The organism is Rhizobium sp. USDA 4016, assembly GCF_056279705.1.
Window position 1 is genome coordinate 115,344 of the sequence record NZ_JBWCCY010000003.1, and the last position, 113,280, is coordinate 228,623.

At 57.3% G+C, this 113,280-nt stretch carries 108 protein-coding genes and 11 pseudogenes (2 of these 119 running past the window's edge); 44 read left to right on the top strand and 75 right to left on the bottom strand.

All coding sequences use genetic code 11. The features are described from left to right. The 24 genes and pseudogenes from ACZ9DP_RS13575 to ACZ9DP_RS13690 form a co-directional block, all read right to left on the bottom strand. On the bottom strand, positions 1-922 hold the 5' end (the start) of the coding sequence (locus tag ACZ9DP_RS13575; RefSeq protein ID WP_476202396.1) for a glycosyl hydrolase 2 galactose-binding domain-containing protein. 1,547 nt of this gene lie to the left of the window's left edge; only the first 922 of its 2,469 coding nucleotides appear in the window; it begins with the start codon at positions 920-922; its stop codon lies off the left edge, out of view. A gap of 75 nt (positions 923-997) precedes the next feature. After that, complete coding sequence (locus ACZ9DP_RS13580; protein WP_476202398.1) at positions 998-1,948, bottom strand: DUF1839 family protein; 951 nt, start codon at positions 1,946-1,948, stop codon at positions 998-1,000. Positions 1,949-1,950: 2 nt separating this feature from the next. Continuing rightward, on the bottom strand, positions 1,951-2,859 hold the full coding sequence (locus ACZ9DP_RS13585) for an amino acid--[acyl-carrier-protein] ligase (RefSeq protein WP_476202399.1): 909 nt from the start codon (positions 2,857-2,859) through the stop codon (positions 1,951-1,953). A gap of 5 nt (positions 2,860-2,864) precedes the next feature. After that, positions 2,865-4,058, bottom strand: coding sequence for an acyl-CoA dehydrogenase family protein (locus ACZ9DP_RS13590; RefSeq protein ID WP_476202400.1), 1,194 nt, complete (start codon positions 4,056-4,058; stop codon positions 2,865-2,867). After that, the gene (locus ACZ9DP_RS13595; protein ID WP_476202401.1) at positions 4,058-4,309 is read right to left on the bottom strand and encodes an acyl carrier protein; all 252 of its coding nucleotides are present in this window, start codon (positions 4,307-4,309) and stop codon (positions 4,058-4,060) included. Before ACZ9DP_RS13595 ends, ACZ9DP_RS13590 begins: the two co-directional genes overlap by 1 nt. Positions 4,310-4,446: 137 nt before the next feature. Then, complete coding sequence (locus ACZ9DP_RS13600; protein ID WP_476202762.1) at positions 4,447-4,674, bottom strand: exopolysaccharide production repressor protein; 228 nt, start codon at positions 4,672-4,674, stop codon at positions 4,447-4,449. A 66-nt stretch (positions 4,675-4,740) separates the two neighbouring features. Beyond that, a complete protein-coding gene (gene fdxB, locus ACZ9DP_RS13605) occupies positions 4,741-5,058 on the bottom strand; it encodes a ferredoxin III, nif-specific (protein ID WP_476202402.1) in 318 nt (105 codons plus the stop codon). Then, on the bottom strand, positions 5,055-5,258 hold the full coding sequence (locus ACZ9DP_RS13610) for a CCE_0567 family metalloprotein (RefSeq protein ID WP_476202403.1): 204 nt from the start codon (positions 5,256-5,258) through the stop codon (positions 5,055-5,057). Before ACZ9DP_RS13610 ends, fdxB begins: the two co-directional genes overlap by 4 nt. 27 nt (positions 5,259-5,285) lie before the next feature. Next, on the bottom strand, positions 5,286-5,771 hold the full coding sequence (locus ACZ9DP_RS13615) for a NifX-associated nitrogen fixation protein (RefSeq protein ID WP_476202404.1): 486 nt from the start codon (positions 5,769-5,771) through the stop codon (positions 5,286-5,288). A 3-nt stretch (positions 5,772-5,774) separates the two neighbouring features. Then, positions 5,775-6,266 carry a nitrogen fixation protein NifX gene (nifX, locus tag ACZ9DP_RS13620; protein ID WP_476202406.1) on the bottom strand — a complete coding sequence of 164 codons (492 nt, stop codon included), beginning with the start codon at positions 6,264-6,266 and terminating at the stop codon, positions 5,775-5,777. After that, positions 6,263-7,618, bottom strand: a complete 1,356-nt coding sequence (nifN, locus tag ACZ9DP_RS13625; RefSeq protein ID WP_476202407.1) for a nitrogenase iron-molybdenum cofactor biosynthesis protein NifN — start codon at positions 7,616-7,618, stop codon at positions 6,263-6,265. Before nifN ends, nifX begins: the two co-directional genes overlap by 4 nt. A 9-nt stretch (positions 7,619-7,627) precedes the next feature. After that, a complete protein-coding gene (gene nifE, locus ACZ9DP_RS13630) occupies positions 7,628-9,118 on the bottom strand; it encodes a nitrogenase iron-molybdenum cofactor biosynthesis protein NifE (protein WP_476202408.1) in 1,491 nt (496 codons plus the stop codon). A gap of 59 nt (positions 9,119-9,177) precedes the next feature. Beyond that, positions 9,178-10,719, bottom strand: a complete 1,542-nt coding sequence (gene nifK / locus ACZ9DP_RS13635; protein WP_476202763.1) for a nitrogenase molybdenum-iron protein subunit beta — start codon at positions 10,717-10,719, stop codon at positions 9,178-9,180. A gap of 122 nt (positions 10,720-10,841) precedes the next feature. Next, entirely contained in the window at positions 10,842-12,344 is a 1,503-nt protein-coding gene (gene nifD / locus ACZ9DP_RS13640) for a nitrogenase molybdenum-iron protein alpha chain (protein WP_476202409.1), read from the bottom strand. A 108-nt stretch (positions 12,345-12,452) separates the two neighbouring features. After that, positions 12,453-13,346 carry a nitrogenase iron protein gene (gene nifH, locus ACZ9DP_RS13645; protein ID WP_476202410.1) on the bottom strand — a complete coding sequence of 298 codons (894 nt, stop codon included), beginning with the start codon at positions 13,344-13,346 and terminating at the stop codon, positions 12,453-12,455. Between the two features lie 801 nt (positions 13,347-14,147). Then, complete coding sequence (locus tag ACZ9DP_RS13650; RefSeq protein ID WP_476202411.1) at positions 14,148-14,420, bottom strand: hypothetical protein; 273 nt, start codon at positions 14,418-14,420, stop codon at positions 14,148-14,150. Positions 14,421-14,428: 8 nt separating this feature from the next. Next, positions 14,429-14,566 (bottom strand): hypothetical protein, encoded by a 138-nt coding sequence (locus ACZ9DP_RS13655; RefSeq protein ID WP_476202413.1) that lies wholly within the window; start codon positions 14,564-14,566, stop codon positions 14,429-14,431. 877 nt (positions 14,567-15,443) lie between these two features. Beyond that, positions 15,444-16,532 carry an LLM class flavin-dependent oxidoreductase gene (locus ACZ9DP_RS13660; protein WP_476202414.1) on the bottom strand — a complete coding sequence of 363 codons (1,089 nt, stop codon included), beginning with the start codon at positions 16,530-16,532 and terminating at the stop codon, positions 15,444-15,446. Positions 16,533-16,562: 30 nt separating this feature from the next. Further along, entirely contained in the window at positions 16,563-16,793 is a 231-nt protein-coding gene (locus ACZ9DP_RS13665; protein ID WP_476202416.1) for a hypothetical protein, read from the bottom strand. Between the two features lie 137 nt (positions 16,794-16,930). Continuing rightward, positions 16,931-17,122 (bottom strand): annotated as a pseudogene (locus tag ACZ9DP_RS13670) (SDR family oxidoreductase); the annotation flags it as partial. Between the two features lie 122 nt (positions 17,123-17,244). Then, the gene (locus ACZ9DP_RS13675; protein ID WP_476202418.1) at positions 17,245-17,796 is read right to left on the bottom strand and encodes a nuclear transport factor 2 family protein; all 552 of its coding nucleotides are present in this window, start codon (positions 17,794-17,796) and stop codon (positions 17,245-17,247) included. Between the two features lie 145 nt (positions 17,797-17,941). Next, the gene (locus tag ACZ9DP_RS13680; RefSeq protein ID WP_476202419.1) at positions 17,942-18,184 is read right to left on the bottom strand and encodes a ferredoxin; all 243 of its coding nucleotides are present in this window, start codon (positions 18,182-18,184) and stop codon (positions 17,942-17,944) included. Positions 18,185-18,218: 34 nt separating this feature from the next. Continuing rightward, a complete protein-coding gene (locus ACZ9DP_RS13685) occupies positions 18,219-19,397 on the bottom strand; it encodes a cytochrome P450 (RefSeq protein WP_476202764.1) in 1,179 nt (392 codons plus the stop codon). A 743-nt stretch (positions 19,398-20,140) separates the two neighbouring features. Continuing rightward, positions 20,141-20,905 carry a GntR family transcriptional regulator gene (locus ACZ9DP_RS13690; RefSeq protein WP_476202421.1) on the bottom strand — a complete coding sequence of 255 codons (765 nt, stop codon included), beginning with the start codon at positions 20,903-20,905 and terminating at the stop codon, positions 20,141-20,143. Between the two features lie 345 nt (positions 20,906-21,250). Between ACZ9DP_RS13690 and aepX the strand changes: the two genes are divergently transcribed. Genes aepX through ACZ9DP_RS13710 form a run of 4 tightly spaced genes read left to right on the top strand, consistent with a single transcriptional unit; the run spans position 21,251 to position 23,934 of the window. Continuing rightward, positions 21,251-22,168 (top strand): phosphoenolpyruvate mutase, encoded by a 918-nt coding sequence (gene aepX, locus ACZ9DP_RS13695; RefSeq protein ID WP_476202423.1) that lies wholly within the window; start codon positions 21,251-21,253, stop codon positions 22,166-22,168. Positions 22,169-22,228: 60 nt separating this feature from the next. Beyond that, the gene (locus ACZ9DP_RS13700) at positions 22,229-22,909 is read left to right on the top strand and encodes an aminotransferase class I/II-fold pyridoxal phosphate-dependent enzyme (protein ID WP_476202424.1); all 681 of its coding nucleotides are present in this window, start codon (positions 22,229-22,231) and stop codon (positions 22,907-22,909) included. A gap of 42 nt (positions 22,910-22,951) precedes the next feature. Then, the gene (locus ACZ9DP_RS13705) at positions 22,952-23,728 is read left to right on the top strand and encodes a phosphocholine cytidylyltransferase family protein (RefSeq protein ID WP_476202425.1); all 777 of its coding nucleotides are present in this window, start codon (positions 22,952-22,954) and stop codon (positions 23,726-23,728) included. A 23-nt stretch (positions 23,729-23,751) separates the two neighbouring features. Continuing rightward, a complete protein-coding gene (locus ACZ9DP_RS13710; RefSeq protein WP_476202427.1) occupies positions 23,752-23,934 on the top strand; it encodes a hypothetical protein in 183 nt (60 codons plus the stop codon). A gap of 422 nt (positions 23,935-24,356) precedes the next feature. Here ACZ9DP_RS13710 and ACZ9DP_RS13715 read toward each other — a convergent pair whose 3' ends face one another. Continuing rightward, complete coding sequence (locus tag ACZ9DP_RS13715) at positions 24,357-25,484, bottom strand: M20/M25/M40 family metallo-hydrolase (protein WP_476202429.1); 1,128 nt, start codon at positions 25,482-25,484, stop codon at positions 24,357-24,359. Positions 25,485-26,138: 654 nt separating this feature from the next. On the opposite strand from ACZ9DP_RS13715, the gene ACZ9DP_RS13720 reads away from it, so the two are divergent. Next, on the top strand, positions 26,139-26,744 hold the full coding sequence (locus tag ACZ9DP_RS13720) for a GNAT family N-acetyltransferase (RefSeq protein ID WP_476202430.1): 606 nt from the start codon (positions 26,139-26,141) through the stop codon (positions 26,742-26,744). 350 nt (positions 26,745-27,094) lie between these two features. On the opposite strand, the gene ACZ9DP_RS13725 is transcribed toward ACZ9DP_RS13720, so the two are convergent. The 10 genes from ACZ9DP_RS13725 to ACZ9DP_RS13770 all read right to left on the bottom strand — a co-directional run bounded on the left by ACZ9DP_RS13725 (position 27,095) and on the right by ACZ9DP_RS13770 (position 38,691). After that, positions 27,095-28,765 (bottom strand): asparagine synthetase B family protein, encoded by a 1,671-nt coding sequence (locus ACZ9DP_RS13725; protein ID WP_476202431.1) that lies wholly within the window; start codon positions 28,763-28,765, stop codon positions 27,095-27,097. 18 nt (positions 28,766-28,783) lie between these two features. Continuing rightward, positions 28,784-29,227 carry a CDP-alcohol phosphatidyltransferase class-I family protein gene (locus ACZ9DP_RS13730; RefSeq protein ID WP_476202765.1) on the bottom strand — a complete coding sequence of 148 codons (444 nt, stop codon included), beginning with the start codon at positions 29,225-29,227 and terminating at the stop codon, positions 28,784-28,786. Positions 29,228-29,934: 707 nt separating this feature from the next. After that, the gene (locus tag ACZ9DP_RS13735) at positions 29,935-30,276 is read right to left on the bottom strand and encodes a hypothetical protein (protein ID WP_476202433.1); all 342 of its coding nucleotides are present in this window, start codon (positions 30,274-30,276) and stop codon (positions 29,935-29,937) included. Between the two features lie 1,068 nt (positions 30,277-31,344). Next, positions 31,345-32,589: a M24 family metallopeptidase gene (locus ACZ9DP_RS13740; RefSeq protein WP_476202434.1), complete on the bottom strand. Its 1,245-nt coding sequence runs from the start codon at positions 32,587-32,589 to the stop codon at positions 31,345-31,347. 51 nt (positions 32,590-32,640) lie between these two features. Beyond that, entirely contained in the window at positions 32,641-33,291 is a 651-nt protein-coding gene (locus ACZ9DP_RS13745; RefSeq protein WP_476202767.1) for an FAD-dependent oxidoreductase, read from the bottom strand. Then, positions 33,254-34,123 carry an ABC transporter permease gene (locus ACZ9DP_RS13750; RefSeq protein ID WP_476202435.1) on the bottom strand — a complete coding sequence of 290 codons (870 nt, stop codon included), beginning with the start codon at positions 34,121-34,123 and terminating at the stop codon, positions 33,254-33,256. The genes ACZ9DP_RS13745 and ACZ9DP_RS13750 overlap by 38 nt, the downstream gene beginning before the upstream one ends. A gap of 3 nt (positions 34,124-34,126) precedes the next feature. Beyond that, positions 34,127-35,062 (bottom strand): ABC transporter permease, encoded by a 936-nt coding sequence (locus ACZ9DP_RS13755; RefSeq protein WP_476202436.1) that lies wholly within the window; start codon positions 35,060-35,062, stop codon positions 34,127-34,129. Beyond that, a complete protein-coding gene (locus tag ACZ9DP_RS13760) occupies positions 35,062-36,054 on the bottom strand; it encodes an ABC transporter ATP-binding protein (RefSeq protein WP_476202438.1) in 993 nt (330 codons plus the stop codon). Before ACZ9DP_RS13760 ends, ACZ9DP_RS13755 begins: the two co-directional genes overlap by 1 nt. Further along, complete coding sequence (locus tag ACZ9DP_RS13765) at positions 36,051-37,097, bottom strand: ABC transporter ATP-binding protein (RefSeq protein ID WP_476202440.1); 1,047 nt, start codon at positions 37,095-37,097, stop codon at positions 36,051-36,053. The genes ACZ9DP_RS13760 and ACZ9DP_RS13765 overlap by 4 nt, the downstream gene beginning before the upstream one ends. Before the next feature lie 34 nt (positions 37,098-37,131). Then, positions 37,132-38,691, bottom strand: coding sequence for an ABC transporter substrate-binding protein (locus ACZ9DP_RS13770; protein ID WP_476202442.1), 1,560 nt, complete (start codon positions 38,689-38,691; stop codon positions 37,132-37,134). A 466-nt stretch (positions 38,692-39,157) separates the two neighbouring features. Here ACZ9DP_RS13770 and ACZ9DP_RS13775 point away from each other — a divergent pair, with 466 nt between their 5' ends. From ACZ9DP_RS13775 to ACZ9DP_RS13810, 8 genes and pseudogenes are all read left to right on the top strand, one after another. Next, positions 39,158-40,069 (top strand): LysR family transcriptional regulator, encoded by a 912-nt coding sequence (locus ACZ9DP_RS13775; RefSeq protein WP_476202444.1) that lies wholly within the window; start codon positions 39,158-39,160, stop codon positions 40,067-40,069. 123 nt (positions 40,070-40,192) lie between these two features. Next, the gene (locus ACZ9DP_RS13780; RefSeq protein WP_476202446.1) at positions 40,193-41,431 is read left to right on the top strand and encodes a pyridoxal phosphate-dependent aminotransferase; all 1,239 of its coding nucleotides are present in this window, start codon (positions 40,193-40,195) and stop codon (positions 41,429-41,431) included. Then, a complete protein-coding gene (locus tag ACZ9DP_RS13785; RefSeq protein WP_476202447.1) occupies positions 41,406-42,278 on the top strand; it encodes an isocitrate lyase/phosphoenolpyruvate mutase family protein in 873 nt (290 codons plus the stop codon). The genes ACZ9DP_RS13780 and ACZ9DP_RS13785 overlap by 26 nt, the downstream gene beginning before the upstream one ends. Positions 42,279-42,287: 9 nt before the next feature. After that, entirely contained in the window at positions 42,288-42,437 is a 150-nt protein-coding gene (locus ACZ9DP_RS13790; protein ID WP_476202449.1) for a hypothetical protein, read from the top strand. Between the two features lie 67 nt (positions 42,438-42,504). Beyond that, entirely contained in the window at positions 42,505-43,815 is a 1,311-nt protein-coding gene (locus tag ACZ9DP_RS13795) for an alkaline phosphatase family protein (protein ID WP_476202450.1), read from the top strand. Between the two features lie 144 nt (positions 43,816-43,959). Then, positions 43,960-44,658: pseudogene (locus tag ACZ9DP_RS13800) on the top strand (threonine ammonia-lyase); the annotation flags it as partial. After that, positions 44,648-44,971, top strand: coding sequence for a pyridoxal-phosphate dependent enzyme (locus tag ACZ9DP_RS13805; protein ID WP_476202452.1), 324 nt, complete (start codon positions 44,648-44,650; stop codon positions 44,969-44,971). The pseudogene ACZ9DP_RS13800 and the gene ACZ9DP_RS13805, both read left to right, overlap by 11 nt. A 606-nt stretch (positions 44,972-45,577) precedes the next feature. Further along, entirely contained in the window at positions 45,578-45,802 is a 225-nt protein-coding gene (locus ACZ9DP_RS13810) for a hypothetical protein (RefSeq protein ID WP_476202453.1), read from the top strand. A gap of 23 nt (positions 45,803-45,825) precedes the next feature. Here the strand turns inward: ACZ9DP_RS13810 and ACZ9DP_RS13815 are convergent, their stop codons facing one another. The 3 genes from ACZ9DP_RS13815 to ACZ9DP_RS13825 all read right to left on the bottom strand — a co-directional run bounded on the left by ACZ9DP_RS13815 (position 45,826) and on the right by ACZ9DP_RS13825 (position 47,553). Next, a complete protein-coding gene (locus ACZ9DP_RS13815) occupies positions 45,826-46,146 on the bottom strand; it encodes an LLM class flavin-dependent oxidoreductase (RefSeq protein WP_476202455.1) in 321 nt (106 codons plus the stop codon). Positions 46,147-46,303: 157 nt separating this feature from the next. Beyond that, positions 46,304-46,708, bottom strand: coding sequence for a hypothetical protein (locus tag ACZ9DP_RS13820; protein WP_476202456.1), 405 nt, complete (start codon positions 46,706-46,708; stop codon positions 46,304-46,306). 395 nt (positions 46,709-47,103) lie between these two features. Beyond that, positions 47,104-47,553 carry a hypothetical protein gene (locus tag ACZ9DP_RS13825; RefSeq protein WP_476202457.1) on the bottom strand — a complete coding sequence of 150 codons (450 nt, stop codon included), beginning with the start codon at positions 47,551-47,553 and terminating at the stop codon, positions 47,104-47,106. A gap of 297 nt (positions 47,554-47,850) precedes the next feature. Here ACZ9DP_RS13825 and ACZ9DP_RS13830 point away from each other — a divergent pair, with 297 nt between their 5' ends. Beyond that, a complete protein-coding gene (locus ACZ9DP_RS13830; RefSeq protein WP_476202459.1) occupies positions 47,851-48,390 on the top strand; it encodes a redoxin family protein in 540 nt (179 codons plus the stop codon). A gap of 74 nt (positions 48,391-48,464) precedes the next feature. Next, entirely contained in the window at positions 48,465-49,907 is a 1,443-nt protein-coding gene (rpoN, locus tag ACZ9DP_RS13835) for an RNA polymerase factor sigma-54 (RefSeq protein ID WP_476202460.1), read from the top strand. Between the two features lie 47 nt (positions 49,908-49,954). Here the strand turns inward: rpoN and ACZ9DP_RS13840 are convergent, their stop codons facing one another. Further along, positions 49,955-50,650, bottom strand: coding sequence for a nitrogen fixation protein NifQ (locus ACZ9DP_RS13840; RefSeq protein ID WP_476202462.1), 696 nt, complete (start codon positions 50,648-50,650; stop codon positions 49,955-49,957). A 477-nt stretch (positions 50,651-51,127) separates the two neighbouring features. On the opposite strand from ACZ9DP_RS13840, the gene ACZ9DP_RS13845 reads away from it, so the two are divergent. From ACZ9DP_RS13845 to ACZ9DP_RS13920, 16 genes and pseudogenes are all read left to right on the top strand, one after another. After that, positions 51,128-51,448 carry an iron-sulfur cluster assembly accessory protein gene (locus ACZ9DP_RS13845; RefSeq protein WP_476202463.1) on the top strand — a complete coding sequence of 107 codons (321 nt, stop codon included), beginning with the start codon at positions 51,128-51,130 and terminating at the stop codon, positions 51,446-51,448. Between the two features lie 23 nt (positions 51,449-51,471). Next, positions 51,472-52,200: an iron-sulfur cluster assembly scaffold protein gene (locus ACZ9DP_RS13850; RefSeq protein WP_476202464.1), complete on the top strand. Its 729-nt coding sequence runs from the start codon at positions 51,472-51,474 to the stop codon at positions 52,198-52,200. 232 nt (positions 52,201-52,432) lie between these two features. Then, positions 52,433-53,599, top strand: a complete 1,167-nt coding sequence (nifS, locus tag ACZ9DP_RS13855; protein ID WP_476202465.1) for a cysteine desulfurase NifS — start codon at positions 52,433-52,435, stop codon at positions 53,597-53,599. 394 nt (positions 53,600-53,993) lie between these two features. Beyond that, positions 53,994-54,374, top strand: a complete 381-nt coding sequence (nifW, locus tag ACZ9DP_RS13860; protein ID WP_476202466.1) for a nitrogenase stabilizing/protective protein NifW — start codon at positions 53,994-53,996, stop codon at positions 54,372-54,374. Positions 54,375-54,562: 188 nt separating this feature from the next. Continuing rightward, complete coding sequence (locus tag ACZ9DP_RS13865; protein ID WP_476202468.1) at positions 54,563-55,414, top strand: electron transfer flavoprotein subunit beta/FixA family protein; 852 nt, start codon at positions 54,563-54,565, stop codon at positions 55,412-55,414. Positions 55,415-55,429: 15 nt separating this feature from the next. Beyond that, on the top strand, positions 55,430-56,539 hold the full coding sequence (locus ACZ9DP_RS13870; protein WP_476202768.1) for an electron transfer flavoprotein subunit alpha/FixB family protein: 1,110 nt from the start codon (positions 55,430-55,432) through the stop codon (positions 56,537-56,539). A 13-nt stretch (positions 56,540-56,552) separates the two neighbouring features. Further along, positions 56,553-57,860 (top strand): FAD-dependent oxidoreductase, encoded by a 1,308-nt coding sequence (locus ACZ9DP_RS13875; RefSeq protein ID WP_476202469.1) that lies wholly within the window; start codon positions 56,553-56,555, stop codon positions 57,858-57,860. Positions 57,861-57,872: 12 nt separating this feature from the next. Next, positions 57,873-58,172, top strand: a complete 300-nt coding sequence (locus ACZ9DP_RS13880) for a ferredoxin family protein (protein WP_476202470.1) — start codon at positions 57,873-57,875, stop codon at positions 58,170-58,172. Positions 58,173-58,404: 232 nt separating this feature from the next. Beyond that, the gene (nifA, locus tag ACZ9DP_RS13885; protein WP_476202472.1) at positions 58,405-60,099 is read left to right on the top strand and encodes a nif-specific transcriptional activator NifA; all 1,695 of its coding nucleotides are present in this window, start codon (positions 58,405-58,407) and stop codon (positions 60,097-60,099) included. 220 nt (positions 60,100-60,319) lie between these two features. Next, a complete protein-coding gene (gene nifB, locus ACZ9DP_RS13890) occupies positions 60,320-61,798 on the top strand; it encodes a nitrogenase cofactor biosynthesis protein NifB (RefSeq protein ID WP_476202473.1) in 1,479 nt (492 codons plus the stop codon). Positions 61,799-61,831: 33 nt separating this feature from the next. Next, entirely contained in the window at positions 61,832-62,038 is a 207-nt protein-coding gene (locus ACZ9DP_RS13895) for a 4Fe-4S dicluster domain-containing protein (protein WP_476202474.1), read from the top strand. Positions 62,039-62,117: 79 nt separating this feature from the next. Beyond that, a complete protein-coding gene (locus ACZ9DP_RS13900; RefSeq protein ID WP_476202476.1) occupies positions 62,118-62,444 on the top strand; it encodes a nitrogen fixation protein NifZ in 327 nt (108 codons plus the stop codon). Continuing rightward, the gene (gene nifT / locus ACZ9DP_RS13905; RefSeq protein ID WP_476202477.1) at positions 62,441-62,653 is read left to right on the top strand and encodes a putative nitrogen fixation protein NifT; all 213 of its coding nucleotides are present in this window, start codon (positions 62,441-62,443) and stop codon (positions 62,651-62,653) included. The genes ACZ9DP_RS13900 and nifT overlap by 4 nt, the downstream gene beginning before the upstream one ends. Positions 62,654-62,681: 28 nt before the next feature. Further along, positions 62,682-63,614, top strand: coding sequence for an SIR2 family NAD-dependent protein deacylase (locus ACZ9DP_RS13910; RefSeq protein ID WP_476202479.1), 933 nt, complete (start codon positions 62,682-62,684; stop codon positions 63,612-63,614). Positions 63,615-63,684: 70 nt separating this feature from the next. After that, positions 63,685-64,627, top strand: a protein-coding gene (locus ACZ9DP_RS13915; RefSeq protein WP_476202480.1) for an IS630 family transposase whose coding sequence is annotated in 2 segments (ribosomal slippage) — positions 63,685-64,022 and positions 64,021-64,627 — 945 coding nt in all. Because the reading frame shifts where the segments join, the coding sequence is not laid out codon by codon here. A 104-nt stretch (positions 64,628-64,731) separates the two neighbouring features. After that, positions 64,732-65,321, top strand: a pseudogene (locus tag ACZ9DP_RS13920) (IS5 family transposase); the annotation flags it as partial. A gap of 5 nt (positions 65,322-65,326) precedes the next feature. Here ACZ9DP_RS13920 and ACZ9DP_RS13925 read toward each other — a convergent pair. The 14 genes and pseudogenes from ACZ9DP_RS13925 to ACZ9DP_RS13990 form a co-directional block, all read right to left on the bottom strand. Further along, positions 65,327-65,761 (bottom strand): PIN domain-containing protein, encoded by a 435-nt coding sequence (locus ACZ9DP_RS13925; protein ID WP_476202481.1) that lies wholly within the window; start codon positions 65,759-65,761, stop codon positions 65,327-65,329. Further along, on the bottom strand, positions 65,758-66,354 hold the full coding sequence (locus tag ACZ9DP_RS13930) for a DUF433 domain-containing protein (RefSeq protein ID WP_476202482.1): 597 nt from the start codon (positions 66,352-66,354) through the stop codon (positions 65,758-65,760). Before ACZ9DP_RS13930 ends, ACZ9DP_RS13925 begins: the two co-directional genes overlap by 4 nt. A gap of 724 nt (positions 66,355-67,078) precedes the next feature. Next, positions 67,079-67,360, bottom strand: coding sequence for a hypothetical protein (locus tag ACZ9DP_RS13935; protein ID WP_476202486.1), 282 nt, complete (start codon positions 67,358-67,360; stop codon positions 67,079-67,081). Between the two features lie 357 nt (positions 67,361-67,717). Beyond that, the gene (locus tag ACZ9DP_RS13940; protein ID WP_476202488.1) at positions 67,718-68,746 is read right to left on the bottom strand and encodes an LLM class flavin-dependent oxidoreductase; all 1,029 of its coding nucleotides are present in this window, start codon (positions 68,744-68,746) and stop codon (positions 67,718-67,720) included. Between the two features lie 208 nt (positions 68,747-68,954). Continuing rightward, positions 68,955-70,073 carry a pyridoxal phosphate-dependent aminotransferase gene (locus tag ACZ9DP_RS13945; protein ID WP_476202490.1) on the bottom strand — a complete coding sequence of 373 codons (1,119 nt, stop codon included), beginning with the start codon at positions 70,071-70,073 and terminating at the stop codon, positions 68,955-68,957. A 185-nt stretch (positions 70,074-70,258) separates the two neighbouring features. Continuing rightward, a complete protein-coding gene (gene nodQ / locus ACZ9DP_RS13950) occupies positions 70,259-72,151 on the bottom strand; it encodes a bifunctional sulfate adenylyltransferase/adenylyl-sulfate kinase NodQ (RefSeq protein ID WP_476202492.1) in 1,893 nt (630 codons plus the stop codon). Next, entirely contained in the window at positions 72,151-73,050 is a 900-nt protein-coding gene (cysD, locus tag ACZ9DP_RS13955) for a sulfate adenylyltransferase subunit CysD (RefSeq protein ID WP_476202493.1), read from the bottom strand. Before cysD ends, nodQ begins: the two co-directional genes overlap by 1 nt. 77 nt (positions 73,051-73,127) lie before the next feature. Beyond that, a pseudogene (locus ACZ9DP_RS13960) lies at positions 73,128-73,322 on the bottom strand (ATP-binding cassette domain-containing protein); the annotation flags it as partial. A 4-nt stretch (positions 73,323-73,326) separates the two neighbouring features. Then, on the bottom strand, positions 73,327-75,036 hold the full coding sequence (nodU, locus tag ACZ9DP_RS13965) for a nodulation protein NodU (protein ID WP_476202494.1): 1,710 nt from the start codon (positions 75,034-75,036) through the stop codon (positions 73,327-73,329). A gap of 33 nt (positions 75,037-75,069) precedes the next feature. Next, positions 75,070-75,787: pseudogene (gene nodS / locus ACZ9DP_RS13970) on the bottom strand (nodulation methyltransferase NodS). Next, positions 75,741-77,063: a chitooligosaccharide synthase NodC gene (gene nodC / locus ACZ9DP_RS13975; RefSeq protein WP_476202496.1), complete on the bottom strand. Its 1,323-nt coding sequence runs from the start codon at positions 77,061-77,063 to the stop codon at positions 75,741-75,743. Before nodC ends, nodS begins: the two are co-directional and overlap by 47 nt. 12 nt (positions 77,064-77,075) lie before the next feature. Then, positions 77,076-77,735: a chitooligosaccharide deacetylase NodB gene (nodB, locus tag ACZ9DP_RS13980; RefSeq protein WP_476202498.1), complete on the bottom strand. Its 660-nt coding sequence runs from the start codon at positions 77,733-77,735 to the stop codon at positions 77,076-77,078. Next, positions 77,732-78,320: pseudogene (locus ACZ9DP_RS13985) on the bottom strand (NodA family N-acyltransferase). Before ACZ9DP_RS13985 ends, nodB begins: the two are co-directional and overlap by 4 nt. 595 nt (positions 78,321-78,915) lie before the next feature. Next, positions 78,916-79,569, bottom strand: a complete 654-nt coding sequence (locus ACZ9DP_RS13990; protein ID WP_476202499.1) for a helix-turn-helix domain-containing protein — start codon at positions 79,567-79,569, stop codon at positions 78,916-78,918. 777 nt (positions 79,570-80,346) lie between these two features. Between ACZ9DP_RS13990 and ACZ9DP_RS13995 the strand changes: the two genes are divergently transcribed. Both ACZ9DP_RS13995 and repC read left to right on the top strand, forming a co-directional pair. Further along, positions 80,347-80,802 (top strand): protein psiB, encoded by a 456-nt coding sequence (locus tag ACZ9DP_RS13995; RefSeq protein ID WP_476202500.1) that lies wholly within the window; start codon positions 80,347-80,349, stop codon positions 80,800-80,802. 982 nt (positions 80,803-81,784) lie between these two features. Next, a complete protein-coding gene (gene repC / locus ACZ9DP_RS14000; RefSeq protein WP_476202501.1) occupies positions 81,785-83,077 on the top strand; it encodes a plasmid replication protein RepC in 1,293 nt (430 codons plus the stop codon). A 266-nt stretch (positions 83,078-83,343) separates the two neighbouring features. Here repC and ACZ9DP_RS14005 read toward each other — a convergent pair whose 3' ends face one another. Then, entirely contained in the window at positions 83,344-83,847 is a 504-nt protein-coding gene (locus ACZ9DP_RS14005; protein ID WP_476202770.1) for a helix-turn-helix transcriptional regulator, read from the bottom strand. Positions 83,848-84,903: 1,056 nt separating this feature from the next. Here ACZ9DP_RS14005 and ACZ9DP_RS14010 point away from each other — a divergent pair. Continuing rightward, positions 84,904-85,257 carry a hypothetical protein gene (locus tag ACZ9DP_RS14010; protein WP_476202502.1) on the top strand — a complete coding sequence of 118 codons (354 nt, stop codon included), beginning with the start codon at positions 84,904-84,906 and terminating at the stop codon, positions 85,255-85,257. Positions 85,258-85,456: 199 nt separating this feature from the next. After that, positions 85,457-85,674 (top strand): annotated as a pseudogene (locus tag ACZ9DP_RS14015) (hypothetical protein); the annotation flags it as partial. A gap of 272 nt (positions 85,675-85,946) precedes the next feature. Here ACZ9DP_RS14015 and ACZ9DP_RS14020 read toward each other — a convergent pair. From ACZ9DP_RS14020 to fixL, 3 genes and pseudogenes are all read right to left on the bottom strand, one after another. Continuing rightward, positions 85,947-86,603 (bottom strand): helix-turn-helix domain-containing protein, encoded by a 657-nt coding sequence (locus tag ACZ9DP_RS14020; RefSeq protein ID WP_476202503.1) that lies wholly within the window; start codon positions 86,601-86,603, stop codon positions 85,947-85,949. A gap of 514 nt (positions 86,604-87,117) precedes the next feature. Beyond that, positions 87,118-87,732, bottom strand: a complete 615-nt coding sequence (gene fixJ, locus ACZ9DP_RS14025) for a response regulator FixJ (RefSeq protein WP_476202771.1) — start codon at positions 87,730-87,732, stop codon at positions 87,118-87,120. Then, positions 87,725-89,244 (bottom strand): annotated as a pseudogene (gene fixL / locus ACZ9DP_RS14030) (oxygen sensor histidine kinase FixL). The gene fixJ and the pseudogene fixL overlap by 8 nt, the downstream one beginning before the upstream one ends. A 258-nt stretch (positions 89,245-89,502) precedes the next feature. Here fixL and hemN point away from each other — a divergent pair. Further along, on the top strand, positions 89,503-90,855 hold the full coding sequence (gene hemN / locus ACZ9DP_RS14035; protein ID WP_476202504.1) for an oxygen-independent coproporphyrinogen III oxidase: 1,353 nt from the start codon (positions 89,503-89,505) through the stop codon (positions 90,853-90,855). 312 nt (positions 90,856-91,167) lie between these two features. On the opposite strand, the gene ACZ9DP_RS14040 is transcribed toward hemN, so the two are convergent. The 9 genes from ACZ9DP_RS14040 to ccoN all read right to left on the bottom strand — a co-directional run bounded on the left by ACZ9DP_RS14040 (position 91,168) and on the right by ccoN (position 100,545). Continuing rightward, entirely contained in the window at positions 91,168-91,851 is a 684-nt protein-coding gene (locus ACZ9DP_RS14040; protein ID WP_476202506.1) for an OmpW/AlkL family protein, read from the bottom strand. Between the two features lie 438 nt (positions 91,852-92,289). Further along, positions 92,290-92,439: a cbb3-type cytochrome oxidase assembly protein CcoS gene (ccoS, locus tag ACZ9DP_RS14045; RefSeq protein WP_476202507.1), complete on the bottom strand. Its 150-nt coding sequence runs from the start codon at positions 92,437-92,439 to the stop codon at positions 92,290-92,292. Between the two features lie 47 nt (positions 92,440-92,486). Further along, a complete protein-coding gene (locus tag ACZ9DP_RS14050; protein WP_476202508.1) occupies positions 92,487-94,730 on the bottom strand; it encodes a heavy metal translocating P-type ATPase in 2,244 nt (747 codons plus the stop codon). After that, positions 94,727-95,221 (bottom strand): FixH family protein, encoded by a 495-nt coding sequence (locus ACZ9DP_RS14055; RefSeq protein WP_476202509.1) that lies wholly within the window; start codon positions 95,219-95,221, stop codon positions 94,727-94,729. Before ACZ9DP_RS14055 ends, ACZ9DP_RS14050 begins: the two co-directional genes overlap by 4 nt. Next, positions 95,218-96,792 (bottom strand): cytochrome c oxidase accessory protein CcoG, encoded by a 1,575-nt coding sequence (gene ccoG / locus ACZ9DP_RS14060; RefSeq protein WP_476202510.1) that lies wholly within the window; start codon positions 96,790-96,792, stop codon positions 95,218-95,220. The genes ACZ9DP_RS14055 and ccoG overlap by 4 nt, the downstream gene beginning before the upstream one ends. Before the next feature lie 367 nt (positions 96,793-97,159). After that, positions 97,160-98,023 (bottom strand): cytochrome-c oxidase, cbb3-type subunit III, encoded by an 864-nt coding sequence (gene ccoP, locus ACZ9DP_RS14065; protein ID WP_476202511.1) that lies wholly within the window; start codon positions 98,021-98,023, stop codon positions 97,160-97,162. Between the two features lies 1 nt (position 98,024). Continuing rightward, entirely contained in the window at positions 98,025-98,177 is a 153-nt protein-coding gene (locus ACZ9DP_RS14070) for a cbb3-type cytochrome c oxidase subunit 3 (protein ID WP_476202512.1), read from the bottom strand. 8 nt (positions 98,178-98,185) lie between these two features. Beyond that, positions 98,186-98,917: a cytochrome-c oxidase, cbb3-type subunit II gene (ccoO, locus tag ACZ9DP_RS14075; RefSeq protein WP_476202513.1), complete on the bottom strand. Its 732-nt coding sequence runs from the start codon at positions 98,915-98,917 to the stop codon at positions 98,186-98,188. An 11-nt stretch (positions 98,918-98,928) separates the two neighbouring features. Next, on the bottom strand, positions 98,929-100,545 hold the full coding sequence (gene ccoN, locus ACZ9DP_RS14080; protein ID WP_476202515.1) for a cytochrome-c oxidase, cbb3-type subunit I: 1,617 nt from the start codon (positions 100,543-100,545) through the stop codon (positions 98,929-98,931). On the opposite strand from ccoN, the gene ACZ9DP_RS14085 reads away from it, so the two are divergent. After that, positions 100,450-100,956: a hypothetical protein gene (locus tag ACZ9DP_RS14085; RefSeq protein ID WP_476202788.1), complete on the top strand. Its 507-nt coding sequence runs from the start codon at positions 100,450-100,452 to the stop codon at positions 100,954-100,956. The genes ccoN and ACZ9DP_RS14085 overlap by 96 nt on opposite strands. 45 nt (positions 100,957-101,001) lie before the next feature. Continuing rightward, on the top strand, positions 101,002-101,463 hold the full coding sequence (locus ACZ9DP_RS14090) for a pseudoazurin (RefSeq protein WP_476202516.1): 462 nt from the start codon (positions 101,002-101,004) through the stop codon (positions 101,461-101,463). Positions 101,464-102,524: 1,061 nt separating this feature from the next. Here ACZ9DP_RS14090 and ACZ9DP_RS14095 read toward each other — a convergent pair. Then, positions 102,525-103,277, bottom strand: coding sequence for a carbonic anhydrase (locus ACZ9DP_RS14095; RefSeq protein WP_476202517.1), 753 nt, complete (start codon positions 103,275-103,277; stop codon positions 102,525-102,527). A 441-nt stretch (positions 103,278-103,718) separates the two neighbouring features. Between ACZ9DP_RS14095 and ACZ9DP_RS14100 the strand changes: the two genes are divergently transcribed. The 4 genes from ACZ9DP_RS14100 (at position 103,719) to ACZ9DP_RS14115 (ending at position 106,598) form a co-directional block, all read left to right on the top strand. Then, positions 103,719-103,922, top strand: coding sequence for a cold-shock protein (locus ACZ9DP_RS14100; RefSeq protein WP_476202518.1), 204 nt, complete (start codon positions 103,719-103,721; stop codon positions 103,920-103,922). A 542-nt stretch (positions 103,923-104,464) separates the two neighbouring features. Next, complete coding sequence (locus tag ACZ9DP_RS14105; RefSeq protein ID WP_476202519.1) at positions 104,465-104,926, top strand: PLP-dependent transferase; 462 nt, start codon at positions 104,465-104,467, stop codon at positions 104,924-104,926. After that, positions 104,926-105,705 carry a gamma-glutamyl-gamma-aminobutyrate hydrolase family protein gene (locus ACZ9DP_RS14110; protein ID WP_476202520.1) on the top strand — a complete coding sequence of 260 codons (780 nt, stop codon included), beginning with the start codon at positions 104,926-104,928 and terminating at the stop codon, positions 105,703-105,705. The genes ACZ9DP_RS14105 and ACZ9DP_RS14110 overlap by 1 nt, the downstream gene beginning before the upstream one ends. Continuing rightward, positions 105,702-106,598 (top strand): DMT family transporter, encoded by an 897-nt coding sequence (locus tag ACZ9DP_RS14115; protein ID WP_476202521.1) that lies wholly within the window; start codon positions 105,702-105,704, stop codon positions 106,596-106,598. Before ACZ9DP_RS14110 ends, ACZ9DP_RS14115 begins: the two co-directional genes overlap by 4 nt. 56 nt (positions 106,599-106,654) lie before the next feature. On the opposite strand, the gene ACZ9DP_RS14120 is transcribed toward ACZ9DP_RS14115, so the two are convergent. The 4 genes from ACZ9DP_RS14120 to ACZ9DP_RS14135 all read right to left on the bottom strand — a co-directional run bounded on the left by ACZ9DP_RS14120 (position 106,655) and on the right by ACZ9DP_RS14135 (position 108,665). Beyond that, positions 106,655-107,525, bottom strand: a protein-coding gene (locus tag ACZ9DP_RS14120; protein ID WP_476202523.1) for an IS630 family transposase whose coding sequence is annotated in 2 segments (ribosomal slippage) — positions 106,655-107,218 and positions 107,220-107,525 — 870 coding nt in all. Because the reading frame shifts where the segments join, the coding sequence is not laid out codon by codon here. Positions 107,526-108,222: 697 nt separating this feature from the next. After that, complete coding sequence (locus tag ACZ9DP_RS14125) at positions 108,223-108,363, bottom strand: DNA mobilization endonuclease VirD1/MobC family subunit (RefSeq protein WP_476202525.1); 141 nt, start codon at positions 108,361-108,363, stop codon at positions 108,223-108,225. After that, complete coding sequence (locus ACZ9DP_RS14130; RefSeq protein ID WP_476202527.1) at positions 108,338-108,562, bottom strand: DNA mobilization endonuclease VirD1/MobC family subunit; 225 nt, start codon at positions 108,560-108,562, stop codon at positions 108,338-108,340. Before ACZ9DP_RS14130 ends, ACZ9DP_RS14125 begins: the two co-directional genes overlap by 26 nt. Beyond that, on the bottom strand, positions 108,471-108,665 hold the full coding sequence (locus tag ACZ9DP_RS14135) for a DNA mobilization endonuclease VirD1/MobC family subunit (protein ID WP_476202528.1): 195 nt from the start codon (positions 108,663-108,665) through the stop codon (positions 108,471-108,473). The genes ACZ9DP_RS14130 and ACZ9DP_RS14135 overlap by 92 nt, the downstream gene beginning before the upstream one ends. A 245-nt stretch (positions 108,666-108,910) precedes the next feature. Between ACZ9DP_RS14135 and ACZ9DP_RS14140 the strand changes: the two genes are divergently transcribed. Both ACZ9DP_RS14140 and ACZ9DP_RS14145 read left to right on the top strand, forming a co-directional pair. Further along, the gene (locus tag ACZ9DP_RS14140; protein WP_476202530.1) at positions 108,911-109,606 is read left to right on the top strand and encodes a conjugal transfer ATPase VirC1; all 696 of its coding nucleotides are present in this window, start codon (positions 108,911-108,913) and stop codon (positions 109,604-109,606) included. A 2-nt stretch (positions 109,607-109,608) separates the two neighbouring features. Beyond that, positions 109,609-109,791 (top strand): annotated as a pseudogene (locus tag ACZ9DP_RS14145) (VirC2 family conjugal transfer protein); the annotation flags it as partial. Between the two features lie 54 nt (positions 109,792-109,845). Here ACZ9DP_RS14145 and ACZ9DP_RS14150 read toward each other — a convergent pair. The 4 genes and pseudogenes from ACZ9DP_RS14150 to ACZ9DP_RS14165 form a co-directional block, all read right to left on the bottom strand. Next, positions 109,846-110,939 (bottom strand): annotated as a pseudogene (locus ACZ9DP_RS14150) (ISNCY family transposase); the annotation flags it as partial. Positions 110,940-111,119: 180 nt separating this feature from the next. Further along, the gene (gene virG, locus ACZ9DP_RS14155) at positions 111,120-111,848 is read right to left on the bottom strand and encodes a two-component system response regulator VirG (RefSeq protein WP_476202532.1); all 729 of its coding nucleotides are present in this window, start codon (positions 111,846-111,848) and stop codon (positions 111,120-111,122) included. A gap of 221 nt (positions 111,849-112,069) precedes the next feature. After that, positions 112,070-112,737, bottom strand: a pseudogene (locus ACZ9DP_RS14160) (P-loop NTPase family protein); the annotation flags it as partial. A 338-nt stretch (positions 112,738-113,075) separates the two neighbouring features. Next, positions 113,076-113,280 carry the 3' portion of a two-component system VirA-like sensor kinase gene (locus ACZ9DP_RS14165; RefSeq protein WP_476202534.1) on the bottom strand. The gene runs 2,285 nt beyond the window's last position, so the window shows 205 of its 2,490 coding nt (coding positions 2,286-2,490); its start codon lies beyond the right edge, outside the window — the gene reads right to left on this strand; the stop codon is at positions 113,076-113,078.

Genomic DNA, 113,280 nt, shown 5'->3' on the forward strand with positions numbered 1-113,280 from the left:
AGATGCGTTCGCCGTTGACCATCAGGCCGAAATCCCGGCCATCGGCGCCGCGATCGATCGCCAGCCGGCGAAAGCCGGTGCGTCCGAGCGGATGCTCGACGTCATCGATGATCAGCGTGACCTCATGGAGGTGTGGTATTCCATGCGTGCGCGGCCACCATGGCGTCACGCCAGGGATCTTCAGGATCGCAGCGCAGCGGCCGTGGCTGTCCCGCTCGAAGGCCTGTTCGATTTCGCCGCAGCGAAGGGTAACCTCGCTGACACACCCTTCGATCGAAAGCGAGGCATAAAGCCGTCCCTCGCCATCCTCCAGCAGATCAGGCCGCAACGAAAGGTCGCGAACGATGGGCTCATGCGGATGCAGCAGCGACACCGGCCGCCAGGGCCCGACGGCCTGTATTTCCGGGCACCAGCCAGGCATATGGCCGAGCAGCGTTGTGCGCACCAGCCGCAGTCCCTGCGGCGTAATCATCTGCGGGCGCCAGCGGGCCCGAGGGCCAGGTTCGCCAAGGCGCGCCTGCAGCGCCCGGAAGCACAACGCCAGTTCGTCGCCGCCATGCAGGTGAACGGCAAGATCATGCGTTTCGAACATGCTCTCGGATTTGAGAATTTTCCGGCCGTTCAGGAAGACTTCGCAGAGCGTTGCCAGACCTTCCAGCCGCAAGACGGCATTGCCGGCATTGGCATCGACCAACCGGCAGAGATACCAGGCATCGCGGTCGTTCAACGGATGCGGATGTTCCCGGTCGAAGAGCCCGGCCTTTTCCAGCGCTTCCGCCACAGTGCCCGGCACCGGCGCCGGGATGACGGCCGAAAGCGACAGGTCCGAAGGCGAGGCGCAGGCGCCTGCATCCGTCAGAACCAGATTCCACCCTTCGACCTGCAGCGTGTTGCCGCTGATATCAGCCAAACGCCCTTGCATTGGATCCCCAGTTCAAAACATGATCCCAAAAGTGCAAAGCGACTTTTTGGACGAGATCATTTTCAACTAAAGCGATTATTCAAGCAGCGCCATCATGGCATCCCATGCATCCGCGGCCGGCTCAAGCGCCGTCTGCAACGGCTCGAATCTCTTGCGCGTCACGGCTCGGGCAAGCTGAAACTGCACCGATTTTGCCACTTCCGAAATTCGTCGTGCCTCAAAAGCCGCCTCGGCGAAATCCGCCGACAGCCAATCGAGATGACTGCCCGCCAGCTCGAAATTGGCCCCGAGCTGGCGCAGCGTGTTGAAGGCATACTTATGAAAGAAGCCGAACGACCGCTCGGCCATCACTTCAACCTGCGCCGGAAAAACCGCCGCGAAGGCGCGGATGGGATTGGCGACCGGACGGCGGCGAAAATGGAAGGCCAGAAGCTGACGGGATGTCTGCCGGATGGCAGCCTCACCTGGTGCGCTGTCCGGAAACTTCGCGAACTCGGTATAAGGCAGGAAGGGCAGATCCTCGTCCGTAAGGTGCAGGTGGAACAGTCCGTTGAAGTCATCGCCTGAGAGCCGGAAAAAGCCACCATTGTGGAAGTAGTCGAGTTCGCGGCCCGCCATATCGAGCCGGTTGATGGCAACGGTCGTCTTGCCGTGCTCCCGGCGATAGCCGACGCCCTGCGTGTCCGGCATGTAGAAGGAATCCATTTCGACCAGGCAGAGCCGGCCTCGGCCGATCTGCTCGAGGACATGGCGCTCGACCTTGTCGTAGATCGCCAGTTCCGTGCAGCGAATGCCATAGAGCGCTTCGAGATCATCGAGCGGCACCTTGAAGAAGGTAAACTGATCGCCTTCGAAATCCTGCGTCAGCGTAAAGGCGAGCATTGCTTCAACCGGCAGCCTGAGCGTGTTCAGCACTTCGATCCAGAGGTCGATATAGCAGTTGGTTTCCGGCCACATGCGCTCGCTGGCGTGCAGCGCGTGTGGCTTATGGGTGGCGGGATCGAGGTCCCTGAAAACGGAAGCCATGATCAGCCCCACAGCGCCTTGCGCACGCTCTCGGGCCATTCCGCGGTATCGAGCCCATGATGATGAAACAGCGCCAGCGCGATCCGCTCCAGACCGAAGGCGACGCAGGCCGTATGCGCGACACTGCCGTCAGCGAAATTCAGGCCCCATTTCGCGCCGAACGCATCCTGATGATAGTTGAAGCTCATACAGGCGGTCGGATTGGCGGATGAGGTGATCGGGATCAGCAGCTCGAATTTCAGGTTCTGGTCGCGCTGGTTACTGGCGAGCATCTTGCCGGCGCGGCCAAAGAACGGATCGTTGGCGACATCGATGACGACGTCGAGGCCGACAGCCTTCATCATCTCGAGGCCGCGGTCCATCCATATCTGGCGGAAATCCGTGACGTGGCTTTCGGTGCCCATGCAGACATATTCGCGCATGCGGAACAGCTGCTGGCGGGCCGGGTCCTTGGAAGGCTCATGGCGGAAGCAATAGGATTGCAGGTCGAACAGCGCGCCGCTCTCCGGCAGGGGACCGCGTTTCGCGACGGTCGGGTAGAGCGGATAGCAGGCCGCCGGCGTCAGCACGATATCGGTCGCCTCCTGGTCTTTCGTCCAGTCTTCGCCGACTTCTATGCATTTCAGCAGGCTCGTGTGGTCGAACTCGCTGCCGCAGAAGCTGTGCACGGTGCCGGCGAGCTGCGGAAAGCTCTTCATGTAGCCGCTCGCCTCAAAAAAGGCGCGATTCATGCCTGGCGGGAAGTGCATGGCTTCTGCGCCATCCGCACCGCCGAATTTGTCGATCAGGCGCTCAAAGGCAGAGATCACATCTTCGAACTGACCGCTGCGGCCATAGAGGCCATCAACGCCGGTGTCGATCAGAAGACCGGATTTGAAAAGGCGGTCGAGAAACGATGTTTGTATATCCATAACGATTACCCCAACAGGCTGGTGCCTTGCTTATGGACGAGCAGCATGGTCGACGTATTGCCGAGAATGCGGTCGTTCGAGATCATCAATTGAGCGGAATGCGCGTCGCGCAGATGGCGGCCGAGGCTATAGGGTGTGCCGTTCTTGTAGCCCATGATGCCGCAGATCAACATGGCGTGGTTGATGATCGGCAGGATCATCTCCGACGATGCGATCTTGACGTTGTTCATGGCGACGGCAAAGGCCATCGAGGACAGCCGGTCGGCATCGGCCTTCGCCTCTTCATAGATTTTCACCCCGGCGAGGACATTGGATTTCACCATCTGCAGCAGGCTGGAAACCTCCGCCAGACGCAGCGCGCCGGGCGGCGGCGTGCCGGGCGATTTGCGGGCGGCAGCACGCACGAAAGCCTGAGCACGGGCGGCGGCATCGGCGGCAATGCCGTACCAGACAGCGCTCCAGAGAAGATGCGAGCTTGCCAGCATCGACTCCGCGGCGATCTCGGCGAATGGCTTCGGCAGGATCTGTGCTGCCGGCGCCTCGCCCTTGAAGAGGAAGCCGTCGGAGCAGGTGCCGCGCATGCCGAGCGTGTTCCACTCGAGCGTGCGCTCAAGCCGGTATTGGCCCTTGAGGAAAACCGTCAGCACCTGGTCGGACGAGGCCGCCTCGGCATGGCTGCGCGAGGTGATCAGAATCGCATCGGCATGGGCGCCATAGGAGATGACGGTCGCATCCTTCTCCAGAATGCAGGTGCCGTCCTCGACCTTTATGGCGCAGATGCTGTTTCGCAGATTGCCGCCGATCCCACCTTCCGTCGTCGCCGAGGCCAGCAGAAGCTGTTCTTTAGCGATACGGCGCATGAAATCGCGGTGCCAGTCACTGCCGGCGCCGTGTTCGACCAGACTCGACAGCTTGATCTGGTGCATGGCGAAAACCATCGCGCTGCTCGCGCAGGCCTTACCGAGGATCGAGCAAAGCTCGGCGATCTCGGTGATCGACGCACCCTCCCCGCCAAGATCGGCGGGGACCTGGATCGAAAGCAGCCTTTCGGCGCACATCGCATCCACAGCCTCGCGCGGGAAACGGCCTTCGGCATCGACTGCATCAGCATATTTGCCGGCGATCGCCGCGACGCGTGCGGCGCGCACCGCCGCCGTGTCTCCGGCCCTGGCTTCAATCGAAGCGCCCGCGATGTTCATCACACGACCTTTCGGCTATCCAGGATCATGCCAACCGTCTTTTCGATGGCGACGATGCTGGCAAAGGATTTGCGGTTCAGCAGATTGTCGGGAAACTCGATATCGAAAGCCTCTTCGATGCCGAGCATGAGTTGCACCGTCGCAAAGGAAGACAGCCCCGCCGCATAAAGATCGGCGTCGTCGGCAATCTGACCCACCGTGACGGGGAGCGCACCACACTTGGCCAGCAAATCGCGAATAGTCTCATTCATCCTGTCATCCTTCTAGGTAATCGCAAATACGGTAACAGTAACGCCGTCTTATCGTGAGCCGAGGAGTAATAGAGAAAGCCACCTAGGGGAGCGCCGATACGCGGAGCGTTTGACCCAGTTGGAGCGCGTCTGAGCATTCATTTGTCGTCCTCGTGATAGGCTTGCGTTTGATAGCGACCTTCCTGGCAATCATCGAATCGCTTAGCCCTTTGGCGATCGCTTTGAGCGCGGCTAGACCGCCAGATCAGAAAGAGCACGCTTGCGAAATACGCCACTTGAAGAAGGAGCCAAGTACCCATCGTTGTGACGATTACATTGCGGATGGAATGGGAGACGAAGTAGCTCGTTAGAGCGCTGGCGCTCACGACGAGCAGCAGGAGGTGGCAAAAGATTCTCAAGGGCAACGCCGTTCTCCTGATTTGTTGGCAAGATCACGCAGCAACCTTGTCTGCCGCAACATGGGTCTGGCAGTTCTTCGGGCAGACGCGGGCGCAGGCTCCGCAGCCGATGCAGCGGCCGGCATGGTCGATGACCATGATCATACGATTGAGCTCACCATCGAAATCGTCGTCCTCGCCGTCGCAGATGCCAAGGATTTCACCCACGTCATTGATGCCGTAAAGGTGCATGACCTCGCGCGAGCAGACTTTGAAGCAGCGGCCACAACCGATGCAGGTTGTGCCATCGATGGCGGTCAGATACTCCGGCACCCAGCTGGAGCCATCGCGCGTGACGAAACGGCCGGTCATCGTGAATTCTCCAACGTGGAAAGCTCTTCCTTCGCCCTTTCCAACTCGGCAAAGGCGTCGAACGTTTTCCGTGCGACAGTCTTGATTCTAGTCCAGTTGATCGGAAGATCCTCGGCGAGGTCGTGCAATTCCATCTTCGCATTGCCCGCCCGCGACTGCAGCTTGCGGACCTTCTTCTGCAGTTCCTCAAAGTCTGACATGACCTACTCCCTCGAAAACCAGGCCCATTACGCCCGCGCCACGTCGGGATAGACTTCGATGGCTGCGGTCGCATCGTCGACCATTTTCGTGCCTGCCTCGGCGAGTTTGCCAAGCGTCTCAAAGCCGAACCGGTGGACGTCGCGCAGGGTCTTCGACAAAACGACCAACCGCCCGGTCGTGAGAACCACGCGGCCAAAGCCCTCATGGCTGATCATCATGATCGGCGAAGCCACCAGGCCGGAGCGCTCCTCGATCGCAAGTCCCACGCAGGTGTAAAAAATCTGGAGCCTCCAAAACACGTCCGGATCGGGATCGCCGATGATCGGGATCTTACGACGCTGCTCCTTGGTGAGGATGAAGTCGGCCAGCAGGTCAGCCTCCGATTTGCCTTCCCACGCCCCATGGGTGTCCTGAGCGCGGATCAGCCGTATGAGGCATCTGAGGAAAGGGGCGGCAAGGGCCGTATCCTCATTAACAAGAGGGAAAACCGGGGTAACAGACGGTGTTCTCATCGTTCAGTCCTCATCCTCGAAGGATTTCTTTTCGGCGGCGCCTGCTTCCGTTAGCACCTTGCGCAACCAGGGCGGAGGAGCCGTCCGGAGCATCGCCCGGGTTCTCGACAGCACGTCTTCGATGGATTGAGGCTGCGGCACTTTGATCGGGTGGATTTTTGCCGAAACAACCTTGGCTGCCGAAGGCCCGCCGATGGCCAGACAAAATAGCAGGTGACAGCCCTTCAACGCCTCCACTTTCACGGTAATGCGGTCATCGCCCTCGCTCCGGTGCTTCCCGCTCTCCTCGGTGACATCTTCGAAGTCCAAGACTTCCACGAGTTTCCAGTCGTTAGGGCTCACGTCATAGATGGCAAAGCGCGTCGCCGACCCGAAATGGGCGTCGAGGATTTTCATATCTCGGGTGGCGATTGCTACGCGCAACGCGCCAGCTTTCCGTTCCGGGGCCGGTGAGTGACCTCCGTCGGGGACGAGGGAGAGGCGACGGGCGGTCATCTCGACATTTCTCGGTTACGAAATGGATCAAGTGATTCAGGCGTCGGCGCGCGCTGGTCGGCCTGGAAGATGTTAGCAACATCGAAAATCAGGTCGCGCGTTCCCTGATAGAGGATTGTGAGCTTGTGCTGGCTGCCGATGCGGTCAAAAATTGGGAAGCCGACACGCATGAGGGGAATGCCAAGGCGGTCGGACGCCTGACGTCCATGCGAATGCGTGACGAGAAGATCAGCGCCGACGGCAAGACCTTCGAGATCGCCAAGATCGCCGACTTGCAGCGATTCAGTCGGCATTGCCTCGAGAATTTTCGAGGTGCCGGTCGTGGTGACGGCCGCCGTGATCTCGGCGCCCATGCCGGTGAAGAAGGTGGCGAGTTGGTAGAGTTGGTCCGGCTCGGCGGCGATTGCAATCTTCTTGCCACCGAAATGGAAATGCCCGTCGAGCAATGCGTCCTGCAGCTGCGCCCGCCGACGGCGGATATTTGCTGGCACCGGCGCACCGGAAATCTTAGAAAGCAGCGCGACGAACCGGTCGGTTCCCTTCAATCCCGTCAGCGACTTGAATAATGCGTAAGGCACTCCGGTCTGCGTCTGCAGCAGCTCTGCCGGGCGACGCATATGCTCGCCGATCGCAATACACACCACCGCCGTGCCAAGCTCTTGGATGTCCTCGACGCGGGTGCCGCCATAGGTCGTCGGCACCCAACGGTCGTCGGGCACCGTACCGTCGAGCGAGCCGGAGACGTCCGGTAGGATAACCGGCTTGAGCCCGAAGCTTTCCACCATCTCGCGCAAATGCTCAATATCGGCCACAGTAAGGTTCCAGCCGGGCAGGATCGCGATCTTCTTCGATTGCCGCGCCTGCTCGCCGTGGCGTGTAATCCGTTCAATCATGGCGGTGACAGCCGTGGCCCAGCCCTCCTCGATTGCGCCGTCGAAATCAGGCGTGTTGGCCAGTACGATCTCCGTATCTGCGAGTTCATTCGCACGCATCAGCCTGATGGTCGCAAGATCCCTTGCGAAATCTTCGCCACGGGTTTCGACCAGCGCCGTGGTGCAGACCCCGATCAGCTTCGGGTTCGTTCGAGTCTTTAGGTTGAGGAGTGCTTCTTCCAGATGATCCATGCCGCCGAGGATCGTCGCCACCTCGTCCATCGCCGTTGTCTGCAACGGGATGGCTTCCTTGAAGTGCCGCACGAAAAGTACCAGCGCGAAGCTGGTGCATCCCTGGCTGCCGTGGAACAGCGGTATCGCACGTTCGATCCCAAGAAAGGCGAGCGCGGCACCGAGCGGCTGTGACGATTTCAGCGGATTGACCGCAGCTGCTTTGGTCTGGGGAAGGATATGGACCATCGTCTTTCCTCAACGCTTGCCGAAGCCGTCGGCGACCGTGCCGACAAATTCCTGGAAAGCGTACGCAGTCTCGGTCTCGCTCTGCACACTCGGCAGTTCTTCCTCTACATCGGGCTGGCACTCCCACGGTGCCGGCTCCCGCACCTCACTCCAGATCGGATTGTGAATGGCAAGGTCGATCTGGCGTACGAGTTCCACCATGCCGTCATAGCCGGCATAGGGATGGTGACGCTCCTGGTTGATATCGAGCCAGGGTGTCTTGGCCTTCAGCGCGATGAATTGCGTGCGCCCGCCCGACAGCATGATGTCGGCTTTATGGTCCGAGAGCATGTTGTAAAGCTCGCGCGGCGCCATCGACTCGAACATGTGGTTCTCGTCCTTGAGAATTTGCTTGATACGTTCCTTGTCTTCGACGGTCGATTTCTTGACCGAGGTGCCGACGATCTCGATGCCGATCTCCATCAGCGCATGGACGACCGACCAGGACTTCACACCGCCGGTATTGAGCAACACGCGCTTGCCTTCGAGCCTCGGCCGGTATGCTGCGAGCTTCTCCCACGCGATCGCCTCCTCCTGCGCGATCAATGCCTCGGTGCGCTTAAGGATTTCCGGATTGGCGCCCTTCTTCACGAGCAGCTCAGCAATCTGCCGGAGCGATTCCGAGGTGTCGGTGATGCCGTAGAAGGAGCCTTCAAAGAAAGGGATGTCCCAGCGCTCCTCCATCTGGCGGGCGAGATTGATTAGCGCCGTCGAGCACACCAACATCGACGCCCGGGCGCGGTGCGCTGAGGCAATATCGAGGTAGCGCGCGTCGCCCGGAATGCAGGCGCGCACCCGGATGCCGAGGCGATCAAGGAGCGGCTTGACCAGCCAGAACTCGCCGGAAAGGTTGAATTCGCCAAGGATATTGATATCGTAAGGCCCAGCGTCGTCAGGTTCCACCGTGCCGATGACATGATCGAGCAGCGCCTCGCCGGCAAGCTTGTTTCCAAGATTCTTCGAGCCGACGAAGCCCGGCGCATTGACCGGCACCACCGGCACGCCGAACTTTTCCGCAGCGCGCTGGCAGACGGCTTCGATGTCGTCGCCGATCAGCGCCGTTACGCAGGTCGAATAGACGAAGATCGCCGGCGGCGCATACGCTTCCTTGATTTCGCGAATGGCTTTGAAAAGCTTCCGCTCCCCCTGCCCCATCACCACGTCGAGTTCGGTGAGGTCGGTTGTGAAGCTTGTGCGCCAAAGCATCGGCCCGGACGAAACCGCGCCGCGGTTGTCCCAGGAATTGCCCTCGCAGGCGAGCGGCGCATGGATGAGATGCGCGACGTCGGTGATCGGCTGCAGCACGATCTTGGCGCCATCAAAGGCACAGCCGCCGGCTGCCGCCCCGGGGGTCAGCGGCTTAGAACAGCCGCTTTTACGCGCCTTGGCATCCTTGCTGCGGTTTGTCTCGCAGGCGGGCTCGTTGAAAACATCCTGGATTTTAGCAGTGAGCGAGGGCATTGCGCCGGTCTCCAAGTCCAAATGAAGGCGGTCGGCCTTCGCAAGGCCGACCGCCGCTCTTAGCGAGTCAGGTCATAAGAATAGTCCGTCACACCCGGCTCGCTCGTCTCGCGATCGAGCTTGTCGAAGATCTTGTCGAGGATCGTCGTCAGAACGCGCAGTCCGCCCTGATAGCCCATGAGCGGGAAACGGTGGTGATGGTGCCGGTCGAAGATCGGAAACGTCAGCCGGATCAACGGCGTGCCGGTGTCGCGCTCGAGATACTTGCCATAGGAATTGCCGATCAGCAGGTCCACCGGTTCGGTGAAGAGCAGCGAGCGTAGCGCCCAGAGGTCCTTGCCCGCCCAGACCTGGGCATCCTTGCCGAAGGGCGAGGATGCGAGCAGTTCCTTCATCTCGGCTTCCCAGGCCGATGTGCCGTTGGTGGCGAGGCAGTGGGTCGGCTCGCCGCCGGTTTCCATGACGAACCGGGCCACGGCGTAGACGAAGTCAGGATCGCCGTAGATCCCGTATTTCTTACCGTGCAGCCAGGCCTGGCTATCGGCCATAGCGTCCACAAGTCGGCCGCGCTCCAGGCCGATTGTCCCGGGGATTTCCTTGCCGGAAATCTCCGAGACCTTCATCAGGAATTCGTCGGTCGCCTTGACACCCAGCGGATAGTGGAAGGAGGCCGTCGCCTGTCCGACCTCGTTGCAATATTCCAGTGTTTTGCGGGTGTTATAGTGCTGCAGCGACAGTGTCGCTTCGGCGTTTAATGCCGTCTTCACGTCCTCGATCTTCGTGCCGCCGTCATACATGCGGTACATACCGTCCGACGGTGTGTCGAACTGGTCGGAGGCATCCTGGATGAAGATGTAGAGTACGCCCATTATGTCGAGCAGGCGCTTCAGTTCGCGGTTGTTGCCGACGCAGAAGCCGTCGAAGCCGGGAATGATGTTGATGGTTTTAGCCACTTCCTTGCGCGCGCTGCCTTTCCAGAAGTTCTCCAGAATGCCCTTGATCATGCCATCATAGCCATCGACGTGGCTGCCGACGAAAGCGGGGGTGTGAGCGAAAGGAACATCGAAGTCGAGCGGGACCGAGCCCTCGCTCTTGGCATTTTCGATGAAGCCATGCAGGTCGTCACCGATGACCTCCGCCATACACGTGGTCGAGACAGCAATCATCTTCGGGTCGTAGAGCGCGTAGGTGTTGGCGAGCCCTTCGACCATGTTCTTCAGGCCGCCGAACACCGCCGCGTCCTCGGTCATCGAGGACGAAACCGCCGATGAAGGCTCCTTGAAATGCCGCGACAGATGCGAACGGTAATAGGCAACGCAGCCCTGGCTGCCATGAACGAAGGACATGGTCTGCTCGAAGCCTGCGGCCGCGAACACGGCGCCGAGCGGCTGGCAGGCCTTGGCCGGGTTCACGACGAGGGCTTCGCGGGCGAGGTTTTTTTCGCGGTATTCCCAGGTCTTGGTGTATTCGCGTTGATCGGTAACGATCTCGTCCGGGTGGGGGCATTCGAAATTCAGCTTCTTTTCGGCGAGCATCTGCCTGTATTCCGGTTCGCGGAACAGGGGAGCATGGTCGAGAACTTTTTCGGCCGACTGCGGCATGGTGGTCACCTTTTCCTTCTGGCGCGCCAGGCGGCGGCGCAGGGCGTCGAGACGTTTCAGGTTTCCCGCGGACCAAGGGTCGCGGGCGTTCATCGGCCCCCTGGTCCTGGGAGGCCAGTTCTTTATTCGGCCGCTACCGCCATCGGCGGCACGGCTTTTTTCTTCCAGGGGGCGTCGTAGAGATCCCAGACAGGGTTGTTGATGGCCAGATCCATGTCGCGGGCGAAAATGGCGAAGCCGTCATAGCCGTGATACGGGCCGGAATAATCCCAGGAGTGCATCTGACGGAACGGGATACCCATCTTCTGCACCGGGTACTTCTCCTTGATGCCGGAACCAACGAGATCCGGGCGGATCCCCTCGATGAACTTTTCCAGCTCGTAACCGGTTACGTCGTCATAGATCAGCGTACCCTTGTTCACGTAATGGCCGGTGCGCTGATAGTCATCGTTGTGGGCGAACTCGTAGCCGGTGCCGACGATCCGCATGCCGAGGTCCTCGTAGGCCGTGATGACATGGCGAGGGCGCAGGCCACCCACATAGAGCATCACCGTCTTGCCTTCGAGGCGCGGCCGGTATTTGGCGATGACGGCATTGACCAACGGCCGGTACTTGGCGATGACGTTCTCGGTTTTTTCCTCGATTTCCGACCCGAAATGCTTGGCTATCTCGCGCAGAGAGGCTTCGATCTGGGAGGGTCCGAAGAAATTATATTCCATCCAGGGGATGCCGTACTTTTCCTCCATGTGCCGGCAGATGTAGTTCATCGACCGGTAGCAGTGAATGAGGTTGAGCTTGGCCTTCGGCGCACGCTCTACCTCAGCGAGCGTGGCGTCCCCCGACCAATTGCCGACCACGCGCAGCCCCACCTCCTCCAAGAGAATGCGCGTAGCCCAGGCGTCGCCGCCGATATTGTAGTCGCCGACGACGTTCACATCGTAAGGGCCGGCCTCGAACTCGACTTCCGTTTTGTCGAAAACCCAGTCGCGGATCGAGTCGTTGGCGATGTGGTGGCCGAGCGATTGCGAGACGCCGCGGAAGCCTTCGCAGCGCACCGGCACGATCGTCTTTTCGTGCTCCTTGGCCTTCTTGCGCGACACCGCCTCAATGTCGTCGCCAATCAACCCGATCGGGCATTCGGACTGCACGGTGATGCCCTTGTTGAGGGGAAACAGCTCCTCGATCTCGTCCATGACCTTTTCAAGCTTCTTGTCGCCGCCGAAAACGATGTCTTTTTCCTGGAAGTCGGAGGTGAACTGCAGCGTCACGAACGTGTCGATGCCCGTCGTTCCGACGTAGTAGTTGCGGCGCTGCGACCAGGAATACTGACCGCAACCGACCGGCCCGTGTGAAATATGGACCATGTCCTTGACTGGACCCCACACAACCCCTTTGGAGCCCGCATAGGCGCAGCCGCGGATCGTCATCACGCCCGGAATGGACTTGATGTTCGATTTGACGTCGCATTCGGAAAGGGCCTTTGCCTCCTCGCCGGGCTCGTCGCCGCTCGTTGCGACGCTGAGATGCTTCTGACGGCGCTTAGCCGCCTTGTCTGGATATTGCGACAGGACTTCCCCTATAAGCTTCTCATGGAGAGCGCTGTCATTCTCGTAGTCGAGGCTCATAGGGCCTGCCCCTTTCAAGGTTCGGTTAACGCCTCGCCGACGAGGCGTCGTTCGTGGAAGGGCGCGCCGGGTGGTCAAAGGGCCGGCGCGCCCTGTCGACAGCGGCGATTATTGGGCGGCCGCCACCGTCGCTTCCTTGGCCTGAAGTTCGGCGAGCATTTGCTCGTCGGTCTTCATGATGCCAAAGTCGAGCAGCATGTCCTCGAGCTCCTCCATGGTGATCGGGGTCGGAACGGTGCCTTGGCCCGAATTGGCATGGATCTTGTCGGCCAGAGCGCGGTATTCCCCGGCCTGCTTGGAGTCCGGCGCGTACTGGATGACCGTCATCTTCCTGAGCTCGGCGTGCTGGACGATGTTGTCACGCGGCACGAAGTGGATGAGCTTGGAATTGAGCTTGGCAGCCAGCGCCTCGGAGAGGTCGAGCTCGCGGTCCGTCTGGCGCTCGTTACAGATCAGGCCACCGAGCCGGACGCCGCCTGAGTGGGCATATTTCAGGATGCCCTTGGCGATGTTGTTGGCGGCATAGAGCGCCATCATCTCGCCGGACATGACGATGTAGATCTCCTGGGCCTTGTTCTCACGGATCGGCATCGCGAAGCCGCCGCATACCACATCGCCGAGCACGTCATAGGAGACGTAGTCGACATCGTCATAGGCGCCGTTCTCCTCGAGAAAATTGATCGAGGTGATGACGCCGCGGCCGGCGCAGCCGACGCCCGGCTCAGGACCGCCGGACTCCACGCACTTGATGCCTTTGTAGCCGACCTTGAGCACGTCCTCGAGTTCGAGGTCTTCCACCGAACCTTCCTGTGCTGCGAGATGCAGAACCGTGTCCTGCGCTTTCGCGTTCAGGATCAGGCGGGTGGAGTCGGCTTTGGGATCGCATCCGACGATGAGGATTTTCTGCCCGAGGTCGACAAGGGCCGCGAGCGTATTTTGGGAGGTGGTGGACTTGCCGATGCCCCCTTTGCCGTAGAATGCGATTTGACGCAAATCTGACATATTGCCTTCCTTCCTTCGTTCCATCCATCGCGGAATGCCGGTCGGCAGTTCCCGCCTCGCAAGGGACGCATTCAAGACTCGTGCCAATTTGGCTGATCGAGCCAAAGGAAAGATCTTTTTTATTGTTTTCAGCAATTTAGTCTGAGCCATAACAAGAGATTGGCTAACAAGCCTGTGTCGCTAACCCGACAAAGTCGACAGTCGAGATGGCGTTGCGTTAGACCGCCATAGGTCGACCTCGCGGGAGAGAGGACGACGACCGACAGCAGGGTCATCTAGCTTCGAGAAGGGACAATCGCACATCCCAATGGAGAAAAGGAAGCAGCTTCCGATCCCGCAAACCGCCGAGGGAGATCAAATCGCGAAGATAGGCACATCCTGCGCTGAACTTCTGATTTGGGTGGAAGACGACCTACGACTTGCTTATCGGGCAAGTTGCGTCCTGTTCGGGCGCGGCCCACGACCGCCAAATGAAAAGGAACCAGTCAGCGCCCGACAAATTTCTCGCGATACCGACGAACTCGCTGAGGCGCGAACGATAAGGCCTCGGCTCCGCAGCCGGCGTCCGCGAAAGTCCTCCAGATAAGAAATGTCGCTCGAGCCCATTGCGCCCGGCAGTAGCGGCAGCCACTTCCCAGCCCTTGAAGGCGAAGCAAGCCCAAGCCCTGGTCGCCCGGCTACAAAGGCTCAACGACGACGGCAATCAGCTGACCAACCCGTCCGAGACGCTGCTGACAACGCCGCGGCCGAACAATGGAACCATCCCTTCGTTGATTGACCCCCAGTCGTCGGCTAAGAGCCTCAGTTCTCTTCAATGAGTCCGCAGCCAGCAAGGGCTGAGACAAAATCGTGCACGTCACCATTGGTTACGTCATACTGTTCTGCTTTAAGCTCGTTCAGTATCCTTGGCATTGTATGCTCGCCGTCGAGTTTTGAAAGCACAACGGCAACCCAAGGCGGAGGAGACTGGATGATCGTTCTTGATTTTCCGGGGATCTTCTCGACGCAGATACTCCCGTCCTCTGCTACCGACACATGATGAGAACGCTTTAATAAAGGTTTAAAGTAGTCCACGAGGTGCCTCACTCAAAAAAGAGGGTCGACTTCGCTTCCGATTTACAGCCTGGACAAGCAGAAAGTCGCCATTGTTGCTGTGTCGCGTCTTCTTCGTTAATGGCAGAAATGCGCTTTTCAAGCTCCGAAAATACGATGTCGTTCATGCTCCTTTCCTTCCTTCTTCAAGCGCCCACATTTGGCGCAACCCATAGCTGATGACATTTCGAGCCTGTCAAAAGAACATCTTTTTGACGCGGCTTCGCGAGAGCAGACAGTTGTAATGGAGCCTTATGCACGGAGTGCGCTCGACCGTTTTCGGCCGAGCACTTGCCGGAAGCTCCTATCCCTCGCGACGAGCTAGGCTCAAAAATCGTGCCAGCTGCGCACAGAACCTTAGAAATGTTTTTTCATGTTTATTCAATGCTTTAGGTGAGGCTGCATCTGCAAGCTGGCCGAACAATATCGTGTCACGGTTTCGACAAACTCGGCCGCGCCGCGTCTTCCTGCGTGCCGATCAACCGAAGACGAGGGAGAAGCCTTCGAGCAGCTTGGGTGCCGGACGATAGCGCTAGGCCTCCGGGGAGATGACGCCGTCGGTGAGGAGCATGCAACCCGAGTTCGAACGCGATGCCCGATCGCGTCGCCAGGCGCTGTCCCAGATCCAGTCCTCTCCTTCGCTTGCCGCGACGGCACTAAGGCGAGAACGATCTCCCACTTCGGCTCTGCCGTCTGTAGGCGGCGGCGTTTGTTCTTGCGCCACACGCCTCTCGGGTTTCGGGCATCTCGCCAGCAACTGTAGAGGTATCGACCGCGGCAATCAGGGCGACCTTGGCCGGTCGAAAATCGGCCAAGTGTGTCGCGGTTGCCTCGAACCGCGGCCCACAAAGCGTGCCAGAGTTCTCGCCGATTGATCGGCGACCCAGACAAGGCCTTCTCGCCATCGATGCCTTCGAGCCAAAGACATGGATCGATCGTCATAGGGAGCATTTAACGTCGTGCGAGAATCTATTCGGTCATGTCCAAATTAACTCTGATCGAAAATCACTCCGTCGTCCGAGTAAGCGGCAATTCTGTCACTTCGGGCCCATGACCCAGCGACTTGTTGACCTCCGGGATGATCTTGTCTCCCCAAAGCTCGATTTGCCGCAGCATTGTCTTCTGGTCGAAATCGCCCAATTGGGTCTGAATTGCGATCTGGTCCGGTTTCAGGATGTCTATCTCTTCCAATAGCCGATCGATCACACGATTCACGCTACCGATCGGCAGGTTCTCGCGCATAGTCTCGAAGGACAGGTCCTGTTGCGTCGGCGTTTCCTGCAGCAGATAGCCATCCAAGCTTTGCTGGCGGCGCAGATGCAATGCTTCGGACAGCCGGCGTTGGAAGCGCGCATTATCGAGATAGCTGTTGATCTGCGCCTCGTCGTCGCTGGCATAGCAGCAGCGCAGCAGCGATATCTTGACGTCCGTAACATTCTTGCCTTTTGAAACTGCTGCCTTCTCGATGCTTTCGCGCTGCGTGCTCAAAGCGTCCAAGCCGTTGTGGAATGCTGTGACGAACAGATTGTGTCCCTCACGATAAGCCCGGCCCATGTTGTATCCGGACGTTGTAGCGATCCAGATTGGCAGTGTTGGCTTCTGAACTGTGCGCGCCGAAATCGCTGTCGGAGGTATCTTCTTATACTGCCCGTCGTGCTCGAAGATCCTCTGCTTGAGACCCTTGAGAAGGATGTCCAGATATTCCGAAAAAACGGCCGGCGCCTCATCGACATTGACGCCGAAGCGCTCGAACTCGAACTGCTGGTATCCCGAGCCGACGCCAAGCTCGAGCCGGCCGTTCGAAACAATATCGGCCAGTCCGATCTCGGACAGCAGGCGAAGCGGTTGATAGAGCGGCAGCACACAGACGGCGGTGCCGAGGCGAATGGTGCTCGTCAGGGCGGCGCAGTGCGCCACCATCATCAAGGGCGATGGAACCAGGCTGTAATTGTTGAAGTGGTGCTCGGCGAACCATGCGGTGTTGAAGCCAGCCTGCTCCGAAAGGACTGCCTGTTCGATGGAGTTGCGGATGACGTCGTCGGACGATTGATGATAGCCGCGCCGCGCAGCCAAGAGGAATGTCGCGAACTCCATGGTGTTTCCTTGTTTACGGCAGATTAGCTGTCAGGGGTGCGCCAGCCTTGGTAGCGGCGTAGTCGATGATCCTCCCGTAAGCCGCGCACAAAGACCTCGAGCGACTTCGTCTCCAATGCGGGCATTTGGCTCATCGATGGAGACGGCACCCTCGATCGAGAACCGCGCTGCGGGGAGCATCGCGCAGCGGGAGAAGGTCGCCTTTGAGATTTTCGGCTTCGACGAGCCGCGGCCAGCCGCGTGCGCATAGTCGACAATCATTCCGCAGCCTCCGCTAAATGTTCTGATAGAGTTCGCCGGCGAATACCGCATCCCCGGACGAGGTCCAACCGCCGTCCACGTACAGGGTAGAGCCGTTGACGTATGATGCGTCAGACGATGCCAGGAAGAACACTGCTCTCCTCTCGCGAGACATCGAACTCAAGCCCAAGATGGGCGGGCCCGAGACCCCGGGCCAGTTCAAGCACACCGCTGCCAGGGAGGTCCACGGCGACGACAATGTCCCCGTCTGCGGCAAGAGCATCGACCAGGGCACGGCCGATCTCGCCTGCAGCGCCTGTGATGATGACGATACGTCCTGCCTGTTTCATGAGATAAGTCTCCTGACCAAGTTGGCGATCTCAGGCCATCGATCCTGATGACCGTCGCGGTGCTGCAGCACGTCATGGTGGCGAGGAGTTTCCGTCCCAATAGACGTTGTGCGTTCCGTCGATCAAGCCTCACTTTCATGTTCATGACGAATGCAGCGCTTCCCCAGAGTGTAGACCGGGTCATCTGGATGCGTTCCTCCGATCGGCTGCCGGGTGCCGAACCGCTCTGTCTCGGATGCCGCGGACAGGCTCTGTTCCTCGACCAAATCATAGACCACCGTCCGTTCGGCAATTCGCCAGTCCCCTCCCCTCTTCTGAAACAGATCGCAATAGCGACCGCAGATGAGGACCTGACGTAGCGTCTCGGCACCATCCGGTGCGCGTTGCAGTGCGGCGAAGTAACTCTCGACGGCGGCCTCTGCCGGGCTGCTGAACTCAATCAGAATGTTCGTGACCTGATGGATGTTGCGCGGTCCGGTCTTGAAGACGCCCAGCGCGAACTCAACGAAGCCCTCTGCCGAGCCGGAATGGGCCCCGTGATTGTCATGCGCATCGGGCCAGTAGGAACTGCGCAGCGCCGCCTCATCGGCGCGGTCTATCCCGCGGCAGTACCGATAGAGACAGTCGCGGATCGCCTCGCGGTCGACCAATTCGGCAATTTTTTTATGTTTCATCGTTTTGTCGCAAATCTGAGATTGGGAGAGGCGTTTTCGCGCATCCAGTGACGCAGCAACGATTTCGACTGTTCGGCGGTTAAGGCAGTCGCACTGTAGGCAAACCCCATGACAGAGGCCTGCGCCGTCATGTACCGGTGACGCTTTAACTCCCACAGTGTTGATTGAACAAAAGGCGATCAAGCAACGCATCGGAGGTGTGATCGATTTCCAGCGCACGTTCGGGGCAGGATCGAGCGCCTCGTGACGCGAGCAGTTCGTCTTTCTCCTCAACATCGATATCACCGGGCATTATGTAGCCCTCGTCATAAAGATTGAAGATGTCGGGCGCTTGCGCCCAGCATCGAGCATGACCTTGGCATTTGGCCGTGTGGACGATGATGCGCATGCGGTACCTCCGTGTCTGTGCCCCGCGCCGATGGTTAGGACCAGTCCAGGATCAGATTTTCGATTCCGAACACATGGCCGCCATAGGTGATGGGCGCCGTACCTTCCTTGATACGGAAGCCAGGGATGCGGGAAAGCCACTCCTCCAGGCCGATGACGATCTCCCGCCGGGCAAGGTGGGAGCCAAGACAACGATGGGGACCATAGGCAAAAGCGGTGTGGCGATTGTCTTCTCGTGCCAAATCGATCGTATTGGGACGTTCGAATTCCGCCGGGTCACGATTCGCAATCATCGTGGCGCAGGAAATATAGTCCCCCTTACGGATCGGCGCGCCTTCGAAATCGATATCTTTCGTTGCCACGCGGATCATCTGCACGGTCGAATAGGCCCGTAGCAGTTCTTCGGCTGCTGGCACGATTCGATCCGGTTCACTCCGCAGCAATTCCTGGTCTTTGGGATTGCGCGCGAGATAGGCCAGGTTAAAGCCTATCGCCGCTGCGACTGTGTCGAGTCCCGCGACGAATAGAAGCACGCCAATGCCGCGGACTTCCTCGTCTCTCAGCTGGCGGCCATCGACCTTTGCCTGCACGACGAAGGTCATGAAATCGTCGGCCGGCTCCTTGCGGCGCATGGCTGCAAGTTCGTCGATAAACGCCACAATCGTCCGGGCGGCTGTAGTTCGTTTGATGCCGTCGCCGTGGAGCAGATCCTTCGCCCAGCCGACAAATGTGTCGAGTCGCTCATCGGGTAAGCCCAGAAAACGAAGGAATATACTGACCGCAAAAGGAAAGGCGAAATCCTTCATGACGTCGCAACGTGTGCTCGACGCAGAGATCATGTCGATCAGCGCGACCGCTCGCTCACGGACAGCCGGTTCCAGCGCCATCACCCGTTTGGGCGAAAGCAGCGGATTGAGTAGTGAGCGAAACACGCCGTGGACCGGCGGGTCGAGTTCTAGCGGGATCATCGGCCAGTTTTCTCCGAGTGCGGAGGCAAAAATGCAACGATGGCTGGAAAAGGTCTCGGGGTCCTGTAGCACTCGGCGTTGGTCTTCGGCGCGAGTAATGACCCAGGTACCCCGCCCATCGCGCGTGTTGCAGGGGGAATAAAAGATCGCCGGCCCGTTGTGGACGCGAGCGACAGCTGCGTGCGGATCCCCGTCTGGCGTGCGTTGCATGCCATACGATGTGAACAGGCTGAAGCCCCTTACCATTTCGGGGGGGACATGATCTGGAATCGTGCTCACCATTTGGTTTCCCCTGCCGTCAAACCATTCACCAACCGTCTGGCATAGTGTCTTTTGCTATCCGAAAGGCTGAAAGCCCCTTCGCCGAAAACGCCTCCTCGGCGAAGAGGGGGAGGAGCCAAATCGCTCGAGTGCGACATTTCCAACCCCAGGTAACGCGCCGACGCGCGATGATATGCTTTCCGAAGTTCAGATCGTCGCCCGGCTCGAAGTTCATCGCTGGTTATCGGCTGACGTTGAAAATTATTAGCGGCGTGGCCGGCCGGGCCGATCGTCCGCTCGGATTTCCACGGATTTTGCGCTCCTTCCATCGAAGCGTTCTTACTTAGACCCGACATGTAGTTGTCCTTCGTTCTATTCATGGCTGTTCCCACAGAAATGAATTACCGGTCGACAGCTCTCGCTGCCTCGCAACGAAATCAAAATTCGTGCCAGTTCGACTGAACGAGGCCGGGAAGGGATTTTTGCGATTGTTTTCAGTTGTTTAATTTTGAGGCAAACAAGAGATTGGCTCAATGTGCCTGTGTGGCAGATCGAACAAACCCGACATCAGGTGTCGGATGATTTACGTGCGACCGGTTATGTTGCCGCGGGAGAGCCACAACGGCTGCTGACCAGAGATCCTGAAGCGGAAACTAAGGATGCGCTCCTGCAGTTCCCCAGTGGATGCTTGGGTCTATGCGCCGTGATGAACTCAAATTTAGGTGAGCTCATCCCCGTATTACGTGCTTTCCCTCTTGGACAGGGGGATTGGCTCGCGAGTTTCTCGCTGCAAGGGAAAAGCTTGTTAGCCATCGTGTGTTCATATCCTGCACAACACCCGACAGAGCACTCTGTTCTAAGTCAAGGTGGCTCATTAATGCGGATTCCACCGCGCCCGCTGCGTCGCCGAGTCGGGGCATCGCGTCTGTTAGTTTTGCGATGCTTCTCCTGAATGAAGGGGATAGCTCAGATGCGGCTATTTCCATGCGTACGGGGTGGGTGCAAAAACAGAATTTGTGTATGATTTTGCACATCTCGCAATTCGATGCCCTCTGGGCGATTTCGGTGAAGATCGCTTCCGCTCTAAGTGCGAGTTCGGTCGGGGACAATTCATAACGGGGGGCGGCGAGGTCGGGAGCCTGAGACTGTGCACGCGCTAATGCGAAGATAAGAATTTCGCGTGCCAGGGTGTATAAGTCCAATAGAGCCCACTCGATGAGGGGCCGCGTGAAGTACCCCCTTTGAGGAAGGGATATGATCTTTCCTTCAGCTGCAAGTCGGATAAGGGCCTCACGTACGGGAGTTCGGCCAATTTTAAGTTTGGACGCTAGGTCCTTGTCGCTGAGATGCTGTCCCGGCACCGAGGCGTAGCTGTAGAGCAATTGAAGTACTGCATCATAGGCTGCGTCGGCCTTTACGCGCATCGCCGGTTCAGTAGGAAACGTTGATATGTCTATTCCACGACACTGGCCGGCCTTTTCACAGAACCACATTCGCGCTCTCCTTTGTCGATGTCCTTTCAACGAACTCCTGCAGGATGCCAGAAAGTTCGTGAGGTCACACACCACATATACGAGGCGAGAACAATCAGCGTAGTTCGCATGACTGGATTAAGTCATGCATAATGCTGCATCATCGGCATCAAGCAACCATCCTCCAATCGTGACAAAATATAATATATTTTTGCGTATATTTTGTATTATATCGTATTAAGTCCTTTCACCATCGAATAATATGCAATTTACGCTGCGCTTTAGTCGAAATATACTATAAATATATATATTTTGTCCATTGCATTTCCTCAAAGAAGCATCCAGCTTTGGTTTCATGAATGAGGAATGACAATGGATCAGGCAGTGTTCATACCCAAGCCGATCGGTCCCGTTGAGGACCCGACGAAGACGCTCCGTGATCTTATTTTCTCCAGCGACCTGTCTTTTCTTATGGAAGCCCATGACGGACTTTCAGCGGCAATCGCCAAGCAGGCGGGCTTCAAGGGGCTTTGGGCCTCCGGACTTTCGATCTCTTCGGCGCTCGGTTATCGCGATGCCAACGAGGCAAGTTGGACCGATGTTGTCGACGTGGTGGAGCGCATGGCCGATGCTAGCAGACTGCCAATCCTGGTCGACGGCGACTCGGGCTTCGGCAATTTCAACAACGCCCGGCTACTGGCGATGAAGCTCTTGCAGCACGGCGGCGCCGGCGTCTGCCTGGAAGATAAGGTCTTCCCCAAGAGGAACAGTTTCGTGGGAGACCGCCACCCGCTCGTCGATATCGGTGAGTTCTCCGGGCGCCTAAAAGCGATCAAGGACACAACGGGGAACGACCTCGTGCTGGTCGCTCGGATCGAAGCATTCATCGCCGGCTACGGTCTTGACGAGGCGCTGCACCGCGCGGACGCCTACGCTGACGCTGGCGCCGACGCGATCCTGATCCATTCGCGTAAGAGCGTTGCGGACGAGATTCTCGCTTTCGCGAAGGACTGGCAGAAGCTTCCGATCGTGATTGTACCAACGAAATACTACCGCACGCCGGTCTCCGTTTATCGCGATGCCGGCATCTCGACGGTGATTTGGGCCAACCATGCGATGCGGGCTGCAGTTGCCGGGATGCGCGCGGTGTGTGCTCGCATAGCTGCCGAAGAAAGCATTGCCGGTATAGAGCCGGACGTCGCCACACTCGAGGAGGTCTTTGGCCTCCTGCGATACGACGAATTGGCATCGGCCGAAGATCGCTATCTGCCGAAGCATCGATAACGGGCGCTGGCCCTTTTGGGACACGGCACGACTTCGACCATAAATCTCTTGAGGGCGCCCATGCTTGCGCAACGAACAGCCTTGTTCAAATCGTCAGGGACGGCGCCGGCGAGCGCGGCGGCCAAGGCGGCCGCGGACGCGGGACAGGAGATCATCGATCTGACGGTCGGCGAGATATGGAGCGATCTTGCTCCGACCATCCGGGATGGTGCGGTTGAAGCTATCCGCAAGGGCGTCAACCGCTATACCGAAACCATCGGGATGATGGCGCTTCGCGAGGCGCTCGCCCGGAAGCTCTCCGTCGATGCCGGTCAGGTCTGGCGCGCCGACGATATACATACAACCTCGAACCCGAACGTGATCACGCAGCACGCAGTACTCGCACACCTTCTCAACAGCGATGGCAGCTATGAGAGCCAGCTCCGGTCGCGCCTCGCCGGAGCCAGGCAGTCGGGTCTCAGCGCGCTTTCGGCCCTGACGCGGGTTCCCGTGCCGAAGGCGATGGGGGGCTTCTATTTCTACCTCGACGTTTCCGGTCTGCTGCGCCTGACATTCGGCAATGGCGAGGGCAAGACGGTCGACGATGTCGTGGACGCTCTCCTAGCGAAAGCGGGTGTGGCCGTGGTTTCGGGCACGACATTCGGTGACCCGGCTGGCCTTCGCCTCTCCTACGGTGTGCCGCCCGAGATTTTAGAGATCGGCCTTACCCGACTCGTCGAGGCCCTGAACGCCTGGGAATGACAAGATCATTCTGCGGGGTGCCAACAGAAGGGAACTACAACGATGACGAATGCTCCCAAGAAGGCAGTCATCCTCGCCGCAGGTTGCGGATCTCGCCTGCGGCCTTTGACCGACCTGCGGCCGAAGCCGCTCGTCGAAGTCAACGGTACGCCCATCCTCCACAACGCGCTGCGCAACCTTGAAGCTGTCGGCGTCGAGGAAGTCACCATCGTCGTTGGCTACCGCAAGGATGCGATCCAGTATTCCTGCGGCAATCACTTCGGCAATCTCGAAATCAACTATGTCGAGTCCCCGGTTTTCGACAAGACCGGCAATGCGTATTCCCTTTGGTTGGCTCGCGATACGCTGCTCACCGGCGACACCTACCTTTTGGAAGGGGATGTCTTTTTCGAACTGGATGCCCTTCGCTGCCTCGATATGGGAGAAGCAGAAAATGTTGCCGCGGTCGCACCCTTCGACTGGTCGATGGAAGGCTCCGCTGTTGTCCTGACCCAGAACGGCTATATCGCCGAAGTGCGGATGAAGCAGACGGCCGCCAACCTGATTGACGGCTCGCCGCGGCTATTCAAGACGATGAACCTGATCCGCTTTTCCGGTAATGACCTCCGCGAGACGATCGTGCCGCGTCTCGACGATCTCATCGGCAGTGGCGCCGTAAACTCTTATACCGAAGAGTTGCTTTCCGACATGGTGCAGAAAAAGGCCTTGTGGATCGCAGCTGCCAGATGTGACGACGTCAGGTGGTATGAGATCGACAATGAGGACGATCTGCGCATTGCGGAGGCAATGTTCCTGACCGCCCGTGAAATCGCATGTTAGCGGCTGGGTCGAGGAGAAGGGCAATGCTTCGATATCTCGTGGACCCCGCCAATGCGATCACGACGTTCGGCCTGTTATGTTCGTCGTTTACGCTTTGTTTCGCGTGGGACAGGCGGCTTGATCTCGCTGTTGCCACGGCTTTGTGGGCGGTCCTCGCCGACCACCTTGACGGCGTCGTCGCCGGTCGGCAGTCCTCCCGGCCGTGATCATTGTTCAATTGACAACGTCTCGCGACTTTCATTCTTCATTGCCACTGATCTTTTGCTGGCTGGCACGACTATCATAGGATATTCCTTTGCTGGCCTCGCGTCGCGCGGGAACTGACGGCGCTCCTCGAACGGCGCGGCAAATCCGGCATGATCGTCTCCGATCACGGCACGGAGTTCACCTCCAACGGGATCCGCGCCTGGCTATCGGCGGCGGCGAAGAAAACCTCCCAAGATACCGGGCGCAATTCAGGCCGTCCCTCTTTGCGCATCGCAGCGCGTGATTTTGCTCAGGCTGTTTTGCGCCGCTCTGTTTTTCGGTCACGCCCGCCCGGTATGTTCCATGGAGGTCACACTGTGAGACGCAATGCTTCCGTTTGAAAATGTAACCTCCCTTTCGTTATTGTCTCCCCGATACAGATCTACCAATCGACATCTTCAAGTAGTTCGACAAGCGTGTTCGTTATGTTCTCGAACACTCGCAGCCTTGCTACATCGAAACCATGGCTGTTATACCGGGGATGGCCAATCACCGCTGCTCTTGGCACTACTGCTGCGTTGTAAGCGGCACTGGCATCGGATCGAGCGGCTTTCAAAACTGCGGTTTGACATGCTGTTCCCGCCTTGACAGCCGCTCGCTTGAATACTCCTATCAAGCGTTGATCGTAATGAGCGAGCAAGTCCTTGCTCCAAAGAACAGGCTTGTCGTTTACTTCCGCGCCGCAGTTCGGCGCAATTGGGCAGCCATCAACTGCGATGAAGATCTCTGGCCGCTCTCGTTGAGCAATAATCTTGCCACCGTGGCAGCCTCCTTCCTCATGTATTGTGAACGCGACGATCGTCGGGCGCCTGGGCTTAATTTCCTGTTCTTTCACCAATCTGAGGAGTTCAAGTAAGACTACGACACCACCGCGATCGTCGAATGACCAAGCAGCGACAAGCGGATCTTTTGGATCACCCAGAATAAACGGACCACGCCCCTCAGAGACGGGTACGCCAACCGACCCTGGTCGAATACCAATCTTCGTCAGTTCATCGACGCTCAAACCAGTGATAACGCGCACGTCCTTCCAAGCCATACCGCTCTCATACTCGCCGCCGCCTTTATGTCCGGCTCCGAATGAGATTACGCCGACGATGCTCCCCTGATCGCCTAAAATTTTTACCGGCCGCTCCCCGATTTTCCCAGTGGACAACCCACCAGATCTATCAACGCAGAGATTACCATCATCACCAATGCTTGTGACCACGATACCGATTTCATCCATGTGTGCTGCAATGATACAAGCTGGCGCGTCTGGCTCGGTTGCTTCCAGTTTTACGATCACATTGCCGGCGGGGTCTATCTCGAACTCAAAACCAAGATCGAGGAGATGCGCGCAAACTCGCTCAGCCATTAGTTCCTCACGTCCGGATGGGCTTGGAACATCAAGGAGCGAGCCCAATAGCTTCAAGACTCGTCGCGACCGTTCATTCATTTCGCATGGATATGAATACTCCTGCTGCTTTTCTTTCATTCCGCGGCCACACATCGCTTCGTTCGTTCTCATCTTCCCTCCCTAAAGCATTGCCAAACTCGCTAAACGACGACCCCGCCAACCGGGAGATTGTCGACGCGCGTTTTATGGTGCTGGCGCCGAGCCGCTCATAAGCATGTTGGTCTCGCAGGGGCCCGAAAACTGACCGTCAAAAGCTTTGCGTGCGATCGCAACACGCGCCTTATTGGTTCCTCGGCTCGCTAGGTGCTTTACGTCGGTAGTGATGGCGGCCCTAGCAAGTCCATTCGGATGCAAACACGCCCAATCTCCTCAATGGCAACGTATTTCTTTTCAAAAGCACTTATATCTAGGCAGTTTGATAACATCCATGACATCTATCGAATAATGCGATTAGATCGACGCAATCTTCGATAGTTCAGGACAATGATAGGAAGAGGTCAGAGATTGGTGACGTGCGCAGGCGTCTCAGCACGTCTTTCACGCACAGCACGAAGCGCTGCTGGCAAAATCTTTCACCACGGTCATTGCGCCTACCGCGCCGAAGTTCTTTTAGAGATCAGAAACACTATTCTTATGTCGCGATGGGCGTTTTCCTAATTTTGGTTAAATCAAATATACTCGCAATATTCTTCAAGTATATCCCCCGCTTGCCCTCGGCGTGCTATGTTTTTCCTCTCGCTGTCGTATCGATCTAGGATGTTCTACATGCGCGTGCCATCGCCTGGTTATTGGCCTACTCTGGAGGGCGCAAATGTTACACTTCATCCGCTCGCAGAAGAGCACCGGTTTCAACTACTCTCCGCAGCCGCGGATCCCAGAATCTGGGAGCACTTAATCACCGATTGCTCCGTGCCGGAAAATTTCCACAAATGGTTCGATGAACTGCGTGCTGATGTCATGGAGAGTAGGGCCGCCTCGTTCTCGGTGCAGCCCAAAGGGCAAAGTGCGCATGTCGGTGTAACCGGTTTTAAAGACATCGCTGCCGAGCATGATCGCGTGACAGTCGGTCCCACGTGGCTCGCGCCGGTCGTTTGGGGGACAGGGATAAATTCGGAACTTCGCTTTCTGGTCCTGCGATACCTTTTCGAGACACTGGGCGCGATCCGCGTTGATCTTCGAACTACCGTCGACAATACTAGGAATCGCCGCAGCTTCGAGCGGATTGGCGCGGTGTACGAAGGCACAATGCGCAGCTATTGGAGGTTTCGCGACGGCCGGCGGCGCGACTATGTTCTTATGAGCATGCTTGCGGACGAATGGCCTGATGTAAGAGAGAACTTTCGCTCGATGATCGGAGCCGTCGTCCAATAGGACGACGAGTTTTCTGACTGTCGGTCCATCCCAAGGTGTTGATCGACGTCCAAGAAGCGTTCGAGTTAACGCCCAACAGCGTCCTCGCCCTAGCATGAATTTCTCACAACAACGGGGATGCATCAGGTATGTTGGATCGCCTGAGTCCGGATTGACTGATGCGCGCCGCTGGCGGTAAATCGCATCTTCCAGCGACCAAATTCGTCGTCCGCGCTTCGCCGCCTCACTCATTCCCGACACCAGATACCGCGATCGTCTCCTCTTAGCAGTGGTGGACACTATCTCTCTTCTGAACAGCGATCCAATAGATCGGTCAGTATATTTTCGTAACGTGCCGCGTGGCAAGACGCTCAGACGTCGATATAAACCTGGCACCATGTCTCAAACAATATCGCATTCCAGAGGAAACGAAACGACGTTGCGTCAAGCCCGTACTGGACCGCTTCCATCAAAGCACCAACACTGTTTGGATCTAGGATCCTACGCTGACGCACGGCGCCGTCCGAAAGGTAGCGGCTGGCCAGCGATAACAGCGTTCTCCGCATCGTTTCGTCGTACTTTAGGTGCTGGATGCCCTTTGGACGTCGCGTGATTGATGAGGGTACGATCGGCGCCACGGCTTTCCGAAAGATCCTCTTGACACCAAGCAAGTTCACTTTTTGAGCATCCGGCACGCTCAATGCAAAAGTGATCAGGGCCCTTCGGTTCAGCGGCAGTCTCAGATCAAGACCTAGTCGGCTTGCAAGGACGTCCTGCGCACTGGTTCTTTCATCCCAACTCAGTAGGTCCCGCTGTAGCGCTTCAAAGATCGAATCGGCGTCTGCCACCCAATGAACGTGTTGCTTCACGTTGCGCTGATCTCGCAATGTCTTCGCCGGTCCGATTTTGCCGCTCGTCGCGAAATGGTAGCCGTCACCTTTCTTAATGCGGCCCGCTAGTGCCGGGAAGCATTGACGTAGCACCTTGCGGTTCCACACCCGTCGGTGGGTCGACATCCCGCCAAAGAGTGCGTCGTTCAGATTGCCGGAAAACAATATGTCGGTATGTTGCGCAGCGACCCTCCAAAGGGCGTTCAAACAAGGCAGTTCGTCGTAACCCCCGGGGTTGCCAAGGAGCGTGGCCGTATCCTCCACTAGGTTTTCGAGATCCTCTGGGCGAACGAACACCTCATGATGCGACGTTTTGAAGTGCTCGGCTGTTTTGCGCGCTCCCTGAATCTCAGGGTCCCCCTCCCCGAAGCCGACTGTGAACGTTTCGATCTTAACTTGGGGCGCCGCTTCAGAAATGAGTGCGACGATAGCGGCAGAATCGATGCCGCCACTTAGCGACACGCCGACTCTCAAGGCCTTTTGCGGAATCGCGTCCGCTACGGCATTGCGCAAAATCGCCAACAGCGCCGATGCGGGCTGCCGCGACGATGGTTCCGAAAAGGACCGTGGATCCGGTGCTATTCTCAGGCTGCCTGTACTCCCTGCGTCGAAATACTCCACGCAACCAGCTCGCGTCGGCCGAATTCCCGCCAAAAATGTACATCCCGGAGGGCACCAACCCTCCCTCAGGAAATAGTTTATGCCGTCATGTGCGTACGATCCAGCGAACTCACGACGTTTGAGCAATTCGTGGATCCGGCTGGAAAATGCCCAATGTCCCGCGCCAACCGCTAGGTACAACGGTTTGGACCCAAAGGCGTCTCTCGCCAAAAACAGTCGCCCTGCCGTGCTGTCGTAAAGGGCTATCGCGAACTGGCCGTCCAAACGGCTGAAGACGTCTATGCCACACTCGCTATAAAGTCGAAGGAATTCATCTGTCGTGACGGGAATGTGCGAGCCCGACGTGGAAATCAGCGGATCGCCATCGAAGGCGAACCAGTATGGACTTCGGCAGCCGGCCCTCCCAGTGTTGTGCTCTTTCGCCCCAGTCAGCAGTCGACCGTCGCCTGTCACCTCGACGAGGTCATATCGCAGACGAAGTGCATCCATTTGTTTCTTATTGTTGACAAAAAAATTGACTGACTTGAGCATATTGTCCCTCGGAGAGGCTCATCGAATCGCGAGTGCCAGGGATGCCGCAACGCAAAAGATCGTAATTGCGAGATACATTGCACCCGCCGTCTTCGGCACTCGGACGGGTGAGACATGTAGTGCCGCAAGTACAATTAGCATCATAGCGAAAGCCGGTGAAAACGCCTGACCCGGGATAGCAGGTCGCGCCAAGAAGAAGACCGCCGTTGCCGGCATTGCATACGTAGTGGGAACTCCGATGAACCGGCCACCGGGAGAGCCAAAGACGTTGAAGTAGCTTAGTCGAAGGGCGCTCGCACAAATCAGAACGGCGCCCGCCACCTTTGCGAAGATGGCTCCCTCCCCCACGACAATTCCAACGACTGCTGGAAATACACCCGCGCTTACTAGGTCAGCCAGAGAGTCCAGGTTTTTGCCCACCTCAGCAATCTCTGGTGGACGATTTTTGATGCTCCTGGCCACTATCCCATCGAGATGATCCGCTAAAAGCGCCCACAAGACGATTGCGCACCTAGTTCAGCGTTCCCCGAAATCGCGACGCTAATCCCGATGATCGAAAGCACCAGGCCTGCGGCCGTGACTGCGTTCGCAGGGTCGAACAATTGCCGGATCATGTTTACCCCTCACCTGACTCTCTAATGAGTTGCCTGCAGCTGCGGCCGGGTTACACACGCAAAATCCCTTCTGCGGTGGTCACAAAGGGCTACGGCCAGCTATAGTCCATGCCGCTCAATGAGATGAGCAAGAAACTCCTCGGTGATGATCGCGGGGAGCCGATCAGGTGGTTCAGAAACCAAGATGCTTTATTCGCGTTCCTATAGCCCACAGGCTGGACGCCCATATAGCCTCGAAACCTGCATCTTCGACAATGGAGGTGACAATCCGTCCTAAGCCTCCATGAGGAACGGCACGTCGTTCGAATGGACAATGCCCTTAGCTGCTTGGCCGGCGTTATCTCGCTAATGTTCCAGCACATTGCCTGTTAATCCAACAACATTATCACACCTTCTTGATATAAGGAGGCTCTTATAAAATGCAGTAATTGGCAATAGGTATACTCAAATATATTTGCGAATATACTATGCAATTCCGTCGGATTGCGCCGTGGAAAGTTGGAAACATTTAAAGAAATAGGATGAATATATTCCCGGAGCGCGAAGTCCTACGTTTCATTCACTTGCGGTGTGTCTTAGCGCGGCCGTTGAGGGAGGACTGGATTTGCATGCAGGCGTGCCGTTGCGCTGGCGACGATGGTTTAGCGGCGCGGCGACAATAATCCATGGAGCGGTCTGCAGCTCTTCGGTCAAGGCCACAAAAGCTTTCGAGGACGAAGTGGGCATGTTGGAAGCCGGAACAGGCAAGCACGATTGATAAAACAGGTGATCGAGCGGTTGGCCGCGATCATGATACCAAGTTCGTTCTTGGTGAGATCGGAATCCCCAATCGGCCGGGCTGATGGACTTGGCAAGGATGAGTTCTTGCAACCGCCAGTTACGGATCCGCCGTTCCATTGTCCGCGAACGCCCTCGCTGAGGTCGAGATGGCGGCGCAGAATCTCCTCGAAGACGGCGCCGGGGGCGAATGCCAGGGGCCGACTTCACAGGCTGAATGACCTCGGCATCGAAGACGTTGTGGACGGTATGGTGATCCGCGGACCAGGTCCGAATCACATCTCCGAGCGCGCTGGCTCTTTGGCTTTATCTGGTTTTCCTGATCCAGATCTGTTCGATCGTTGCAGTAGGTCGGGAAGCTGGTGGCCGCGCGGTTTCTTCACCTGCGATGGCAGCTGCGATTTGCTGCCATAGGCTGTTTGCTCTGCTGATCGACGCCGTCGGCATAATTGGGGAATTTTATTTCGGCACCTGACGTTGGTGTAAGGGGAGTGAGAAGGCGACGACCCGAATGGGCCGTAGCCCGAACGGAGTTCTATCGCTGCTGCCGCCTGGATTTCGCGTGGTGATCGCCGTCGACCGGCACGTATTTTGATGACCGTCCTTCTCGGTAACTGCATCACCAGATGGTCCCGACCGAAATCCGAGCGACCTCAAGATGGCGGGCCAGAAGCACTGATCCACCAAATACCCAAATTAAGATGAGACACGGTAGCAGAACCTTAGAGAGGGCGCCGGGTTCTTCGAAAAAGCACGGGGAACCACCTTCTGCGTTTTCAGAAGCCGCTGGCCCGTGTCGCGGGGGGAAGCAGACTTGACTGGGGGTAGAAGGATATTTCACTCAATGGCATGCGGACTTTCGCGAAGTTTCACGAGACAATAGCGCGACAGGGGCTTCGAGGCTCTCGGATATTAGCCAGAGTTTGCGTCAGGGCCATGTTGCGGCGCTGGAGGGCGTTTTGGCGCGAAGCTCGTCGAGCGCCGGTAACGAGACTCGCGAAGGCCGAGCGGTTATCCCTGGGATGGATCGTTCGAAATTCCGACAGCTTGGCGCCGATAGACGGCAAGCGGCCGAGGTTCGGCGTCAGATTGGGAGAGACGAGATCGTCGGAAGGCCGTCGAAGCCGACGATGAAAATCGCATGATATCTTCACTATAGGTGTAGGGTAGGCGTCGGAAGAAAAGCCATCAGCCGCAAATCGCTAGCTCGCGCGACAAGGTCCAACAAGGGTTAACCGAATTCGCGCCAACGATGAACTGATCTTCGAGCATAAATGCACCGAGGCCGCGGATATACCAGGGCAGTTCATAGGCCAGTACCATGCCGGGCTCGATCTCCGTTGTTTCATCCGCCGCAATAAAGGGCCATTCCTCAACAAACACCGACGCACCAAGCCCATGGCCAAAATGCCCGCGGCAATACATGTCAAAACCGCGAGTATGCATGGCCTTCATCACCGTGGCATGGACCTCGCGCAGAGGTACGCCAGGTCGGAGCCGTTCCAAGCCTGTCTCGAAGGCATTGCGCAGGGCGTCATAGATCGCCCGCTGATCCGGACTGGGTTCGCCAAGCACCGCCGTGCGGGCGCAATCGGAGGTGTAACCGTCTACGACGCAGCCAAGGTCCAGACGGATCATGTCTCCGCGTTCCGCTGGCCGACCTCTGCCGGTCGCGCCAGGTCCGATGGTAATTGCGCCGTTCGGCAGAAGTGGGCCGTTATAGCCAAGCTCAACCGCGCGCTGCGCAGAGGCGGTTCGGAACACCGAGAACAGCTGATCGGCAGTGCAACCCGGTCGAACGTGGGCGATAGCAGCCAGGGTGCCAGCCTCGGCAAATTGGGCGGCAAGTCCTAACCGTTCGATTTCCTCCGTGGTCTTGATCATCCGCAAGCGACTGACGAGTGTCGAGGCATCCGACCAGCGAACATTGGGGCAGGCCTCATAAAAGCAGACTTGGTCTGCGACCGGCAAAAAGGCGTACTCGGTGCCGAGCCGTGCGGGTGAGAGCCCGCGGCGAGCCAGGGCTTCGGCAAGCAGCGCAAATGTCTGCCTGCGATCGAAGTTTGCCGGTCTCGGCTGCACGTGCTCCGGCGGGCGGGCGGCCGATAAACGTTCGGTGAGCGCACCGTGCGGGATCTTGCTGATGTCGATCAGATCGACCCACACAGGGAAGGTGATGATGTCGTCAATTCCAGAAGCGGTCCGAAACTCTTCAGCGTAGAAATCGCCGACAATCGCTGTGAGGGGCTCGCGTGAATTGGCAGGTACGATTAGAAACACGGCGCCAGCCCGTCGCCAGCCGGCAGCGCTGCCAGGACGTGCTCCCGTGCCATAAACGATTGATTCCGGTTGGATCAGCACAATTCCGTCCAACCCTTCCTGTTCCATGAGAACTTGGGCACGCTGACGATTAAGTGGTCGAAGAAAGGCCATGGGATGTTCCTGTTCGAGAAAAGATTAAAATAGGCGCCGCCCAGACTTGATCTATCGCGGTTGAAACCCGCGTCGGTCTGTGGGCTTCGAAGTCCAATGAAGTTCTGCCATGCAGGATTTCCCTATTGGGGCGCGGCCGGTCAGCGGACTCAGCGAGATTCTGGAGTGCACGACCGCAAGCTGGTAGCGATCAACGCCCGGCACGGGGCCGAAAACGGGCTTTCCGATAGCAGGGTAAGGTCTGATGGTGATCCGAACCGAGGCGATTTGGACAAGGCGCATCGTTGGAAGAACGGTTTCAACCAGTTTTGCGATTTCCTCAGCGGTGGCTTTTCCGGGGTCCGGCGCGTGGACTTCACTTAGTGTCTGATCGGCAGACTCCGCATGCAGGAGCAGGCGACCGGCACCTTCGGGCTCGATATATATCTCCGGTGCCTTGATGACCCTGCTGACATTGTTGCGGGTCACATCCGTGATCACGGTCATTCCCGGTCGCCAATCCAGTGGAACTGAATAGCCTGGGCACTTCCCAGTGGCGTTGGAGGCTCGGCCGGCGCAATTGACAACGTAGTCCACTTCCAGCTCGCGTCCGTCTTCAACCCCAACGCCGATGATGCGGCCTGACCCGTCGCGGCTTCTTGCCTGACAGGGCGGGCTTCCCGTCTCACTGCAGCCCCTTGTCCAGCCTGTCGCGCAGCCAATCGCCCAACAAGCTTATGGAGAGGGTCGTCGTGACGATGAGCGCCGCAGGCGTAAACATGATCCATGGCGCGCGCGTCAGATACTCCCGACCATAGCCAACCATGTTGCCGAGGCTGGTCATCGGAGGCTGAACGCCAAGACCGAGAAAGGACAAACTGCTTTCCATGAGAATGATTTCGGGAAAGGTCAGCGTCATGGAGACGATGAGGGTCGAGGAAATGTTCGGCAGTATATGACGCAGATAGACGCGGGACGGGCTCGCGCCCAACTGACGAACGGCGCCGGCATATCCTTGCGCGCTCGCCGCGATCGCGAGCCCGCGTGCGATCCGGGCATAGCGCTCCCATCCATAAAGGCCCATCAGCCCAATGAACAAAGGCAGCGCGTTGCCGAAAAATGCAAGCACCGAAAGCGAAAGAATGAGAAATGGCATTGCTGCCTGGAAATCCGCCAGCATCAGGATGAACTGCTCGACGCGTCCGCGAGAGTGCGCCGCGACAAAGCCCATGGTCGTGCCGAATGAGGCCGAAATCAGCGTCGCCCCCAGAGCGACCAGAACCGAGATGCGAACGGAGAAGATCAATCGCGACAGTACATCCCGTCCGAGTTCGTCCGTGCCGAGCAAATGCTGCGGGTGAAACGGCGAGGCCAGACGGTTCGGCAGATCAAGAGCCGTGTATTGGTAAGGGGCGATCTGGTTGGCGAGCAAGGCGACAAGCGCGATAAGACCGATCCAGAGCACGCTGGCGATGACCGCAAATGGAATACGGCGCCGTTTCCGGTTCATTGGCCCGGTTAGAGCCGTCTCGTTCACTTTTTCCATCATGTTCATAGCTCAGTGTCCTCCAGTCGCGTTGGCGTTAGCAAGGCGCGGATCGAGAAAGCCATAGAGGAAGTCGACGATGAGATTGGAGAGCACCATTGTGATGGCGACCAGCAACAAAATACATTGGACGACCGCCAGATCTCGCGCCGCCACCGACACGACCAGCAGATTGCCGACACCTGGCCACGAGAATACGCTCTCGACCACGACCGAACCCGCAATCAGATTGCCAACCATGAAGCCGATGATGGTGACAGTTGGAATTGCGGCGTTTGGCAGTGCATGACCGCGCACGACCGCGGCCCAGGGCATTCCCTTGGCACTGGCAGTCCGGATGTAAGGCTGCCCCAGCACCTCCAGCATTGCACTTCGAACAAAACGGGCAAGCACCGCGGCGCCCCCGACGCCGAGCGTGACGATCGGCAGGATGAGATGCTGCAGACTGCCCGTGCCGCCGGTCGGCAACCAAGCAAACCAGATAGCGAGGAGTTGAACCAGTACGAGGCCAAGCACGAAGCTTGGCACCGTGTAGCCTGCGACCGCGGTGACCATGACGGCGCGGTCGATGGCGCTGTCCCGCTGCAAGGCGGCATAGATGCCGGCTGGAATGCCGATCGCCAGCTTCATAAAGAGCGCCGGCAGGGTCAGCATCAGCGTTGCCGGGATCCGTGACAGGACAATGTCGAGCGCCGGTCCACCTCCCCGCATCGATCGGCCGAGCTCGCCCTGAAAGATCGCAGCGAAGTAGTGGAGGTACTGCATCAAGAGCGGCTGGTCGAGACCCCACTCCCGGCGAAAGGCGGTCATGGCCTCGTGGGAGGCGTCATCGCCCATAATGCTTCGGGCCGGATCTCCCGAAAGCCGGAGCACGATGAACGCGAAGGTAACCACCAGCACGACCGTCAGGAGGGCGCGCAGGATACGGATGACAGAGTATCGAAACATCAAGCTCCCACCTCCTCGTTTTGCGGGCTGGTATCGACAGCATGGCATGCAACGGATCGTCCGTCCGGCAGGGTTGAGGCTGTCGGGGAAACACGCGCGCATTGCGGGCGCGCAATGGGACAGCGCGGGTGGAACGCGCAGCCCGTTGGCCGCGCAGCAGGGTTGGGTGGTTCGCCTTTTAGGATGATGCGCTCGCGCGTACGTCGGCCCGCAACAGGCACCGCCGAGACCAGCGCTTTTGTATAGGGGTGCGAGGGGCTTGAGAGCAGAAGATTTGTCTCACCGACCTCTACAATACGTCCGAGATACATCACAGCCATCCGCTGACTGACCTGGCGAACCACTTTCAGATCGTGGCTGATGAAGAGGAGGCTGAGACGCAGGTCCTTTTGCAGGTCCATGAGCAGGTTTACGACCTGTGCCTGAATTGAAACGTCCAGAGCCGAGACCGGCTCGTCGCAGACCAATAACGCCGGTTGCATGATCAGCGCCCGGGCAAGAACAGCACGTTGACGCTGCCCACCCGACAGTTGAAACGGCAGGCTTGCCGCATGACTGGCATTGAGGCCAACAGCGCCGAGCATAGCCAGCGCTTTGTCGTTCCGATCGGATGCCGGTCCGACCTCGTGAATGTCCAGGGGTTCCCGGACCTGGTCGAGGATGGCCAACCGGCGGTCAAGCGCGGCGAGCGGATCCTGGTAGATCATTTGCATGCGCGCGCGCAAACGGCGCCACGCTGGCGTATCGGCCGGCGGCAGTTCAGACCCACGGAAAAGCACATGTCCGCTGTTCGGCCGTTCAAGGCCGAGCGCAATCCGACCTGTGGTTGACTTTCCCGAACCGGATTCGCCAACGAGCGCCAGCGTCTCGCCCGGTTGCAAAGACAGTGATACGTCATCGACAGCCCGGACAGGAACGTTGTTTCCGAAGAGCCCCTGCCGTGTCGCATAGCTTCGCGAGATGTTCTGGAGTTCAAGAATGTTTGCGGTCATGCCAGCATGCTTTTGTTGAGGTTGCGGGTCTGCTGGCCCGTCGCGGCGGCACCGGCGATGCAGGCGGAGAAGCGGCCGACTTCGGTTGGCATGAGTTGCGGTACGGCTGTTTCGCAAGCATTGATGCGCTGTGGGCAGCGGGGCGCAAAGGCGCATCCAGAAGGCATCTTTGCTGGCTCCGGCACCCGTCCCTCGATGGGAACAAGCCGATGCAATGCACCCTCGAACGGCGGCAAGGCCGCAAGCAAGCCTTGAGTGTAAGGATGCTGCGGGTTTGCGAAGATCGACTCCGACGCTGCCGTCTCGACCACACTGCCGGCATACATGACCATGATGCGCTCGCAGGTTTCCGAAACGACGCCGAGATCGTGGCTGATGAGAACAAGAGCCATGCCGGTCTCGCGCCTGATGGTGGTCAGGAGGTCCAGTATCTGCGCCTGGATCGTGGCATCAAGCGCGGACGTCGGTTCGTCGGCAACCAGGACGTCCGGTTTTCCGGCGAGCGCCATGGCGATCATGACCCGTTGGTTCTGACCGCCGGACAGTTCATGGGGATAGGCGTCGAACCGACGTGCCGCGTCCGGCAGGCCGACGAGGTCGAACAGACGTTTTGTCTCCGCCCGGATGCTCGAACCGGAAACACCTTGGTGGCGGCTGAGGACTTCGCCGATCTGCCGGCCAATCCGGAGGACAGGGTTGAGCGCGCTTGATGGATCCTGGAAGATCATCGCCACGCGTCCACCTCTGATGCGATCGAGCCGCGCCGGCGCCACGCTTAGCAGTTCGTCTCCGTCCAGCCGGACGCTTCCTGCCACCATAGCCGTCTTTGGAAGAAGACCCAGAGTGGCAAGCCAGGTCACGGACTTGCCGCTGCCTGACTCGCCGACGATACCGAGCGATTCTCCCCGGGCAAGCGTGAGGTCGATTCCCCTGAGAACCCGCAGATCGTTAAAGTCGACCGTCAGGCCTTCGATTGTGAGCAACGGTCCCGGCGACGAAGTCGCCGAGAAAGCGGCTGCTGTGGCGCCGGCAGGATGTTCCACCACCGTCCCTCCTTGCGTAACCATCAGTTCTGTTTTAGGCGGCGTTGAATGGACCGAAATCCAGATCGAGGGTTTGGCCCGCTACCCAGTCGACGTCCTTGCGCTTGCCGTAGAACTGCCCGGAACCGTGCAAAACGACACAGGGCGGGTTTTCATCATGTATGATCTCCAGCATCCTGCGGAGGATCACGCGCCGGTCGGCTGCGTCGACCGTTGATTTGAGCTTCTCGCCAAGAGCAAAAAATTGCTTGTCTTGCCACATTTCCAGCTTCGGAAGTTCGCCTTTGGGACCCAGGAGCCGCCAAGCGTGAGCGAGAATGTCCGGGAAAATCGCGGTGGTTGAATTGTCGTAGATCGCGTTAATGGGCTTTTGGTGAATCTGCGCGAAGTTCTCCATCATTTGAATCTCTACATTGAGGCCAACGGACCGCCACATCTCGAGCATAATCTGGGCTCCGGCGACCTGGTTCGGATAGTAGTTGTTCAAAAGCTTGTAGGTGATGGTTTCGCCCTTGTAGCCGCTTTCGGCCAAAAGCTCACGGGCGAGGTCGGGATCATACGCCAAGGCAGGGAAGTCCTCGATAAATCCTTCTCCGAAGCTCGGGAACTGAAAGCCATTCGGAATGGGCAGCTTGTCGTGCCACAGCGCCTGCACGAGAGCCTTGCGATCGAGTGCCAGGCTCAGTGCCCGTCGCACGCCAACTTTCGAGAGAATGGGTCCCGTCGTATCAATCGCCAGGGAGCGCATATTCTGTACCGCACCGCCCGCCACTTCGAGCGCTGGCTGGCCTTCGATCCCAGAAAACATGTCCGGAGTAAGATCGGTGATTAAATCCACCTCCCCGGCCGACAGCGCGTTTATGCGTGAAGCAAGCTCTGGGATGATCCGGTACTCAATACCCGCGTACGGCGGCTTTCCACCCCAATAATCGTCGAAGCTGGCCAATACGACGTTCACATCGAGCGTCTGGCTGACGACGCGATACGGACCGGTTCCTACAGGCGCTGCAATCCATTTGTCCCAGGAGTTCGCTGCCTCAAAAGCACGGCTGCCAACGATTTCCGATGACCAGGATGCAAGTCTCTTTTCGAGGAGTGCATCATCACCCTTGGCGTGAATGATAACGGTGTGGTCGTTGGCAATTTCGACTCGGTCAATCGTTTCGAGCGTTTGCATGGCGACGGTCTTGCCTGCCTTTCCAGGCCCGAGGAGATGATCTGGACTGAGCGAAAAGGCGACATCACCGGCGGTGAATGGACTTCCGTCGTGAAAGGTGACGCCTGTGCGCAGAAAAAGGCGCAGGGCCGTATTGTCGATGCGCTCCCAGCGTTCGGCGAGAGCCGGCCTTAGTGCCATGCTTTCGGTCTGATCGAAACCAATGAGTGTATCGAAAATCTGAGGGACGACCCGACGCGTGGCAGTGCTGTTGTAGAGGACTGGCTCAATGGCCGATGGGAAGCCAGACATGCCGATTCGGAGTGTTCGCCGGTCGGCCCCTTGAGCTGCGTCTAATCGCTGGCCTGTCATTGACACGAAAGCGCCCGCCGCACCAGCTACGAGCAAACTGCGTCTAGTAAAAGTCAGGTCGTGCATGATCGATTCCTTTTTGCGGTTGCTGGGCGACACCTGTCGGCACCGCGAATTGTGGGCGTTATCGGTGGCTGCCGACCAAATGGAACGGCTTTGATCGATTCCGATTATGAGGCCGGCCGCACACGAGACTGACATCAGTCCGCACATCAAGGCCCGTACGAATAGGCAGAGGCCGTTTCACGTTCGGCAGCCGGAGGGTCCGAGCAGCGTCAGGAACTCGCCGTCGGCGATTTCAAGCAAGACGCCTTTAGAGCAGCCGTTGCGCCGGAGGATTTATGGACGCTCCGTATGGAAATTTCCGCCATTTTGTTCCCCTTCATTTTGCGAGGGCCCCTTACCAGGCCAGAATTTTATAGCGTTGGCTGGTAGCTATTTAGCGAATTTTGATACAGGCAAATGACGGACATCGAAAAATTCGATATTCAACAGACGATTCGCGATGCTGCGCCCAAAATGGAAGGCCGATATGTCGGACAGGAAAGATCTACCTCTCAATGCCGTACGCGCGTTTGTGCAAATTGCCCGTGAGCATAGCGTGACGCGTGCCGCCAGAAGTCTTGGGATAACCCAAAGTTCTGCCAGCCGTCATTTGGCCGTGCTAGAGGAGTATCTCGGTGCTACACTCGTCGAGCGCCGGGGCCGCAGCACTCAAACGACCGATTTCGGACGGCTGTTCGCCGATGCGGTCGCCGAACCACTCGACACAATCCTGTTTACCGCAAAACGGATGCGTCGCAACGGCAGGAAGGATGCCAACCGCCTCGTCGTACGGACGTCGCTGGCGACCTTCGCCTACACGGTCCTCATTCCAAATTTGCGCGAATTCTCTAAGGAGATGGGCGGCGTCACGGTCGACGTCATAAGCACACTGACCGCTCCCGCGACCACCGACAGTTTCGACGTGCTGCTTACCCGCGACCTAACGCTGAGCGAACCGGGTGACCGCTGGGACGTCTACGATGAGCAACTTGTCTGTGTCGGCGCGCCGGACTGTGTCACAGGCCGCGGACTGAAAGCCTTGCGCAATACTCCAGTGATTGCCGTGACCTCGCGCCCGGACATTCTGCCGACGTGGCTGCGTGGAATGGACCTGAAGACATCAGATATCACGTCGGGTGCACGTTACGATCACCATTATCTGGCGCTCCCGGCGGTCACGACCGGACAGAGCTTGCTGGTGACGCCGCACATCGTTGTCGCCGAGTTGATACGGCAAGGGCTGGTGGAAGCCCTTCCCGGGTCGCGGGCGCCAAGCGGCATGCAGTATTGCGCCTATGCGATCGATCGCAGCAACAATCCCGACGTTGCCCGCGCCTTCTGCCGGTGGCTCACTCGACTTTGCCGCAAGATGACGGAGGATGAGGTCTCGGCCAAATAGGGCCACGTGCAGTCATATCGGAAAATCCGATCATTTTGGGAGCTTTTGGCGATACCCAAACTGGCGTGCGATGACCTCCATGGGTAGTTCTGGGTCAGATCCAGAGCTTCGAGGAGAGTCGCCTTGCCACTCATCGCTAAAAGACTACAAGCCGTCCGCCCCTCCCAGACCAAGGCCATGACGGCCGCCGCCGCTGCCCTGAAAGAAAAGGGCATTGACGTCATTGCACTGAGCCAGGGCGAGCCGGACTTCGACACCCCGGAAGCGGTTCAGAACGCCGGAATTGCCGCCATTCGCAACGGCAGGACTCGTTATACGCCTGTCGCCGGCGTCAAGCCGCTGCGCGAGGCGATCCAGCAGAAGCTGCTGCGCGACAACGAGCTTGATTACGACATCGATCAGATCACCGTCGGCTGCGGCGCCAAGCAGATTGTGTTCAACGCGCTCTTTGCAAGCCTCGATCCGGACGACGAAGTCATCGTCCCCACGCCATGTTGGGTCTCGTATCCGGACATGGTTCGGTTAGCCGGCGGCGAACCGGTTCTGATCCCATGCCACGAAGAGTTCGGCTTCAAACTCAAGCCGCAGGATCTTCAAGCGGCAATCACGCCGCGTACCAAGTGGCTGATGCTGAACTCGCCCAACAATCCGACGGGCGCCGTCTATTCCAAATCCGATCTCGCTTGCCTCGCCGAAGTCCTTCGCGAACACAAGCAGGTTCATGTGCTCGCCGACGACATCTATGAGAAGCTTGTCTACGACGTGCACTTCGCCACCATGGCCGAAGCGGCGCCGGATCTCATCGATCGTATCCTGACCGTCAATGGCGTTTCGAAATCAAGCGCCATGACGGGGTGGCGCCTCGGCTACGGCGCCGGACCGACCGACCTGATCAAAGCGATGAACACGATCGAGGGACAGACGTCGTCCCATACCAGTTCAATCTCGCAATTTGCCTCGATCGAAGCGATTGGAGGCGATCAGAATTACGTTGGAACCTTCGTCTCCGAGTTCCGCAAGCGCCGTGATTTCGTGGTTGAAAGAATCAACGAAGCCGAGGGCCTGAAATGCCGCACACCGGATGGCGCCTTCTATGTCTTCGTTAACTGCGCCGGCGTGCTCGGCAAGTTCACTCCTCAGGGCACGGTGATCGCAGACGATATGGATTTTGCGATGTATCTTCTGGAGCACTTCGGCGTCGCTGTCGTCCCGGGTTCGGGCTTCATGGCCTCGCCCTATATCCGTATCTCCTACGCCGCGTCCATCGAAGACCTACAGCGGGCCTGCGGCCGCATTCTTGCAGCCTGCGAAGCTCTTTCCGAAAGTGAGAAGACCTATGAGCAAAGCAAAGCAACTGTGTAACCGCGTGGCCGAACGCGGCCTGGTCCACATCATGGCCGCTCACAGCCCACTCTCGGCAATTCTCGCCGAGGAAGCAGGCTTTGACGGTCTCTGGGCGTCGGGTTTCGAGCTTTCGGCCCTGTACGGGCTCGCAGATATGAGCCTGATCACGATGACACAGCATCTCGACATGCTGCGCGCCATAGCCGGTCAGTCGTCCCTACCAATCGTGGCCGACATCGATACCGGTTACGGCAACGCCTTGAACGTTATTCACGCCGTCCGTGAATACGAGAAAGCCGGCACGGCAGCAGTCGTGATCGAGGATAAGACCTTCCCCAAGGTCACCAGTCTTGCGGCGGATGGGCGCCAGGAACTGCTTCGGATCGAGGAGTTTCAGGGCAAGATCGAAGCCGCGGTTTCGGCGCGAACCGACCCGGACTTCATCGTGATCGCCCGCACCGAGGCCCTGATTGCCGGTCTCGGGGAAGAGGAGGCGCTTAAGCGCGGCATGGCATATGCCGAAGCCGGCGCCGACATGATCCTGATCCACTCCAAGAAGAAGGATCCGGCCGAGATCGAGAGCTTCTCGCGGTCGTGGAAGGTACCTGTCCCACTTGTCATCGTTCCCAACGCCTATCCGGAACTCGATGCCACTCGCATCCGCGCCCTCGGCAATATCAAGATGACCATTTATGGGAATTATGGAATTCGGGCCGCGACGACAGCGATGCAGGATGCCTTCCGGCGGATCATTGCGGATGGCGGCGTCCAAAACGTCCACAAGAACATTGTCTCAGTGGAAGAGATCTTCCGGCTGCAGAAGATGGATCAGGTCAAGGCCGGCGAGAAGCAATTTCTGCGATAGGAGGGCACCATGCGGCTCACGCCCCCTGCCAATATGGATCAACTCGTTTTCGGCATCTCCGTTGTTCAGGACGGAGATGGCCTGTCCGAGCGATCCGGAATTGTGAGTATCACATCGCAATATTCAATGATTGTCACAGCCGGTAGCAAAATGATTTGATGGTCGCCCTCGAATTTCCGAATTGCAGCGACCCTCTATCGAAACAAAACGAAGTCAGGAGAGCCACATGGGTTCGAATTGCCCACGCACAAGGGTGCCCAAGGTCGTCGTTGTTGTCCTGGACAGCCTCATTCCTTCCTCAGTTACGGCGGAGAACATGCCGAACCTGCATTCGGCCTACGCGCTTGGCACCTTGCATGCCGATCATCGCGCAGTCGCGCCTTCAGAAACAGCGGTGAATGCAGCGTCTCTGGTGACCGGCCTGAAGGTCCACGAACATGGTATCGTCGCCAACGAATTTCTCGATCGGGGCAAGCCTGGCTCCACAACCGTAGACCTGTGCTCGGCAGAGCAAATCGATTCCTGGGTTGAACGCAACGGCCGGTTGGTCCAGACGCAGACACTGGGCGAACGCCTTCATACGTTGGGAAACAGGCTGGCCGTTATTACGACTGCGTCATCGGGTATTGCCCGGGTTTTGGATCCTTGCGGGAAAAGCTTAGGCAACTTCTCACTTTCCTGTCATGCACCAGAGCATTCATATCCACAGGCACATGTGGAACAGATCCTGAGCCAATTCGGGACGTGTCCACCACGAAGCAAACCTGACATTGATGCCGTTCGGTATGCCGTAGATGTGTTCCTAGAATACGTAACCTCGGAAGTGTGTCCTGATGTTGGGCTCCTCTGGCTGAATGAACCGGATGAAAGCTATCACGCCTTCGGCACCAGTGGACCAGAGATATCCGCGACTCTGGCAGCCGCGGATGAGCAATTCGGGCGGGTGCTCAACTGGTGGAAGGCGAATGCGGATGAGATTTGTTCCTTGTTCGTCATTTCCGACCATGGCCATATTGGGCTTCGGCCTAATTCGAGCATTCGCGATGATCTGGCGGCAATATTCGGCCAAGGATACGGCCAGGACGCTGCCGACGGCTGCTTTCTCCGCGTTTCACGTTTTTCGTCAATTTACCTCCACGAGCAAGAGCGGACTAACTCAAGAGGCTACGCCGAGAAGCTCCTTGAAAAACCTTGGATCGGTCATGTGTTTTGGCAGCCTGACAGCTTGGAAGAGGCAGCCCCGCTCGGCGCGCTGCCCATCAGCACGCTGATGGGCACGAACTCAAGAGCCCCAGACATTGCGTTCACGACTCGGGCACGTTCGAAAGAAAGCCCCGTGGCGGATTATGATTGCAGCGCGATTTCAAGAGGCAGCCACGGAGGGCTGGAGCCAGAGGAATTGCAATGCCTGTTCCTGGCTATTGGTCCAAATCACGCTCAAGGCTACGTGTATCAAAGCCCGAGCACCATCGATAGCATACTCGATGTGCTTATGACGGCGATCGGTGAAAATGCATCCTCCAGTGAAACCACCTAATCAAACAGGCGAATGGTGGTTCATAAGTGACAATAACTATCCACAGCGCACGGATGCCGGCGTTCGGTGATCTTGGGCACGCTCGACGGAAACGGACCACGCCATTTCCGACGGGAGGATCGGTCCAGCGTGGCCCGCGATCACGTGGGCGGAAGGACAACGAGGAAAATCGATGAAGTTTCAACCGGACTTTTCTCCTGCCAGCTTTTATGCCCTGGATGCTGCCGCAAAACGGATCGCACTCCTGTACTGGAGTCCGCCCACATGAATGACCAGTACGGTGCCCGGATCTTAGTTAAAGCGGAATGCCTTCAGCACACAGGCTCGTTCAAACTGCGCGGCGCTTTCAACAAGATGTCCCAACTATCGCGCGAGGAACTGGAGCGAGGTGTCGTCGCATACTCATCTGGTAATCACGGTCGGGCTGTGGCGGCTGTCGCCCGCCACCTTCGGACCAGAGCGGTCATCCTTATGCCATCGGACGCACCGGAACTGAAGGCTAGAAAAATCAGGGAGCTTGGCGCAGAGATCGTGTTCTACGATAAGGAACGTGAAGACCGGGTCGAACTCGCCGACAAACTTGCAGCCGAGCGAGATCTTGTCCTCGTTCCGCCCTTCGACGATAAACAGATCATTGCTGGGGCTGCCACGGTTGGGATCGAACTGGTCAATCAGGTACAGCCGCTGGGCGCCAGTTTGGACCAAGTCTTCGTCGGCTGTTCCGGCGGGGGGCTAATAGCAGGCTGCGCCCTTGCATTGCAGACGATGTCCCCTGCAACGGCAGTGATAGGCGTTGAGCCGGAAAATTTCGACGATACGGCGAGATCCTTGAGTGAGGGCAAGCTTGTCAGGAATCCGCAAGCGGCATCGGTCCATTTGCGATGCCCTTCAGTCGCCCACGCCTGGTGCACTGACATTCGAAATCAACAAGCGGCTGATCAGGGAGATGGTCTCTGTTTCCGATCTGGACGTTGTTGGAGCAATGGAAACGGCGATGGAAGAATTCGGTCTGGTGCTCGAGCCTGGAGGTGCCGCCCTGGCAGCCATCACCAGCAGGCGCGCTCCGGTTGAGGGATTGACTGTTGCGGTCATCCTGAGTGGGCGAAACGTTAGTGCACAGAACCTGTTTCGCTTGTTCTCTGGAATGGGCGTATGAGCGCCGGCCTGCGGTAATTAGCGACAAGCGTTTTCCGCGGCAGGAATAACGAAGGGGCTTCAGAGGCTCTCATCGACCGGCTTTGCGACAAGCAGGCCTGCAAGATCACGCTCGAGCACCTTTGGTCCATGAGATCGGGCTGCGAGCGGGAGTTGGCAGAGCGGCTGCCTTAATCCTTGGCACTCGCGAATTACGCCTATCCGAGGTTCCGGTACTTCGACGAGCGACTTGGCGCATGGCGAGGAGTACATATGTGAATGCCGGACCAATTCTCCAAAATGTGTCGTTTGAATCTCCCTCAGTTGGTGCCTCGTAATAGCCGCGCTCTACATCGCCTGCATGTGTGCCGCATACGAAGTCAAATATTCACGATCGTTGAAGTCCGTTCCATTTACACCGCGGGCGTATTAGGTTCGCCCGCTTGTTCGGGGGCCGCTTTAACCCAAGATTTTCGCGCAGCGAAGCTGCATTATATTCAGACCGGAACAAATTCCTACGCCGAAGCTCGGGAACAATCAGTCGAAGGAAGTCATCCAAACCGTCAGGGAACATTGGAGGCATTATAATAAAGCCATCGGCGGCGCCCTCAGTAAAAAATTGCTCCATTTGATCGACGATTTCGCCGGGCGAGCCGACGCAAACCAAATGTCCTCTTCCAATGCCGAGGAGAGCGGCGAGTTGCCGAATCGTGAAATGCTTCTTCCTCGCCGTGTCGATCAGCAGTTTCTGGCGACTCTGCATATTGTTTGTTTCATCTACTTCATCGGGAACCGGATCGTCGAGCGAATGTTTATCGACATCGATTGCGTAGCCGAGGAGTCGCTTAACTAGTTCAAGAGCAATGTCGTCGTGGATTAGCGATTGAAGCGCATGTAGTTTTCCTCGGCTTCTTCTGCTGTTGGTGCCACGATTGGAACGATCCCGGGCATCACAACAAGGTCCGCATCAGATCGACCGAAGTCCCTTGCGAACCCCTTGACCGATTTATAAAACGTTTTCGCATCCTCGATGCTTTGCTGCGCCGTAAAGATCAGTTCGCCATATTGACCTGCAAACCTGGCACCGGTGGGCGAGCTACCTGCCTGCGCAAGAACAGGATACCCTTGTGGCGAACGAGATATATTCAGAGGAACGCGAACTGCAAAATATTCTCCATTGTGGTTCAAAAAGTTCATTTTCTGTGGTCGAAATATATTCCGGATTCACGCTCATTAATGAATGCATCGTCCGCCCAACTATCCCACAATCCTTGAACGACCTCCATGAATTCGGCTGCACGTTGGTACCGTTCTTCGTGGGGAGCAAGCGCTTGCAGGTTGAAATTTTGCGTCTTCAAACGGATTTGCCGAGGTAACGATGTTCCAGCCAACGCGACCACGGCTCAGGTGATCGATGCAAATACGCGCGCAAGTCGATATGGCTCATTAAACGTGGTGATGCTGTAGCGACTAAACCGATCCTTTTGGTGGTCATGGCCAAGGCTGCCAGCAAGGTGGTAGGCTCGAACCCGACAATTCGGCCGGATCGCGACATCGCTTCGACCGTTGATGCACGAACTCCGGCGCTGTCAGCTATGAATACCAGGTGCAATGCGGAAGCTTCCGCTTTTGCTGTATAGGATTGATACCTTTCGATATTAGCGCCGGCATCCAAATGCGCGTTCATATGGCGCCATCCAGCCTCATGATGACCGCCCGGGCACAGAAAAGCACCTAGGACCATTTGGTCTGCAGACATAACACTCTCCTCAAAGTCTCCTCCGCACCGTAGCGACTTGCCGCAGTTCACCCGCATCGACGGTGATGTCCACGGCATGGATCCGGCAGGCGATCGCTGCCACCTCGCGGAGGAAGATTCAAAAGTCGTGCCAACCAGACGGAAAAGTCCCGGAAAAATATTCTGGAGACCATTCTATGCCCTGCATGAATTGCAGCAGCAAGTCCGGTCGAACACTACGGTGTCGCGGACTCACAAACCTAACAGTAGGTGTGAATTGGCCGGCTATCAAAAATGGCGGCCAGTATGCGTCCGCGGATATCCTCTTACCGCGTCGAATTCGGGCTTCCTTAAGCGGAAACTGCGCGCGGTAGTCTCATTTCGCGATCCGCACGCTATGTCGTCCTTACCACATATCAGCGGTTTCGCCGCGATGCCCCTTCTGGGTACTGAGCGTCAGCGCATAATGCATTCTTATCCCGAAGATCAACGGTCGGGTTTTCCGTCTGCCGCTCCGGACCGCCGAGATTGGCGCGGTGAACGCTGGCATCAGCGGCCTGCTTCTCTTGCGAGTTGCCCCTTCTCACTCTCAACCGGCGTAAATTCCACGCGACTGCGCTCGACCTTTCATAGGTCAAGGTCAACAGTTCCTTAGAAACCACAATTTGCAGCGTCGGCGGATTATCCACGTACGCAAGGGGAGGTGGCAATGAAGCCTTGCGATTTTTGCTGCCGCCGACCGTCACGGCGGCGATCGTCTCCGCGCCTGGACGCCCATGGCACTTTTGGTCGAGGTTCCGACATTCTTGTCCAGCTTCGGACACAAAAAGGTGGCGGATAGACCAGGGAAGGTAAGCGGCGCTCAAGGACACGACCCGGTGAAGCTTCAATCTCCAAGGTAACTCTGGACGGTCCGCCGAGGCATTCGGAGGTCTGCGCCTTTGATACGGTTGACGTGACCAGCGACGATGCGACGTGCTCGGTCCTGGCGACGGTACGGCCCTCCAGCCCAAGCCAGAGCTCCGTCCGTACAGAGTAATGTGATTCCACGCCTTCAAGCCACATGGCATGACGCTTGCTTGCCCCGGCATGTGGGCCGAGCTCGAATTTGCGTTAGCCGTAACCGAGAAGTAGGCGCCAGTCTTTCTAAAGGAGCGAGATCGATGACCCAGGAAAAGAGAGTTCCGTTCGTCACCTTTCGCACACGTGTTCGCGACGACTCTATCGAGGGGCCAAACCCTTACCGCTGGGAAGACAAGACAACCGACGAGTATTTCAGCAGCAAGCGCGTAATCCTTTTTTCGCTTCCAGGCGCCTTCACCCCGACCTGCTCCACGTTCCAACTGCCTGATTTCGAGAACCTTTATGGCGAATTTCAGAAGAAGGGCATTGACGAGATCTACTGTCTTTCCGTCAACGATGCATTCGTCATGAATGCCTGGGGCAAGGCCGTGGGGCTTCAGAAGGTCAAGCTTATCCCCGACGGCTCGGGAGAATTCACCCGCAAGATGGGCATGCTGGTCGTCAAGGACAATCTTGGATTCGGTCTGCGGTCCTGGCGCTACGCGGCCGTGATCAATAATGGCGTTGTGGAGCAGTGGTTCGAGGAAGACGGCTTATCCGACAACTGCAAAACCGATCCTTACGGCGTGTCTTCGCCGCAAAACATTCTGGAAACGCTCAAGGCCTCAGCCTCCGCATGACCAGAGGAGCCAACGTCTCCCAGCTACCGTTATGCACGCACGAGCGCGTCGCTCGATAGGAGTTTGGTCAAACCATGAAGTCCTTTACAAGCCTTCTTCAGCGTCAGCAGCAATCGCTGGTTATGACACCCCAACTCATCGAGTCGATTCGCTTGCTGCAACTGGCGCATGCCGAGCTGCATCAGTTCGTGGAACAGGAAATAGAGAAGAACCCATTTCTCGATCTGGCGCCAAATGATGGCGGGGCTTCTGGCGATGTATCGTCGGTTTCGGTGGATGATCCGAATATCGGTGCGCGCGAAAACCATGTTGATGGGCCAACCAGGACCGACATGCCTGAGCTTCCCAGTCAGTGGAAATCAATCCGCGACACAGGCAATATCCGGCCGGGGGAAAGACCTTCCCTTGACGAGTTTGCCGCCTCAACCGAAACATTGCACGACCATGTCGCTCGTCAGATCGCCCTCACTGCATTCACACCCCAGGAGCGGCTGATTGCTGGCGCGCTTGCCGATCATCTGGAAGACACTGGGTATCTGCAAGTGAACCTATTGGAGCTGGCGGGGGTGCTGAATATCCGGGAGGCTGATGCGGAACGGGTTCTTAGAACCTTGCAGCTCTTCGATCCACCGGGAATTTTTGCGCGAACTCTCAGCGAATGCCTCGAGATCCAGTTGCGCCAGCGGGATCGGTTCGACCCGGCGATGGCAGCTTTGGTCGCAAATCTCGAGCTGCTTGCGCAACGCGATTTTCGGGCATTGAAGCGGCATTGCCGAGTCGATGAAGACGACCTTCTCGACATGTTGCATGAAATCCGTACGCTCGATCCCAAGCCTGGAAACCGTTTCCAATCCGGAGGGCCGGAATCCATCATACCCGACGTCTCCGTCCTGCCCTCGCCTGGAGGTGGATGGCAAATCGAGCTTAATCCGGACACCCTGCCCAAGGTGCTGATCAACCAGACCTATTTTGCGGAAGTCTCTCGCCTGACCGCCCAAAGTTCAAAAGATCAGTCATTCCTCAACGAATGCTTCCAAAACGCGAGTTGGTTAGTTCGCAGTCTCGATCAGCGCGCCACGACGATCCTTAAGGTAGCGACCGAAATCGTCCGCCACCAGGATGTCTTTCTGGAAGATGGCATCGCCCGTCTTCGTCCTCTCAATCTTAAGACCATCGCTGACGCGATCGACATGCACGAGTCGACTGTAAGCCGCGTGACGTCGAACAAGTACATGCTCACGCCCCGCGGCGTGTTCGAACTGAAGTATTTTTTTACAGTCGCCATCCCCTCCTCCCAAGGCGGCGACGCGCATTCTGCCGAAGCTGTCCGGCATCACATAAAGGCGATGATTGCCGCAGAAACGCTCGATAATGTGCTTTCCGACGATGGCATCGTTGCCCGGCTCAAGGAAACCGGCATCGACATTGCTCGCCGCACCGTCGCAAAATATCGCGAGGGGATGAACATCCCCTCGTCCCTGCAACGCCGCCGGGAGAAGCGCGCCGGTTTGTATTGATGACGGTAGAGGCATGGCGGTCTCTCGTACCCCCGACGAAGGCGTTCTTAACCCAAATCGATCCCGTCCGTGGTTCGCGTGAGGCTGCTTTTGCCTTCCTCTGGACCGAAGCAGTCTTTGAAATCGTTGCACTCCCGGCAACTGGGCGCGGTACACAGCGCAAAACCTTCAGCCTCGCAGAGCTTGCGGTAGAGGTACTTCTTCCATCTCATATTTTGGGTATTGCCGGACGCCAGTTTCGGGAAATGCGTGGCAAGCAAGCGGCTGAGCTCGGCCTGGTCGGAGAGGCCGAGATCCTGCCAGAGATGATCATTGCGCAAGGCACGCCGGGCGATGATCTTGGCAAAGCGGGCGCTCGTAATGTCGCCCGCGCGGGCATGCGCTAGCAGCATTCCGCGCAGAAGTTCTTCCTCCATACCAAGCGCGGGATCGCTCACCTCCTTCAGGAAGAAGGCCGCGATGAACCTAGCGGGGAAACCGGGGGACAGGATATCGCACAACTCGGCACGCGAAAGACCGGTTGCCTCGGTCGCCGTCGCCTCGCCGGCATCGATTTCCTCGAGCGCACGCGAAAAAACACAGGCAAGCACATATTCGTCGAATTCCACCTCTACGTCCATCCGCGGCCATCGCCCGGTGGTGGGCGATTGTGGGTGTCGTCGCCGAACCGGCTGGTAGGACATTAGGACTCCTTTTGTGATGCCCTTTTCCCAAAAACCGCGGATCTGAGGCATATCTGACATTGCGCTTTCGTTCCTTCGTTCCATTGATCGATGTCGTCGGCTCCTGCCGCCTCGGGATGAAGGAGTTTCAAAAGTTGTGCCAGCTCGCAACGAAGCTTTAGGAAGTGAAGTCATAGGAATAAAATTATTTAATGTTACCAATGGCCTAAGTGAGAACAAAGCAGGAAGCTGAGGCCGAATACTCGATGTCGCGTAATCGCCAAATCCGACAGTAGTTGTTGGCTCCCCGGCATTTTTCGCAATGAACTGCTACGAGCTCTCCTCCGGCGGCGATGAGAGCCTCGGCCGGAAATGGCGCACAGAGATACCCTGGCGGAAGTGTTGGAATTCACGCGTTTTCGGGATGTCCGACCGCGCGGGACAGGCAACATCGTGTGGCAGAGACATCCTGCTGTTCCCGAATGTCTTCTCGCTTTGGCACGATACATGCGTGGTCATTCGCAAACGCGCCACCGACCAAGGAGAAATCATCATCCCATGATCACGCTCACAGAGAATGCCGTCGCCGTCATGAACGCTGCGCTTTCCCGAGCCGCCGAACAGGTGGAAGGTTTTCGCATCATGGTCGAGGCGGGCGGCTGCGCCGGCTTCAAATACCTGGTGGGGCTGGAGAGCTTCCCGCGCGAAGACGACGCCGTCATCGAAACAGATGGGGTCAAGGTGTTCGTGGACGTAGGCTCCCAACCACACGTCGCCGGCATGACCATCGACTTCGTCACGGAGTTCGAATCCTCCGGCTTTGTCTTCGACAATCCCAACGCGGGGGAGAAATGCGCTTGCGGCAAGTCCTTTGGCTGATCACCGGATAGTGAGGACGGGCCATGTGGGACTATAGCGTAAAGGTCAAGGAACACGTTTTCAATCGGAAGAACTCCGGCGTTCTGGCAGCAGCCAGTACTGAGACTGAGGTCGGCGCCATCGCCTGCGGCAGTGCGCTTGAATTGATGATCAGAGTCGATCCGGTGGCGGAAGCGATCATTTCCGCGAAATTTCAGACGCTCCGCTGCCTCTACGCTATCGTCCGCTCGTCGGAGCTTACCGAACTCATTATCGGCAAAATCGTCAACGAAGCACTCCGGATCACCAATCGGTACCTGGCGGGATTTTTCGATCGGCTGCCGCCGGAGACGATGCATTGTTCAGCGATGAATTATGCTGCGACCGCCCGTTTACGCGCTCGGGAATGCGTCGAGGGTGGGGAGGCAGGCGTCTTAGTCTGCAAAGGCCCCGGTGTCGATGAAGGGGTGATCAGAGGGATGCCCTTATCAACAAGCTCACCACGATTGAGCGGGTCACTGACGACGCGAAGTCTCGCAGCCAGGTCACATGTTTCAAAGCCATCGAAGCAGTGGTTGTCGGGCTCCACGCAGCGTTGGTCCACGAAGGCCTCATTAACGAAGAGGAGGCCTTCCCGGCCGGCACAACAGAGGTCCGCGCGCTCAAGAACACGGCACGGTCGGAGCCGCTGTGGAACCGACGATCGCTTCCGGGATCCGGAAAACGGCGCCGCCCGAAAGAGTTCAGGTCTCAGCGTGAAGGCCCGCAAATGACGACGTTGCAGCGAATTCGACTGAACGGAACCGCTGTCGAGGGCATGCGTTCTCACCTGCGCGCTGACGGCGGAGACTGCGACCTTGTCGATGTCAACCGCGATCAGGCTACGTCAAACCGTCGTGCGCCGGGACCCGCGGTCTGCTCGCCTTGGTCACCATTCATCGATCCTCAACGAGACGACCGAGCACATAGCCCTTTTCGTCATTCCCATCGGCCGAGATTGCACCCATGAGATCTATCTATCTCGACAACAACGCAACGACACGAGTGGATCCTGAGGTGGTTGAAGCCATGCTGCCGTTCTTTACGGATCAATTCGGAAACCCTTCGTCGACTCACGCTTTTGGCTCCTCCGTCGGCGTGGCAGTGAGGAAGGCGCGCCGGCAGTTGCAAGCGCTGATCGGGGCGGAGTTCGATGATGAGATCGCGTTCACCTCGGGCGGGACGGAAAGCGACAATGCGGCGATCCTTTCGGCGCTCGAGGTGATGCCTGACCGCACAGAGATCGTGACGTCCGCAGTCGAGCATTCAGCCGTGCTGACGCTCTGCGCCCATCTTGAGAAGTCGCGCGGCGTCAAGGTGCACAGGATCCCAGTGGATCGCCATGGCCGACTCGATCTTGACGCCTACGGGACCGCCCTCACTCATCGCGTGGCAATCGTTTCGATCATGTGGGCGAACAATGAGACGGGTACGATTTTCCCTGTGGCTAAGCTTGCCGAGATGGCCAAGAAAATCGGCGCACTTTTCCACACGGACGCGGTCCAGGCGGTCGGCAAGGTTCCAATGGACCTGCAGTCGACTGCGATCGACATGCTGTCGCTATCCGGACACAAGCTCCATGGACCAAAAGGTGTCGGCGCACTCTATCTAAGACGGGGCGTACCCTTCTCGTCGCTGATCAAGGGAGGCCATCAGGAGCGCGAGCGACGCGCCGGTACAGAGAATACGCCCGGGATAGTCGGTCTAGGCAAGGCTGCCGAACTCGCCTTGAAGTTCATGGATGACGAGAACATACGGTTAAAGTCGCTTCGAGACCGCCTGGAGAAAGGCGTTCTCCAGCGTATTCCAGACACCTTCGTTACCGGCGATCGGCTGGAGCGGTTGCCGAACACGGCGAATATCGCCTTCCAACATGTCGAAGGCGAGGGTATCCTTCTTCTTCTCAATCGCTGTGGCATTGCCTGCTCCTCCGGCTCTGCCTGTACCTCCGGTTCGCTGGAGCCGAGCCATGTCTTGAGGGCGATGGACATCCCTTATGCTGTGGCACACGGGACAATCCGCTTCTCATTCTCACGCGATAGCTGTGACGAGGATGTCGACCGGGTGCTCGAAGTTATACCTGGCATCGTGGAGAAGCTGCGGGACGGTTCCCGTTCTGGGCCACGTGGCTAAGACCTGCAATCCGGTCCACGCTAAGGAGAAGAGCAGGTCCGCTCATGAACCGACAAATCTTTCTCAACGATACGACCTGCGTGACGGCGAGCAGTCGCCCGGAGTCGCATTCACTACGGCAGAAAAGCTGCGGCTCGTTCAGCCGTCGATTGCAGGCTCGTCGCCAATGCAGTGGTCATCGAGGACGACGTCCCGCCCCGTGGCACGGTAATGGGCACTTCGGTCGCATCGATGGATCGATCTCAATTACCAGCCGATACGCGATCCAGTTGTGTCGACGCGACTGCCTTTCCGTCGACCGCATCTCAGTCCTCGAACCGCGCATTCCGCACGTTGCAGCGTCAGCTAGCGGCGAACGGTCTCGAGATGCCCGCTCACGACCAGGGAGAATCCAATGTGCCGTTGCTCCGCTGACAGCAGTCCCATCAATGTCAACAACATCCTCGAGCGGCTGAAGGACCTGTCGGCTGCGGAGGAGTTCTTCGCAGTCCTTGGGGTCTCCTATGACCCGAAGGTTCTCGATGTCTCACGACTCCATATCATGAAGCGTATGGGGCAATACCTCGCCGCAGAGGACTTTTCCGATCTCCCCGACCAAGTGATCGCTGCCCGGGCGCGCGCCATGCTGGAACGCGCCTACGATGATTTCGCGACTTCTCCGCCGCTCACACACCGGGTCTTCAAGGTGCTCAAGGATCACGATCCGGACAAACCCGCCACACCAGGCCGCACCTTCGTCCCGTTGGACTCCGTCCTGAAGCCGTTCGAGAAATGAGCGCGTCACGGTTGCGACACGACAATGTCGAGACGTCGACAAATCCGGCCATACGCCGACACCGCTGGAATGAAAATATGTGCGTTTCAAAGGGATAGCGGAATGCAACCCGGTTGGCACAAATGGTGCTTGCAAGGATATGAAGTGCCAAGCCCGCCAACCATATAGGGAGGGAGTAAGAGACCGCCATGCACATCGTAGTCTGTATCAAGCAGGTGCCGGACTCCGCACAGATACGTGTCCATCCGGTGACGAACACGATCATGCGTCAAGGTGTGCCGACCATCATCAACCCTTACGACTTGTTCGCACTTGAAGAAGCACTCAGACTGCGCGACACGCACGGCGGCGAGATCACCGTGCTCACTATGGGTCCCCCTATGGCAGAGGATGCTCTGCGCAAGGCGCTCACCTTCGGCGCCGACCGCGCCGTACTCTTGACGGACCGCCATTTTGCCGGCTCCGACACTCTTGCGACCTCATTCGCTCTGTCTCAAGCAATCGCGAAAATCGGAGAGACCTTCGGCACGCCTGATATCGTCTTCACGGGCAAGCAGACGATCGACGGCGACACCGCCCAAGTCGGGCCCGGCATCGCCAAGCGCCTCGACCTCCTGCAGCTCACCTATGTCGCGAAGATCGCTTCCATTGATCTCAACGCGCGTGAGATCAAAGTCGATCGCCGTTCGGAAGGCGGCACGCAGATGCTGCATAGTAGGCTCCCTTGCCTCGTTACCATGCTGGAAGGCACCAACGAGATCCGCCGCGGCTCGCTCGACGACGCGCTACGTGCCGCGCGCAGCGAGATCGTGAAGTGGAGTGCGGCCGACGCCGGCATTGAGGACCTCACCAAATGCGGCCTGCGTGGCTCGCCAACCGTCGTCAAGCGCGTGTTTGCACCTCCTGAGCGGGCGGAAAAGGCGGAGCAAATCGACACCACCGAAAAGACGCCGCGCGATCTCGCGGATGAGTTGATCGCCGGAATCTTTTCGCGCCAGCCGGCGCTGGAAAACGAACTCGCCTTCGACGGCGACGCCTGAAGGCAAGGAGCGACGATATTGAGTACGAATCGAGAAACCCCTCCTCCAGCCGCTAGCCGCGCCGGCATGAAGAAGGAGCTCCCCGAGCAGTTTAAGGCCTATCGGCACGTTTGGGTCTTCATCGAACTGGAGCGCGGCCAGGTCCATCCAGTCTCCTTCGAGCTGCTCGGCGAAGGCCGCAAGCTCGCTGACAAGCTGGGCGTCCAGCTTGCCGGCGTCGTTCTCGGACCGCCGGGAGAGGCCACCTGGTTTGCCATCGCCGAGGCCTTTGCCTATGGCGCCGACCTTGCCTACATCGTCGAGGCCCCACTGCTCGCCGACTACCGGAACGAGCCGTTCACCAAAGCAATGACGGATCTGGTTATTACCTATAAACCCGAGATTCTACTTTTAGGGGCGACGACGCTCGGCCGCGACCTTGCCGGTTCTGTGGCCACGACCTTGTTGACAGGGCTCACGGCCGACTGCACCGAACTCGATGTGGATACGGACGGCTCCCTCGCGGCGACCCGGCCGACCTTCGGCGGCTCCCTGCTATGCACAATCTACACGCTCAACTGCCGGCCGCAGATGGCAACAGTGCGGCCGAGGGTCATGGCCATGCCGCAGCGCGTGAATAATCCGATCGGGCGTGTCATTCAACACGACGTGCCGATGGTCGAGGAAGAGATCGTCACCAAAGCCCTCGGCTTCCTGTCCGATGGCCAGTCGGCAAAGGCCAATCTCGCCTATGCCGATATTGTGGTTGCCGGAGGCCTCGGTCTCGGCGCGGCGGAGAACCTGAAGCTTGTGAAGAATCTCGCGCGGGCGATCGGGGCCGATTATGGCTGTTCGCGCCCTCTGGTCCAGAAGGGCTGGATGCCGGCTGATCGGCAGATCGGCCAAACTGGCAAAACTATTCGGCCGAAGCTCTACATAGCGGCCGGCATTTCCGGCGCCATCCAGCATCGCGTTGGCGTCGAGGGAGCTGATCTCATTATAGCGATCAACACCGACCCCAACGCGCCGATTTTCGATTTCGCGCACCTCGGCGTCGTCACCGATGCGATCCGCTTCCTGCCGTCATTGACGGAACTCTTCACCCATCGGCTGTCGCCGCACAGTCGCGATAAGCTTGCGAACTGAGGGGACACGGGCCATGAGCGAGGAAAAGTTCGACGCCATCGTTATCGGGGCCGGCATGGCCGGCAACGCAGCTGCTTACACCATGGCGAGCCGCGGCATGAAGGTGCTGCAGTTGGAGCGCGGCGAGTATCCGGGCTCCAAGAATGTCCAGGGCGCTATCATGTACGCGGACATGCTGGAGAAAATCATCCCGGATTTCCGAGATGATGCACCTCTCGAGCGGCATCTGGTCGAGCAGCGCTTCTGGATGATGGACGACACATCCCACATCGGGATGCAATACCGGTCGGATGACTTCAACGAGTCGAGGCCCAACCGTTACACGGTCATTCGCGCCCAGTTCGACAAGTGGTTTTCGCGCAAGGTGCGCGAGGCCGGAGCGACGCTTCTATGCGAGACGACTGTCACGGAACTCGCGCGCGACGCAAAGGGCAAGGTGATCGGCGTCCGCACCGACCGCGCCGGCGACGTGATCCTTGCGGACGTGGTCGTTCTCGCAGAAGGCGTCAACGGACTGCTCGGCACGCGGGCTGGCTTGCGTGAGACGCCGAAACCCGAAACCGTGGCGCTCGCCGTCAAGGAAATGCATTTCCTGGCCGAAGAGGTGATTGACCAGCGGTTCGGCCTCAAGGCCAATGAAGGCTGCGTCATCGAGGCAGCTGGCACGATCTCCCGCAACATGGCCGGGCTCGCCTTTCTCTATACCAACAAAGAGTCGATCTCGGTCGGCATCGGCTGCCTCGTCTCCGAATTCGCGGCAACAATGGAGAGCCCTTATGACCTGCTCGAAAGATTCAAGAACCATCCGTCGGTCAAGCCGCTGATCGCGGGTTCAGAAGTCAAGGAATATGCCGCTCATCTCATTCCGGAAGGTGGTTACAAGGCAATCCCGCCGCTCTTCGGCAACGGCTGGGTCGTCGTCGGCGACGCTGCGCAGCTCAACAATGCCGTACACCGCGAGGGATCCAACCTCGCCATGACGTCGGGGCGCATCGCCGGCGAAGCTATCGTCCAGGTCAAGAATCGCGGGAAGCCGATGATCAAGGAGAACCTCGCCCTTTACAAGTCAATGCTGGAAAAGTCGTTCGTCATCAAAGACTTGCGGAAATACAAGGACATGCCCGCCCTGCTGCACACCAATTCCCGCAGTTTCTTCACGACCTATCCACAGTTGCTGTCGCAGGCCGCGCAGAACTTCATGCGCGTGGACAGCACCCCGAAGATCGACAAGGAGCGGGCGACCACGGCCGCCTTCATCAAGGCGCGCTCGCGCTTGGGGCTGGTCAGTGACGCCGTCCGCCTGGCGTTCGCCTGGCGCTGAAGGAGAGATGAGATGACGACTGCAGTGACCAGCATACGCGTAGAGGACAAGCTTTACCAAAACCGCTATGTCGTCGATTCCGGACGCCCACACATTAAAGTGCGACCGCACCAGTGGCCGAGCGTAAATCTGTACGCCCTGACGAGTGTCTGCCCGGCCAAATGCTATGAATTGAATGACCAGGGCCAAGTGGAGATCACCGCCGACGGGTGCATGGAGTGCGGCACGTGCCGGGTACTTTGCGAGGCAAGTGGTGAGATCGAGTGGAATTACCCCAGAGGCGGCTTCGGTATTCTCTTCAAATTCGGATAGCCGCTTTGCATATACTCAAGGGCCTCGAACCAATATCGCGATTGCAGCCAAGCGCTGCAGCAATGTTGCTCCGTCTTTATAATCTTGAAAACCCGCATTAGAGGTTTATATTGAATATACGCAAACAGCGGTTTTAAAATTCTGATAAACAACTAAAGGCTTTATAATGACTCACATGCCCGCGCGATCGGTCGATGGAGTAGGATCACTATCTACGCTACCTGCTAAACCTATGCGCCAAACGGGCATCCTCTTCAGCGGAATCTACGAGATATCTAAGGTTCTAACCGCCGCCGCCCGGCTAGAGATCACGCTTGCCAATGTCGTGAACGTCCTCTCTTCCTTTCTGCAGATACGGTACGGAGCAATCGTTGTCCTGGCCGCCGAAGGCCAACCCGAGATTGTCGCAACCGCCGACATTCCCCGCCCCCCTCAATCAGCCACTGGCAGCGTCGTCCCGAAGGCCGTAATAGACCATATTGTCACAACGGGTGTGCCCTTCGTCATACAGGACGTTTGCAAGTCCGAACTATTTCAGGCTGATCTTCAAACGCCTTGGAGCAGCGGCACAGTGCCAATTACCTTTATTGGCGTCCCGGTAAAGGCTGAGAACAAAATTCTTGGCACATTATCGATCGACCGCGTCAGGACCGGCACCCCCATCTTCCCCTCCGACGAGGACGTATGCTTTCTAACCATGGTCGCCGATCTCGTCGGCCAGACCATCCAGCTTCATCGCATTCTCAACCTGGATGGTCAGCGGCTTATCGGGGAACAACAGAAACCGGAGAAGTCGCTCATCGCGGAGAGGAGCGCTCCGGGCCGGCGTCCACACGTCAAAATCGACGGGATTGTCGGGGAAAGTCCTGCCCTCAAGCAGGTGGTTGAAACCGTCTCAGTCGTGGCACGGACGAATACGACCGTGCTTCTGCGGGGCGAAAGCGGCACCGACAAGGAGTTCTTTGCACAGGCGATCCATGAGCTTTCACCTCGCAGGAAGAAGCCGTTCGTCAAATTGAACTGCGCCGCGCTGCCTGAGGGCGTCCTGGAATCGGAGCTGTTTGGGCATGAAAAGGGTGCCTTCACCGGGGCTATCGCGCAACGCGCGGGACGCTTCGAATTGGCGAATGGCGGAACCCTGTTGCTTGATGAGATCGGCGAGATTTCCCCGGCCTTTCAAGCCAAGCTGTTGCGCGTCTTGCAGGAGGGCGAACTGGAGCGGGTCGGCGGCACCAAGACGCTGGAGGTCGACGTCCGGCTCATATGCGCCACGAACAAGAACCTCGAGATGGCTGTTGCAAACGGCGAGTTCAGGGCCGACCTTTATTACCGTATCAGCGTGGTGCCAATTGTCTTGCCACCGCTCCGAGAGCGACCCGGCGATATTCCACGCCTTGCGAAAGTTCTCCTTAACCGATTCAACAAGGAGAACGAGAGCGAGCTCGCGTTCTCGCCGTCGGCGCTTGACGTGATCTCGCAATGCTATTTCCCTGGCAACGTCCGCGAGCTCGAAAACTGCGTGCGAAGGACGGCCACGCTTGCGCGTTCAGCCACGATCGTTTCGTCGGATTTTGCCTGCAAGAACAGCCAGTGCCTTTCCTCGCTCCTCTGGAAAGGAGTCGACGGGTCGCACGGCGGCAATTCCATCGATGAGCTTGCCCAGAACAATGTGATGCCGGCTGCATCGCCGCGCTCGGCCCGGTGCATCGGTGCGTCGGAGGACGACGTATCTTCCGTCAAGGCGTGTGCTTCGAACAATCCCGGTTGTGCGGCAATGGGGTCGCGTCTGACGGAACGGGACCGGCTGATCGATGCGATGGAGAAGGCCGGCTGGGTTCAGGCCAAGGCGGCTCGTATCCTCGGCCTCACGGCGCGTCAGGTCGGCTATGCTCTGCGCCGGCATCGTATCGAGGTGAAGAAGCTGTAAGCGTGCTGGTGACATTTTGCCCTTCTTGCATTTTGTATGCTTGAAGTACGGTGGCTTTCACGACCAATTCGCTGTCCATTGTCGAACGCTTGACAAACCTGCGTCGGAGCAAACGGACGGAACCAGACAAGAAAACCTAAAATATTGAAGTAAAACCACTCTTGAAGTTGGCATAGCTCTTGCGTTTTGAATGCGACGTTACCTACCAACGGAGCCTTCAATGTCCGCACCGATGATTTCGCTTGAGAGCCTGACCAGCACGACATCCTTGGATCAATTGCTGGCGACCGCGAAGTCCAGTGGTTGCACATCCTCATCCTGCGGGGCGTCCACAAAGTCGGACGACATGGACTCGGCTATCTGGGCGAAGATCAAGAATCACCCCTGTTATTCAGAAGAAGCCCACCACTATTTCGCGCGCATGCACGTCGCGGTCGCACCAGCCTGCAATATTCAGTGCAACTACTGCAACCGTAAATATGACTGCGCCAACGAAAGCCGGCCTGGAGTGGTCTCGGAAAAGCTGACGCCAGACCAGGCGCTGCGCAAGGTCATTGCCGTCGCCAACGAAGTGCCGCAGCTTTCCGTGCTCGGCATCGCCGGACCGGGCGATGCCTGTTACGACTGGAAGAAGACAAAGGCAACGTTCGAACGAATCGCCAGGGAGGTCCACGACGTCAAGCTGTGCATCTCCACCAACGGGCTTGCGCTGCCGGATCACGTCGCCGAGCTTGTCGACATGAATGTCGATCACGTGACAATCACTATCAACATGGTCGACCCGGAAGTCGGCGCAAAGATCTATCCCTGGATCTTTTACGGCAACCGCCGCTACACCGGCATCGAAGCCGCCAGAATCCTGCACGAGCGGCAGATGCTGGGCCTGGAAATGCTGACCGCGCGCGGCATCCTCACCAAGATCAATTCAGTGATGATCCCAGGCGTCAACGACGAACACCTGATCGAGGTGAACAAATGGGTCAAGGAGCGGGGCGCGTTCCTGCACAATGTTATGCCGCTGATTTCCGATCCGGCCCACGGCACCTACTACGGCCTGACCGGACAGCGTGGCCCACGGGCGCTCGAATTGAAGGCGCTGCAGGATCGTCTCGAAGGCGGCGCAAAGCTGATGCGCCATTGCCGGCAGTGCCGGGCCGATGCAGTCGGCCTGCTCGGCGATGATCGCGGCCAAGAATTCACCCTCGACCAGATTCCCGGCGAGATCACCTACGACGCCCGCAAGCGCGAGGCCTATCGGGAAGTGGTCGCGCGCGAACGAGGCGATCATGTGACGGCCAAGAGCGAGGCGATCGAAATAGTCAAGGCAGCCCACGGCGAGTCTCTCCACGTCGCGGTGGCGACGAAGGGCGGTGGCCGCATCAACGAACACTTCGGCCACGCGAAGGAATTCCAGGTTTATGAAGCCTCGCCGAAAGGGATCGCCTACGTCGCGCATCGCAAGGTCGAGCAGTACTGCCTTGGAGGCGTGGGCGTGGAAGCCACCCTTGACGGCATCATCGCTGCGCTCGAGGGCATTGACGTCGTGCTATGCGCCAAGATCGGGGAGTGTCCTAAGAATCAGCTCATGGAGGCTGGAGTCCGAGCAACGGACGCTTATGGCTATGACTACATCGAGACCGCCATCGGTGCCCTTTATGCCGCCACGTTTGGGGTCGAACCGCTAGCGGCGACGGCGTGAGCGGTCCTATTCTAACATTCTCAGGAGTTGAAAATGGCCTTCAGGATCATCGCATCCCAATGCACCCAGTGCGGTGCCTGCGAGTTCGAATGCCCGTCCGGCGCGATCAAGTTTAAGGGCGAGATCTACGTGATCGATCCGGACAAGTGCACCGAATGTAAGGAACTTTTCGATACGCAGCAATGCGCCGCGGTTTGTCCGGTGCCGAAGACCTGCGTTGCCGCCGCACCTTCAATTTAATCGCCAGCATGGTCGGGGCTCCTCCGGAGGGCCTTGACGCCTTTGCTACATTCTGCAGCTCGCAAAAGGAGGAACGGTCATGGGCCTTGGACGTGAACAGGAAGTCGAAATCCGCAAGCCTCCACGATTTATACCGGGCGAGCGGGTGCGAGCCACACTTCACGTAAAGAATGACGGCACCTATGCTGGAAAAAACATCGGCGAAAATCTGGTGCGGAAGGGCGACGAAGGCTATGTGCGCGACATCGGCACCTTTCTCCAGCAATTTTACATCTATGCCGTCGAATGGGTCGATCGCGGCACTGTCGTCGGCATGCGCGCGCGTGAACTGATGAGCCTCGACAAAGCCGCGGCTTCCGGTGCTGCTGAAACCGCCATCGCCCCCAACAAAGGAATTGCGACATGAAGGTAATGATTCGCAGAACGAGCGCCGGCTTGTCGGCTTACGTTCCCAAGAAGGATCTCGAAGAGCCGATCATAAATGTCGAGACTGATGACTTGTGGGGCGGCACGGTAACACTCAGGAACGGCTGGAGGCTCGCCCTGCCCAACCTCTCGCGGGATACGCCTCTGCCGATTACCGTCGAGGCAAGGAAGATTCCTGACGAGGACTGATGCTGCAAACAAGGCAAGAGATAACATCATGAACACGATCCTGACTTCGGACCGTCTCCTGGTCGTTCGCGACGGTGACGCCGAAAAATGGCTTGACCTGCTAAAGGAAGCACTCGCTGCTGATGGGATCGTTCCCTATCTCGGTCCGGATCTCCTTCGGCTCCAATCCGCGGAACCACCTGTACCGCACACACCGGAAGCCGTCGCCGCGGCACTCAACACACGCACACCGGCCCCGTCCAGGATACGCACCAATATGTGGTCAGTTGCGCAGTTCATCGAACAGCGCCGGCATCGCCGGACGCTTCAAACTTGGATGGCAGAAATATTTGGAGCGCCTGTGGCGCCGACCGCCCTCCACGCCTGGCTCGCAACGCTGCCGCTCTCCCTCATCGTCGACGGCTGGTACGACGGGACAATGCGTGCGGCCCTTGCGGAAACCGGCCGAACGGACGTCGTCGAGATACAAGGCGTCACGCGGGCGAACGAATACGGCGGCATTTGGACGAAAACCTACGATTTATCCGGGAGAGAAGTCGAACTCGCGCTAGGGGCAAAGACGATCCTCTATACGCCGCACGGCAGTCTTAGGCCAGCCGCAAACTTTCTCGTATCCGATTCCGATTATGTCGAAGTCCTAACCGAAATCGATATCCAGACGCCGATCCCTGAAGTGGTGAAGGAACGGCGTAAAGATCGTGGTTTTTTCTTCATCGGCTGCCGCTTCGACGATCAGATGCTGCGGATCTACGCTCGACAGATCATGAAGCGCTCCCACGGCCCACATTTTGCAGTGCTTGATGCGGAAATGCTGACCAAAAACGAACGCCGTTTCCTTGCAGCAAGTGCAATCACGGTCGTCGACCTACCGACCGGCGAGGCCGCGGCTCTGCTTGTCCCATCAGGCATCGGGGCAGATGGTGGCCAGGGCCATAGAGCGGGGCTAGAGCAGGTCCTGTGATCGATGAATCGATTGTGAAGTGACTGGCCGAGCCGAAGCTGATTCAACATCCACAGCAAAGAGGTGGATGATGGCGCAGGCATTGAGCGATGATCTTCGGTTACGTGTGTTGAAAGCCTCTGCGGCAGGCATGTCCGCTCGACAGGCCGCAGCCAGGTTCGGGGTTAGGATTTCGACGGCGATCCGTTGGATCGCAAGAGCGAAGGAAGGTGAGCCGACTTCCCGGCCGCAAGGCTGGAGGCGAGCGTCGGCGCTGGATGCACACGAGGCCTTCGTCGTGGCACTGATCGAAAACCGTAAGGACGTGACGCTCGATGAAATGGTCGAGCGCTTGTCCGTTGAGCGGCAGGTGAAGATCAGCCGGAGTGCACTTGGCGCCTGGCTGCGGAGACGCGGGTGGACGTTTAAAAAAGTCCGCACATGCATTGGAGCAAGACCGGCCGGATGTCCTGAAGCGTCGGCGCATCTGGTTTGATGGTCAGCTCGATCTCGATCCGGAGAAGCTGATCTTTATCGATGAAACCGGCCTTTCAACAAAGATGGCACGTCTGCGTGGACGTGCGCTTCGAGGCGAGCGTTGCCGAGCTGGCGTGCCGCACGGACATTGGAAAACAACGACCTTCACCGGAGCACTGCGCCTTACCGGAATGACCGCACCGTTTGTTTACGATGGCGCAATGAACGGTAACGTCTTTCTGGCCTACGTCGAGCAGGTGCTGGTCCCGACCCTTCAGGCCGGGGACATCGTCGTGATGGACAACCTGCCGGCACACAAGACAGCCGGAGTTCGCGATGCCATCGAGCGCGCCGGCGCCAGACTCATGTTCCTCCCGCCCTACAGCCCCGACTTTAATCCCATCGAGAACGCATTCTCCAAACTGAAAGCCATGTTGCGCGGCCGGGCAGAGCGAAAGTTCGACGCCCTCTGGGACGCAGTCGGTGCTTTGATCTCCCGCTTCACACCGGCAGAATGCGCCAACTACTTCAGGGCCGCAGGATATGACCCGGATTGAACAGGATCTGCTCTAGACTAGTTCGAATTTCTGTTGTCGCTAGGGTCGGGACCTATTAATTTCCTTTGAGATGTGATTCAGAGTCTCCGTTAAAGGAGGTTCTGATGGGAAATTTGTTCCTGCTAAGCGAGCGCCAAATGGCTCGCATTTCTCCGCATTTTCCGCTTTCTCATGGGTGGCACGGTGGACGACCGGCGTGTCGTCAGTGGCATCGTCTATGTGATCCGCAATGGTCTGCAGTGGAAGGATGCACCTTCGCAGTATGGGCCAATAAGACGCTCTATCACCGCTTCATTCGCTGGAGCCGGCTCGGTATGTTCGTATGTTCGACAGGATTTTTGCCGCTTTGGCCGGTGAAGGCCCCCAGCGTGAGCGCATCATGATCGACGCGACCCATCTGAAGACCCACCGCACCGCGGCAAGCCTTCTAAAAAAGGGGATGTTCCCCGTCGTATCGGGCGAACCAAGGGCGGACTGAACTCGAAGCTCCATGCCGTCTGCGATGATGACGGCCGGCCGATCTCATGCTGCCCTCTGAAGGCCAGATGAGCGACTACGAGGGCGCCCGGATCGTGCTCAACGCATTGCCCAAAGCCGATTGCCTATCGGCGATAAGGGTTACGACAGCACCTGGTTCGGCGAAGAGCCCTTCGCCAGGGGAATCGAGCCCTGCATCCCGTCCTCTAAAAGCCGGGCTGATCATGCAGGAGTGATGAGTTTCGCAGGAGTTTTAAACGGATTTAAGATGGCCACTCCCCGGCCGACGAAATCCTCCTCGTTTCTGGTGACGACAAGAAGGCCGTGAACTTGTGCAGTTGCCGCCAAGCCCACATCATCGATATTCTTGTCGCTGCGACCGAGATGGCCTCCCCAAGCGATTGCGACCTTCTGGTCGACAGGAATGATCCGACCTTCATATGCGGCGAAAATTTGCTGAGCCGCCGCAGCAAGGCGATCAGCAACAAGCTCATCGGTCTTGCGCTTTTTCTCGATGCCCTTGGTTATTTCACGCACGGATATGACACTGATGGCGAGATCGAGATCATCCACCTTCGAAAGCCAGGCTTTGGCGTTGTCGTGTGGCTTCGGTCGGCTCAGTTCCTTCAGGACGTTTGTATCAAGCAAATACTTCAATCAAGATCGTCCAACGCGCTGAGATCAGCTTCGCGCATCGCCGCTTTTGCTGTCTGCTTTGGGTAAGGCCGGCCCGCCTTTGGATGCGCTTCGGCGTAAATTTTCGCGGCGATGATTTGAGACTCGGCGAGCGAGGGATAGTCTTGCTGGACCTGACTCACGGAAACTCCGGCATCGAGAAGTGCTGCAATTCGATGGGCTTCGATTTTGGTCCCCCTGATCACGGCATCCTTACCCGACGAATCAATATGCGCGTTCAGCCTATCGAGCTCTTTTACCTTCTTCTCGACATCACGGACGTGGCTGGAGATGTCGTATCGATGATTTCCAAAGACGACCACTTTCTCATGACGGCCTTGGAGCGTCGTTCGTAGCGCGTTGTAAAGCTCCGACTGAGTTTTCGGTGTAAACGCTTGTTTTAGTTCGTCATAAGCGTGCAGAAACACTAGCTCGGCGGTACCGAACTGCCGTATGCGCCGACCGCCTCTCGTCACCAGATGAGGCTTGACCGGCGAACGCTCGACGACTTTTTTGAAGCTCTCCAGCGGCTCGCCGAGCACGAATGCGGCCTGAGCTGTTGTCAAAGTTTCCATTCTTTCCTCACTAATTCAACCCCAATAATAGGGTTTAATTAGGGACCTTTCAAGATGTGGGGATCATCATTGCCGAGCATCAGAATGGCGATCATCCCAAGCACTCGGAACCTTCAACTATCCAGCTCTTTCAATTTAGCCTCTCACGCGCAATTTCCGTTCGGGACGGATCGACGAAACGAAGCGCAATCAGCAGCCCCGTCATGGTCGTGACCATATAGACGACGGCCTGGCGTCGACCGAGGCAGGCGGGATACCGTAGGTCATCGACCGGTCGCTCCCTGGCGGAGCCGCCGACGAACGTCGGCGGCGACGGCTTCGGACCCTGGCTGGCTGATCTCAGCGTATGTATACAAGTCGGTAGACATAGGATTTCGATCCTTTAGGGCGCACCCAATCGCCTCTGGCGGGGTGATCCTTCTGCTGGTCTGGCAACACCGACCACGGTCGACCCGTACGAGTGTGATCTCGTCGTCCCAAACTACCCATCCCACTGCGGCCGATGCTTGATCCACACGGCGCGGTCAAGCCGCTGATATCCGAATTTGCCGTCAGCGGTTAAGGTCCGAACGAACGTCTAAGTCAGCTCATCGTTTCACCTGCGCAGTTCAAACTTTGCGAATTCGTCGTCCTATCCGTCATCACGGGGCAACTCCTTGTGTTTTTTCGCGAGGCGTGGATGGGATTTCATACGCCGCCTTTGGAAAGCAATGGATCGTCGGCATCATTCCGTTACGACCGCAATGCGCTCCTTGCGTTCTACGAGCCGCCAGTCCGGAGGTTCGTCCGGGACGTTCATGATTTCAAGAAGCAGCAGTGTGTCGATTGGCTTCAACCAAACTTTGTAGATCGCCGTCGGGACCGTGGTTTTCACTCTATCCCTAACTTGGAGTTCGTGGAGATGTGCCAGAGCGGCTTTGCGTGCATCCTCTTCGGTCGCTTCGTATCCGAGGTCGTCCGTGCTTCCGGCCACCAGCTCGAACGCATAAATTGGATCGATTTTCATTAGGTGCTCGCCTCCACGCGATGATTTCGATGATGATATTGGCAGGACAAAAAGTTGGCGGACTAAAAAGGGACAGTGTCGTTAGATCAACATCGGCAGGAAGCACGGGGATTGCTGTGCCGTCGTCTTTGTAGGCTTCGAATTCATGTAGCTTGCCTTCGAGCGCGTGAATTAGCAGATGAATAGCTGGTCCGCTGTCTCTGTTTGGTCCATCTATCATGGGCGCCATTTGCCGACCCAGCCTGCAGGATAATCCTGAGCGCTTTTCTGTAAGTCCCCGCAACTGCGCGGGGAGTGTCGAGAAGCGCTGCCGCAATGATAGGCTCTCCGAAATAAACCGAACCGCGAATTTTATCGTCAGCCAAGTCGAGCCATAATTTCGGATTGAATGGTGGCTGCGGTGTACAGGGAAGCGTCCAGCGGCAAACTCCCAAACGCAAGTTGACAAAGAAGATAGTTGGCGCCTGCCTCTTCCAACTGATTAAGAAGAGTTTGTCGCACCGAAGCCGCCGTTCCTGCCACGCATAACTCACTCTCGACCGCCTCGTCAAAGGTCAGCGGCAGGTTTGGGGGAGTCGGGAGTTCGTTGAGGTCGTAAAGAAATTTAAAGCTCTTAAGCCAATGTTCGTAAGCAGATGCTGCGAGCGAACAGGCATGCAGATCAGAACGTCCAATCACGATCATGCGGAGCAATCCACGAAACGGCTCTTGATCGTCTGCGTTCGTGTTGTGCTTTCTATGGGCGCGGAAGGCATCAGTAATTTTGCGGACAGAAGAGGAAGGTCCTACGCACGCGATATTTGCACCATTCGCAGCAGCCCAGCGGGCTGACTCGGGTCGGTTGGTGGCGATCCACGTCGGCGGATGCGGACGTTGATGAGGTCTTAGCGTCAGAGGAATGCCGCTCAGCTCGAAATGCTGGCCTTTATGGGATAGTGTGCCGCCTTTCATCGCATTAACAAGAATTTCACTGGATTCCGCGTAACGGCCTGGCGCCGCGTCCGCACCAATCCCGAAATAACCCAATTCGACCGGGAGAGAGCCGCGCCCTATTCCGAGCTCGACCCTACCACCGCTCAATTGGTCCAGCATGCAGATTTCTTCGAACGCCCGCAGCGGATGATAAAGGGGCAGCAGCATGACCATGGGCCCGACACGAAGCCGACGCGTGCGCTGTGCGACGCTCGATAAAAACAGATTCGGCGATGGACTTCTCCCATGCGGGGTGCAGTGGTGCTCAGCGAGATGATACGCATAGAAACCAAGGTGATCGCACGCCTCTGCTAACCTTAGGCGATCCGAATATTGCTGGGCGATGTCGCAGCCGTCCTCGTCCAGATGATCGAAGATGCCGAAGGTTAGATTGGAAGGAAAGGCGTTTCCCATTCGATTGTCTCCAATGTTTGACTAAAAATCTAGATCCAGGCGATCAAACAGGTTGGTTTCGGCCATGGTTTTCCACGTGAGCGCCTCCAAATGGTGCATCGGGGACAACCAGTCCCAGACACGGTTGCGTCGACCTCGTGCTGTTTGAAAATCTCAGTTCTCTCAATATCGTCTTGGCTGTTTAACGTGTCTGCGTGACAAGCAAGGATTAACGGTGCTTAACCGGCAAACTCTGCTTCTTCAGGCTTTCAGAAATGTCACTGGCGGCTGAAAGGAATGCATCCATTTGCGTTTTTGTACCGATGCTGACGCGGATATAATTTTCCAAGCCGTCATCGGGAAAGACCGCCACAAGTATCTTTTGCCTTTCCAACGATGCTTGCCACCAAGTGCCGCCTTGTCCCGGTGGTACACGCGCAAGCAAAAAATTTGTGTGGGAAGGGATCACAGAAAATCCGAATTGAGACAGGGCAATGGTTGCTCGCTGTCTTTCATGCTTGATATGTCTGTGGTTCTCGTCGTAGGCGGCGCGGTGCGAAAGGATGCTAATGCCTACCGCATGGCCGATCAGGTTCATGTTGAAGACGTTTTGGAGGTTGCGTAGCCTCCCGATGAGTTCAGGATGACCGAAGCCGAAACCAACGCGAATGCCGGCGGCGGCATAGCTTTTCGAAAACGTTCTTAAGACTAGAAGGTTCGAATGGCGATTGATAAGGCGCAGAGCATCATCGGGTGCAAAATCGACATACGCCTCATCCACCACTATCAATCGGTCCGATTGCGCGGCTAGGCTATCGATAGCGGCGACCGGAACAAATGTTCCGGTCGGATTGTTCGGATTAGCCAGCAGGATGAACTTTGCATCTTTTGCGGGACCGAGAAGCAATTGCTCGATTGGCAACGAATAATATCTGCCCCATCCGATTTCGAGAAATCGAGCACCCTGCAGCATGGCAAGTTTGTGGTTGAACGAAAAACCTGGCGACATCATCGCCACGCTGTCGCCCGGAGCTAGGAAAGCTCTGTAGATGAGCCCCAGCAGCTCAGACGAGCCGTTGCCAGCGATCACCTGATCCTTGGAGAGGCCATAGGCATTGGCGGCTGCGTCTCGCAAGCTGAGATTGTCATCTTCGGGATACAGATAATGCCGTTCGAGGGCCGCAAGCGCACTTTGCATCACCATCATCGGCAACGGAAATGGATTCTCGTTCGTGTTTAGTTTAACGCAATGAGCATCCGGCCCCGGTTGATTGGACGGCATCGCATTTAACTGTCTCGCCACCTGCGAAAGAGCCGAAAGCACGCCTTGCAGTTTTGCATCAGACATATCTTTTCTCCGTTTCAGTTAGCCGACCCGTGAGCACGTGATCGGCTGTGTCCTGCTGAAGCCAATATGGCTTCGGACGTTCGTGCCGCCCGAGTGGGGCAGCAATGATCATCCCGTCGTTAGATAGCCAAGGACCGCCGTGGCCGCCTGAAGCCGCAAAATGCTCAAGCCTTCGCATTAACGCGTCATTTCTGCTCCATTCGCCGCTCGAGGAACTGTTCGATCTCAAGCGCTAGCGCCGCGGGCTCGTGGCCAATTGTTTCGAGATGCAGCTCAGGGCTCTCAGGAATCTCATAAGGCGAGGAAACGCCGGTGAAGTTCGCGATCTTGCCCGCGAACGCCTTCTCGTAGAGGCCCTTCGGGTCACGCCGCGCGCACTCGTCGAGCGGTGTATCGACGAAGATCTCGATGAACTCGTCCTCCTCCATCAATGCGCGCGCCATGCGCCGCTGGTCGCGGAACGGCGAAATTAAGGAGACCAGAACGATCAGGCCGGCGTCAGCCATGAGTTTGGCAACCTCTGCCACCCGGCGGATATTCTCGACGCGATCGGCTTCGGTGAAGCCAAGGTCCCGGTTCAGTCCGTGGCGCACATTGTCGCCGTCGAGCATATAGGTGTGCTTGCCTCTTGCGTGCAGAATCCGGTCGAGCGTATTGGCGATCGTCGACTTGCCGGACCCCGAAAGCCCGGTAAACCAAAGCACGGCAGGACGCTGGTTCTTCATCGCGCTGCGCGCGCCCTTGTTCACGTCGGTGGCCTGCCAATGCACATTGTCGGCGCGCCGGAGCGGGAAGTCGATCATGCCGGCGCCGACCGTCGCGTTGGTCGCCCGGTCGACGAAGATGAAATTGCCGGTCGCCCTGTTGTCCTTATAGGCGTCGAAGGCGATCGGCGCCTGTGTCGAGATGTTGAAGACGCCGACCTCGTTCATCTGCAAGGATTTCGCCGCCTCTCGGGCAAAGCTGTTGATATTCACCTGGTGCTTCAGCGCCGTGACCGTTGCGCTGACGCTGTCCGTTTCCGTCCGCAGGATATAACTTTGCCCGGGAAGCATGGGATTGGCGTCGAACCAGATGACGTGTGCCTGGAACTGATCGGCCACAAACGGTCTCGATGAGGGTGCCACCAGCATGTTTCCGCGCGAGGCATCGACCTCGTCCGAAAGGACGAGTGTCACGGCCTCGCCCTCGGCCGCGGCGGCCAAACTCCCGTCGAAAGTCACGATCGCCTTGACTGACGAACGCTGCCCGGAGTTTGCAACAACGACCGGATCCCCGACCGAGATCCTGCCCGAAGCGATCTGCCCGGCATACCCGCGGAAATCCGCATTGGGCCGCATCGCCAGTTGAACCGGAAAGCGGAACGGCTTCTCCTCTACGGGCGGGTCGAGTTCCACCGTTTCGAGGTATTCGAGAAGTGCTGGCCCAGTGTACCAGGGTGTCTTCTGTGATGCCGAAATGACGTTGTCGCCGAACCGCGCGGAGATCGGGATGGGCTGGATGCCGGTAAAGCCCAGTTCCTTGGCAAAGACCATGTAGTCGGCGACGATCCCATCGAATACTAACTGCCGGAAGTCGACGAGATCGATCTTGTTGACCGCCAGCACGACATGGCGGATGCCGAGCATCGAAGCAATGTAGGAATGGCGCCGCGTCTGCTGGAGGATGCCCTGGCGACTGTCGATCAAGATTATAGCCAGGTCCGCCGTCGAGGCGCCGGTCACCATGTTGCGCGTATATTCCTCATGGCCGGGAGTGTCGGCGACGATGAACTTTCGCTTCGACGTGGCGAAGTAACGATAGGCGACGTCGATGGTGATGCGCTGTTCACGCTCCGCCTCGAGCCCATCGAGAAGCAGGGCCAGGTCGATCTCCTTCCCGTTGGCGGCACCGATGCGCCCGAGATTTGCCAGCTGATCCTCGAAGATCAGCTTCGCGTCGTAAAGCAAGCGTCCGATCAGCGTCGATTTGCCGTCGTCGACCGAGCCACACGTGATGAACCTCAGGATCGACTTTTTGTCGTGCTCGGTCAGATGTGCCTCGATGTCATGCGGCGGCATAGTTTGAAGATACGACATCAGAAGTACCCCTCCCGCTTCTTTTTCTCCATCGCCCCGACTTCGTCCGAGTCGATCAGGCGGCTTTGCCGTTCCGACGTGCGCATCGTCAGCATTTCCCGCAGTATGTCCGGAACCGTGGCAGCCTCCGATTCAACCGCGCCGGTCAGCGGATAGCAGCCGAGCGTGCGGAAACGCACCAGGCGCTCCGCGACCTCTTCTCCAGGCTGGATCGGCATGCGGTCGTCATCGACCATGATCAGTACGCCGTCGCGCCGCACCACCGGCCGGCGCGCCGCGAAATAGAGCGGCACGATCGGAATGTTCTCGCGCAGGATATATTGCCAGATGTCGAACTCGGTCCAGTTGGAGAGCGGGAAGACCCGCATCGTCTCGCCTTGGCCGACGCGCGTGTTATAGGTCTTCCACATCTCGGGACGCTGACGCTTCGGGTCCCAGCCGTGCTGGGCGCTGCGGATCGAGAAGACGCGCTCCTTGGCCCGCGACTTCTCCTCGTCGCGCCGCGCTCCGGCGAGCGCTGCGTCAAAACCGTATTTCTCCAGCGCCTGCCTGAGCGCCGTCGTCTTCATGACGTGTGTGTGGACGTTGGACCCGTGGGTGATTGGCCCAATTCCCTGATCGATCCCATCCTGATTGACCTGCACCAGAAGGTCGAACCCGAGTTCGCGTGCCATCCGGTGACGGAACTTGATCATCTCCCGGAACTTCCATTTGGTGTCAACGTGCAGGAAGGGAAAAGGTGGTTTGGCCGGGTAGAACGCCTTCATCGCCAGATGAAGCAAAACCGATGAGTCCTTGCCGATGGAATAAAGCACAACCGGGTTGGAAAACGTTGCAACGACTTCTCGAAGCACATGAATTGCTTCCGCTTCAAGACGTTGGAGGTTGCCAAGCGACATATTGATTTTCCCTTTAAGACTAATGCGTCATCAATCTCGAAGAACCTCGCATAAGGTCCGCCTGCGAAGTGGCGCCGCAACTCCGTAATCTCCCCCGCATCAGGCGATGTCATGCCGAGGACCATATGCGCAATCGTGCTTTTGCCCTGGCCGTTCGGTCCGAGCAGGCCGAAGCATTCCCCTACCGCGACGCGGAACGACAGCCCGTCGACAACTACCTTGTCCTCATATGTCTTGCTTACGCCGACAAGATCGATTGCTACCGTGGACATGCGTTCATCTTACCGTGAAGGTCGCGTCGTCTGACGATCGCTCAGTTACCTGCGTTTTCGTGAACAGCTGGCCGTCGCACCATATGTGTTCAACGCGTCCCCACTCGCAGGCTGCAGCTGCATCCGGGAAAAAGCCACGTCCATGGTAATTGGCACTCGTGTTGCAAAGCAGCGGAATGCCCGTGAGTTTTTCATATTCGACGAGTAGCTCGGCGACTTTGTGTTGAGAGCTTCTGGATATCGTTTGCAGTCGCGCAGATCCGTCGAGATGCACAACAGCGGGGATTTTGTCCTGCCATTCCATTCGCGTCTCGTGATCGAACAACATGTAGGGATCCGGCGTTCCGGGGCTGAATATTTCCGGCGCACGGTCCTCCAGGCATATGGGAGCCACCGAACGGAAGTGTTCGCGAAGTTTGACTTCGTTCAGAAAATCCTTCATTTCCGGCGAAGTCGCGGCTGCGAGAATGCTTCTGCCTCCTAACGCCCGTGGTCCAAGCTCGGCGCGCCCAGAAAGGAAAATTACGGGCTTGTTGCTGGCGAGGATACTGGCGAGTTCCGGCATACTGCACGGCGTGGCCTCCCATCCGCGCGGCACATGGCCACTTTGCATGACCGGGCCACTGTAGACCGACCATTCCAGCGGTACGAAGCCTTGCTGCGCCACCATTGCGCTGCAAGCGGCGCCGATTGCCGAGCCGCTGTCATTCGGAAAAGGCGGTACCCAGACGGAATCGAACAGGCCCGACCCCCGCAGTGCACTGTTCCATTTGATATTGAGGCCGCAGCCGCCGACTATGCACAAATTTCGCTGTCCTGGAAACGGATGGCGCTTCAAGGCAATTGTCATTTCGTGGACGAGGAGACGCTCAAGGAAGAGATGAAACGATGCCAGCACATCTTCGGGTGGCTTTTCCCCTAATCGGAGGACGCTGGCATCGAAGAAATCATGCACAGCCGCAAGCGTCGAATCTGCGCTGTTGATATCCGCGCGGTAACGACGGGCAGGCTCGGTGTTGGCCGCAAAGCGCTCCTCGTAGAGCTCCTGAAACACTGCCACGATGTCTTCATCAACCGACCCCAGTGCTATATAGGCCATCAGCTTGCCGGCGACACCTAGATCCCAGCCACCGCGGCTCGCCCGCTTATAAGGTCCGAAGTAATGGCCTGCGGCAGCGTAGGCTTGGCCTATCACCGGGAACAGGCATTCGAGGAACCGTGCGCCCCGGCCCTCCACATAATAGAGGCGCGGAAAGATGCAGCCATCCCACACCAAGCAGAACGCGGGTTGTCCGGCCGTCGCAAAGGGGCTGGTGCAGTATGCGGAGGCCACATGGCCCGTCACATGGGGATAGCTCTTATAAGGAAAAACCCGGTCATCGAGCAGCAAGCCGTAGCCGTCGAGGCAATCGAGAAGGCCCTCGGCATGGCGTTCAACATAAGGCGCCCCCTTGAGTGTTAAGGGAACCACTCCACTGAGAACCTGGAACTGCGACTCTTCCTCACCGTCCCAGCCGTCGATAACGAACTGATCAACATCGCACGCATTCAGACCGTGTTCCGCCAAAGCGGTGATGACAGCGTCGAGATTGTCGATGTTTTGATATCGCGGATTGTTGTCTCGCTTCTCCTGCTCAACGCAGAAGACCAGCCGTCCGTCTTCGATAAGGGCAATCGCCCCGTCATGGGTCAGGTTGATACCACAGATGCGCATAGTGTCTCCATGTCCAGTCGACAATTCGATTCATCAGGAACCGGAAACCGGATTCCGGAAACGGGTGAGCAAGCAGTCTTCGTTGACCGATTCACCCCGGCACTCAAGACGCTCTACCTCGATCAAGGTTTCGTTCAGCATGGAGATGACCGTCTCAGCACCGGCAGCGTGACCCCAGCGCCGGCAATTAGCATCGCGTGCCGATCCGAAAATCAGGTGCCCGCCTGGCGCAAGCAGCTGTACCAAGTTGCGGACGGCCGCGCGCATCTCGGCAATGTCTCCGACATAGTAGAGAACCTCCGCCACAACGATCAGGTCGAACAGCTCGCCAGGCGAAAACTGTCGTACGTCGGAGACTATCCAGCTGATGTGCGGCGGCTCCTTCATCCGTCGCCGTGTTCGAGCAATCGCTCGTGGCACGACGTCGATCACGGTAAGTCGCCGGCAATGGGGCGCTAGTTTCTCCGTGAATGCGCCGGCCGCGCACCCGACCTCAAGCGCGCTTGTGATAGAGCCTTGGGCAAGCGACAGCCGGAGCATTTGTGCGTGGCGCTCTCGCTCGAACGGATTGCCGTCGAGACGCCACGGATCGTTTGCGGTCAATTCCTGTTTCAACAGGTGATAATTCTCGTGAAGTTTCAAGTCGTGTACCTCGGTAACGCAAGTCTCACTCGTCGCTGCAAATGCGGTCATATGCCATCAATCTAGAAGCGTCCCGCGCAAGGATTGTGCCTGCGAAACGGAGCCGCATCTCCCGACGATTCTGTGGTGCCTGATCCAGCGGTCGGGTCATGGATGGGAGCCTGTTTTCCACCCTCATCTGAGGGGTTGACAGCAGAGCCGCGCGATAGCCAATCGCTATTGCTCAATGTACACAACGCATAGGCTTTCAACGGAAGTAAGAGAAAGATGTTGATGAGTGTGTGCAGAGAGAAGCCCAGAAATCGAAGTTGGCGAGCACGAAACGCCGCCACACTGCAGCGTATCGTGGTCATGGACACAATCATCAGCCCTGTCCACCAAGGCACGGTGGCTGTAAGTGCGACCTGTGCGAGCCCCATTAGTACCGATAGCGCAAGAAGCAGTGGTCCGACATTCTGCCCGACCACGTCCAAGGTGAGATAGCGATTGAGCCCCGGCAGTAGGCGCAGCCCAAGCAACGTGTCCCGGAACGTGCTCCGTGCCCAGCGGAGTTGTTGGCGCAGATACGGCCCCAGTCTGTTCGGAACGACTGTCGCCGCGACGGCGCTCGGAACGTATTCGGTTCGAAAGCCTGCTTTCAGCATAAGGATCGTGAGGTGGCGATCCTCACCGAAGTCGCTTGGCCTGCCCCGAAAAAATTGCGACTCGTACTGGTCAAGCAGCAAGAGGAGTGCGGACCGGCGGTACATAGCACATGGGCCGCAGCAGCACATCACGGCTCCGAAGCGAGCCTGTGCCGCACGCTCCTCGTTGCAAGCCAGCCAGTACTCCATATCGATTAAACTGGTCAACCAATTATCGCTGCGGTTGCTGGCGGTCAACTGACCCATGGCCGCGCCGACCACAGGATCTTGCATCTTCGGTACAAGCTTCATGATGACGTCAGACGCGAGTATCGTGTCCGAGTCGACGTTCAGCACCAAATCTCCAGAGGAGCGGCGTATCGCGGCGATCTGCGCCTTGCGCTTTCCAACGTTTTCGGGAAGCAGAATGATATTGAACCTACGGTCGCGCGCGTAGATGGCATGCACAGGTGTGATAGCGTCGCGGTTTCTGGAACCGTCATCAATCACATAGACCCGGAGTTCTCCGGCGTATTCCTGGGCTGCAATGGACGCTAGGCACTCTGAAAGCGTGCGCGGGTCCTCGTTGAAGCAGGGAATGATGACATCCACGCTCGGCAGTTGGCCGGAGTTGATCGGGACCTCCGGCGTTGACGAGTCGTTTGCCGGCACAGCGTACACGGCCTGCATGCTTTTATAAGCAGTCGAGAGCACCGCATAGAGCGAGATGGCGACAGTGCTGGTTGTGTCAAGCAGATTCATGGAATATCGCTTTCAATGATCTTGGGGAAGCGCGCGGATTACAAATCCGCGGTCACGCAATTCTGGAATGATACGGGACAGCGCCATGATGGTCTGATAGCGCAGACTGCGGCCGGCATCCGCTTGCAACTCGCTGGGAGGGCATCCGTCGTGCAAGAGAACGATTGCGCCCGGCCGGATAGAGTTGAGCACCTCATCGACAATGGCGTCGATGCCGGGACAAGACCAGTCTCGCGGGTCTACCGACCAATGGACGGCCGCTAGACCAGCGCTCGCAGCCGTAGTGAGCACCTCTTCGGTCCAGATCCCATACGGAGCGCGGATGTATCGCACTGAGGCTTGCGGGCAGGCGGTCCTGATGGCTCTGTCCGCCTCAAGTATTTCACGTCGTACTGCGCCGGACTCGCATTTGGACAGGTCCGGATGAGTCATCGTGTGGTTAGCGACATTGTGCCCTTCTGCAATCATTCGTTGGATCAGTTTCGGCTGGTCTGCCGCATAGGCGCCGATGACAAAGAAAGTCGCAGGGGCTCGGTGTTTCGCCAGCACATCGAGGACCTCCGGTGTGCAAAATGGATTGGGACCGTCGTCAAACGTCAAGTAAATGGCGCGCTCGCCGGTGCCGTCAGCGCACCCGCTGGGCACTTCCGATAAGCAATTGAGGTGCGTCATAGCTCTGGACCGTTCCGATCGATCATCGTACCGGTGGGCAAATCGCCGATCGACCGCCCAACTGGCAAGACGATGACAAGTGCGTCATCGATGCGCGTGGACGGCTTGCCGAGATGCGCCACTGGTAGGGTGGACCGCACGCGGATTCCCGACAAAATCGTCACCGGACCGTGACGGCCGAACTGCTCAACATGTTTCTGCATTGCGGGCCAAACTGTGCCGAAAGCGAATGGAACGGCGAGCTCCTGCAGTACTGAAAGCATGGCGTGGATTGAATGCCCGATTCCGAGTCCCTCGAGATCCGGACGCACCCGCACAGTCCAGCTCAGCCACTAATAGGTCGATCGCGCCAACCTTGATGGAACGGCGCAGTGCACCCGTATGAGCCGCGACACCGCTCGAGTCGTAGGCGATTGCGCGAAACTCAAGCCTGGCTCCGGCCCAACTTCGACTGCCTCCAAACGGCTTTCCATGAAAGGCGCCGGTTGGACCATAGGTCCTTCGAAAGAACTCGGCGAGTTCGACATGGTCGGCGAGCTCTAGCTCGTTTTCCCAGCACAGCCTCCACCGCACCTGAGGGCGCATGCAAAGACCTCCTTTTTCTTGCTGTAATCTTGAGGGACGCATCGTGCGATCGAAGCAACGGCTCGTTCGCTGCACGTCAGATACCGTCGCCAGGGATCGCGATACTAGCCAATCGGGATGGTAGAATGTTTTGGCGCCCTTCGCGTTAGAGATGATAAACGCTGTCAATACTTCCGACCTTCCTCAGTCGTCGTAAACTTGCACCGATGTACTCGTTACGTTCATCGACATACTTGTCAGGTTATCGACATTTTCCTAGTGCACCATCATGGGAGATCGGTAAAATTGATTGTTTGGATGGAATTCATCCACGCTATGGATATAAAAATATCCGTTTAAGGGCTTTTCCCAAACCTCCTCGTTGCGCTCGACCCGTTGATGATCGGGTGGCGGGACGCGCGCAGCATCATTTAAAGTCAGCCGGCCACGAGTGCGACCTTTGCTCGGTTACGCGCCTATTTGATGAGCTGTTAGGATGAATGGCCGAGAATTTATCCCAACGCCGCATCGGGAAGGCTCGCCTCGGCAGCTGCGACGGCGCGGAGCGCTTGGCCATGGTTTTCTGTTAAATCTTCATCAGGGACCGACGCACGTTCTATTTTTTGACGCCGTCAATCTGCTTCCCATTTGTGCCATCGACTGCAGTGGCGCATGAAGACGCGCTTGTCGCCGCACCAACGCCGCTATCGCGACAGGTCTCCTCTATGCGGCTTAGTAAGCTATAAACATCCCGTAAAATCTCTTCATCGAAGGCCCGCAACTTCTCGATCGTAGCCAACAGCAGAACCGCTTTGGTTTCAGTCTCGCCCCAAAGGTGGCGTGCTGCTGGCGCGATAATCTCTTCCGGAGTTGCATCCAAAACCTCACAGAGATGAATCAGTCGCCCCACCGTGAGACGGGAGACTTTATTTTCGTAGCGGCCGTAAACCTGCTCGCTGATACCAAGCAAGGGCGCGAGTTTCGAGCGAGGCAGCTTTCGCTTATCACGGGCTTCGCGAAGGCTGATGCTGATCAGTTTTTCCAGTTCGGCGCTAAGTGCAATCCGCCCGTCAAAAGGTTTTCGATAGACCGGCTTGCCTATGCCCGGATCATCGACTTGTTGCAAACCGAGTTCATTAATCCATTGCTTCAATGATGGTCCTGACATTGCTCCGACTGAGGTTAATGCTCCAGAGCTCTTTATACGGAAAGTAATGTGCTTGGAACCATTAATATCGCGATTCCGATCACGTTTGGCGCATTTCAACATGGCGGAACCCCATGTTTTTGCCATCGCACGTATAATTTTTTCTTAATTCTCAATGAGATAGAGGCCTACCGCACCGGAGTTGCTTCGTGCGCGGGTTAGCCAGTTGCGCCAAATTGGCTTCATTGCATTTGGTAGGCTTGATGAGGATCGTCGTTGCATTTCCTCGTCTCGCACCAGGCACGTCCTGTTTGACAGGCATGGTGGCCTTTTGCCCATGCGCGCGCATGGAGCCTTCTCGATTCACGGCCATCCACTGACGGCTGCGTGCATCGGCTGTTGGACGGCGATGCGCGCATAGGCCTGTTTCAGAATGACGACGGCCGGCGTGGCGATTGTCGATTGACGACAAAGGCGGCAGCCATGAAAGGCGGAGTTTTTCTAATCCAGTCCTCAAAGGATAGCGGATCTGTTATCTACCATGGATTGCATAGCAACTGAACGATATACCTTGACAGAAATAATAGCCCGAGCCCCTTTACAGAATTTGTGTTTACAAAGTTGGCGCAGTCCTGATGCAGCCTCGCTCCTGCTTTTGATGCGAAAGCTTCTGATTATCGTGTATTTTCAATGAGCTTAAAGATTATTTTCGCGAGGCATTGGCAAACCCAATCCCTACAGAGCTATCAAATTGGCGCACAAGACGTTTGCACAACCGGGTGAAATCAGCATATTGCGGCATGGCGTTGCTATGCAGGGTTGGTCACGCAATAAGTTGCTGAACCTCCCTTGTCACGCGTTAGAGGACGAGATCGCTTTAAGCAAATTGAGGGTCAGGACATGAAAAATATCGCATATGTATTGGAGTCGGAAACGGCACTCTTTCGAGCTGTTGAGCTTCAAATCGGCATCAGCTTTTCGCCAATCTATGATTTGGTTGGCAGTCCACTGATCGAGATGATCCGCTTTGACGATATGCACTCGCTGTTCTTAGATGAAGAAGCATTGCGAGATGGGCTCACCGCCTTCACAGTTTTTGATGGCTGCCTCAAACCTCTTGCCGGGAAAATCGTTCTTGTCGGAGGCGACGGAAGGGAGCCTTATCATTCCCCCCTGATAGCGATTGCAGACGCGGCGGCACGTTTCCAGTGTTGCCGACCTGTGCTCGACCCGGTTTTTGTGGAACCTGATGAGGTGGTGTCGAAGGGCCTCATTTTTCCGGGCGCATTTGCGGGCCTGCAATTCCGCATCGATCGTCGTCCCCCGCTACTTGAAAATCGCGGTTCGGGAAAATAAGGCCGTCGCCATTCGCCGGAACTTTCGCAGGCGTGGCGGCAAAGGATATGGGGACGAGATTTAACGGATATTAGTTACAAAGCGGCGATCCATTACTGAACTTTTCGCTGGTGCAACGGCTAAAACGGATTCGCGGAATGGGGCCGTGGGAAAGGGCGGGCATCGATTCGGGAGCTCGAAATGAAAGCCCTGCGTGCCCTCTCGCCGGATTATCCAACCGCGCTGGGCAGCGGAACCCAATGTGCGAATTGAGTTTGTCACGGGTCTTACTGTCGAAGCAAAAAAGCGCACGTGAATTTCGGACGTCGCTCGGCGAAGGCACGCAAGGAGAAGGCGAGCAGAGCCATCAAGCGGAGGCCGTTCCGTGCGCCAATGACGGGCCAATGCGTTCAAGCGATTCGTCACCCGTGCAGCCGATCATTGCCTGACTCGAAGAACTGACGCCAAGCAGACCGTCTACCACGTGGACCCGTGTCCCACCTGCTCAACCAACAAGTACGACAGGGGAACTTTGCTTTCCCAGGCGTCGATGGTCATTGACCTGAACCCCAGGCGTTCGAAGGCCCACGAAAACGCCGACACCTCATCAATAGTGCGAAGCAAAATGGATCGCGCGATTGCAATTTGCGTAAGCACCGTCCCTTCAAAATAATCATAAAAATTAGTGAGATATAAGGCTGCACAAGTCGAGTTTGCACCGCGCTGCAACCCATATTAGCACGCATCTTGCGCCAAATTGCTTTGTTGAGATATGCTTTTCTTGTATTCAACACAACGGTTCCGACGCATAAGTCGGGCTCGAAACGGAGATGATGAACCGACCAGAAAAAAGAAAAACCGCTCCCGAAGAAATCCGGAAGCGGGTCTGTAAGAGAATAAATTAAGCCAAAACCTTTCTCGCAGATCCATACTTCCTTGTCAATAAAAAACACCCTTTCGGTGAACGGCGGAGCTTTACCTGGTCCTCAACGGAGACGAGGGCATGGAAGATATCATCGAGTATCGGCGGCCAATAGGCCGCAGGATAACGCCTCAACGCACCGAATTCCGCCGACTCGCACAATCGGCCGAAATCGGAACGGTGACACGCGCTCAACTGGCAGTGCTTGTTCAAAATCTGACCTGCACAGGGGTGATAAATGGGACAGAAAGCCATCTTTTGCTGGCATTGATCAACACCGCTCCCGCCAAGTCTTTCGATCGATCGGGGCGACCTATTGTATTCAAATCGAACCGGCAACTGGCTTTTGAGATCGGCCGCTCGGTTGGTCGGGTCAGCCGAATGCTTTCCCGCCTTTTCGATGTGGGTCTGATCACGACGCAGGACAGCGGGAATTACAAACGATATCCGATCCGAAACGCTGATGGCGACATAACGGATGCGTGCGGAGTCGATCTTCGAATTCTGATCGTGCGTTATGTCGAGCTTGATGAGCTCGTGAGAGAGGTTCGTGCGGAAAAGAAGGCAGCAGAGGCCGCGCTGCGGCGCTATCGAGGAGCGTTGCGCAATACCCGTTATGCGCTCGCCGCTGCTGCTGATCTTGGCGCAGCAGCGCGCCAACGTGTCGCAGGTCGCATCGAGCGCATAAGCACTTACGTGGAGGTGGCTGCCAAGGCACCAAGCGAGTTGCTTCGCCGCGCAACTTTCCTTCTTGAGTGGACCATCGATCGCCTGATGCAGCTAGCTCCCCGATATCGAAGTGAGCCCGACGCTGAAAAAACGACATGCGTGTATGCCGAAAACGGCATGCACACACAGATTACACTCTCTTATCAATCTAGACGTAGTAATGATGAGCAATGTTTAGCACACGCCGAACAATCTAATGTCTCGAAAGCTGGCTCCCATAAAGCCGCTTTTGAAGATAGCCTAGGGCGCCGGCAGAGCTCGGTTAACGAGCAATGTAATCAACGGCAGGCGCTGGTTGCTCTTCAGGATGTCTTGCGCGCAACGCCAGCGCTTAGGGAGCTCGGGTACAAACCGAACACCTGGGCGGACCTGGTTCGCCTGATACCGATGTTGTGCCGCTACGCTGGGATCTCAGAGGATGCCCGCCGCCGCGCTATCGCGAAGATGGGTGAGCAGCAAGCCGCCGTGGCAGTGGCGATTACTCTTGAAAAAACAAATCGCCAGGACGTCAGCTCGCCGGGCGGATATTTGCGAGCAATGACTGAGCGAGCCGCCGCGGGCAAATTATACCTTGCCCGCTCTGTTTTCGGCCTCGCTGCCCGCAACACCCTGGAGGCAAAACATCGAGACATCGGGCAAACTTAGCTACGTTCGCCGCTTCTTCCTCGTGCATGATCTTGCAACCGGCAAGATTCTCAGGCACGTCCAGAGGGATCGACGGCGACCATCAATATCGGGTTTTCGGCAATCGGCGCATGCGGTGATCTGACGGAAAAGTAAAAGTGTAAGGCTTGGCGTTGTGGGGTTGCGGGCGTCTATCGCGGCACACCGACGGAAACACGTCGGCTGCGACATCGATCAACACAATACCGCCAGCTGGTCGACCAAGGCTTCACGGGTAGAGATCAAGCTCACTTAGCGGTTTCCGTTCCGCCATTGATACTTCTTTCGCCCTCGTTGTCTTCGGGGATCATTCGCTGCAAGAGCCGAATGAGATCGCGCGTCGTGTCGCTCGGAAGACTCCTAAGAATCCGAGCCAGTGTTAGACAATCCTCGGCTTCCTCTGGTGTGCGCCCCCAAAGATGGGGCGCAGCTTCAAAGATCATATCTATAGGCATGAAGCCGAGAATCTCGCAGAGATGAATCATCCGAGTGACCGTCATTTTGGAAAATGCCCGTTCGTAACGCCCGTACACAGGGACCGACAGACCAAGCATTGGGGCAACGTCAGCGCGAGAGAGGCCCTGAGCTTCGCGCGTTTTCTTCAGAAATGCGCTGATCAGTTCCTCCATGTGCCCCAAGGTTGTAATTCTGCCATCGAAACCTGGCTTTCGATAGATTGGCTTGTCAACTTCTGGATCGGCTGTGCTGACGAGGCCTCTTGAACTTCTGTAACTTGCTAGATCTTCCGTCACCGCCCGTCCCTTTTTTTCAGCCACTCGTTGGTTGGCGCGCACCAGCTTGAACCGATTTGAATCACTTTGTCACCGCCACATTTCAGTCGTTTGATATACTTTTTGGGGATTTTTTGACTTATAGCAATTTTTGGGGGCTTAGCCAAATTGCTTCAGTAATGCACGCCCCCCGAACACAAATCAGGGTCGCGGAAATCGGTCGCGGGGTTTTGGAAAAGGTCAGCCGGTTCCTTGTTGCAACCGCCATCCAATCATCAAGATTACCTTGAATTTTGGTCCAAATTCGCCTTTAGCCCTTCAGCCAGCTCAGAGAGGCCTTTAGCCGTTATCGTTGATCTCGATATAAATCACCCATGCGAACGACCGATCCATTTCCATGTCCATTGATATCCCATTTGGCTAGCTGGGACAGCCCGGCCGTGGCCTGAGAATCGCTCGGCCAGGGAGCCTTAATCGGCTCTCACTTCTTCAATCCCTGTAAGTCAATTTGATTTCTGAAAACTCCGCCTCGTTCAACTAGAGGGCGACCGAAAGAGAGCGCTCTATAGATCCAAGACGCAGCCGAAGGAAAAGGAAAAACTCAGCGTGATCTAAATGAGGTTCGTGAAAACTGCGGTATGAGGAAGCAACCTACGCGCTATCGCGCCGGTTTTCGCGATGAGAAATCAAAGAACGTAGGATATCGCTTTATTTTCGCTTTTCACCGGGCATATGGTCGAAGACCTGATTGTCCGCCGTACATCATCACGAATTCGCCGCCGTTGTGAGGCCCCTGCCCGCACGGCGCCGCCGACTTCTACCGACGATCTAGCACTCGCCAATTCTGTGCGCTCAAAGCTGCGGTCGCCGTCGCCTCGGCTTGCGGCGGTTACGTGGCAGTCATCGGGAGCATGAGGCGCTAAAGCCCAGGCAATCGGCGGAGCATTGTCTTACATCAGCATCGACTGTATCGCCAATGCAGTCCTTCTTTCCATGTTCCATACATGACGCTTACGTGCATGACAGCGTCCATGAAAGCGCGGCCAGCAAGGTCTCGGTGATCTGCTGAACACATAAATGACTCGAAAGCTCCGCGGACACCATATGACGATGGCGCATATGCATCTGTGGATCGTCGTCGAAAGGATTTCGCCATGGGCTAGTGAACTGCGAAAGAATCGTGACCGCCCATACTTAGGGCAGCGCACTTGGGTAAGCGACCCGCTGATCGGTGGTTGGACGATCCTATGCGACTTGCACGCCATCGAGGCACATCTATTCGACATGCGCGACGAGTGTCTCGACATCCGCGTCATTCAGCCGCAGACGGTGCCCGAAGAGCGATGCGTGGCGCACAATCGCGATCACCTCAATGTCGAAAAGCCGACGATTTCACATATTGCTCGCGCGACTGGCAGTCATCACAGCTGAAGAAAAGCCGTAAACTGTGGAAAGTGGTCAGCGGAACCGATACGGGGGGTGTCGGTAGACTGTTTTTTCAGCAGTCCCCCACCATATGGCGCTAGGCTCTTTCCGTAACATGAAATGCGCCGCAGCCGCGTCATTCTGATGGAGCACCGACATCACGGCTTTACGATCTGCACGATAGCGTGCGAACCGCGCCCTAGTGGCCAACGTCATCCTCACGCGACCGGTCAAAGGTTCAGATCTGAAGAGCTGGGCGCTGGCAGTCGCCAGACGTGTGGGTCCCAGAAAGCGCGCGTTGCACTTGCCCCCAAGCTCGCCGTGGTATTGCACCGCATGCTCAGGGACGCAACCAACTTCATTCCTCGCAAGGCGCGTTATCGCTCGATCTGGCTCTACTATCCCCGTTTTGGGATCTGCTGAGGATCGGTTGGCCAATTCAGCGCAGTCACCTTAGTGCTGCTCCCGCTGCTGCGGCCTAACCCCCCATCCATCGTTCCGGCGAGGGACCTTGCTCCGGGGGCGCCAGCCATGGCCGCTTGATCAGAAAGAGACAACAACCGAGGTTTCGGGCGGGCACTGCCATCGGCCGCATAGACATTCCAGATAAGACACCTTCCTGACAGACAAATATGACCCTCCTCCCACGTGCAGTACCGTCAGCGCTGCTCAAGACGGGCCGGCATCATAGAGGGCTAAGATCGCAGTGCGGCCTGATGACATAGCGAACGGAGAGCATCTGGCTTGATGATGTCGACTGTCCTCACATGTCGCAGGGCGATCACCTTCCGCTCCTTCAACTCGGTCATGGCGCGCGATACCGTCTCGATTGTCAGGGCGAGATAGTCCGCAATGTCCTGCCGCGACATCGGCAATCTTAGTTGCCGAACACCACCCAGACGGTCGGAGAGATCCATCAAGAATGCGGCGACACGTTCAACCGCACACTGCCGCCCGATAACCATAAGATGTTCCTGAGCACGCTCCATGCCGACCAATGCAAGTGCAAGAAGTTCCGACGAATGCTCCTGAATGGGGCGCCGCGCAAACACGATTATTCTTGTCTCGGCGATGGCCTCGGCAAAAAAGCGATGCTTTGAGGCCGCTTCAAAGCCGAACGTTTCCCCTGCGAGATGAAAGGAAACAACCTGCCGCCGTCCGTCCGAGATGAGGCCGTATACACGGACAGCTCCGGCACAAACCTGATAGCATTTATCGACGCTATCGCCTTCGGCATATATCACTCGGCCACCCTTATATGTCACAACGAGGTGCGCTCCGGGAAATTGTGCCCGCGCAACATTCTCCGGCGTTACGAAACTCTGCACAGCGGGTTTGAAATTGGCATACATCTCGTATTCCCCATGGTTCCGGGGAAGATTGCCAGTTCTTGCCACGACGAAAAATTCGGTTACCTCACTAAGGGAAATTACTTAGACGGGATGTCGTGCGGTTTGTGTCAGCGCTTCATCCGCCATCTGTTTCGAAGCGCGCGTTCGCATCGCAGCTAGGCCGTTCACCACCGTCAAGAGATCGGACCCGCTGATCGGTTTAGTCAGAAGGAAGGCGCCGCCGAGGACTTTAAATGCGGACATTCCATCGACAAGCAGGACGACACGCCCTTTCGAATATGCAGAAACTCTTTAGCCTGTGGCACCGACTTCATTTTCTCGTCGTCGACGATCGTGCAGAGCGCGTCTCTCGAGGAAGCTGTGGCCTTTGGTCCCTGTTTCTGCGCCACGCCGACAATTTTTTTGCAACTGCCATATCCCCTTAGAGTTCCGCGAATCTGGCGCGTGTTTGCCCGCCGTTAGTCCCCATAAAGGCTTGCGGCACGACGGCGCATTGCCCGAGATCACCGCGAAACTAAGGAGGCCCGAAACCAGCAGCGAGAGCCATGCGCACGAGATGTGGGAGGTTTTTTGCTTTCATTTTTGACATGGCGCTTGCGCGATGCACCTCCACCGTGCGGGCACTGATATCGAGATCATGGGCGATCGATTTGTTCGGAAAGCCGGCCACCACGGCAGAGAGCACCTGACGCTCTCTTTCGCTCAGGGTTTGGAGGCGCGTTTGAATGTCGGCGATCTCGTGGGCGTCGGCCCCTGGAACAATTAAATGTCTCGACGCTCGTTCGATTGCCTCTATGATCACGGTGTCCTTGAAAGGCTTTTCGATGAAGTCGACTGCGCCCGCTTTCATGGCCTCGACTGCCATCGGTATATCGCCATGTCCGGTAATCACGATGGAAGGGATGGGGATCTTTTTCATACCGAGTTGCCTGATGAGATCGAGCCCCGAGATCTCCGGCATCCTGAGGTCTGTGACAAGAATTCCGTTATGAATGCTCGGGGCGAAGGAAAGAAACGAGGTGGCCGATTGATGCAACTTCACGGCATAGCCGTTCATGGCCAGCATGAAGGCAAAGGATTTCCGCACCGGCTCTTCGTCATCGACGATATGGACTGTGTAGTCAGTTATTTCCACCCGTTCGTCCTTCCGCATAGGCGGGCAGCGTGAACCGGAACGTAGCTCCGCCAGCCGCATTTTTCGAGACTGTCATTTCACCACCATGGGCTTCGACAATGCGTCTGGAGATCGAAAGGCCGATGCCCATTCCACTTGCCTTGGTCGTGACGAACGGCTTGAAGAGGTCCGCGGCAATTTCTTCCGGAATGCCTCCGCCGGTGTCTTCCACAATGACGGCGACTTCGCCCGCATCGGTGGGCATCGTGCGGATCGTGAGCTCGCGATAATCGACATGGCGCATCGCCTCGATGGCGTTTCGCATCAAATTGATGAGGACCTGTTGGACCTGAACACGATCGACCATCACCATCTCAGCACCGGGTAGGTATTCGAACACAGTCATGACGCCGTTCGCGCGGGAACCAACTAGCGCCAGCGCGCCCGCATCCTCCACCAGTTTGCGAATGTCTTCGAGTGCCTTTTCCGTTTCGCCTTTCGTGACGAACTCCCTAAGACGTTTGATGATCTGTCCCGCCCGCAGCGACTGGCTCGCAATCTCTTCCAAGGCACCTCGCATTCTCGTTGCGAGGGTGTTGTCCATATCGCGCAATAGCCTCGTACACCCCTGAGCGTAATTTGCGATCGCTGACAAGGGTTGGTTCAGCTCGTGCGCAAGCGTGGACGCCATTTCGCCCATTTCGCTCAGGCGGGCCAATCTCGCCAATTCAGCCTGAATTTGTTCGAGGCGAGCGGCCGATTCTTCTCGCTCCGTCAGGTCTCTGATGAAGCCCGTAAAAAACCGTTCACCGCTCGATTTCATCTCGCCCACGGTTAGCTTCATGGGAAAGGTCGATCCATCCTTCCTTCGCCCGACGACAACGCGATCGATGCCGATGACGCGCTTCTCGCCGGTTCTGAGGTACCGTTGCATATAGCCGTCGTGGTCGCCTCGATAAGGTTCAGGCATCAATACTTGCAGGTTCTCGCCGATGACTTCCTGTTCCGCATACCCGAACTGCCGGACGGCGGCGGCGTTGAAGGAAACAATCGTGCCATCGGCCGCACTGACCACCGTCGCGTCGGGCAATGTGTCCAAGATCGATCTCAGATGTGCATCGCGGGCTGCCACGAGAGTGTTCATCTTGACGATGGCGTGTCTCGTCGCTTGGAGCGCCTCTCCCAGACAAGCAATCAGAAACACCGACGCGCCAAAGAAGACCAATTCGACGCCAGTCGGATCGACGGCATCATGCAATTGCTGAACAAAGGTAGCTGCGGCAAGCGACGCTGCCGCGGTGAGCACGACTGGCTTCAAGCCGCCGACTATTGCGACGATCAGAATAGCGGGGATAAACGAAAACAGAATAAGCCTGTCGCCGATAAGCTCCGAAAGTGCCAATCTCAGTGCAAGAATAACCAATGGAGCCGCGGTGACGACAAAATATAGGTCGCGATCGGCTTGCCTCGCCACCTGACGAACATCTTGCCGAGTCGCGTCCTCCGACCAACGCTTTGTGAATGCATTCCGTGATCCACCGTAGGATTAGTTGCTGTGGCTACGCTGCCTCTCGGCTGGCGGAACGCAATTGAGTCGCATGCTTTTCATAGACCATGCTGCTGCCATCAGTCATCCCGCCATTTGCCTATGTGTCCGCGCGCGACGGCGGAGCATAAATCACCGGAAGCCCGAAGCACTCCTTGTTTTCGATCAACGAACTAAGCGAAGCGCGCACCTAGAATGCGACACAATGCCCAAGCACCCTCTGGAAAGAAGGATTTCAAATGCAATCGGCTCTTGTTGCAAAATATGGCGAGGAGCGCTTGCCCCGCTATACCAGCTACCCGACATCGCCGTGCTTCTCACCCGGTATTGACGCCAGCACCTATGACGACTGGCTTACCGCCATCCCTCTGGAGAAGGCGGCGTCTCTTTACGTGCACATACCGTTTTGTCGGTCGATGTGCTGGTATTGCGGCTGTCATACGACCGTCACGCGCGGCGACCAGCCGATCCTCAACTACCTGCAAATGCTGCGAGACGAGATATGCCTTGTATCTGCAAGGACGAAGGCGCCACTCAATATCCATCATCTGCACTTCGGTGGAGGAACGCCAACAATCATGGGGCCGAAAAAAATGCTGGGCCTGATTGGGCTTCTGCAAGAGCATTTCGACTTCACCAGTACCAGCCAGATCGCGTTGGAAATCGATCCAAGGACGCTGGAGGAGGAGATGGCGGCGGTTCTCGGGGAAGCGGGGGTCCACCGAGCAAGCCTCGGGGTGCAGAGCTTCGATCCGGTGGTGCAGAAGGCGATCAACCGGAATCAAAGCGATGAACAGACGATGCAGGCGGTGTCTCGCCTGCGTCGGGCGGGCGTCGACAGCATCAATTTCGATCTTATCTACGGTCTGCCGCACCAGACGGTCGAATCCTGCATCGAGACGACCAAGGTGGCGATCGAGATGCGCCCTGATCGTTTCGCCGTCTTCGGCTATGCACACGTACCTTCCTTCAAAAAGCATCAGCGACTGATCGACGAAGGCGCACTCGCCAACGCGGAAAGCCGTCTTGCCCAGGCGGAGGCAATCGCGGAAAACCTTCTTGCAGCCGGCTATCGCCGCATTGGGCTCGACCATTTCGCTTGGCCGGGAGACAGTTTAGCGGTTGCACAGGCAAACGGCCAACTGCATCGCAACTTTCAGGGCTACACCACCGACGCCTGTGAGACGCTCATCGGTTTCGGTGCATCGGCGATTGGCCGTATGGCAGGCGGCTACGTCCAGAACGAGGCACTCCCCGGTCGCTACGCGCAGCGGATCGCATCCGGGCGTTTTGCGACAATGAAAGGCTATCGCTTGTCGGCCGAGGATCGGCTGCGAGCAAACGTCATCGAGCGCCTGATGTGCGACTTCCAAGTCGACATCCCGGCCCTCGCGGCCGAACATGGCTTCGATTCTGGCGCACTTCTCGACGATAATGACAGGCTCACCATGCTGGAAAGCGACGGAATTCTTGAAAACGCGGGCGGCGTCATTCGTTTGCGGGAAGAAGGGCGATTTCTGATCCGCGCCGTTGCTGCCGCTTTCGATTCTCATCTGCTGCAATCGGCGCGGAACTACAGCAAGACGGCTTGAAGTTCCTCTGTGCACTGCCGGAACCATGCCGCGGGCTCTGGTTCGCGATCGGCCCCAACTACCAACCGGTTTGATCTGTTGTGCTGGGAACTATCAAACAATTCACAAGACATGCGAACTGTTCCTTTAAGTAGAAGACCGGCATGGGGACAATAAATCCTTCACCCAGCTCAAGACAGGATAGGAGGTCATTGGCGTTCGCTGTGCGCCTGCGCACAATCATCTGGAACAGGGTCGAAATCCTCTATCTTCGTTGCTTTCAAGGAAAAGGTCGAACCAAAATTGGTACTCGAGCCGCCCAGATTCACCGGACTAAAAACGGTAAGTAACGCCGGCGCCGATTAGCCATGGATCGAGCTTGGCCTTGCCGCTGACGCCGGCGCCACCGACATTGGCATCGAAATCAGGTCTCAGGAAGATTTTCTTCGCATCAACGTTCACGCCCCAATGGTCGTCGACCATATAGTCGAAACCGGCCTGTAAGGCGACGCCGAAGGTGTTCTTTACATCAAGGCTGCGGGCACTTTTGCCGGACTGGTTGTAGAACAGCGTGTAGTTGACGCCGGCGCCGACATAGGGCCGAAAAGTGCCGAAATCGGTGAAATGGTATTGTAGGGTCAGGGTTGGCGGCAGCAGCCATGTCTTGCCGACCTCGTCGAGCGCTGAAATCGATCCACCGCCATAAACCTTGGCGTAAGTTGTGCCGAGTATGAGTTCCGCCGCGATATTCTCGCTGAAGAAATACGAGATGTCGAATTCCGGTATGACCGTATTCGAAAAAGAAAGGTCCGAACCCGGCAATCCGTCGACGCGGCCGGAGTCGTTGGTGATTACGTCAAGTGCCCGAAAGCGTAACTGCCACGGACTCGGGCCTGCCCCTGCAGCAGCGCCTGGCGCCGCACCTTGTGCGGTCGTCATATCCGCCGCTTTCGCGGTACAGGCTGCAACCAAAGCCGTGGCGGTCATGATGGCGCGGACGATGTTGCTGGATTCCATTTTCCTCTCCTTTGATCCGAGTTTCGTAACGGTCGAGAGGAATAGCACCGTTTGGCGCATGGTGATTTGAGCTGGATCAAATGGAGAAAACTAGTCTTGGTCTAGCCTCAGATATCTCTCATCCGCTCGCAATATCGACGATCATTCCAATATCAGCGTTACGCGCATTTCCACTTCCGGCGTACAAATGCTGACATGACGGCAAATCGCCGTATGTCGACATTCCTCCCCTATCCACGAAATATCGGCAATTGCAATTATGCACCGAAGGTGTCTCTGCGCATTGACCGTCGTCCCGTCAACCACCTCTGGTTGCCAGCCTGAGCGACATACGCTTCAGATCGACCAGCAAAATAACAAGCGACTCCAAAGCAGAACAGCAGCGGCAGCGACGAATCTCCTGCTAGCGCCAGCAAGGCCCGGCGTTTCTGCTTGCGTTCACGATGCATCGTCATCATCGGCCAATATACGATATGAAGCCCCGTCCAAATCATCGTACTGCCCGCTCTTTAGCGACCACAAAAATGCTTGCAGGCCAACCGCACCCATGAACAATGCGAGTGGAATGAGATAGATCAGTATGCTCATGGTAGCGAGACCTTCTTCAGCGAGGCAAAATCCTCGACATCAAGTGTTCATTTTCTTGGCCGTTTCCAGCCGTTGAGCCGCAGCGCATTGGTCACTACAATGAGCGAAGACGTTGACATCGCCACAGCAGCGATGAGCGGCGTTGCATAGCCAGCAATAGCAACCGGGACGGCCAATACATTGTAGCCGATGGCAAGCGCGAAGTTCTGGCGGATCAAACCGGCCGTTCTTCGAGCGACCAGGATGGCTTCGGGAACAGCGTCGAGGCAGTCGCTCAGGAAGATGAGGTCTGCCGCCTGCCGGCCAATGTCGGAGGCGGTCGCGGGAGCCATAGACACATGCGCCGCCGCCAGCGCCGGCGCGTCGTTGATGCCGTCGCCAACCATCATCACCTTGCTGCCCGCCTCGCTTAAATGGGCGCATTCTTCCACTTTCTGCTTCGGATTCAATTCCGCAATCGACCGGTCCACATGCAATGCCCGTGCCGTCGCTTCGACGACGGCTTGCCGGTCGCCCGAAAGGATCATCGTCTGCAATCCCGCACGACCGAGCTCGTGAATGGCGCCAGCTGCTCCCGGTCGAAGCGTGTCTTCAAAGTAGAAGCGGGAAAGTATGATGCCATTCCTCGATAGCACAACCTCGGAAAGCGAACCACTCGCTTTTTTTTCGCGGGTCGGGGTGGAACAAGCAAACCCCATCTTGCCGAGACGATACAGACCGTCGGCGGTATCGACCCTCAGGCCTGCGCCCGGAACCTCGACAACGCTGTGAAACTGGCGCGCGTTGTTGCCGGCGCTACGCAGCAAAGCCTGAGAGAGCGGATGGCGGGAATGCGCCGCCAGACCGGCTGCGATCGCCGTTTCCTCTGGGCCTGCATCCATCGCCACAAGGAGGCGTGGCTGGCCAAATGTCAACGTGCCGGTCTTGTCGAACGCAACAGCATCGACTTCCGCGAGGCGTTCTAAAGCGGACCCGTCCTTGATCACGATGCCGCGGCGAAACAGGTGCCCTGCGGCAACGACCTGCACGACCGGCACAGCAAGGCCAAGCGCGCAGGGACAGGCGATGATTAGCACCGCGACCGCGACAAGCATGGCATGCTTCCAATCCCCGCCAACAAATCCCCAGGCAAGAAAGGAAACCAGCGCAAGCAAATGAACCGCCGGAGCATAAAGGCCAGCGGCGCGGTCGGCGATCCTGCGATAGCGCGCCTTTCCCCCTTCTGCTGCCTCCATAAGGTTCATGATCTCTGCAAGCAGCGAATTTTCCGCCGTCTTCGTCGCCCGAATGGTAAGCGAAGCCATGAGGTTCACCGCACCCGATCTCACCTCCGCGCCGTCCGCAACGGCCACTGGCCTGCTTTCTCCGGTGACGATGGAAAGATCCACCTCGCTCGTGCCGGCGGTCACGATACCATCGATCGGGCAGCGTTCGCCCGCAGCTATGAAGATGTCGTCACCAATAACGATGTCCTCTACGGCGGTGTAGCGCTTGCTGCCATCGGCGGCGATCACAAGGGCGCCGCGCGGCGCAAGTCTCGCCAGGCTATTGACGGCAGCGCGCGCCTTTTCCCGCATGATGTGGTCGAGCGTGCGGCCGATGAGCAGGAAGAACAACAGCGACACGGAGGCGTCAAACCAGGTGTGCTCGCCGTGTTGGATAGCCTCCCAAATCGATACGGCATAGGATAGGATGACCGCGAGCGAGATCGGCACGTCCATGTTGGTGCGCCCGTGCTTCAAGCCATTCCAGGCAGACTGGAAAAAGAAACGCCCGGCATAGACAAGCGCCGGGGCGGCGATCACCGCCGAGATCCAGTGGAACAGGTCGCGGGTCGCCGCTTCCGCGCCGGACCAGACAGATATGGACAGCAGCATGATGTTTGCGGCCGCAAAGCCCGAGATAGCGACAGCCATCACCAATTGGTCGCGCTGGGTATCGGTCTGGTCCAATACCGAATTGGGAGTGAAGACATGTACGCGATGGCCTGCGCCCATAATCGCCGACAGAATACCGGTTGGATCGACGGCGACATCCCCCAGTCGCTCGACATAGGTACAGCTGACCCGCCTGGCCGTCAGGTTGACCCGCGCGCACTTCACGTAGGGAAGCCTGCGCAAAGCCCGCTCAATCGTCGAAATGCAGACTCCGCAGCGCACATCTGGGACACTGAGGTCCAATTGGCGCAATCCGTCCGCAAGCGGGTGGCTGGCCAGCGCGATCTCCTCGGCACTGACCGAATGGTTGCCCAAGGCCATGACGCCTTCCGCATCCATGGTACAGCGCGTCATCGCCCGAACTCCGCCATATCGATGCGCAGGGCTTCATGCATCACCGTGACATCCTTCTTCCGTGAGATGATTTCAACGATCCAGTCTCCTGATCGAACGTGATGTTCCTCTTCGAAACGGCCTTCGCTCTTCTTCGTGAGGACGAGTTGGAAATCCTCACGGTCGCCGACGGGCCTCCTGAACGTCAACGTCACGTCCTGGACCGTTGCCGGCGACCCGTCGCGATTGTGAATATCGTAATGGATGACGTCATGGCTGAGAGAGAGGTTGCCCGAAATGCCGCTCGCAGCCATTGCGCGCATCGCCGCGGCCTTGCCGTTGAATTCCTGGCTTGCGACATAGGTGTCTTCAACCACAAGCCCGCTCCAACTCCTTGACGCGAACGTTGCCATCACAACGTTTACTCCAATCACCACGGCGAAGAACGCGGCCATGACGGTCAGCATATGATGGCCAGTGAAGTTGCGATGGACGGCGGCTTGGTCCCTCATTTTGGTGCTCCCGGCGTGTTGAAGGCGGCGTTGTAGGTTGCCTGGTCCGAATGATTTTCGTCCTCGATGACAAACCGGAATTCGCTGACGGTCGCAGCCTTGGCATGTCGTGTTACGAACACTTTGAACGTAGTGGCCGCGTCCGGATCCGCTTCAACCCTGAAGCGTCGGCCCTTCGCCTTGGAGTATTCTGGGATTTTCATCGTCGCGCCATCTAGGCCCTCGAGCCGGATATCGATCTTCCTCGGCATCGGCACCATGTTGAGCACGCGAAGCGTATATCCGTTGCGGATCGAGCCATCCGACTCCAGCACATACTGTGGATTCCGGTCGTGAACCACGTTCAGTTCCAGTCGTTCCCGGAGCGCCAAATGCACGAGCAGGGCTATTCCGATCGACGCCCAGATTGCCGCATAAAAAAGGACACGCGGCCTGAAGATCGCCCAGGAGGTGAAGTGCCGGATCCCCGCAACGAAGCTTCCGTCAGCGTGTCGGATGAGATTCGGCTGCACGGCGTTCTTTCCGCCATCGGTCGCAAGACTGACGTTGCCCGCATACTCACTCAGCGTCGCATAGGAAACCAGAGCACGCGGTTTGGCGAGCTTGGCCATCACACCGTTGCAGGCATCGATGCACAAGGCGCAAGTTATGCACTCCATCTGCTGGCCATTGCGGATGTCTATCCCCATCGGACAGACCGCAACGCAGGCATTGCAGTCCACGCAGTCGCCGACCAGCCGCCCCGATGCGCGGGCCTTCTTGGCATGACGCGAACGAGGCTCTCCGCGCCAGTCGTTATAGGTGACGACAAGGGAGTTTTCATCGAGCATAGCGCCCTGTATGCGTGGCCAAGGACACATGAAGGTGCAGACCTGTTCCCTCATCAGCCCGCCGAGAACGTAAGTGGCCGAGGTGAGAACGGCGATGGTGGCGTAGGCAACGGCCGGCGCCTCGCCTTTGAACAGGGCGGAAGCAAGAGTGCGCGCGTCCGCGAAATAGAAGATCCACGCGCCACCGGTAGCAGCGCCGATCAGCAGCCATATGGAATGCTTGGCAACCCGCTTCACAATCTTGTCCAGTGTCCAGGGTGCTGCGTCGAGTTTGATGCGCGCGTTACGATCGCCTTCGATCGCATGCTCCACGACAAGAATGAGATCGACCCATACGGTCTGCGGACAGGCGTATCCACACCATGCTCTTCCCACCGCAGAGGTCACCAGAAAGAGGCCGAAGCCAGCCATGAGCAATAGACCGGCGACATAGTAGAATTCCTGTGGCCAGATCTCGATGAAAAAGAAGAAGAAGCGGCGGGACGCCAGATCGATGAGGATCGCCTGATCCGGAGCATAGGGCCCGCGGTACCAACGGATCCACGGCGAAGCGTAATAAACACCAAGCGTGATGAACATGACGATCCATTTGAACCGTCTGAACCGACCCTCCGCCCGCTTCGGAAACACCTTCTTTCGCGCCGCATAAAGTGGCTGCCGCCTGGGCCGGGTGCTGACCTTTTCGCCGTCGAACGGTTCGACGCGATCGTCAGATGGGCCGGGAGGAACGTCGAGGTTCATCGCTTACCATCCTATTGATGATTCTCATCTCGCATTCGACGAGCCGAGCGTTCTTGACGTAAATCAAGGAGAGACGAACAAGGGCTCAACCAAAAAAGAGCCACACTCCCTCCCGGAGCGTGGCTCGGAGGAACTACGGGGAGAAACCGCAGGGAACGTCCTCCAGCCGCGGACAATATCGTCTTGTGATGCTTCGGTCTTTAATCGAAATCAAATTCGCGATGAAACTTTCTCGTTTTTCGCGGTGGCCTTCTTCCCGCGCCACAGGGAACGGCGTTGCTTGATCGCAAACATGTTGGCGAACGACCGCGCGGCGTCGCACATAGGACGTGTAGAGGATGTTGATATGGTTGGCTGTTCTTTCTTCCTATTTTCCCCCGCCCAGCGAACGAACAAACACCGTCAGTTCCTTCACGACGGCGTCGCCCAAGCGGGCCGACCACGCCGGCATGACGCCGTGTTTAGGCGCGGTCACCTGGCGGATGATCGCCCCCTCCCCCCGCCCCTTGAGCCATATGGCGTCGGCGAGATTCGGTGCACCCATCTCCTGCTTGCCCTTTTCATCCTCACCGTGACAGACGGCGCAATTGTCGATGAAAACCTGCTTTCCGGCTTCCGCCAATGCCGGATCAACAGGTGTATTCGTCAGTCCCCACACATAAGCGGCAACCTGTCGTATCTGCGTGCGTTCGAGCACGTCGCCGAAGGCGGGCATCTCCGACACGCGCGTCTCGGGATCGGCGTCAAAGCGGATGCCGTGAGCGACAGTCTGTTGAATGGCGGTAAGATCACCGCCCCAGAGCCAATCGTCGTCGTTCAGGTTCGGAAAACCCGGCCCACCTGTCGCACCCGAACCATGGCACGGGGCGCAGTTGACTTTGAAGGCAGACGCGCCGCCTGCGATGGCCAATTCGCGCAGAGACGGATCCGCGTCAATTTCCGCTACGGTCTTTGCAGCGATCTGCTGCTCGAACTGTGTCTGAACAGCCTTTGCCAGTTGCACTTGCTGCTGCAGCTCCGCGCGGCTGGAGAAGCCGAGCAGGCCCTTTGTCGTTTCCTTGATCATCGGTATCGACGGATACGCGTATGCATAACCGATCGCCCATAGAATGGTGGCGTAAAACGTCCAGATCCACCAACGCGGCATGGGATTGTTGAGCTCTCGGATTCCGTCCCACTCGTGACCGGTCGTCTCGACGCCGCTGATTTCGTCAATCTGTTTCTCCGTCATCTCATTCATCCTTCAGCGGTATGATCGCGGCGTCGTCGGCTTTCTGTTTGCTGCCGGGCCGGAGGATGAAAAAGAGCGCGCCCACAAAGAACACCGCCATCGCCAGAAGACCCCAACTGTCGGCGAAGTGACGCATTGCGTTGTAAGTTTCCATAGTGATCCTCATCGATAGCCCGTCGCGTCGTCGTACGTCGAAAAATCAACCAGAGTGCCGAGCATCTGGAGGTACGAGACCAGTGCATCCATCTCCGTCAGCCTGGAGGGATCGCCGTCGAAGTCCGTCACCTTTGCTTTTGGGTAGCGCGCAAGCAAGTCGGTCGTGTTGGCGTTCGGATCGGCCTGGGCACGCATGTCGGCTTCGGCGTTTGCCAGCATGTCGTCGGTATAGGGCACACCCACGTCTGCGTTGGCCTTCAGATCCACGTCGATGCTCTTGACCGTCACCTCCCTTTCTGTGAGGAAGGCGTAGCTGGGCATGATCGATTCCGGGACGACGGCGCGTGGATCGGACAGATGCTGCACATGCCATTCGTTCGAATAACGACCGCCCACCCTGGCGAGGTCAGGCCCCGTGCGCTTCGACCCCCATTGGAATGGATGGTCATACATTGATTCAGCCGCCAGCGAGTAGTGGCCGTAGCGCTCCACCTCGTCGCGGAATGGTCGGATCATTTGGCTGTGACACAGATAGCATCCTTCGCGGATATAGATGTTTCGTCCTGCGAGCTCGAGCGGCGTATAGGGCCGCATGCCCTCCACTTTCTCGATCGTGTTCTGGAGATAGAACAGCGGTGCGATCTCAACGATGCCGCCAATACTCACAACCAGCAGAGACCCTAAGAGCAGCAGCGTGGCATTTTTCTCAAGGATCTGATGTTTTTCCAGGATGGACATCTTGTTTTACCTCACTCGCCGGGGTGAACGATGAACGCTCCGGGGATGGCGGCTTCGTCGCGCTGGTGTCCGCGGATGGTCATGGCGACGTTGAAGGCCATGACCACGCCGCCGGCCAGATAAAGGCCACCGCCGACCGCGCGCAGTAGGTAGTAAGGGAACATCGCTGCGACAGTTTCCGAGAACGAATAGACCAGGAAGCCTTGGGTATTGTACTCGCGCCACATGAGACCCTGCTGGATCCCGGCGACCCAAAGGACGGCCGCATAGATGACGATGCCGAGGGTGGCGAGCCAGAAATGCCAGTTGACCATGCGAAGGCTGTAAAGCCGCTCGCGACTCCAAAGCTTCGGCGTCAGATAGTAGATTGCACCGAAAGTGATCATGCCGACCCAGCCAAGCGCCCCGGAATGAACATGGCCAATCGTCCATTCCGTGTAGTGGCTGAGGGAATTGACTGTCTTCACCGCCATCATCGGACCCTCGAAGGTCGACATCCCATAGAAGGCGATTGCCATAATCATCATGCGGATGATCGGGTCGGTGCGGATCTTGTCCCAAGCGCCCGATAACGTCATTATACCGTTGATCATGCCGCCCCACGAGGGCATCCAAAGCATTACGGAGAAGACCATCCCGAGCGTCTGCGCCCAATCGGGCAGCGCGGTATAGTGCAGATGGTGCGGCCCGGCCCAGATATACATGAAGATCAGGGCCCAGAAGTGGATGATCGACAGCCGGTAGGAATAGATCGGACGGTTCGCCTGCTTCGGCACGAAATAATACATCATACCGAGAAAACCTGAGGTCAGGAAAAAGCCGACGGCATTATGGCCGTACCACCATTGCGTCAGGGCGTCTTGCACGCCCGAAAAAAGCGAATAGCTCTTCGAACCGAGCAAGGAAACCGGCACGGCCAGATTGTTGACGACGTGCAACATGGCGATCGTGACGATGAAGCTCAGATAGAACCAGTTCGCAACATAGATATGCGGTTCCTTGCGCTTCAGGATCGTTCCCAGAAAGGCGACGAGATAGGCAACCCAAACAAGGGTGAGCCAGATATCAACATACCATTCGGGTTCGGCATATTCGCGGGCCTGGGTGATGCCGAGAACATAGCCGGTTGCGGCCATGACGATGAAAAGCTGATAGCCCCAAAAGACGAACCAGCCGAGGTTGCCACCGAAGAGTCGAGCGCGACAGGTACGCTGCACGACGTAGAAGGAAGTCATTATTAGAGCATTGCCGCCAAACGCGAAAATGACGGCGGAGGTATGAACGGGACGGAGCCGACCAAAGTTAAAATGTGGCGCAACATTCAAATCAGGAAAGGCAAGTTGGAGGGCGATCACGACACCTACCAGGAATCCGATCACGCCCCAAAAGACGGTGGCGATCAAGCCATACCGGATAACCTCGTCAAAATAGGCCCCCGATCCGGCCTTGGCGCGAGGTCCCCCGGGGGAAAAATCAACCCGCAGAAGCAGCAGGACTGTGCCTGCTAGGAGGCAGAAGAACAGGACCCACATGTGGGCCGCAAAAAGCTGATCTTGAGCGGCCCCGGCACCAACCAGTGCCAGGAAAGCGCCGACCGCAACCAAAACGGTTTCAGCGGTGTACTTCATGTCATGGCCTCCAACCAGTGCCAAGAAAGCGCCGACCGCAACCAAAACGGTTTCAGCGGTTATCATGTCATGGCCTCCAAGCCGCAGATAACCGCGCCATGGACGGCCGTCTTTCTTGCCACTCTGGGGAACAGTTCCCACGAGAGGGGCAACAAGTCCTTGATCTATATCAACGAACGCTACAGGTTTTCTTGCTCTGCTGACTTAGTTACAGACAGTTGCGCTTTTCAAGCCGATGGTCGCCATTCCGAATGCTCCCATCGACAACGCGAGCCGGTACAGGTCGACGCGCAAGAACACCGTATTCGAGAGGAGACAATGATCGGCCTGCGAGCTCGCTTGCCGCCCGCCCTCAAGAATATGAACCGGAATTTGCTCAATCTCAAAAAATATCTGCCGATCCGCACCTAAAGTCGGGCCTGACGGCTAATCGGCCTCGCAAACAGGAGATAGGGAATGCGTTTTAAAATCGGTCTGATCGTTGCAACGGCAGCGCTGGCCTCTTCGGCGATGCCACTCATGGCGGCGGATCACCAGATCCGGATGCTCAACAAAGGCGCAGACGGCGTAATGGCCTTCGAACCGGGTTTCGTGAAGATCGCACCCGGCGACACCGTCACCTTCATTCCCATTGACAAGGGCCACAATGTCGAAACATTCAAAGGTTTGATCCCCACCGGGGCGCCCGAATTCAAATCCAAAGCGAACGAAGAATACCGGGCAAAATTCGACATTCCGGGCGCTTACGTTGTGAAATGCACGCCGCATGCGGGCATGGGAATGGTGGCTCTCATTGAGGTTGGCGAGAACCCCGCCAATCTCGACGCCATTAAGACTGCTAAGCTTCCAAAGCTGGTGCGCAAGCGACTTGATGCCCACCTGATGCGTGCCGATAAGAAACGGCCGAGCGAACGATAGCAGGAGGCTAGGGCATGCGATCGCTTGCAAAAACCCTGCGGAAAGCCATTAGCAATGGGGAGCTTAAGCGTATGTATATAGCTACCCGCCGAAGCGATCATATAACGATCTTGAAAACATTACATTGAGCGATGTTTGGGCTTCAAACGCCAGGGGGCCGGTTTCATTATATATACATATCCCGTTCCGCCGATACCGGTGCACATACTGTACGCTCTTTCTGACCACACGGCACACGGAAGGCCGCATTCAGCGTTATGTTTCATTTTCTTTTTCGAGAGCCTGTCGATCTGGGCATGCGCGAGCTGGTCGATCTCACCGATCGTTCAAAGCTACATCACGGATCTCGCCCGAAGCCCCAGCGACATTGTCATTGGTGCGAATGTAATGGCAATGCACATCGGGGTTGCGGGCGGCACCGCACTCGGCAGCGGGCTGCTTGCAAGTTAGGATGTGTCGGTGCTTCCAATCGGAGCGGCCGGGCTGGCCATGATGGCTCTAGCTGCTGCCATCATGTCTGTCAGAACCTCGCGCCCATGATGCGGCCATCCGTCAATCGGGTTCGTAGCGCATCCGGAACGCCACCAGAAAAGACACTCCGATAAATGCTCTGATGCGGAGAGGCTGCTGCTCAGGTGTTCCGCATTACGATGAGGTGGCTCAGCTATAGCGCGATGATCAGGATGAGACGCGCATTGCCTCGTCGAAAATGCTCCCTGATTGTCGGTCGTTGCCTCATCTGATTTGCTCCCAGGATTTGGGGCGCGGATGGAACCCCTGTCCGCGAATTACCGAAACCCGCAATTGGAAACGTCGAGATCGCAATCGGGGTCTGGCTCACGATAATTTGCTGTCGGCGGAGAGCCCCCGGATCGCCGTCACACGGCGATCAATTCGCGCGCGCTCTCTGCGCCGAGGCAAACCTCCGCGTCTCCGTCGACGTCTCCTCCTTCAAGAAGGCGCCCTGCGCAGCTTCGTCACCGTTTTTGCAGCAGAAACCGACTTCGTGCAGCGCTATGACCCGGCGCGAAGTTAATGAACAGTGAACGCGACCGAACAATCTAACTGGAGCTCAGAATATAGCGGCGATTGGTGACGGCCGCTGGCCGGGCATTCATCGAATAGAGTGCCGTGAACTTCTTGATGTCGGCAGCATCGACCTCGACTGGGTGCATTGCCACCATCCAATCGACGATTTCGCTGCAAGGCGGCGTAGTCAGTGATCCCTCGTAAATCCAATATCCGAGGGAGGATGGCAGCAACCCGCTAGGGTCCACCCCGTCGATTGCGGCTTCCTCACCGGGCTTTTTCGGGAAAGCTGCCGCGAGGCTGGAGAAGGCCGCATTGGAAGGCCCAGGAACAAGGAAAACGCCTAATACGCCCAGCGCACCCGTTTCGGCATGATTGTGGACGAAATGTGCTTCGATCGGAAAGGCTTTTCCTTCAACCAGATGTTCGCTCGGCGCATGAAAATGGTACTGTACCAATTCATAGGTCTTGTCGCCGCGGCGGAGCGTGCCCCCGGGTGCCGCCTTCACTTGGATCGTATGCCCATTGTTGAGGATTGTGCCGCCGCTCTTCCAACCGGGCACGAGGTCTGGAATATCGGCCTTGATCGCCCCCCCGATATCGAGCGGCGATTGCTGTTGACCCGCCGAGCAGGCGTTATTCTCCTTGCTGAGCGAGCCCCAATGTTCAGGACCCGCGTCACCTTCATAGCCCCAATGGACACCTTCTGCCGCAAATGTTGTCTTAGTGCAGAGTGGACAAGCGGCAAGAAACGCCAAGCCTCTGAGGAAGTGTCGCCGTTCCATATTTTATCCCTTTCCTAACCAGGACGAGCAAAAAGTGCTCGCAGCTCGGCATCTCTGGATCAGGTTCGTCTGTCAATCGATAGACATTCCCCGGGGGAAAAGATCGCGCAAGTTGGATAGCACTTGCTGAATAAGGGCCGTCGACCGGTCACGGTGATCGGCCGTTGATTGACGGGAGCGGTCTCGCGGTTCCGCGCGCAACTCCAGTCTACTGTCAATCGGCGTCCAAAATGCACGCCGAAACACACGCACAGACTCTTTCTGAAGAGGAAATGAGAACAGCACACGGGGTGGAACTTGATTTCTAGGGCCACCGCGTGCTCATACGGATCGGTGGTTTTTCGACGTACTGCAACAAGGAAGTAACCCATTGCAGACGGCGTTTTCGAGTTATAGGTTTTTCGTAGCGGCAATCAGCCGCGGGACCGTCAAGGATTAGTTATGGCCACTGGAACCGTTAAGTTTTTCAATGGGGACAAAGGATTTGGCTTCATTTCGCCCGAAATTGGAGGAACTGACGTATTCGTGCACGTGTCAGCTTTACAGGAGGGCAGTTCGCTAAGCGAAAGGCAAAGAGTGAGCTACGAGGTCGGCCAGGATCGCAAGACCGGAAAATCAAAGGCTGAAAACGTCTGGGTGCTTTGATTGATTTTGTGAGGATCGGCTGCGAACGCAGGCCGATCCTCTTTTGCGGCCGACAGAATTCTTCGCCTTGATAGGATCGAACCGCCGATACGAAAATAGACGATCGATTCATAAGAAGTTAGTCCGCCAAATCGCTCCTCCGGTTACCGATGTCGCGGCCGTCGGAAGGTGTCGGATTTCTGACAATCCGGCACATGGAGCACAGCGCTATTCGAGTGATCTGTTGTTTTGAACGGGTTTTTCTGACTTGGCACGGCAGTTGCTTAGTTTGGCATGCGCGGCCGCAGGAGGAGGCCCACCACGACCAGGCTCGCCGAATTGGCGATCGTCACATTGGCCGCCTCGCCGAGGGCCGGACAACTTCCGCCCTCGCCTGCGGGTTCCATACCGGCCGGCAGACCATCCCGGGTGTACGCGCCACGCTTCCCTGACCGTCGTGACGATTCCGATCGCCTTGGTGTAAAGGACAGCAAGATGCTCTGGGATACCTGCAGGCTTTGAAGGGTCTAACGCCGCCTACATATGATAAGGGCACAACACCTATGAATGATCTGTCTAATCATCGCCTGCCGGCCCAGGGGTTGGAGACTTTGCCGCTGCGAATGCCGAGACATTGTAGCAACGCCTACGACCTCGCCAAATTTCTCAAGATGCACCCAAAGGTTCTCGCCGTTACACATCCATCCCTCGGTGAGGGCGTTCATAAGCGTCGCGCTCAGCAGAACATGGGCGACCACGGCGGTCCAATGCTGGTTTTTGAGATCGCCGGCGGGACCGAGGCCGGTCGCCGATTCATCGAGCGTCTAAGGCTGGCCTATCATGCCGCTAATATCGGGGATGCGAGGACGCTCGCGACCCACCCAGCTTCGACAACACATGCGTCGGTTTCGCCGAAGGCTCGCCTTGCGGCAGGCGTTCGAGACGGCTCCATCCGGATCTCTGTCGGACTTGAATACATCGAAGACATTGTCAGCGATATCGCGCAAGCCTTCGAAGGTATTTGATGGCGAGGACCGCAGTTGACGGCGGGTCGGCCGTTGTCGGCGTCGTTTGCGACCGCCGGATTGAAGACGGGGTTGCACTGGATACCCTACGCGTGCGCTATCTTGAGGCCTTGCATAACATTGCGGGCGTCGTACCGCTCGCAATCCCCACGGGCCTTTCGGCACGGGACATCAGGGCAATCTTATCGGTCCTGAACGGCGTGCTGCTGACCGGAGCGGGTTCAAATGTCGCGCCTTCACTGTATGGCGAAGCCGGGGCGCCTTCAGACACGCTGGATCCGGAGCGGGATCGGACAACTCTGGCCCTGATCGGCGCCGCTCTCTCACTGGAGATTCCTCTGCTTGGGATCTGCCGTGGGCTGCAAGAACTCAACGTCGCCCTCGGCGGCACACTGGCAAGCGACATATCAAGCGGCGAGGGTCGGCATACACATACAGAAGATCTCTCGCTTCTACGCGATTTACAATTCGCTCCCAGGCAGGAGATCATAGCCGAAGGCGACGGCGTCATCGCGCGCTGCATTCAACGCATGCGGCAGGGCCCGGTGCTAGTCAACAGCCTGCACAAACAGGGGATTGCCAGACTTGCAGATGCGCTGGTTGTCGACGCGCGATGCGTGGATGGCGTGATCGAGGCAGTCTCCGTAAGGCGTGCGAGTACGTTTGCCGCCGCTTTACAATGGCATCCCGAATGGCATTGCAATACAGACCCGCTCAGCCGCGAGATGTTCCAGGAATTCGGCGAGGCCTGTCGCAGGCATCAAAAGGCGACAAAATGAAAAAAAATCGAAACTCAAATCTGTCCCGCACCTTTGGAGCTGGTTTCGCCCTCCTGGCAGCTCTGTCGAACGGTACAGTGGGCGTTCTCTCGCGCAAAGCTTTCAATGAGGGCCTGGACCACACAACCGTTGCATTCTGGCGATGCGGTATTGCGCTTTCCTTGGTCACGATCATCATCATTCTCACGCCGAATGGCATTAACCGTCTGCTGAGAGCCTTACGAGGCTCCTGGAAAATCGCCATCTGCTCGGCGCTTGGGATCCAGGCGTTTGCCTATGCGAGCATTCCGCTGGTAGAAATATTGGTTTTCGCAGGCGGGCTCGTCGCGATCCTGCTGGATATCCTCATTCTCAAAGAGAAAATCACCGCACGAAGAATACTTGCAATGCTGATGGTGTTCTTCGGCGGCTATTTCCTGATCTGTCGTGATGGTACGGCAATCGGAAGCGGCCTTGGCATCGGGTTTGCGCTCATCGCGGGCATAGGATATGCGAGCTTCATCTTCGCCTGGAAACTCTTCAAGCTGTCTTCATCGTTGGAGAGCTTCTGGTGGTTTCTGGCTTTCGGTTTTGCGATGCTTGCCGTCCCCTACGTCTGGGATGGGGCACCGATGCCTCCGGTTGGCGCATACCCAAGCTTGTTATCGTTGGGGATCATTCCATCGCTTTGCGGATTCTACTGTACGATCCTGGCTCTTAATCATATCGAAGCGTATAAAACGCAGGTTATCGAATCGAGTGAACCACTTTTCTCTGCACTCTTTGCGGCTTTTTTCTTCGGCGAATGGCTGACCGATACAGGTATATTCGCTGCAATCGCTATCATTTTGGGCGCGCTGATGATGTCCCTGCCCGACCGGGGCGCCAGTATTGACGCTGACGCGACCGATTAGAGAGCATCGTACGATTAATCGAACCCATATCCGGCAGCGGTGAAATAGTTTCGACATTAAGCTATGTCGAAAAGATTACAGATTGATCCAAGTGCGTGTGAGAGGGCGTCGAAAGTTCTGGCTGCGGCGGCTCGCAGATGGGCTTTGACTTTCGAGAAAGCCATTTCGATCGGGTTGAGATCGGGGCTGTAGGCAGGCAAGAAGAGGAACCAAGCCCCCGCCTCTTTGAGGACACCTGCAGCTTTGGCACTTTTGTGAACAGCAAGGTTGTCAAGAACTACGACGTCGCCTCGATCGAGTGTCGGAGCAAGTTGCGTCTCGACATAGGTATCAAAAATGGCGCGGTTCATCGGCCGGTCGATGATCCAAGGCGCGGTCAGTCCGAAGCATCGCAAGCCCGCGACGAAGGTTTGTGTGCCCCAGTGGCCGAACGGCGCGTCCATGACCAGGCGCTCTCCGCGTGCACAGCGGCCGCGCAGTCGCACCATCTTTGTGTTCACAGAAGTTTCATCCAGAAAAACAAGCCGATGCGGTTCGAGCCGCATTCTGGGCAGGCGTTTTCCAATCCAAAAATCACGATGCTGACGGATCTTCGCGCGTGCGCGTTCCGACGCCATCAGCTGTTTTTTTATATGTGAAGCCCTGCAATATCAGAAAGCGGGACAAGGACGATGGCGGGACAAGGACACCATGTTTTTCCTCAAGACGCCGCGCCAGTTCCGGCATGGTGATATCCGGCTTCTCCTCGACCTGCGCGACCAGAAAATCGCGATAGGCCGACAGCTTTCCCCTGCCTGGTGGTCTGCCTTGTCGTGCCGGAGCTATAGTGCCGGTGCGCTCACGGCGCTGGAGCAGCTTGATTGCAGAGCTGTTGCTGACACCGAAATGGCGGGCTGCGGCTCGCCGTGACTGGCCGCTGGAAACCATGGCGACGACGCGCTGGCGAAGATCGGCAGAATGAGATCCAACTGAAGTGAATCACAACCAGAATGCCAAGGAAACACCTCGCGATTCCCAATTCAGGAGCGATGCTCTAGTATGTCGGGCGAAATGAAAAACTGACCCCGCGCATTGCCTCAGGCAAAATGTTACCGATAGTGTCGATGCTCCGACTTGGATGGCCATGGTGCGCTGTCCCGGTTCGGAGGGTGGCGAGGCGGATCAGTATGGCGACACGATCGGAGCTGGTGTCAGCAATCGTCGAACGGTATCGATTGGGAAGTCGAAGCGACAAGCGCCCCATCATGGATGAGTTCGTGGCAGTGACCGGCTATCATCGCAAGCATGCGATCCGGGTTCTGGCGAGTCGTGAGAAGAGGTCATCTGGTAACAAGAGTAACAGCCTTCGTTATGGCAGCGATGTGCCGTGAGGCGCTCATCGTGTTGTGGCCTCGGAGCGGCTGTGTTCCAAACGCCTCAAACCGTTGACACCTGTATTGTTACCTGCCTTGAGCGGCATGGCCGGCTCGAGCTCGATGACGCGCTGGGCTCTAGGCTATAGTCTAGCTCACCCTTACGCGAGAGATATTCACACTGATTGATAATTTGTTGAAGGTTTTGGCCCCCCGTTTGGCGCCATGCGAATTACAACCTGAGCTCGATCGGGCATGCCGCACGCTCCAAACTAGTGCAAAGCATCTTTTAGCATTGAGCACCCATCTATCCATCTTCGAGATACGGACAAAATGGAACGGAGCAATCCGTCGAGGTCAGCGAAAGCCATACCGAAAACGACGCGTTCAGCTTGCAGGGCCTCCATATCCATTTCCGGATTTTCCGCATACGCAGACAGGAGCCGCGGCAATGTTGCTTGAGAGCGCTCCTATTGAATGAAGCGTTGCCTCCATTTTGTGACGAGCCTCAGCATCAATTTCAAGAAAGCCGCCAATGCGACGAATCTCGACGGCGCGTGGCCATGCTGTCGGAAAGCCCAAGCGATCGTGCCTGGCGGGAAAAACTTTCATACTCGGCCGATCTTAGCCGGGCACTAACGACCTTGAAACCCTTAACCTCCCCGCTTTCACGTGGATCGACATCAATTGAAACATGTTTGCTGCCTTGCGACATAGCTTCCTCTATTGAAAAATGAGAAATCTTCCGCGGAAGACCGCGTTGGCATGGACGGAGAATAAGCCGCGGAATTAGACGTAATCAAGAATAATATGGCCGTAATACATTTAATTCGGTTACATCTGTAACCAAATTTCAATTGAAGTAAAGTATAAAGTGAATTAATCACAATTTTATCTATGATATACGAGACTATATTCAGGTAAAGGATGTTCGTTTCACCGGAATCGCAGGACAAAGACATGAAACTTCTGACATTTAGCTCATTCAAAGGAGGTGCCGGGAAAAAAACGGCCCTCATGGGGCTTTGTGCCGCGTTCGCAAGCAACGGTCGGCGAGTGGCTCTATTTGACACGGACGAGAACCGGCCACTTACGCGATGGAAAGAAAACGCCTTACGAAGCAACACTTGGGACTCTCTCTGCGAAGTTTATGGGGCGGAGGAAATGTCGCTACTGGAAGCAGCCTATGATGAGGCCGAGCGGCAGGGGTTCGATTATGCGCTGGCCGATACCCGTGGTGGTTCGAGCGAGCTCAACAACACAATCATTGCCAGCTCAAGCCTGCTTCTGATTCCGACAATGTTAACGCCGCTCGATGTCGATGAAGCCCTTTCAACCTACCTCTACGTGATTGAGCTGTTGTTGAGCGAAAATTTGACAATTCCAACGGCCGTACTGCGCCAACGTGTGCCGGTCGGTCGGCTCACTACATCTCAGAGAGCGCTGTCAGACATGCTCGAGTGCCTCCCAGTTGTTCCATCGCCTATGCACGAGAGAGATGCATTCGCTGCGATGAGAGAAAGGGGCATGCTGCATCTCACACTGCTGAATATGAGGGTCGATCCGACGATGCGCCTTCTCGAGCGGAATCTCAGGATTGCAATGGATGAACTCATCACCCTCTCCAAATTGATTGGCAATGCCTTGGAGGCTTAAAGATGGGGATCCGCAAACCCGTTTTGTCAGTAGCGGAGGCGAGGCAGCTTGCCATTGCTCGAACCGAAATCGTACGATGTTCCTTACGTGAGGGGGCCCAGAAATCGGCTCTATCGCAGTTGCCCGGGAATGCCGGCAAGCCTCCACTACGCCAGCCATCACCAGACATCATAAGAGCCCCCGATCAGCAACCGATGGTTACGGTGGATGCTCTTAGCTCGCCTACAGCTCCAGAGAAGTATGCCGCGGGCTTTGGCTCCACTCAGATTTTCGCGGCTGGCATAGCCGCCGTCGGCCGCGGCCTGACGCGGCGGCTCGCCGTAAAAAGCGATGTGGCGTTCCAGCATCGGCAAGAAGCGCTCGCTGTCGGTCGGGTTGCCGGCTTCGATGACGAGGTCGAGGATCAGTCCACTTCTGCCGGTGGTCAGATTGAGTTTGTGGCCGTAGTCGACGTCGCGGCTGCCCTTGACGATGATGTCGGCATGCGGCTCGAAGAGGCTCACCAGCTTCTCGCCGGCCGGGACCGGCTCCCCGGCCAGGACCCGCCGTCGGTCTGGGCGATGATCCGCTCGATCAGCGGCCGGTAGTGGCGGTGCTGGGCCTGCCACAGTTCGCCGCCCGGGCCCGTCGCCAGGGGCAACTGTTCACTCGCCTGCTGCAGATCACTCAAGGTCGTGCGCGTGATCTTGAGCAGTTCGCGGTAGTGCTTGATCCGTTTCGGGCGGCCGCGGGTATATTCGATCGCCCGAGCCCGCTTCTTTGCCGCGCGACGGTGGTCATGCCATGGGATGGCACGACCCTGTGCATCGGCCTGCTGCAACAGCCGCACCATCACCCGGACAGCGTCCCATAACAGGCTGCTGTCACTCGGCTCGTGGATCAGTGCGGCCGTGACGGTGCTGTCCACACGCACGACCTTGCCACTTTCCAGCCTCTCCTGCCGGGCGCTCGCCAGTAGCACCTGGTTGATCTTTTCAAAGGTTTGCGCCCGGATCGCGCTGATCGTCTTGTGCAAGGCCGACTTCTTCGGATTCCACCCCCACGGCAGCCGGGCAAAGGCCCGAAACGAGGCGGAGTCTTCGAGATGGAAGGCCAGTTCCTGATAACTCAACTGGCGATGCTGCTTGAGCAGCGCGCAGCGCAGCACAGCCTCGGCCGGCAGCCCCTCGCGACCGGTCTCCTTCAGACCATGCCGGCGCAGGTCCCGCGTCACCAGCCCGAGCAGATCGCGATGCTCATCCAGCCATTGCGACATCGCCTTCAGTTCACGACCAATCTCGTGTTCGGCGAAAAGATCGAATACACTGGCTTGGACCGTGCGTTCTTGGCGCATTGTCGGCTCCGGCGGTTACGGGTTTGTCTTTAGAATCAGTAGCTTGATCTAAAGTATACCTGAAACCGCCGGGCTTTGCCCGCGGAGATATCGCGATTCCTACAATAATTTCAGCAGTTTACCGTTTATGGACGGGCACTAGCTAGCAGCGATGGAGGACAATGTGTGGCTACAAGCAAATCAGTCAGCACATTCTGTACCCCCGTACGCGACATCCACATCCGCGTCAAAAAAATAACCGGCGCCCCTCGCTGTTTTAATCAACTTAGGGTTTGCTGGATCCTGCTCAAGCTTCCGGCGCAGCCTCAAAATGAGAACATCAATACTTCTGTCATACACTTCCTCATCGCGCACTCGACTGGCGATCAGAAGCTGCTCACGGGAGAGGACATCGCCTGGCTTTTCCAGGAAAGCAACGAAAAGATTGAACTCACCTGCGGTAAGTTTCACCTCACAACCGTGTCCGGACGTCAAACGGCGTTGCCTGAGATTAAGTGTCCAGTCACCGAAATGAAACGACCGTCGATCCTTCGTTCGCACCACGTTTTGCCGCGAACGCAACGCAACACGGATGCGCGCTAAAAATTCGCGTGTTCCAAACGGCTTGGAAATAAAGTCAGTTGCTCCTAGTTCGAGCGCAATAACCTTGTCCGCCTCCTCAAGCCGACCGCCGCTGATGATAATAATAGGAACATCGGATTTTGTGCCTAGTTTGCGAACTATCTCGAGCCCGTCTTCACGACCCAAGTTGAGGTCAACGACGACAACATCGACCATTTCAGTCGAGAGTATGCGGTTGAACTGTTGGCTATTTGCTACCCCGGTGACCTTAAAAGCATGGATCGTAAGATACTCAATGATCAGATGGCGCATCGCGTCGTCGTCATCGATGACAAGAACGTGTTTCAACAGTTCACCTTCATTCTAGTAGTCTGATAGCCACTTGGAGTCCAACACGATCGATGCACGCAGTTCTCTGTCATAAACGGCAGTTCGGTAAAAATTTCGGCTGAATCCTGCATGACGAAAATGCGAAGGGGCTGTTTCAATTTGATGACAAAGTGCGGTAGGGATCGCTACAAATGTAGTCGATAACATGTCTCGCGTGTATATTGCGGTACAGATCACAACTAATGCTGGGTGAGAAGATCCCCTATCGTCTCGCCGCGCCGACGCGCATCGGCCGCCAGCCATATTTCGCCCACCTCGTGCACATTCACCGTAGGCTCGGAAGGGGATGATGACATCAACTGCCGTTGCGAGCATGTCGATCAGCGTGCGATCTTCCAAGTTGGGCCCCTGGGCGCTGCTTTTCACCAGCGAAAAGTAGTCTGACGTGATTCTCATGTGGAATAACAAGTTCTAGGGTATCTTCAATCGCAATCAGCCTTTTTTTGGCGCAACGGCGCTGATCAAGGTCTTGCTCAACTGTTGCTTTGCCACTCCCGATGGGTCCGCACAGCAGGACCGTTAACCGACCAACGACGCATGCGTGCAGGAAGGCCTCCAAATCCCCGTTGTCATAGTGTTGAAGTATAACTTCGTCCTGCTGATCTTGCCGCTGTTTTCGCGTCTGCCATTGATTCCACCTTGGAGCATCGTAACGAGTCGAGACTTCGCCAAGCCCCGCTTGGCCGGCGAATCGTCAAGCTCACAGTGCCCGACCGTACCGTTGGCGGTAAACAGATTGCATCCGCTCCCCACCTGGGAGTTCCGTGGCGCAAAGAGGGCTGCGCGGGCCGACGTCTTGCTTGCGCAACGCACCCGCTAAAATGGCAATGTCTTCGAGATCATCATAAAAGATCTCCGCCAGAATCCGTGCCTTCTCCTCATCAGTCCAATTCCGCCACTGGCGCCGACCGGTGATCACCTCGATCCGACGAAATCACAAAAGGAAAGGTGGGGCGTCCGTCGCGCTCACGATCGACCGTCGATGGAACGACTTCCTCGGCAGCTTCGACGACGAAGAGCTCGTCGCGCGCATCAAACCATCAGACCTAAATCTTCGCATCTTCGCGGTGCAGCGAAGGATTTCAGCGGAAATGGCTGGGAACCGCGTCGTATCAGCGCGCGCCGGGATTCGAGGATGGATCGCTACTTGTTCTGTCGGATCCGGTATTTGAACTACCTGTTGGTTCAGTTTCTGATCTTGGTGCGAACTGCATAGGCAAGAGTTTTGGACGACACCGGCTTTTGCAGAAAGTGGGCAGACGCTTCGTCATCGCCCAACAGCGGCATGTTAATTTCGTCCTCTCCAATGATTATTATCGGCACTTTTTCCAACGCAGCGGGCAAGACGCCCGCACGCTCTCCCTCCAGAAAAGACAAGTAGTTCGCCAGA

What these genes read in the sequence shown, in the direction of transcription:
- ACZ9DP_RS13580 (WP_476202398.1), bottom strand. Translation starts at nt 1,948, where the DNA reads ATGGCTTCCGTTTTCAGGGACCTCGATCCCGCCACCCATAAGCCACAC.
- ACZ9DP_RS13585 (WP_476202399.1), bottom strand. Translation starts at nt 2,859, where the DNA reads ATGGATATACAAACATCGTTTCTCGACCGCCTTTTCAAATCCGGTCTT.
- ACZ9DP_RS13590 (WP_476202400.1), bottom strand. Translation starts at nt 4,058, where the DNA reads ATGAACATCGCGGGCGCTTCGATTGAAGCCAGGGCCGGAGACACGGCG.
- ACZ9DP_RS13595 (WP_476202401.1), bottom strand. Translation starts at nt 4,309, where the DNA reads ATGAATGAGACTATTCGCGATTTGCTGGCCAAGTGTGGTGCGCTCCCC.
- fdxB (WP_476202402.1), bottom strand. Translation starts at nt 5,058, where the DNA reads ATGACCGGCCGTTTCGTCACGCGCGATGGCTCCAGCTGGGTGCCGGAG.
- ACZ9DP_RS13610 (WP_476202403.1), bottom strand. Translation starts at nt 5,258, where the DNA reads ATGTCAGACTTTGAGGAACTGCAGAAGAAGGTCCGCAAGCTGCAGTCG.
- ACZ9DP_RS13615 (WP_476202404.1), bottom strand. Translation starts at nt 5,771, where the DNA reads ATGAGAACACCGTCTGTTACCCCGGTTTTCCCTCTTGTTAATGAGGAT.
- nifX (WP_476202406.1), bottom strand. Translation starts at nt 6,266, where the DNA reads ATGACCGCCCGTCGCCTCTCCCTCGTCCCCGACGGAGGTCACTCACCG.
- nifN (WP_476202407.1), bottom strand. Translation starts at nt 7,618, where the DNA reads ATGGTCCATATCCTTCCCCAGACCAAAGCAGCTGCGGTCAATCCGCTG.
- nifE (WP_476202408.1), bottom strand. Translation starts at nt 9,118, where the DNA reads ATGCCCTCGCTCACTGCTAAAATCCAGGATGTTTTCAACGAGCCCGCC.
- nifK (WP_476202763.1), bottom strand. Translation starts at nt 10,719, where the DNA reads ATGCCGCAGTCGGCCGAAAAAGTTCTCGACCATGCTCCCCTGTTCCGC.
- nifD (WP_476202409.1), bottom strand. Translation starts at nt 12,344, where the DNA reads ATGAGCCTCGACTACGAGAATGACAGCGCTCTCCATGAGAAGCTTATA.
- nifH (WP_476202410.1), bottom strand. Translation starts at nt 13,346, where the DNA reads ATGTCAGATTTGCGTCAAATCGCATTCTACGGCAAAGGGGGCATCGGC.
- ACZ9DP_RS13655 (WP_476202413.1), bottom strand. Translation starts at nt 14,566, where the DNA reads ATGAACGACATCGTATTTTCGGAGCTTGAAAAGCGCATTTCTGCCATT.
- ACZ9DP_RS13660 (WP_476202414.1), bottom strand. Translation starts at nt 16,532, where the DNA reads ATGGAGTTCGCGACATTCCTCTTGGCTGCGCGGCGCGGCTATCATCAA.
- ACZ9DP_RS13665 (WP_476202416.1), bottom strand. Translation starts at nt 16,793, where the DNA reads ATGATTGTCGACTATGCGCACGCGGCTGGCCGCGGCTCGTCGAAGCCG.
- ACZ9DP_RS13675 (WP_476202418.1), bottom strand. Translation starts at nt 17,796, where the DNA reads ATGAAACATAAAAAAATTGCCGAATTGGTCGACCGCGAGGCGATCCGC.
- ACZ9DP_RS13680 (WP_476202419.1), bottom strand. Translation starts at nt 18,184, where the DNA reads ATGCGCATCATCGTCCACACGGCCAAATGCCAAGGTCATGCTCGATGC.
- ACZ9DP_RS13685 (WP_476202764.1), bottom strand. Translation starts at nt 19,397, where the DNA reads ATGGTAAGGGGCTTCAGCCTGTTCACATCGTATGGCATGCAACGCACG.
- ACZ9DP_RS13690 (WP_476202421.1), bottom strand. Translation starts at nt 20,905, where the DNA reads ATGTGGTTCTGTGAAAAGGCCGGCCAGTGTCGTGGAATAGACATATCA.
- aepX (WP_476202423.1), top strand. Translation starts at nt 21,251, where the DNA reads ATGACAATGGATCAGGCAGTGTTCATACCCAAGCCGATCGGTCCCGTT.
- ACZ9DP_RS13700 (WP_476202424.1), top strand. Translation starts at nt 22,229, where the DNA reads ATGCTTGCGCAACGAACAGCCTTGTTCAAATCGTCAGGGACGGCGCCG.
- ACZ9DP_RS13705 (WP_476202425.1), top strand. Translation starts at nt 22,952, where the DNA reads ATGACGAATGCTCCCAAGAAGGCAGTCATCCTCGCCGCAGGTTGCGGA.
- ACZ9DP_RS13710 (WP_476202427.1), top strand. Translation starts at nt 23,752, where the DNA reads ATGCTTCGATATCTCGTGGACCCCGCCAATGCGATCACGACGTTCGGC.
- ACZ9DP_RS13715 (WP_476202429.1), bottom strand. Translation starts at nt 25,484, where the DNA reads ATGAGAACGAACGAAGCGATGTGTGGCCGCGGAATGAAAGAAAAGCAG.
- ACZ9DP_RS13720 (WP_476202430.1), top strand. Translation starts at nt 26,139, where the DNA reads ATGCGCGTGCCATCGCCTGGTTATTGGCCTACTCTGGAGGGCGCAAAT.
- ACZ9DP_RS13725 (WP_476202431.1), bottom strand. Translation starts at nt 28,765, where the DNA reads ATGCTCAAGTCAGTCAATTTTTTTGTCAACAATAAGAAACAAATGGAT.
- ACZ9DP_RS13735 (WP_476202433.1), bottom strand. Translation starts at nt 30,276, where the DNA reads ATGGAACGGCGGATCCGTAACTGGCGGTTGCAAGAACTCATCCTTGCC.
- ACZ9DP_RS13740 (WP_476202434.1), bottom strand. Translation starts at nt 32,589, where the DNA reads ATGGCCTTTCTTCGACCACTTAATCGTCAGCGTGCCCAAGTTCTCATG.
- ACZ9DP_RS13750 (WP_476202435.1), bottom strand. Translation starts at nt 34,123, where the DNA reads ATGAACATGATGGAAAAAGTGAACGAGACGGCTCTAACCGGGCCAATG.
- ACZ9DP_RS13755 (WP_476202436.1), bottom strand. Translation starts at nt 35,062, where the DNA reads ATGTTTCGATACTCTGTCATCCGTATCCTGCGCGCCCTCCTGACGGTC.
- ACZ9DP_RS13760 (WP_476202438.1), bottom strand. Translation starts at nt 36,054, where the DNA reads ATGACCGCAAACATTCTTGAACTCCAGAACATCTCGCGAAGCTATGCG.
- ACZ9DP_RS13770 (WP_476202442.1), bottom strand. Translation starts at nt 38,691, where the DNA reads ATGCACGACCTGACTTTTACTAGACGCAGTTTGCTCGTAGCTGGTGCG.
- ACZ9DP_RS13775 (WP_476202444.1), top strand. Translation starts at nt 39,158, where the DNA reads ATGTCGGACAGGAAAGATCTACCTCTCAATGCCGTACGCGCGTTTGTG.
- ACZ9DP_RS13785 (WP_476202447.1), top strand. Translation starts at nt 41,406, where the DNA reads ATGAGCAAAGCAAAGCAACTGTGTAACCGCGTGGCCGAACGCGGCCTG.
- ACZ9DP_RS13790 (WP_476202449.1), top strand. Translation starts at nt 42,288, where the DNA reads ATGCGGCTCACGCCCCCTGCCAATATGGATCAACTCGTTTTCGGCATC.
- ACZ9DP_RS13795 (WP_476202450.1), top strand. Translation starts at nt 42,505, where the DNA reads ATGGGTTCGAATTGCCCACGCACAAGGGTGCCCAAGGTCGTCGTTGTT.
- ACZ9DP_RS13815 (WP_476202455.1), bottom strand. Translation starts at nt 46,146, where the DNA reads ATGAACTTTTTGAACCACAATGGAGAATATTTTGCAGTTCGCGTTCCT.
- ACZ9DP_RS13820 (WP_476202456.1), bottom strand. Translation starts at nt 46,708, where the DNA reads ATGTCTGCAGACCAAATGGTCCTAGGTGCTTTTCTGTGCCCGGGCGGT.
- ACZ9DP_RS13830 (WP_476202459.1), top strand. Translation starts at nt 47,851, where the DNA reads ATGACCCAGGAAAAGAGAGTTCCGTTCGTCACCTTTCGCACACGTGTT.
- rpoN (WP_476202460.1), top strand. Translation starts at nt 48,465, where the DNA reads ATGAAGTCCTTTACAAGCCTTCTTCAGCGTCAGCAGCAATCGCTGGTT.
- ACZ9DP_RS13840 (WP_476202462.1), bottom strand. Translation starts at nt 50,650, where the DNA reads ATGTCAGATATGCCTCAGATCCGCGGTTTTTGGGAAAAGGGCATCACA.
- ACZ9DP_RS13845 (WP_476202463.1), top strand. Translation starts at nt 51,128, where the DNA reads ATGATCACGCTCACAGAGAATGCCGTCGCCGTCATGAACGCTGCGCTT.
- ACZ9DP_RS13850 (WP_476202464.1), top strand. Translation starts at nt 51,472, where the DNA reads ATGTGGGACTATAGCGTAAAGGTCAAGGAACACGTTTTCAATCGGAAG.
- nifS (WP_476202465.1), top strand. Translation starts at nt 52,433, where the DNA reads ATGAGATCTATCTATCTCGACAACAACGCAACGACACGAGTGGATCCT.
- nifW (WP_476202466.1), top strand. Translation starts at nt 53,994, where the DNA reads ATGTGCCGTTGCTCCGCTGACAGCAGTCCCATCAATGTCAACAACATC.
- ACZ9DP_RS13865 (WP_476202468.1), top strand. Translation starts at nt 54,563, where the DNA reads ATGCACATCGTAGTCTGTATCAAGCAGGTGCCGGACTCCGCACAGATA.
- ACZ9DP_RS13875 (WP_476202469.1), top strand. Translation starts at nt 56,553, where the DNA reads ATGAGCGAGGAAAAGTTCGACGCCATCGTTATCGGGGCCGGCATGGCC.
- ACZ9DP_RS13880 (WP_476202470.1), top strand. Translation starts at nt 57,873, where the DNA reads ATGACGACTGCAGTGACCAGCATACGCGTAGAGGACAAGCTTTACCAA.
- nifA (WP_476202472.1), top strand. Translation starts at nt 58,405, where the DNA reads ATGCGCCAAACGGGCATCCTCTTCAGCGGAATCTACGAGATATCTAAG.
- nifB (WP_476202473.1), top strand. Translation starts at nt 60,320, where the DNA reads ATGTCCGCACCGATGATTTCGCTTGAGAGCCTGACCAGCACGACATCC.
- ACZ9DP_RS13895 (WP_476202474.1), top strand. Translation starts at nt 61,832, where the DNA reads ATGGCCTTCAGGATCATCGCATCCCAATGCACCCAGTGCGGTGCCTGC.
- ACZ9DP_RS13900 (WP_476202476.1), top strand. Translation starts at nt 62,118, where the DNA reads ATGGGCCTTGGACGTGAACAGGAAGTCGAAATCCGCAAGCCTCCACGA.
- nifT (WP_476202477.1), top strand. Translation starts at nt 62,441, where the DNA reads ATGAAGGTAATGATTCGCAGAACGAGCGCCGGCTTGTCGGCTTACGTT.
- ACZ9DP_RS13910 (WP_476202479.1), top strand. Translation starts at nt 62,682, where the DNA reads ATGAACACGATCCTGACTTCGGACCGTCTCCTGGTCGTTCGCGACGGT.
- ACZ9DP_RS13930 (WP_476202482.1), bottom strand. Translation starts at nt 66,354, where the DNA reads ATGGAAACTTTGACAACAGCTCAGGCCGCATTCGTGCTCGGCGAGCCG.
- ACZ9DP_RS13935 (WP_476202486.1), bottom strand. Translation starts at nt 67,360, where the DNA reads ATGAAAATCGATCCAATTTATGCGTTCGAGCTGGTGGCCGGAAGCACG.
- ACZ9DP_RS13940 (WP_476202488.1), bottom strand. Translation starts at nt 68,746, where the DNA reads ATGGGAAACGCCTTTCCTTCCAATCTAACCTTCGGCATCTTCGATCAT.
- ACZ9DP_RS13945 (WP_476202490.1), bottom strand. Translation starts at nt 70,073, where the DNA reads ATGTCTGATGCAAAACTGCAAGGCGTGCTTTCGGCTCTTTCGCAGGTG.
- nodQ (WP_476202492.1), bottom strand. Translation starts at nt 72,151, where the DNA reads ATGTCGTATCTTCAAACTATGCCGCCGCATGACATCGAGGCACATCTG.
- cysD (WP_476202493.1), bottom strand. Translation starts at nt 73,050, where the DNA reads ATGTCGCTTGGCAACCTCCAACGTCTTGAAGCGGAAGCAATTCATGTG.
- nodU (WP_476202494.1), bottom strand. Translation starts at nt 75,036, where the DNA reads ATGCGCATCTGTGGTATCAACCTGACCCATGACGGGGCGATTGCCCTT.
- nodC (WP_476202496.1), bottom strand. Translation starts at nt 77,063, where the DNA reads ATGAATCTGCTTGACACAACCAGCACTGTCGCCATCTCGCTCTATGCG.
- nodB (WP_476202498.1), bottom strand. Translation starts at nt 77,735, where the DNA reads ATGACGCACCTCAATTGCTTATCGGAAGTGCCCAGCGGGTGCGCTGAC.
- ACZ9DP_RS13990 (WP_476202499.1), bottom strand. Translation starts at nt 79,569, where the DNA reads ATGTTGAAATGCGCCAAACGTGATCGGAATCGCGATATTAATGGTTCC.
- ACZ9DP_RS13995 (WP_476202500.1), top strand. Translation starts at nt 80,347, where the DNA reads ATGAAAAATATCGCATATGTATTGGAGTCGGAAACGGCACTCTTTCGA.
- repC (WP_476202501.1), top strand. Translation starts at nt 81,785, where the DNA reads ATGGAAGATATCATCGAGTATCGGCGGCCAATAGGCCGCAGGATAACG.
- ACZ9DP_RS14010 (WP_476202502.1), top strand. Translation starts at nt 84,904, where the DNA reads ATGACTCGAAAGCTCCGCGGACACCATATGACGATGGCGCATATGCAT.
- ACZ9DP_RS14020 (WP_476202503.1), bottom strand. Translation starts at nt 86,603, where the DNA reads ATGTATGCCAATTTCAAACCCGCTGTGCAGAGTTTCGTAACGCCGGAG.
- hemN (WP_476202504.1), top strand. Translation starts at nt 89,503, where the DNA reads ATGCAATCGGCTCTTGTTGCAAAATATGGCGAGGAGCGCTTGCCCCGC.
- ACZ9DP_RS14040 (WP_476202506.1), bottom strand. Translation starts at nt 91,851, where the DNA reads ATGGAATCCAGCAACATCGTCCGCGCCATCATGACCGCCACGGCTTTG.
- ccoS (WP_476202507.1), bottom strand. Translation starts at nt 92,439, where the DNA reads ATGAGCATACTGATCTATCTCATTCCACTCGCATTGTTCATGGGTGCG.
- ACZ9DP_RS14050 (WP_476202508.1), bottom strand. Translation starts at nt 94,730, where the DNA reads ATGACGCGCTGTACCATGGATGCGGAAGGCGTCATGGCCTTGGGCAAC.
- ACZ9DP_RS14055 (WP_476202509.1), bottom strand. Translation starts at nt 95,221, where the DNA reads ATGAGGGACCAAGCCGCCGTCCATCGCAACTTCACTGGCCATCATATG.
- ccoG (WP_476202510.1), bottom strand. Translation starts at nt 96,792, where the DNA reads ATGAACCTCGACGTTCCTCCCGGCCCATCTGACGATCGCGTCGAACCG.
- ccoP (WP_476202511.1), bottom strand. Translation starts at nt 98,023, where the DNA reads ATGACGGAGAAACAGATTGACGAAATCAGCGGCGTCGAGACGACCGGT.
- ACZ9DP_RS14070 (WP_476202512.1), bottom strand. Translation starts at nt 98,177, where the DNA reads ATGGAAACTTACAACGCAATGCGTCACTTCGCCGACAGTTGGGGTCTT.
- ccoO (WP_476202513.1), bottom strand. Translation starts at nt 98,917, where the DNA reads ATGTCCATCCTGGAAAAACATCAGATCCTTGAGAAAAATGCCACGCTG.
- ccoN (WP_476202515.1), bottom strand. Translation starts at nt 100,545, where the DNA reads ATGAAGTACACCGCTGAAACCGTTTTGGTTGCGGTCGGCGCTTTCCTG.
- ACZ9DP_RS14090 (WP_476202516.1), top strand. Translation starts at nt 101,002, where the DNA reads ATGCGTTTTAAAATCGGTCTGATCGTTGCAACGGCAGCGCTGGCCTCT.
- ACZ9DP_RS14095 (WP_476202517.1), bottom strand. Translation starts at nt 103,277, where the DNA reads ATGGAACGGCGACACTTCCTCAGAGGCTTGGCGTTTCTTGCCGCTTGT.
- ACZ9DP_RS14100 (WP_476202518.1), top strand. Translation starts at nt 103,719, where the DNA reads ATGGCCACTGGAACCGTTAAGTTTTTCAATGGGGACAAAGGATTTGGC.
- ACZ9DP_RS14105 (WP_476202519.1), top strand. Translation starts at nt 104,465, where the DNA reads ATGAATGATCTGTCTAATCATCGCCTGCCGGCCCAGGGGTTGGAGACT.
- ACZ9DP_RS14110 (WP_476202520.1), top strand. Translation starts at nt 104,926, where the DNA reads ATGGCGAGGACCGCAGTTGACGGCGGGTCGGCCGTTGTCGGCGTCGTT.
- ACZ9DP_RS14115 (WP_476202521.1), top strand. Translation starts at nt 105,702, where the DNA reads ATGAAAAAAAATCGAAACTCAAATCTGTCCCGCACCTTTGGAGCTGGT.
- ACZ9DP_RS14125 (WP_476202525.1), bottom strand. Translation starts at nt 108,363, where the DNA reads ATGGATATGGAGGCCCTGCAAGCTGAACGCGTCGTTTTCGGTATGGCT.
- ACZ9DP_RS14130 (WP_476202527.1), bottom strand. Translation starts at nt 108,562, where the DNA reads ATGAAAGTTTTTCCCGCCAGGCACGATCGCTTGGGCTTTCCGACAGCA.
- ACZ9DP_RS14135 (WP_476202528.1), bottom strand. Translation starts at nt 108,665, where the DNA reads ATGTCGCAAGGCAGCAAACATGTTTCAATTGATGTCGATCCACGTGAA.
- ACZ9DP_RS14140 (WP_476202530.1), top strand. Translation starts at nt 108,911, where the DNA reads ATGAAACTTCTGACATTTAGCTCATTCAAAGGAGGTGCCGGGAAAAAA.